The organism is Sulfitobacter sp. 1A15299 (assembly GCF_043556915.1).
Lineage (GTDB): Bacteria > Pseudomonadota > Alphaproteobacteria > Rhodobacterales > Rhodobacteraceae > Sulfitobacter.
In genome coordinates this window covers 338,139-450,464 of sequence record NZ_JBIFFJ010000002.1, presented here as the reverse complement: position 1 = coordinate 450,464, position 112,326 = coordinate 338,139, and the positions used below count along the sequence as shown (strand labels likewise).

Below are 112,326 nucleotides of genomic sequence, written 5' to 3'. Positions count from 1 at the left end.
TGTCGCGCTGTCCTTTCTGTGCTGCTGGCTCATCTCACCCTCCCGGGCCTTTGCGGTTGCGACGATGCTGAAGGCTGATTGTGGCATCAATGTGTAGCTTGGATGCCAAGACTGGGGTCTGATGCGATTAATTCAAGTTTATTCAGCTTGGCGGCTCGAAAATGCCGGTGCATAACTTTTCCATGAACAGCAAATCTGACCCGCGCCCCGTTGGGCCCCCTGTAGAGAATTGGTCCGAGCCGCCATGCCCGGCGGGTGACGTGCTCACCGGGCAACATGTGGTGCTGGAACCGCTTTCGGCCGAGGAACACGCGGCACTGCTTTACCCCGCCTATGTGGGGAAGGATCACGTTTGGGATTATCTGCCCTACGGGCCATTCTCTTCGGCGGCGCAGTACCACCGCTGGGTGCGCGACAATGCGGGAAAGGCCGATCCCTATTTCATGGCCGTAAAGGACCGCGCGCGGGATCAATGGCTCGGCGTGGCGAGTTTCCTGCGGATCAAGCCCGAGGCGGGCAGTATCGAAGTGGGTCATATCAACTTCAGCCCCGCGCTTCAGCGCACCCCGGCGGCGACCGAGGCGATCTTCCTGATGATGCAATGGGCCTTCGAGGCGGGCTATCGCAGGTTCGAGTGGAAGTGCGATGCGCTCAACCGTCCGTCGCGCCGCGCGGCGCAGCGTCTGGGCCTAAGTTATGAGGGCGTCTTTCGGCAGGCGACCATCGTTAAAGGGCGCAACCGCGACACGGCTTGGTTCGCCGCGATCGACGCGGAATGGCCCGCGCTGAAAGAGGCGTTCGAGGTTTGGCTTGCCCCCGGCAATTTCGACGGGCAGGGGCAGCAGAAAGAGCGGCTTGGCGATCTGACACGCCTTGTCCGGGTGGCCGGGGATCCGACGCTTTAACCGCGCAGGCTAGATTGCCAGCTTTTCGGCAAGGCGGTGCTGGATCATCCCGGTGATGGCCGCGGTCTCTGGCCCCGCGGGTTGGCCGAGGGCGCGTTTATGGGCCAAGGCGCGGGCGGCCTCTTCCAAACGCTGGTCATTGGCCGAACGGGCCACCCCGCACAGGAATTGCGCAACGTAATCCAGTGTCTGATTGTCGGGCGCGTCCCCCAGCACGTCGGCGATATGGGCGATGTCATCTTGGAAACCGATCCGGTCGGGGGTGACATCCTCATCCGGCAGGATGCGCGGCCCCCGGGGGCGGCGGTCGTCGGACAGCGCGGCGAGGATGGCTTGCTGAAAGGACGATAGCGAGGTGATCGGTTTGAGGAGGAACCCATCCACCCCCGCCGCGCGGGCGTCAGGCTCCATATGGCTGTCGCCCGAGATGGCGATGATCGCCTCGACCCGGGGTGTGCTTTGCATCAGCTCGGCAATCAGGTCCAACCCGCTGCCATCGGGCAGGCCAAGGTCGACCAGCGCCACGCTGGGGCGGTAGACCTGCAAATGCCGCCGGGCCGAGCGCAGGCAGTCCGCCCGTCTGATCCGCGCGCCCGAGCGCAGGCAGAGCAGGCGCATCGCCTCACAGGCGAAACGGCTGTCTTCCACCACCAAAACGGTGAGGCCCAGCAGAGGCCGCTCCGCCGTGGGGGTGAGGGTCGGTCTTTCAAAGGGGTCGGTATCATCCATCATTGCCTCCAACAACAACAACTGCTGCGCCATCGTTACGCCGCGTTGGCTAATGACGCGTTAACGTGACGCATTGTTGTTTACCGGGGTGGCGGGCATAAAGCTGGCAAATCACGAGGAGCATTCAGGATGATCGGACGTCTTAACCATGTGGCCATCGCGGTGCCGGATCTCGAAGCGGCGGCGGATCAGTATCGCCACGCGCTTGGCGCAAAGGTCGGTGCGCCGCAGGCCGAACCGGACCACGGGGTGACCGTGATCTTCATCGAACTGCCGAACACCAAGATCGAATTGCTGCACCCCTTGGGCGAAGACAGCCCGATCAACGGCTTTCTTGAAAAGAACCCGGCGGGTGGCATCCACCACATCTGCTATGAGGTTGAAGACATCCTCGCGGCGCGGGACCATCTGAAATCCACCGGCGCGCGTGTCTTGGGCTCGGGCGAGCCGAAGATCGGGGCGCATGGCAAGCCCGTGTTGTTCCTGCATCCCAAGGATTTCAACGGCGCGCTCGTCGAGCTTGAGGAGGTCTGATCATGGGGATCGTTTCGGGGCTCGTCCTCTTTGCCGTCATCTGGTCGATGACGTTCCTGATCGCCCTGCCGATCCGGGTGCAGACCCAAGGTGACGCGGGCGCGGTGGTACCGGGCACCCACGCGGGCGCGCCCGAGCAGCATCATCTGGGCCGCAAGGCGCTGTGGACCACATTGGTCGCCGCGATCATCTGGGCAATCTGCGCGACGATCATTCTGTCGGGCTGGATCAGCGTGGCGGATATCGAAGGCTGGCTGCATCCGAATGCGGCACCAACGCATGGTACAGGTGGGTAAAGGTCGCCGCGCCTAGGATCGGGATCAGCAGGTTCAGCAGCGGCACCGAAAGCGGCACCGCCATCAGCACTCCGGCCATCCAGATCGTGCCCGCATGGCGGCGACGCAGGCGCTTGGTCTCGTCCCGCCCGTGGCGGCGCAGCGCGGCGAGGGTGAAATACTCCCGCCCCAGCAAGAACCCGTTCAGCCCCCAGAAGATGAACAGCGCCGCCGGGGCGAAGAGCAGGTAGAGCACCAGCGCCAGCAGGTTCGCCCCCACCAGCACGCCCATGAAATTCACCGTGTCGCGGATGGCGTCGCCGATGCCGACTTGGTTCGCGGGGGGCAGATGGGGGTAGTGCACCTCCTCCACCGCATCGGCCACCTCATCGAGAAACATCGAGGTGATCGCCGAGGCCACGGGCACCATCAAAAAGACCGAGAGCACCATGAGCAGGATCAGTGCGCTCCAACTCAGCAGATCGTCGAGCCAATTGACCTCGCCCAGCACGGGCAGCGAAGCGTCTTCGGGGGTGACCCAATCCACCAGATAGGCAAAGCCCGCCGTGGCCGCGATCAGCAGCGCCAGCGACAGGCCGACGCCCAAGAGCACCACCTTGCGAAAGCGCGCATCGCCCAATTGGCCAACTGCGCGGGTGAATGACCTGAAGATCGCGTTTACAGCCATGTGGTGATCCCGTCGATGTCCGGGCGCGGACGCTCCGGCGGAGCGGCGGTTTCGGTGCCGATGTGAATGATGCCCGCGATGCGCTCATGTTGGGCGAGGGACAAGCCCTCTTCCATGAAGCCCCGGTCATGGGCGGGCCAACCACTCAGCCAATTGGCGCCCCAGCCTGCGGCGAGGGCGGCATTCAGAAGCGCAAGGCAAACCGCCCCGGCAGAATAGGTCTGTTCCAGCGGCGGAATTTTGGGAGAGGGCTTTTGCACCTCGATCACGGCCACGGCAAGGTTGCCCTGATCGAACTGGCCACGCCCTTTGGCGATGTCTTCGGCCCCAAGGCCAAGCGCCGCGCCGCGTGTCTCGACCACCTCGGCCAAACGCGCCATCGCAGCACGGTCGATGATCACGAAACGCCAGGGCTCCAACTTGCCATGATCCGGCGTGCGCGCGGCAGCGGTGAGAAGCGGGCGCAGGGCTTCGGCATCGGGCACCGGCAGGCCCAATGTCTTGGCCGGGCGCGAGCGGCGGTTTTGCAAAAAGGCGAGGGCGGAAGGGTCAGCTACGGGCATCGGGGTCTCTTACAGGTCCAGTTGCTGCGCCATATCGTCAATCGACTGGCGGAGGAAGGCATCAAAGGCGGGCGAGGGTTGGCGCGCATTGAGCGACCGCGCCATCGGGTCCGGCGCGTCAAGCGCGCTGCCGCTCAGCGCGGCGATGGTGGCATGGCCGCAGAAGGGGACATAGGCCTCGGAATAGCCGCCCTCATGGACCAGTACCAGCTTGCCATCGCAAAGCCGCTCGGCGGTGCTGCGGATGCGTTTGGTCATCTCGCCAAAGGTCTCTGCGGTGGCCTGCATCCGCGCCAGCGGGTCGATGATCGCCGCGTCATAGCCGCAGGCGACGATGATCATGTCGGGGGCGAAAGCCTCGATCGCCGGAATCACCACGCGGTCCATCGCGTGGAGGTAGGCGGTATGGCCCGCGCCTGCGTGCATCGGCAGGTTGATGTTATAGCCTTCGCCCGCCCCGCGTCCGCGATCCTTCAGGCCGCCGGTGTCGATGGGGTAATTCCCCTCTTGATGGAGCGAGATGGTCAGCACGTCATCGCGGTCATAATAGATCGCTTCGGTCCCATTGCCGTGGTGCACGTCCCAATCCAGCACGGCGACGCGCTTTGCCAGCCCCTTGGCCTGCGCGGCCTCGATGGCGATGGCGATATTGGCGAGAAGGCAAAAACCGTTGGGCAGATCCGGCAGGCAGTGATGCCCGGGCGGACGGCCGAGCGCATAGGCGTTCTGAAGCTCCCCCCGCGCCACGGCATCGACGGCGGCGATGGACAGCCCGGCAGAGAGCGCCGCCAGTTCATAGCCGCCGCGGGCGAAGGGCACCGCATGGCCCAGCTCCCCGCCCCCCGCATCCGAAAGGCGCTTGAAATCGTCAAGATAGGTTTCGGGATGCACCCGCGCCAGGGCCTCCCGGCTTGCCGGGGCGGCGCTGCGCGTGTCGAGTTCGGCGAAAAGCCCGGTCACCTCCATCAGGTTTTTCAACCGGCGTTTGGTCTCGGGGTTTTCCGGCAGACCCCCGGCGGCTAGGGGCTGCACCAGCCCGCCCACCGGCATGGTAAAGACGTAGTTGCCCCCTGCGTGCCAAAAGCAGCGTTCGTCCCAGAAAAAACCTGTGGTCATCTTGTGCTCCCCTTCATCCTTGCGGGGAAGGTGGCGCAGGGCGGCGGGATTGTCCATGGCGCGGGGGCTCACGCGGGCGGTGGCGCGTGAGGTGGGTGCGGGATTCGGTATTTGAGAAAGGATGAAGGGGGGAGGGGGCGCTTTGGGCGGAAAGCGGGGGGCTTGGGGCGGCCCTAGCGCCTTTGGGGGACGCTAGGGTTTCTGGTGGTTAGCCGACCATGCCGACGATCTCATAGGTGCGTTTGAGGATCGGGGCGGTGATCTCGCGCGCTTGTTCCGCGCCGCGGGCGAGGATGCGGTCGATCTCGGCCGGATCGGCCATCAGGCGCTGCATCTCGGCGGTGATCGGGCCCATTTTCGACACGGCCAGTTCGGCCAGCGCGGTTTTGAAGGTGCCGAATTGCTGGCCGCCGACCTCCGCCAGCACCTGATCGACGGATCGGTCGCTGAGGGCGGCGTAGATGTTCACGAGGTTGCGCGCCTCGGGGCGGTCCTTCAGCCCCTCGGCCTCGGACGGGAGGGCGTCGGGGTCGGTCTTGGCCTTGCGGAACTTCTTGGCGATCGTGTCGGCATCGTCGGTCAGGTTGATGCGGCTGGCGGGCGAAGGGTCGGACTTCGACATTTTCTTGGACCCGTCGCGCAGGGACATGACGCGGGTGGCCGCGCCTTCGATCACCGGTTCGGTGAGCGGGAAGAAGTCGACGCCGTAGTCGTGGTTGAACTTCGCGGCGATGTCGCGGGTCAGCTCAAGATGCTGTTTCTGGTCCTCGCCCACCGGCACATGGGTGGCGTGGTAGATCAGGATGTCGGCGGCCATCAGTGCCGGATAGGCGAAGAGGCCCAGCGAGGCGGCCTCGGCGTTTTTGCCGGCCTTGTCCTTCCACTGGGTCATGCGGCCCATCCAGCCCATGCGCGCGACGCAGTTGAAGACCCAGGCCAGTTGCGCGTGTTCGGGCACTTGGCTTTGGTTGATCAGGATGGATTTTTCGGGGTCGATGCCCGAGGCGATGAAACCGGCGCAGAGCTCGCGGGTGCTGCGCTTGAGGTCCGCCGGGTCTTGCCAGACCGTGATCGCGTGCAGGTCGACCATGCAATAGATCGATTGCACGCCCTTTTCCTGCGCATCGGCGAAGCGTTTCAGCGCGCCGAGGTAGTTGCCCAGATGCAGGTCGCCCGAGGGCTGAATGCCGGAAAACACGCGCGGGGTGAACTGGGTCTCGGACATCGGGAGGCACCTCTGGGCTGGAAAGTCTTGCGCGGCAGGCTTACTTCTGGCCGCGAACCCCGTCAAGGAGCGCCCATGCAAGACCCCGACCTCCAGCCCCCCGTGAACCCGCTGCCGCCCGCTGTTGTCATTCTGTTTCTGGCCATCGCCGGGGTCGAGGTGGTGCTCTCTCTGGCCGAGGCGGGGCTGGTGGGTGGCCCCGCGGCCGTAGGCTGGCGGCTGGCGCTGGTGCGCGACTTTGGCTTTTCGGGGCTGATCTTTGACGCGATGATCGGCGCAGGCCAGTACCCGATCGAACATATCTGGCGGGTGGTGACCTATCCGTTCATCCATCTGGGCTTTACCCATGCGATCTTTGCCGTGGTGCTGCTTTTGGCCTTGGGCAAGATGGTGGCCGAGGCGATGGGGCAGATGGCGTTTTTGGCGATCTTCGTGCTGTCGGGGATCGGCGGGGCGCTTGTCTATGGGGCGCTGTTAAACGATCCGGTCTGGCTCGCCGGGGCATATCCTAATGTTTACGGGTTGATCGGCGGCTATAGTTTCGTGATGTGGCGGCGGCTGCTGGGCTCGGGCGGGCCGCAGTATCAGGCCTTTACGCTGATCGCCCTGCTGATGGGGCTGCAGCTGTTCTGGGGGATCTTTTTCGAGACTGGCTTTCTTTGGGTGGCGGAACTGGCCGGGTTCATCTGTGGTTTCGGCCTGAGCTTTCTGGTCGCGCCCGGGGAATGGGCGCGACTGCGGGCGCGGTTGCAGCAGCGTTAACCGCGCCGCATGGCGGATTTGAACTCGGACAGCCGGAATGCGCCGATCAACTGGCCGACGCCGAAGTAGCTGACCGCAGCGATCGCAAGCAGCAGCACCAGCGCCAGCCCGCGCCACCACGGTAGGCCCAGCATCGGTTGCAGTGCCGCATTGCCGAGCCAGAGCGCGCCGCCCATGGCGGCAGAGGCGGTGAGGATGCGCCAGATGCGTTTGTGAAACCGCGCGTCGAACTTGACGGCGTCGCCAAAGCGCCGCGCCCCGATGGCGAGGCAAGCAAACATCGTCCAGCCTGCCAGCGTCGTGGCGACCGCCGGGGCGATCCAGCCGATGAAGGGCGCGAGACCCACAGCGAGGGCCGCGTTCACCACCATGGCGACAACGGCGAAGTGGAAGGGGCGGCGTGTGTCTTCGCGGGCGAAATAGACCGGTTGCAGGATCTTTTGCAGCACGAAGGAGGGCAGTCCGAGGCCGTAAACCATCACCGCGGTGGCAATCGCGGCGGTGTCATCGACGCCCGAGGCGCCGCGTTCGAACAGCACGGTGACCAGCGCGAAGGGGATCACGATCAGCGCGACCGACGAGGGGATCGTCAGGGCCAGCGAAATTTCGGCGGCGCGGCTCAGCGCGGTTTGGGCGCCTGCGTCGTCTCCGGCCCGCAGGCGGCGCGACAGGTCGGGAAGCAGCACGATGCCCACGGCGATGCCCACCACGCCCAAGGGAAGTTGATAGAGGCGGTCGGCGGCGAAGAGCCATGAGACGGCCTTGTCATATTGGCTGGCCACCAATTGCCCGACCACGAGGTTGATTTGCATCACGCCCGAGGCCAGCGCGGCGGGCAGGGCGATAACGATCATCGCGCGCATGTCGGGGGTCCAGCGCGGGCGGGAAGGGCGCAGCGGGAAACCCGCTTGGGCCGCGGCGCGCCATGTCAGCGCCAGCTGTGCCACACCGGCGACCGGGATCGACCAGATCAGCCAAAGCGCCACCTCACCCCCGGTGAGGGCAGCGAAGGTCATGGCTGCGATGACGAAGATGTTCAAAAGCACCGGTGCTGCGGCGGCCACGGCGAAGCGCCCGGTGGCGTTGAGGATGCCCGAAAACAGCGCCGAGAGCGACATGCAGAGGATATAGGGAAAGGCGATGCGGCCAAAGGCGACCGTCATGTCGAAGCGCGGGTCTCCGACGAAGCCTTCGGCGGTCAGCCAAACCAGACCGGGCATGAAGATCATGCCCAGAGCGGTCAGCGCCAGCACCACCAGCGACAAGCCGTTGAAGGCATCGCGGGCGAATGTCCCGGCGCCTTCCTCCCCCTCCAGCTTTTTGGCGAACATCGGCACGAAGGCCGCGTTGAACGCGCCCTCGGCAAAGAAGCGGCGGAACATATTGGGCAGGCGGAAGGCGGCGACGAAAGCGTCCATAACCGGTCCGGGGCCGATGAGCGACAACAGCAGCACTTCGCGCAGAAAGCCGAGCACGCGGCTCAGCAGGGTCCAGACCCCGACAGTGAAAAAGCCGGACATAAGACGGATAGGTTTCATCGCAGGAGCCTTAAATTGCGCTGCGGTGATCCCTAGCGCGGACGTTCATCCGGTGCAATCGCGGTGAGCCGGGGCAGATGCCCCAGCCACCCGTTGTGGCAAGGCGGCGCTCATCCGCCGGTGGGGTAGATGAACCCATTGATCGGATAGGTGCCGCCAAAGGCTCCGGGCTGGCTTTCCAAACGCACGGCGGACCAATCGTTGTCGTCGGAGACGTCGATCACCGCCATTTTCAGCGACACTTCGTTGCGCTTCCAATTGGCGTGATCCACCCGGATTTCGCGCGGAGAGACGATGTCGGAAACCACCGCGATATGGCCCATCGGCATGGAGCGGGTGGCGCTGAAGGCCATCACGGCACCGACGACGGGATCATCGCCGCGCGGATAAAGCCCCTTGGCCTTGCCCCACCATGTTTCTGCATTGCCGCGAATCTGGATGCCGCTGACATTGCGGGCGAAGGGCACGCACCAAACACGCTGGCCCTTGGCGCGCATGTCTTGGGCAGTTTGTACGGCCATGAAATGCCGCTGGGGATCGATGCCGCCGAAATCGTAGCTCTGCGGGATATCAGGCGCTTTGGCGCAGGCTGCCGTCAAAAGAAGTGTGGCGCAAAGAGCCATCAGGCCCCGGTTCGGCAGTGCTGCGCGTGTGACGCTCATATGTCCCTCATTCATGGAATCCCGCGCTTTTGCCGGGTTGAAAGGGATTTTCAGGATCCGAGGTCAAAAACAAAGCGCGAAAATAGCCGGTGGCGGTATTTCGCCGGTCGGGGCAAGCCGAAGGAACCCTAGCCTTCGGCCCGCTCCACCCCTGCGGCAATCGCTTCGCGCAGACGTTTTTCCAAGGTGCGCTGCTTGGCCTCGGTATAGTATTTCAGGCCAAACATATCTTTGACGTAGAAGGTGTCGACCACCTGTTCGCCATAGGTCGCGATCACTGCATTGGCGATATAGACGTTAGAGGCCGCCAAGGTGCGCGTCAGGTCATAGAGCAGGCCGGGCCGGTCGCGGGTGTCGACTTCGATGATCGTGTAGATTTCCGAGCCTTCGTTGTCGAAGGTGATATGCGTGGGCACCTTGAAAGCGCGTTCGCGTTTCTTGACCTTATCGCGGGATTTCAGCGCATCGCGGGCGACGATTTCACCGCGCAGGGTCTTGAGGATCATCTCGCGCAGCCGGGGCAGGCGGCTGGCCTCATAGGGGTGATCCTCGCTGTCCTGAATCCAGAAGGCATCGGTGACGAAACCGTCCTTCGTGGTATAGCTGCGCGCATCCACCACATTGGCGCCGACCAGCGCCAGCGCGCCGGCGAGCCGGGCAAAGATGCCGGGGTGATCGGCCATGACGAAACAGGCCCGTGTCGCGCCGCGGTCCTCATCGGGGTGCAGATCAATGCGGATATCGTCATTGCCGATGTCGCGCAGCAGTTCCGCAAAAGCGACATGGGCGGTGACGTGCAGACCCTGCCAATAGGGCGGATAGTGCCGGGCCGTCTCGCGCTGCAAATGTTTGCGCGGCCAATCGGAAAGCGCGGCGCGCAGGGCTTTCTTGGCCTCCGCGCCCCGGTTTTCGCGGTTGAGGTCTTCGAGCCCAGTATCCAACGCCCGCTCGGTCTGGCGATAGAGCGCGCGGATCAGCACCGCTTTCCAATTGTTCCACGTGTTCGGCCCGACACCGCGAATGTCACAGACCGTCAGCACGCAGAGCAGGTCGAGCCGTTTGACCGTCTGCACCGCCTTGGCAAAGTCGCGCACCGTGCGCGGATCGGCGATGTCGCGTTTCTGGGCCATGTCGGACATCAGCAGGTGATAGCGTACCAGCCATTCCACCGTGTCGACCTCATCGCGTTTCAGCCCCAACCGGGGGCCAATGCGCCGCGCCAGTTTCGCGCCGATGATGGAATGGTCCTCGGGCCGCCCCTTGCCGATGTCATGCAAGAGCAGCGCCACATAGAGCACCTTGCGGTTGACCCCCCGTTTCAGGATCGAGGAGGCAACGGGCAGTTCCTCTTCCAACTCGCCCTTCTCGATCCGGGCGAGGTTGGCGATACATTGGATCGTGTGCTCGTCAACCGTGTAGGAATGATACATGTTGAACTGCATCATCGCGACGATCGGCTCGAACTCGGGGATGAAAGCGCCTAAGACGCCCAATTCGTTCATCCGCCGCAGTGAACGTTCGGGATTGCCATGTTTCAGCAGCAGGTCGAGGAAGATGCGACGCGCCTCGGGCGTGCGGCGCATGTCGTCGTCGATCAGCGCGAGGTTGGCCTTGATCAGACGCATCGCATCGGGGTGGATCAACATCCCCGTGCGCAGGGCCTCTTCGAAGATGCGCAACAGGTTCAGCTTGTCTTGCAGAAACTCTGCGTCGTCCTTCACCGCGATGCGGTTGTGCACCACCTGAAACCCTTCGCGCATTTTCGGGCGGCGGCGGAAGATGCGTTCCAGCAGCGGTTCGGCCTTCATATGCGACGCTTCGAGCCCGCTGACGAAGATGCGCGTCAGATCCCCCACCGCCGTTGCGTGGCGGAAATAGGCCTGCATGAAGATCTCGACGCCCCGCCGGCCCCCGATGTCCTGATAGCCCATGGCTTGGGCGACCTGCACCTGCATGTCGAAGGTCAGCTGTTCGGTCGCGCGCCCGGCAATCAGGTGAAGATGCCCGCGCACGGCCCAGAGAAAGGCCTCGGCCTCGCGGAAAGTGTCGTATTCATCGGCGCGGAAGACGCCGAGATCGACCAGATCCGCGACCCGGTCCACGTCATGGATGAATTTGGCGATCCAAAACAGCGAATGCAGATCGCGCAGCCCGCCTTTGCCTTCTTTGACATTGGGCTCGACCATATAGCGCTCACCCTGTTTCAGGTGCCGGTTGTCGCGCTCTTCCAGTTTGGCTTCGATGAAATCCTTTCCCGCGCCTGAGAAAAGTTCGTTCTTGAGCCGTTCGGAAAGCTCTTCGGCAAGGGTCACATCGCCGTCGATGAAGCGGTTCTCCAGCAGGGCGGTCTGAATGGTGAAATCATCCGCACCCAGCCGCAGGCAATCCTCAATAGTGCGGGTGGCGTGGCCGACCTTTAGCTTCAGATCCCACAGGATGTAGAGCATCGATTCGATCACGCTCTCCGACCAGGCGGTGGCCTTGTAGGGGATGAGAAACAGCAGATCGACATCTGAAAAGGGCGCCATCTCTCCCCGGCCATAGCCGCCGACGCCAATCATGGCGAGCCGTTCGCCCTCGGTCGGGTTCGGGTTGGGGTGCAGCACCTGCGTGGCGATTTGCAAGACGCAGCGCAGCAGTTGGTCGGTAAGATAGGTGTAGGAAGAGGTCATCGCCCGCGCGTCGAAGGGCGATTCAGCAAAGCCTGCCGCGATAGCCTTGCGGCCCGCCTGCCGGGCGTCTTGGATCAGGGGGACAATCTCGGCCCTGAGGGCCGCGCCCTCCAACGTGCTGTCGCGCTGGGCAAGGGCCTGCCAGATGGCCGTGTCGTCAAAGATTTGCTCGGGCGGGCAAATCAGGCGCGGGTGTCGACGCGCGCCTGATGTCGTTGTCGGTTTCGCGAGGTCCAATTCAGAAACCAGCTCCGCCAAAGCCGCGGGGTGCCGGGTCGAGCACGACAACGCGGTTGTTGCGGATCGTGGCCACGGACAACGCGCGTTCGTTGGTGCCATCGCGGCGCAGGCGGAAGATGCCGCTGGCCCCTTGGAAACCCGCCCCTTGGGTCAGCGCGGCCCCGGACAGCGCGTTGGATTTGCCACCCTTCACCAAGGAGCCGATCGCCGCGATCCCGTCAAAGGCCAGCCCGGCCAGAGGGTGCGGATCACTCCCATAGGCCGCGGTGTAACGGTTGGCGAAGGCTCCGCTCGCCGCCGTGTCGGGCAGGGCGAACCAGCCGCCCTGAACCCCGGGCAGTTCCAGCGTTTGGGCGGGGATGTCCCACCGGGTCAGGCCGACATATTGCGTGGTGGCCGATTGAATGCCCGCCTCGGGCAGAAGCTGCGCGAAAAGCGGCAGGGCACTGGCCGAGGAGGTGGTGAGGAACAGCGCATTGGCGCCGCTGCCTTCGATGGTCGCCTTGACGCGCGGCACGGCGGCCACGACCGACTCTTGGCTCAGCGCGTAGTCGACGGTGCCCGCCAGTGTCGCGCCATTGGCGCTGATCGCTTGAACGATTGCGTCACGGCCCAGTTGTCCGGCAAGGTCCTGACTATGCAGTACCACCATTTTGTCCTTGCCGTTGCGCTTGGCAAAGCTCACCAACCGATTGGCGGTATTGGCAAAGGTCGGCCCAAGCACGAAGACATTGCCGCCCGCGATGGTCGGGTTGTTCGAGAAAGAGATCACGTTGACCCCGGAGGAGGCCACGGCCACCCCTGCGGCATTGGCCGCCTCGCCGTAAACCGGGCCGAGGATGATCTTGGCCCCTTCATTCACCGCCTGCGCGGCGACGGAAGCGGCTGTGCTGGCGTTGCCCGCAGTGCCATAAACGCGCAGGTCGATCTGAACGCCGTCCAGATCGCGCATCGCAAGGCGCGCGGCGTTTTCGAGGTTCTTGGCCAACAACTCATCACCGGCCGAGCCGCCCCGCGGGACCAAGAGCGCCACCGGAACGGGGGCGGCGGGATCGATGCGCGGGCCGCCGGAATTGGCGCCGCCGATGGCAACAGGCTGACAGGCCGCCAGCAGGACCGCGAAGAGCGGCAGTAAGAGCAGGTGCATCTTCTTGCGGATGGCGCGGAAACAGGCAATCATTTGTATTCACTCCCCGGTGGTGGCAAGACGACGGTGGTCGCCGGAACATGGCCGCGATCATAGTGACTGCGAAAGGCGGGTCCAGCGTTGAAATTCGACAAGACAGAGCTAGCCCCGGGACTTTATTTCGTGGGCGTCCCCATCGGCACCGCGCGCGATATCACGCTGCGCGCGCTCGACACGCTGGCCTCGGCGGATCTGCTGGCGGCAGAGGATACGCGCAGCCTGCGGCGGCTGATGGAGATTCACGGGGTGCCGCTCGATGGACGCAAGGTGTTGGCGCTGCACGATCACAGCGGCACATCGGTGCAAGAGCGGCTGATCGCGGCCATCCGCGAGGGCAAATCTGTCGCCTATGCGTCGGAGGCGGGCATGCCGCTGATCGCCGATCCGGGGTTTGAACTCAGCCGCGCCGCGGCCGAAGCGGGGGTGATGCAAACCTGCGCGCCGGGGCCATCGGCCGTGCTGACCGCGCTGGCCTTGGGCGCCCTGCCAACGGATGCATTTTTCTTTGCGGGCTTCCTGCCCAATAGCAAATCGGCCCGGATCGCAGCGCTGGAAAAGCTGCGCGACGTGCCGGGGACACTGGTGTTCTACGAATCGCCCAAACGGCTCGGCGCCATGCTGCGCGATGCGGCCACCGCACTGGGCGCGGGGCGCAAAGCGGCAATGTGCCGGGAATTGACCAAGAAATTCGAAGAAATTCAGCGCGATACCCTCGAAAACCTCGCCGAGCTTTATCAAGCGAAGGCGCCGAAAGGCGAGGTGGTCGTGCTGATTGATCGCAGCCGTTCAGACTTTGTTAATCACCTTGACCTAGAAACAGATTTGCAACGGGCGCTAACCGAAATGTCGATGCGTGACGCTGTCGATTTGGTGGCACAGGCCCATGGCCTGCCGCGGCGACAGGTGTATCAAGCGGCATTGGCGCTCGGCAAAGGGTAGAACAGGGATCGGAGCGATGAAAATGGCGCAGGGTGAGACAGGGATACGAACTGCGGCCAAACGTCAACGGGGGCGCATGGCCTATCATGCCGGGATCGCCGCCGAGAACCGGATCGCGCAGGACTATGAAAGGCGCGGTTTTGCCATCGCCCGCCGCCGTTGGCGGGGCCGCACTGGTGAAATTGATTTGATCCTGCGCAACGGGGCTGCCTTGATCTTTGTCGAGGTGAAGCAAAGCCGTAGTTTCGCACGGGCCGCCGAAAGCCTTTCTGCCCGACAGATGCAGCGCATCTACCGCTCCGCCGAGGAATTTCTTGCCGGCGAACCTGCAGGAAGTCTGACCGAGGTGCGCTTTGACGTGGCGCTTGTCGATGGGCAGGGGGCCACCGAAATCATCGAAAACGCCTTTGGCCACGGCTGACCCATTGCGCATAGGCCCCTGCTGCGCCATCTAAGAAGCGATCCCAAATGCCTGCACCGTCGGTCCGGGTCGGATCACGACAAAGGTAAGCAGCGGGGGACGCCGATGAAAATCGCCTTTCAAATGGACCCGATCGGGGACGTGAACATCAATGCCGACAGCAGCTTTCGGCTGGCCGAAGAGGCGCAGGCGCGGGGGCATGAGCTGTTCTTTTACACGCCCGATCATCTGGCGTATCAAGAGGGGCGGATCACCGCGCGGGGCTATGACTTTACCGTGCAGCGCCTGCAGGGCGATCACGCGCGGTTCGGAGAAGAGCGCGAGGTCGATTTGGCGGATTTCGACGTGGTCTGGCTGCGTCAGGATCCGCCTTTCGACATGCATTACATTACCTCGACCCATCTACTGGATCGGCTGAAAGAGACCACCTTGGTGGTCAACGATCCCTTTTGGGTCCGCAATTACCCCGAAAAGCTTCTGGTCCTCGATTTCCCCGATCTGACACCGCCCACCACGATTGCGCGCGACCTTTCGACCATCAAGGCCTTCAAGGCGAAGCATGGCGATGTGATCCTGAAACCGCTTTACGGCAATGGCGGTGCCGGTGTGTTCCGGCTGGACGCCAATGACCGCAACCTCACCTCGCTGCATGAACTCTTCACCGGCTTCTCGCGTGAGCCTCTGATCGTTCAGAAATTCCTGCCCGCGGTATCGAAGGGCGACAAGCGCGTCATCCTCGTGGATGGGGAGCCGGTGGGCGCGATCAACCGCGTTCCGGCGGAGGGCGAGACGCGGTCGAACATGCATGTCGGCGGGCGGCCTGAGAAGGTCGGGCTGACGGAGCGCGATCTGGAGATCTGCGCGGCCATCGGTCCATTGCTCAAGGAAAAGGGCCAAATCTTTGTCGGGATCGATGTGATCGGCGACTATCTGACCGAGATCAACGTGACCTCTCCCACCGGCATTCAAGAGTTGGAACGGTTCGATGGCGAAAATATTGCCGGAAAAATCTGGGAGGCGATCGAGGCCAAGCGCGGGTGAGCCTGCGCCAGCATCTTCTGAACCGTTACCTGCGTCTGACAGAGAAACCTTTGCTGGCGCATGGAAATCCGCAATTCCTGCGGGCCACGATGGAGATGCAGGCGCGGCTCTTTTTCAAAGGACCGCGCGCGGTGCATGCCGAATGGCGGGGGCTGCCGGGGGCGGAATCGGCGCTTTGGCTGACCCCGCCGCAGGCCTCTTCGGGGCGTGTGATCCTTTACGTCCATGGCGGCGGGTTCGTGTTTGGCAGTCCGGAGACGCACCAAGCGATGGTCGCGCGCCTATCCCTGCTGACCGGTGCGCGGGCGGTGCTGCCGCGCTATGCGCGGGTGCCAGAGGCGGCCTTTCCCAAACCTGCGCAAGATATCCGCGCGGCTTGGGATGCGCTTGGTCGGATGGGCATCGCGGCGGGGGACATCGTGATTGGTGGCGACAGCGCGGGCGGCGCGCTGGTTTTCGATCTTCTGGCGCAGCTCTGCCGCGAGGGGGCGGCGCTGCCTGCTGGCGCCTTTGGGCTGTCCCCCTTGTTGGACCTGACGTTTTCGGGCCCAAGTTTCACGCAGAATGCCAAACGCGACGTGTTGTTGCCCGCCGCCCGCGCTAGGGAAATGGCGCGGCTCTATCTTCGAGGGCAGGATGCGGAGAGCCCCCGAGCGAGTCCGATTCTCGCCAATTTCAAAGGCGCACCGCCCGTCTGGCTCACCGTAAGTGACAGCGAAATCCTGCGTGATGACAGCCGCCGCTTGGCGGCCCGCCTACGCGAAGCGGGCGTGTCGGCCAGTTTGCAGGAGGTCCATGATCTGCCGCATGTCTGGCCGCTGTTTCAGAACCACCTGCCCGAGGCGCGGCAGAGCCTTGCGGCCCTCGCCGATTGGATCAATGCCCTGCCGCCGGATCGGGCAGGCGAAAGCTGATCGCCTCGGCCATATGGGGGCGGCGGACCTCGGGTTCTCCTGCAAGATCGGCGATGGTGCGCGCGACACGCATGACCCGGTGATACCCGCGCGCCGACAGGGAAAACCGTTCCGCCGCGCGCAGAAGCAGCGCCCGTGCTTCGGCATCCGGGGTGACGACGGTTTCAAGTAGGTCGCCCGCCGCATCGGCATTGGCCGAAATCCCGTCATGCGGCGCGTAGCGCGTGGATTGAAGCGCCCGCGCGGCGGCGACCCTTGCCGCGACCTCGGCCGAGGGCTCGCCAGTAGCGGGCAGGTCAAGATCGCTGTAGCTCACGGGCGGCACGTCGACGCGCAGGTCGAACCGGTCCATCAAGGGGCCGGAGATGCGCCCGAGATAGTCTTCGCCGCAGGCCGGAACACGGGCGCAGGCGCGGGCCGGGTCGGGCAGGTAGCCGCATTTGCAGGGGTTTGCCGCCGCGACGAGCATGAAGCGGCAGGGGTATTTCACATGGGCATTGGCGCGCGCGATCATGACCTCGCCGGTCTCGATCGGTTGGCGCAGGGTTTCGAGGACGGTGCGGTTGAACTCGGGGAACTCATCCATGAACAGCACGCCGTTATGGGCGAGAGATGCCTCCCCCGGACGCGCCTGCCGACCGCCGCCGATGATCGCAGCCATTGAGGCCGTGTGATGCGGCTCGCGGAAAGGGCGGCTGCGGGAAATGCCGCCCTCATCCAGCAGCCCGGCAAGGGAGTGGATCATTGAGGTCTCAAGCGCTTCACCTGCCGTCAGCGGGGGAAGGATGCCGGGCAGCCGCGCGGCCAGCATGGATTTCCCCGACCCCGGCGTGCCGACCAGCATCAGGTGGTGCCGCCCGGCGGCGGCGATCTCCAACGCCCGTTTGGCGCGTTCCTGGCCCTTGACCTCGCGCAGGTCGCGGCCCGCCGACGCGAGGGGCACTTCGCCCGGCTCGGCAGGGGCGATCGGCACCTGCCCGGTGTAGTGGCGCACCACGTCGCCCAGATTGGCGGCGGCGATGACCTGTGTCTTGCCCACCCATGCGGCCTCCGCCCCCGACCCTGCGGGGCAAAGCAGGCTGCGGTCCTCGGCGGCGGCGGCCATGGCGGCGGGCAGGGCGCCGACCACGGGCATCAGCGTCCCGTCAAGCGAAAGCTCCCCCAAGGCCACCACATGCTGGGTGATGTCATCCGGCAGGATATCGAGGGCCGAGAGCAGCGCCAGCGCGATGGGCAGGTCGAAATGGCTGCCTTCCTTGGGCAGGTCGGCGGGGGAGAGATTGACAGTGATCCGTTTGGAGGGCAGCGCGATGGCCAAGGCGCTGAGCGCCGCGCGCACCCGATCGCGGGCTTCCGATACGGCCTTGTCCGCCAGTCCGACGATGGAAAAGCCCGGCAGCCCGGCGGTGACGGCGCATTGCACCTCGACGATGCGCGCCTCGACCCCTTGAAATGCGACCGTATAGGCCCGCGATACCATCACCCCTGCTCCGTCTTGCTATGGTTAATCGGTAGGCAAGACGGGTTTAGGAATGGTTAACGGCACTGTGGGGCAGGGCACTATGGGTCAGGGCACTGTGGGGTCAGGGGGTGTGGTTGATCCCTTCGACCCGCCATTGGCCGTTGGCGTGGGACAGATGCGTCACCGAGAGGTTGTCGATCTTATGGGCCATCGCCTCCAGCGCCCCGCCGCCTTGGGCCTGCTGCACCTGCGTGAGGATCACGCCGAAATGGGCCACGGCGATCACATGGGCAGTGGGGTGGGCGGCGTTGATCCGCGCCACCACCCGGTCGACGCGCGCCTTGGTCTGGTTCCAACTTTCGCCCTCGGGGGCCATGACATCGCCGGGGGTTTCCCAATAGGCGCGGCTGAGGTCTGGGTCGCGCGCGGCGACTTCCGAAAAATGCAGCCCGTCCCAAGCGCCGAAATGCAGCTCGCGCAGCCCAAGCTCGTGGGGTAGGCGGCGGCGCGAAGGCAGGGCCAGCGCATCCGCCGTATGCACGGCGCGGATCAGGTCCGAAGAGACCAACAGCGCCTCATCCGGCAGGTGCAGGTTCAACCGTGCCAGTCGGGGCGCATCGGAAAGATCCGCCGGGACATCGCGCCAGCCAACGAAGTTCTTCTCATGGGTCGGGCCGTGGCGCACCCAGTGCCAAGTGGTCACGGCATTTCCCCTTTCAGCAGTTGCGGCAGCCCGACGACGACCTGCACCACCGTCTCGGCCTCCGCGGCCAAGGCGATGTTGAGCCGCCCCTGCGCCTCGCGGAACTGGCGCGCCATGGCGTTGTCGGGCACGATCCCTTGGCCGACCTCGTTCGAGACCACGACCCAATGTGCCGCACAGCCCCGCAGAGCCTGCAATAGCTGCGCCTGCGCGGCTTCCAGATCGCTCCCCTCCATCAGGTGATTGCTGAGCCACATGGTCGCGCAGTCGATCAGCACGATTTCGCCGGCGGGCAGTTTCGCCAGCGGTTCGGTCAGATCGAGCGGAGATTCCACGGTGCGCCACCCCGCATCGCGCCTTGCTTGATGTTTGTTCACGCGTTCTTGAACTTCGTCATCCCAGATGCGCCCGGTGGCGAGGTAAGTCTTTGACATGCCGCTGGAATTCACGAGGGCCTCTGCCCATTCCGATTTGCCCGAGGCCGCCCCGCCTAGGGCAAAGGTAGTTCTAGGCAACATCTTCTCACCAAATATTTGAACCAAATGGCATGTCTCTGCGTATCTCCACCAACGGCCCATCACAAGGTGCGCCACGCATTTCTCAAGGGGGATACCAAATGTCATTGCAGACCGCTCGCGAATTTTCACTCACCCGCACCGCAATGAAGGCCGAATTGCTCGATGCCGAGACGGAGTTGGAGTTGGCCTATGCGTGGCGCGATCACCGCGACGAGGCTGCGCTGCACCGTCTGATCACCGCCTACATGCGTCTGGCGATCTCGATGGCCGGCAAGTTCAAGCGCTACGGCGCGCCGATGAACGATCTGATCCAAGAGGCCGGTCTCGGCCTGATGAAAGCCGCCGACAAATTCGACCCCGACCGCGGCGTGCGCTTCTCGACCTATGCGGTCTGGTGGATCAAGGCGAGCATTCAGGATCATGTGATGCGCAACTGGTCGATGGTGCGGACGGGGTCGACCTCCTCTCAGAAATCGCTGTTTTTCAACATGCGCCGCGTGCAAGCCCGTTTGGAGCGCGAGGCCACCGCTATGGGCGAGACGCTGGACAAGCACCAGCTGCGCCAGATGATTTCGACCGAGATCGGCGTGCCGCTGCATGATGTCGAGATGATGGAAGGCCGCCTGTCGGGGTCGGATTACTCGCTGAACGCCACCCAAAGCGCTGAGGATGAGGGCCGCGAGTGGATCGAAGCGCTGGCGGATGAAAGTACGCAGGCCGCCGAACGTGTCGAGGAAGCGCATGACACGGCACAGTTGCGCAACTGGTTGCTGACGGCGATGCAGGGCCTGTCTGAGCGCGAGCAATTCATCGTGCGCGAACGCAAACTGCGGGATCCGGCGCGTACCTTGGAAAGCCTTGGCGACGAGCTCAGCCTCAGCAAAGAGCGGGTGCGCCAGCTTGAGGCCGCGGCCTTTGGCAAGATGCGCAAATCGCTTGAGATGCAATCGCGTGAGGTCTTTGCCTTTCTGGCCTGACGCCGCATCGCGATGCCCGCCGGGGCTGGCAGATTGCGCCGCCCCGGATTAAGGTCTCCCCAACGCAAACGGGGGGTCTTTATGCTGTCGGGCAAACATATTCTGCTGATGATCGGCGGCGGCATTGCCGCCTATAAATCCCTCGATCTGATCCGGCGTCTGCGCGAGCGTGGGGCCAAGGTAACGCCGGTTCTGACCCGTGCGGGCGAAGAGTTCGTCACCCCGCTTTCCGTCTCGGCCCTGACCGGGGTGAAGGTCTTTCGCGAACTTTTCGACCTCGGAGATGAGGCCGAGATGGGACATATCCAGCTCAGCCGCGCGGCGGACCTATTGGTGGTCGCCCCCGCCACGGCAGACCTGATGGCCAAGATGGCGCAGGGGGCGGCGAATGATCTGGCGTCGACCTTGCTTTTGGCCACCGATACGCCGGTGCTGCTGGCGCCTGCGATGAACGTACGGATGTGGCAGCACCCCGCGACGCAGCGCAACATCGCCACCCTGCGCGGCGATGGCATCGCCATGGTCGGGCCGAATGACGGTGACATGGCCTGCGGCGAATACGGGCCGGGGCGGATGGCCGAACCGCTTGAGATTGTCGCGGCGATAGAGGCGCGGCTGGGGCAGGGGCCGCTGGCGGGCAAGCGGATCCTCGTCACCTCCGGCCCCACCCATGAGCCGATCGACCCGGTGCGCTATATCGCCAACCGCTCTTCCGGGGCGCAGGGCACAGCCATCGCGCGGGCGCTCACGGCTCTGGGCGCCGAAGTGGTCTTTGTCACCGGCCCGGCGGAGGTCGCCCCGCCCGAGGGCGTCGAAGTGGTGCCCGTGCAGACCGCGCAAGAGATGATGCAAGCGGTAGAGGCCGCATTGCCCGCCGATGCCGCCGTCTTTGCGGCCGCAGTGGCCGATTGGCATGTGCAGGGGGCAGGGGACCGTAAGCTGAAGAAATCCAAGGGTGGGCTGCCGAGCCTGTCTTTCGCAGAGAATCCCGACATTTTGAAAACCATCAGCCAGCGTGGTGAAGGCCGCCCGCCGCTCGTTGTGGGCTTCGCTGCCGAGACTGACGACGTGCTGGCCCATGCCAAGGCGAAACGCGCGCGCAAGGGCTGTGACTGGATCGTCGCCAATGACGTATCGCCTGCCACCGGCATCATGGGCGGGTGCGAAAATGCCGTGACGCTGATCACCGATGCCGGGGCCGAGGATTGGCCGCGCATGGGCAAGGATGCCGTGGCCGCCCGTCTGGCCGAACGTATCGCCGCAGCACTTGCCTGAGGGGGCGCAATGACCAAGATCAAACTCTGCTGGGCCGAGGGCGCGGACCGCAGCCTGCCGCTGCCCGCCTATGAAAGCGCCGGGGCGGCGGGGGCGGACCTGCGGGCCAATCTGCTCGGCGGCGCTGTTACACTGGCCCCCGGCGCGCGGGCGCTGATCTCCACCGGGTTGCAGATGGCGGTCCCGCAGGGGTTCGAGGTGCAGATCCGCCCCCGCTCGGGTCTGGCGCTGAAGCATGGAATCACCTTGATCAACAGCCCCGGCACCATCGACAGCGACTATCGCGGCGTTGTGGGGGTGATCATGGGCAATATGGGGGCGGAGGCTTTCACCGTCGAACATGGCATGCGCATCGCACAGATGGTCGTGGCCCCGGTGGTGCAGGCGGGCTTTGATCTGGTCGAATGCCTTGATGAGACCCCGCGCGGCGCGGGCGGGTTCGGCTCGACGGGGGCGCGTTGATGCTGGCTGTTTTGATTATCGCGGCGGCGCTTTGGTTCGGCGGCGGCCTTCTTGGGTTGCCGCGCGGGCTGCGCGCGGGGCTGATCGGGCTGATGTATCTGGCGCTGGTCGCGCTGCATCTGCTGTTTCCGGCCACCCATCCGTTGCGGCTCGCCACCGGCGGCAGCGCCGCGCCGTGGCTGCTCTTGGGCGGTTTTGTGGTGCTGGTGCTGCTCTACCGGCAGGGGCTGGCGACCCTGCGCGCGCGCGCCACGCCCGGCGCGCCGACTGAAGCCCCCGCTTCGGGCCGTTTTTCTGAAAGTGAGCTGAACCGCTATGCCCGGCACATCGTGCTGCGCGAGGTCGGCGGCGCTGGCCAGAAGGCGCTGAAGAACGGGAAGGTGCTGGTGATCGGCGCGGGCGGTCTCGGCGCGCCCGCGCTACAGTACCTCGCTGCGGCGGGGGTCGGCACCATTGGGGTGATCGACGATGACGCAGTCGAAAACGCCAATCTGCAACGGCAGGTGATCCACAAGGATGCTTCCATGGGCATGCCCAAGGTCTTCTCGGCCGAAGCCGAGATGCTGGCCCAGAACCCCCATATCACGGTCCGCCCCTACCACCGTCGTCTGACCGATGAGATCGCCGAAGACCTCGTGGCCGACTATGACCTCGTGCTTGACGGGACCGACAATTTCGACACCCGCTACCGCGTGAACGCGGCATGCGTCGCGACGGCCACGCCGCTCATCTCGGGGGCGCTCAGCCAATGGGAGGGGCAGCTCAGCGTCTTCGACCCCGCCCATGGCGCGCCCTGCTATCGCTGCATATTCCCCGAGGCACCGGCGGCGGGCCTCGCGCCCTCCTGCGCCGAGGCCGGGGTCATCGGCCCGCTGCCCGGCGTGATCGGCACGATGATGGCGCTGGAGGCGGTGAAGCTCATTACCGGCGCGGGCAGCGTGCTGCGCGGCGAGATGATGATCTACGACGGGCTTTACGGCGAGACCCGCAAGATCGGGCTGAAACGACGGCAGGGCTGCGAAACCTGCGGCGGGTGATTGCATGTCCCCTCGGCGCGCCCCATCTTGGGCGCAAAGGAGACCTGCATGACAAACCCGCTTCTGACCGAATGGGAAACCCCCTTCGGCATCGCCCCCTTTGACCGCATTTCCGACGATGATTTCGCCCCGGCACTGGAAGAGGCGCTCGCGGCCCACCGGGGCGAGATCGACGCCATTGCCGACAACCCCGAGGCCCCGAGCTTCGCCAATACCATTGAGGCGCTGGAAGCCTCCGGCGCGGCGCTCGACAAGGTGCTGAGCGTGTTCTTCACCGTCGCGGGCGCGGACAGCAACCCGGCGCGGGAGGCGTTGCAGCGCGACTTCTCGCCCAAGCTCGCCGCGCACCAGTCGGCGATCTCGGGCAACGAAGCGCTGTTTTCGCGCATCGCCGCCGTCTGGGAGGCGCGCGACACGCTCGAGTTGACCGAGGAACAGGCCCGCGTGCTGATGCTGACGCATCGTGGATTCGTCCGCTCCGGGGCCGCGCTGACCGGCGAGGCCGCCGAGCGCATGAAGGCGATCAAGGCGCGGCTGGCGGTTCTGGGCACGCAGTTCACCCAGAACCTGCTGGCCGACGAGCGCGCGTGGTTCATGGAACTTTCCGAAGACGACCTGACCGGCCTGCCGGATTTCGTCGTGGAATCTGCCCGCGCGGCGGGGGAGGAGAAGGGCGCCGACGGCCCGGTGATCACGCTCTCGCGCTCGCTCATCGTGCCCTTCCTGCAATTCTCCGACCGCCGCGACCTGCGCGAGAAGGCTTTCCGGGCGTGGGAAGCCCGCGGGGCCAACGGTGGCGAGACCGACAACCGAGAAATCGCGGCCGAGACGTTGGCCCTGCGCCAAGAGCGTGCCGAGCTTTTGGGCTACGACAACTTCGCCGCCTACAAGCTGGAAACCGAAATGGCCAAGACGCCCGCGGCGGTGCGCGATCTGCTGATGTCGGTGTGGAAGCCGGCCAAGGCGCAGGCCGATGCCGATGCCGAGGTGCTGACCGCGCTGATTCGCGAGGACGGCGTGAATGGGACGCTGGAGCCTTGGGACTGGCGCTACTACGCCGAGAAGCGGCGCGCCGCCGAGCATGACCTCGATGGGGCGGCGCTGAAGCCCTATTTCCAGCTCGACCGGATGATCGACGCGGCCTTCGACTGCGCCAACCGGTTGTTTGGGCTGGAGTTCGCGCCGCTCGACGTGCCACTCTACCATCCCGATTGCCGGGCGTGGGAAGTGACGCGGGGCGGCAAACACGTGGCGGTTTTCATTGGCGATTACTTCGCACGCGGCTCGAAACGTTCGGGCGCATGGTGCTCGGCAATGCGGAGCCAGGCGAAGTTCCCCCGTGCGCAGGCGCCCGTGGTGATCAACGTCTGCAACTTCGCCAAGGGCGACCCGGCGCTGCTGTCCTATGACGATGCGCGCACGCTGTTCCACGAGTTCGGCCATGCGCTGCACCAGATGCTCTCGGACGTGACCTATGAAAGCGTCAGCGGCACCTCGGTGGCGCGCGACTTCGTGGAATTGCCCAGCCAGCTTTTTGAGCACTGGCTGGACCAGCCAGAGGTGCTGCGGAAATTCGCGACCCATGCGCGGACGGGCGCGGCGATGCCGCGGGAGATGCTCGAGAAGGTGCTGGCCGCCGCGACCTTCGACATGGGCTTTCAGACGGTGGAATATATTGCCTCCGCCCTTGTCGATCTGGAGTTCCACGACGGCGAACCGCCCGTCGATCCGATGGCGAAACAGGCCGAGGTATTGGCGGAAATCAGCATGCCGCAGGCGATCCGCATGCGCCACGCCACGCCGCAGTTTGCCCATGTCTTCTCGGGCGACGGCTATTCCAGCGCCTATTACAGCTACATGTGGTCCGAGGTGATGGACGCCGACGCCTTTGCCGCCTTCGAGGAAGCCGGCGGCGCCTTTGACGCGGAGCGTGCCGAGGCGCTGGAGGAACATATCCTCTCGACCGGCGGCAGTCGTGATCCGGCGGAGCTTTACACCGCCTTCCGGGGCCGTCTGCCGGGGGTCGAGGCGCTGCTCAAGGGGCGCGGGCTGGCGGCGTAGGTCAGGGGCCGGGGGTCAATACCCCCGGTCGCGATCCACCAGATGCAGCAGAGGCTCACCGGCCTCGCTGCGGCGGATGTTCTCGGCGATGACTTCCGAGGCGGTGTCGTTGCGCGTGGCCGCCGCGATATGCGGGGTCACGGTCACCTTCGGATGCGCCCAATAGCGGTGATCCTCGGGCAGCGGCTCCACCCGGAAGACATCCAGCGTCGCATGGGCGATCTGCCCGCTGTCGAGCGCCGCCAGCAAGGCGTCGTCGTCAATCAGCGGCCCGCGACCGGGATTGATGATGAACGCGCCTTTGGGCATCTGCGCTAGCGTCTTTTCGTTCAGAACGTCTCGTGTGGCGGGCGTGTCGGGCATCAGAAGCACGGCGATTTCGGCGCGTGTCAGCGCCTCCGCAAGGCCGTCGTCGCCGTGCAGGCAGCGCACGCCTTCGATCCGCTTCGCGCTGCGCGACCAGCCGGTCACGTCAAAGCCCAGACCCACCAGCGCCTCGGCCACCGCTTGGCCGAGCGCCCCGATGCCCAGCACCGCGACACTGCGCTCGCGCGCCAGCGGCGGGGTGCGCGGCTCCCATTTGGCATCCGTGCGCAGGATATCGGTATCCATCCCCAGATGATGGCGCAGCACATGGCCCGTGCACCATTCGACCATGCCGTGAGTCAGGCCGAAGTCCACCATCCGCGCCAGCGGTATTTTCAAGGTCTCATTGCCGGTGATCGCCTCGACCCCGGCCCAGAGGTTCAGCACCGCCTTGGCGCGCGTGTAGGGGGTGAAGTCCTGCAACTCGCTGTTCGGGGCATAGACGATATAGTCGACCTCTTCGGGCGGCAGATCGGTGGCCAGCGTGAAATCCTGCCCCGGCAGGGTCTTGCGCAGCGCTGCGTTCAAAGGCTGTTCGTAGCCGTCCCAGCGTTCGGCTTTGGCGGCGAAGAGAATGTTGATCGTCATGAATTACCTCGGTCTATGAACATGCGCCGATTGCACCAAGCCGAAAGCCAGCAGCAGCACCAGCATGGCCGAGCCGCCATAGCTCACCATCGGCAGTGGCACGCCAACCACGGGGGCCAGCCCCATGACCATCGACATGTTAACGGCGAAAAAGAGAAAGAAGTTCAGCGCGATGCCAAGGGTTAGCAGGCTTGAAAACCGGTCCTTGTTCTTCACCGCCGAGGCCACGCAGAACAGGATGATCAGCGCGTAAAGCCCCAGAAGGGAGACGCCGCCGACGAAGCCGAACTCTTCGGCCAATGTGGTGAAGATGAAGTCGGTGTGTTTCTCGGGCAGGAAGTTCAGCCGCGATTGGGTGCCCTGCATATAGCCCCGGCCCGACCAGCCGCCCGAGCCGAGTGCGATCTTGGATTGGGTGATGTGATAGCCCGCGCCAAGCGGGTCTTGGCTGGGGTCGAGAAAGGTGTCGATGCGGCGGTATTGGTAGTCTTTCAGCAGTTGCCACGGTGTCCCGCGCGACTGAAAAACGGCGGTGATCAGCCCGATGGCGGCGGTGATGACGGCGGCGAAATAGGCCCAATGCACGCCTGCGAGGAACATCAGCCCGCCCCCGGCGGTCAGCAACAGGATCGAGGTGCCAAGGTCGGGCTGTTTCAGCACCAGTGCGGTGGGGATCACGATGATCAGAATGGGCAGCAGCACCCAAAAGGGGCGCGAGACCTTCTTGACCGGCAGCCAGTCGTAATAGGCCGCCAGAAACAGGACCAGCGTGATCTTCATCAGTTCCGACGGTTGCAGCCGCATGAAGCCGATGTCGATCCAACGCTGCGCGCCCATGCCGACAGAGCCGAAGAGTTCGACCGCGACCAGCAGCACCAAGGTCGCCCCATAGGCCACACCCGACAGGTTGCGCCAAAGCCAGATCGGCACCATCGCCACGGTGAACATAATCGCCATGCCCATGGCGAAACGTTTCATCTGCGGTTCGGCCCAGGGCGAGAATGACCCGCCCGCGACCGAATAGAGCATCAGAAAGCCGACGCCCGCGACACTGGTCAGCAGGATCGCCAGCGGCCAGTTCATAAAGAGGATTTTGCGCAGCCCCGTGGGGACGGATTTGACCGTATGCTCAAGATAGCTCATGCCTGATCCTCCCCCTCCAGCTTGGCGGTCGTCTCGGGCGTGGTGTTGCGCAGTTCCTCTTGCTGGGTGGCGATGCGGCCCCGGTCGGACTTGGGGTAGGCTTCGAGCGGCGGCTCGCCGCCCGCCATGGCCTGCAACATCACGTCGCGCGCAATCGGGGCTGCGGCGGTCGAGCCGCCGCCGCCGTGTTCCACCAGCACGCAGGCTGCGTATTTCGGTTTGTCATAGGGCGCAAAGCAGACAAAAAGCGCGTGGTCGCGCCGCTCCCACGGGAGGTCGGCGTTGCTGGTCACACCGCGCGCGCGTTCGGCGGCGGTGATGTTGCGCACCTGACTGGTGCCGGTCTTGCCCGCCATGCGCATCGTGTCGTCGATGATGCGGCTGCGGTAGCCGGTGCCGCGGCGATCGTTCACCACATCGTACATCGCCTTGCGCAATTGGCGCAGGTTGTTTTCGTTCAGCCCCATCGGCTCGCCCGCGCCGCTGGGTTGCTCCACCCCGTCAATGGATTTGATCAACCGCGGCGTCACCGCGCGGCCCGTGGCGATCCGCGCGCTCATCACCGCCAATTGCAGCGGGGAGGAGAGGGTGAAACCCTGCCCGATAGAGGCGTTGACCGTGTCGCCCACGACCCAATCCTCACCCCGGGCCGAGCGTTTCCACTGTTTCGTGGGCGCAAGCCCGCCCGCGACCGAGGACAGCGCCAAGTCATGTTTGATCCCAAGGCCAAAGCGGTTCGCCATGGCGGTGATTTTCTCAATCCCGACCTTCACCGCCAGATCGTAGTAATAGACATCGCAGGACTGCTTGAGCGAATGTTGCAGATCGACCCAACCGTGGCCCGCGCGTTTCCAACAGTGGAACCGCCGCCCCGCGACTTCCAGATGGCCGGGGCAATAGACCGTCTCATCGGGGGTGACGATGCCCTCTTCGATGGCGGCGAGCGCCACGATCATCTTGAAAGTCGAGCCGGGCGGGTAGGTGCCCTGCACGGGTTTGTTCACCAGCGGGCGGTATTTCGAGTTCAGCAACGGGTTGTAATCCGCCGAGGAAATGCCGCCGATAAATAGGTTCGGGTCGTAGCTGGGGGAGGAGGCGAGGGCGGCCAGATCGCCATTCTCGCAGTCGATGATGACCACGGCGGCGCTTTCCTCGCCCAGACGGGCCTGCACATAGCGTTGCAGATTGGCGTCCACGGTCAGTTGCAGATCGGCCCCGGCTTGCCCCTCGCGCCGCTCCAACTCGCGCATCACGCGGCCCGTGGCGTTGACCTCCACATGTTTGGTGCCCGCCGCGCCGCGCAGCAGGTTCTCGGCCCGGGCCTCGACGTTGATCTTGCCGATCTGAAAGCGCGGGATGCGCAGCACCTGATCGGGGTTCTCCAGCGCGTCGAGGTCGGCTTGGCTCACCCGGCCCACGCGGCCCACCACATGGGCGAAATCCGCGCCGCGCGGGTAAACGCGGGTCAGGCCCACTTCGGGCGTGACGCCGGGCAGGGCGGGGGCGTTGACGCTGACCTTGCTCACGACTTCCCAACTGACGTCATCGACGATGGTGACGGGCAGGAAGGGGGCAGAGCGCGACATCTCGGTCATGGCGCGTTCGCGGGTCTCCTCGTCGATCTCGATGACTTGGGCGAGCCGCTCCATCACCGCTTCCACGTCGCCCGCATCTTCGCGGACCATGACGATCCGGTAGGAGGGCACATTGTCAGCAAGCTGCACGCCGTTGCGGTCGAAAATCTCACCCCGGGCGGGGGGGATCAGGCGGATGTTGATGCGGTTCTCTTCGGCCAGCAGGCGGAATTGGTCGGCCTGATCGACCTGTAGATAGCGCATGCGCGCGGCCAGCCCGCCCATGAACAGCAGCTGAGCCCCGCCCAAAAGGGCGGCGCGGCGCGTCAGGCGCGTGTGGGTCGCATCATTGTCGGCGCGGCTCCGTCTCATCTCATCGCTCCCCGATCACACCCGTTTGCCAAGCGCATCCAGATCGCCCGGCGCGGTCTTGCGCACGCCCATGATACCATGGGTCACCGCTACGATCAGCGGATAAGCAAGGGTCGTCAGTGCCAATTCCGTGAGGTTCAGCGTCAGCGAAGGCGTCGGCACCAGCGCAAGGCTGAGCAAAATACGGTTGGCAAAGATCACCATGGTCAGGATTACTGCCACGGTCAGCCATTCAGCGGCAAAGCTCGCATCCCGCAGGTGCCGCCCCCGCGATTTGAGGTTCTCGACCCCGATCAGGGCCAGCACCGCCCAAAGTCCGGGCGGGCGTTGCAGCAACAGGTCCGCCAGCAGAAAGACCAGCGCCAGAAAAAGCGAAGGCACGTATTCAGGCCGTCGGAGCCCCCAGGCACAGGCAAAGCCCAGCAGCAGGTCCGGCCCGGCCCAAGCCCGCGGGGTCGTCTCAAGCGGGAGGAGGTGGAAGAACAGGATCACCAGTGTCAGCGCGACAAAGCTCAGGCGCATGACCCAAAGGCGGCTGCGCGACAGATCGGTCATGGCTGCACCCCGACCGGCGCTGCCGGATCGGCCAAGGGGCCGTCAGAGGTGATGACATGGGCGGTATCCGGCACGGTTTCATTGCCGTGATGGCGCAACACGCGCAGGAACTCCAACCGCTCGTAATCCGCCGCCAGCCGCACGCGCAGCCGCCCGCCCGGATCGGCGGCCACCTGACCGATCAGGATGCCCGCCGGGAACACGCCGCCATCGCCCGAGCTGATCACCCGGTCGCCGGGGCGGACCAACTCACGGTTCTCGATAAAATCCAAAGGCGGCGCGGCGCTGTTGTCGCCCGCGACGATGGCGCGTTGGCCCGAGGGCTGGATCGTCGCCGGAATGCGGCTGGAAGCATCTGTCAGCAGGATCACCCGCGCGGTGTTCTTGCCCACCCCCGCGATGCGCCCGACAAGGCCGATACCGTCCATCGTGGCCCAGCCCTCGACCAGCCCGTCGCGCGCGCCGACGTTCAGAAGCACCGACTGGCGGTAGGGCGAGCCGCTGTCGGCCAGCACCGTGCCGGTGATGAAGGTCAGCCGCGGGTCGAGCCGCACGTTGTTGAGGTCCAGCAGCCGGGCGTTCTCTTGCTCAAGCTGAAGCGCCGCCTCTTTCCACGCCTGCATCTGCCGCAGTTCCGAGCGCAGCTCGCGGTTCTGTTCGCTCAGGCGCTGGTAGCTTTGGAAGTCGCGCAGCAGGTTGATGGTGCCGGTGACCGGGGCCATGGCCCAGTCGAGGTTGGGCACGAAACGGTCGGTCACCTGCGCGCGAAACCGCTCGACCCGCGGGCTGTCGATACGCCAAAGCAAGAAGATGCCGGTCAATGCCAGCACCAGCACAGCCAGCAGCAGCCGCCGCAGCGGGCCGGTGAAATCGCTGGAACTAGAACGGTCCTTGGCCATCTGTGCCGAAACTCCCACCCGGTCAGGCGGGGCGGTGTCGCCGCATGCCGGGTCTGGCTAACTTGCCAGTGTTAACTGTCGTAGTCGATCGCGTGGCGCAGCTGCTTCTCGTATTCCAGCGCCTTGCCGGTGCCGAGGGCCACGCAGTTGAGCGGCTCGTCCGCGACCGAGATCGCAAGCCCCGTCTGTTCGCGCAGCGCCAGATCGAGATCACCCAGAAGCGCACCGCCGCCCGTGAGCATCACGCCGCGGTCAACGATGTCGGCGGCAAGGTCGGGCGGCGTGGTCTCCAGCGCGGTCATCACCGCTTCGCAGATCTGCTGCACCGGTTCGGCCAGCGCCTCGGCGATCTGGGCCTGCGTGACTTCGATCTCTTTCGGCACACCGTTCAACAGGTCGCGGCCCCGGATCTGCATCGAAGTGCCGCGCCCGTCGTCAGGCATCCGCGCCGTGCCGATGGAGGTCTTGACCCGTTCGGCCGTCGTCTCCCCGATCAACAAGTTCTGCTGGCGGCGCAGGTAGCTGATGATGCCCTCATCCATCCGGTCACCGCCGACGCGGACCGAGCGGGCATAGACGATGTCGCCCAGCGAGAGCACCGCGACTTCGGTGGTGCCGCCGCCGATGTCGACGACCATGTTGCCTGTGGGGTCGGTGATCGGCATGCCCGCGCCGATGGCGGCGGCGATCGGCTCGGCGATCAGGCCCGCGCGGCGCGCGCCTGCCGACAACACCGACTGGCGGATCGCGCGTTTTTCCACCGGGGTCGCGCCATGGGGGACGCAGACGATGATCTTGGGCTTCGAGAAGGTCGAGCGTTTGTGCACCTTGCGGATGAAGTGTTTGATCATCTCCTCGGCGGTGTCGAAATCCGCGATGACACCTTCGCGCATCGGGCGGATCGCCTCGATGCTGCCCGGGGTGCGGCCCAGCATGAGCTTGGCGTCTTCACCCACGGCGAGCACTTTCTTGACGCCGTCCTTGACGTGATAGGCCACAACCGAAGGTTCGCTCAGCACGATGCCCTTGCCCTTGACGTAAACCAGCGTGTTCGCGGTGCCGAGGTCGATCGCCATATCAGAGGAGAACAGGCCGCGGAATTGATCGAGGATGGACATAACAGTAGCGGAGCCTTGCAACAATTCGGACAGGCCCGCTTGCATGGGTCCACGCGCGGGCTATTGGCTCTTATAGGGCGCACGGGGTCAGGGTGAAAGGGGCAAGACCGCAAAGGTGGCGCGATATTGCCGCCGCGCTATCATAGAGCGGTATATTTAGGGCGCAGCACAGGCGGAGGTCGGCGATACCATGCAGAAAATACAGACACTTGGAGTGCATCACATCACCCTCACCGGGGCGGACCGGCAAAGCTCTATCGACTTCTGGGAGGGGGTGTTGGGGATGCCTTTCATCTTTGACCAGCCCAATCTGGATGACCCGGACGAGGGGCATTTGTATTTCGATCCCGGCGACGGGCGGCTGATCACGATCTTTACGAATGAGAACCGCAAGCGGGTGCACAACCGCACGCCGATGGACCCGGGCTGCGTGCATCATCTGGCCTTCGAGGTCGACCGCGCGATGTTCGATCAGGTGCCCGCGCGGTTGGAGGCCCGGGGCATCGGGCATTCCGGCGTGAAGGACCGGGGGTTCATGCATTCGATCTACTTCAAGGATCCGCTGGGGCTGTTGATCGAACTGGCCTGCTACACTTTCATCCCGCCGCGCGGGTCGAGCCATGCCGAGGTGATGCTGGAGGCGCATAAGCTGCGGGTTGCGGCGGGGGATGATCATATCCAGCGGCAGCATCTCGCGGATGCGGTGGTGATGATTGTCGAGCGGGGGCAGGCATCGCTAAGTGCGGATCGCGGGGCGAAGAACCCGTATTGATGGGGTAGTGGGCATCCCCAGCCCGGAATCAAGCCGCAGGCGCCGGGCATCGCCTGCCCGCCCGGACGGGGAGGCGATTTAGTGAGGCTGGGTATGCCACTTTGAGGGTGCGCCATGGCAGATCAATAAAGTGGTATGAACTAAGGTTTGGTTCGCCACCCCGCGGGCAGACGATGCCCTACTACCATACTGTATACGTAAAAAAGGCGGGGTTTCCCCCGCCCTATAGCTCAGCTCACATCTTTATAGTTAATCTCGCGCTTGTCCGTGCCGCCCTTCTCGCGCCGCACCAGCAGGCGGTTGAGCGCGTGGATATAGGCCCGGACGCTCGCCACCACGGTATCGGTATCCGCCGACTGGCCGGTCACGATGCGGCCCTCTTCCTCCATCCGCACGGAAACCGTCGCCTGCGCGTCGGTGCCCTCGGTCACCGCATGCACCTGATAAAGCTGCAACCGCGCGGAATGTGGCACCAGCGCCTTGATGCAGTTGAACGCCGCATCGACGGGGCCGTCGCCGGTCTGGTTGGTGGTCTGCTCCGCGCCGTCGATCTCAAGCACCATATCGGCGGTCTGTGGGCCATCGGTGCCGCAAACGACCTTGAGCGATTTCAGGCGGATACGGTCTTCCTCGGGGTCCGTCGCGGTGCGCATCAGCGCAATGAGGTCATCCTCATAGATTTCCTTTTTGCGGTCGGCCAATTCCTTGAACCGCACGAAAACATCCTTAAGCTGGTTGTCGCCCAGTTCAAACCCGAGGTCTTCGAGCTTGGAGCGCAGCGCAGCGCGGCCCGAGTGCTTGCCCATGACGATATTGGTCTCGGTGAGGCCCACGTCCTCGGGGCGCATGATCTCGAAGGTCTCGGCGTTCTTCAGCATACCGTCTTGGTGGATGCCGCTCTCATGGGCAAAGGCGTTCTTGCCGACGATGGCCTTGTTGAACTGCACAGCAAAGCCCGAGACGGCGGCGACTCGGCGCGAGATGTTCATGATCTTGCGGCTGTCGATGCGGGTCTCGTATGGCATGATGTCGTTGCGCACCTTGAGCGCCATGACGACCTCTTCCAGCGCGGTATTGCCCGCGCGTTCGCCAAGGCCGTTGATGGTGCATTCGATTTGCCGCGCCCCGGCCTCCACGGCGGCGAGGGAGTTGGCCGTCGCCATGCCGAGGTCGTTGTGACAATGGGTGGCAAAGACGATTTCATCCGCGCCGGGCACGTTTTCCAGAAGCTTCGCGATCAGGTCGGCGCTTTCGCGCGGGGCGGTGTAGCCCACGGTGTCGGGGATGTTGATCGTCGTGGCACCCGCCTTGATAGCGATCTCCACCACCCGGTAGAGGTAGTCGAGCTCGGTCCGCGTGGCGTCCATCGGGGACCATTGCACGTTGTCGCAGAGGTTGCGGGCGTGGCTCACCGTCTCATGGATGCGGTCGGCCATTTCATCTTTGGTGAGGTTCGGGATGGCGCGGTGCAGCGGCGAGGTGCCGATGAAAGTGTGAATGCGCGGCTGGGCTGCGTGTTTCACCGCCTCCCAACAACGGTCGATATCACCCAGTTGCGCCCGGGCAAGGCCGCAGATCACGGCGTTCTGGCTCTGCCGCGCGATCTCGGAAACCGCTTTGAAGTCGCCTTCTGAGGCGATCGGGAAACCGGCCTCGATGATGTCGACGCCCATCTCGTCCAGAAGCTGCGCGATCTCCAGCTTCTCGGCATGGGTCATCGTCGCCCCGGGGGATTGTTCGCCATCCCGCAAGGTGGTGTCAAAAATCAGCACACGGTCCTGTTTCGTCATATCTGTCATCCTGGGTTCTTTCTTTGCTGGTATCCTTGGCGCGCGACACATCCCTCTGAGCGGGCGCGCCGAAGGGCACGCTCAGAGGCGGATTAGGTGCAGCAAGTTGGCGCGCAGCAGGCCCGCGCAGTTGCGCGGCAGGGTCGGGATATGGACGGCCTGTGTCATGGCAGTAGTTATACGCCCGTCTTTTCAAATGAAAAGGGGGTGTTGCGGCTTTTGTTTGCCCCTGCGTCAGCGCCGCCTATCTGCCTATAAGCAAGGGAGATCAGGATGCAGCGACAAGCGATACCATGGGCGGCGGCGTGAGCGCGCGGGTGCTGGTGATCGGGGCCAGTGGCGGGATCGGCGCGGCGCTGAGCGAGGCGCTGCGCGCGCGCGGCGATGAGGTTACGGCGCTCTCTCGCGCCAGCGATGGGCTGGACCTGACCGAGGAGGCATCTGTCAATGCGGCGCTGGAGGGGCTGAGCGGGCCTTTCGACGCGGTGATCGTCGCTACCGGCGCGTTGGAGATCGACGGGGCCACGCCGGAAAAGTCGCTGCGCGCCATCACGCAAAAGGCAATGCTGGATCAATTCGCGCTCAACGCCGTCGGCCCGGCGCTGATCCTGCGACACGCGGGGCGGCTCTTGCCGCGCGACAGGCGGGCGGTTTTCGCCGTGCTCTCGGCGCGGGTCGGCTCCATCGGGGACAACCGTCTGGGCGGTTGGATCAGCTACCGCAGCGCCAAGGCGGCGGTGAACCAGATCGTGCATACCGCCGCGATCGAGCTGACCCGCTCTCATCCGCAAAGCATCTGCGTGGCGCTACACCCAGGCACGGTAAAGACGCCCTTTACCGAGAAATACCTTGGCCGCCATCCGGCTGTTCCGGCTCCCGAAGCGGCGGGCAATCTACTGCAGGTGATCGACGGGCTGACCCCGGACGATAGCGGCGGGTTCTTTGATTGGGCCGGAAAGGCGGTGCCGTGGTGAGCCGTCTAGTGCTGGTTCTGGGCGATCAACTCTCGCTGAACCTGCCGTCCCTGCGCGCAGCCGACAAGGCGCGCGATGTGGTGGTCATGGCCGAAGTCGCGCAGGAGGCGGAATATGTCCGCCACCATCCTAAGAAAATTGCACTGGTCTTTGCCGCGATGCGCAAGTTCGCCCGTGCGTTGGAGAAAGACGGCTGGACGCTGCGCTACACCCCCTTGGACGATCCCGAGAATGCGGGTTCGATCGTCGGCGAATTGCTCCGCCGGGCCGAGGAGACGGGCGCGGGCGAGGTGATCGTGACTGAGCCCGGGGAGTGGCGTCTGATCAACAAGCTAACCCACGCGCCGATCCCCACCCGGCTTTTGCCGGACGACCGTTTCATCGCCAGCCGCAAACGGTTTGAGGATTGGGCCGAGGGGCGCAAGGCGCTCAGGATGGAATACTTCTATCGCGAGATGCGCCGCGAGACGGGGTTGCTGATGGAGGGCGACGACCCCGCAGGCGGCAAGTGGAATTTCGACCACGACAACCGCAAACCTCCGAAGGAGGGGCTTGATATCCCCGACCCGCTGACCTTCGCTCCGGATGCCGAGGTGGAGGCGGTGCTGGAACTGGTGGCGGCGCGCTATGGCGATAACTTCGGCGATCTGCACCCCTTTGACTTTGCCACGACGCGCGCGGAAGCCTTGCAGGTGCTGGGGCATTTCATCGCCCACGCCCTGCCGCGTTTTGGCGACTATCAGGACGCGATGCTGGAAGGGCAGCCCTATCTCTTTCACGCGCTGATCTCGCCCTATCTGAACCTCGGACTGCTGGACCCCATGGAGGTCTGCCGCGCCGCCGAGGAAGCGTGGCAGGCAGGAGACGTGCCGATCAACGCCGCCGAAGGGTTCATCCGCCAGATCCTCGGTTGGCGCGAATATGTGCGCGGCATCTATTTCCTCGAAGGGCCGGATTATGTGGCGCGCAATGTGCTGCGCCATGATCGGGACTTGCCCGCCTTCTACTGGGGGGCCGCGACGCAAATGAATTGCTTGCGGCAGGCCGTGGGGCAGACCCAGAAACACGCCTATGCCCACCATATCCAACGGCTGATGGTGACGGGCAATTTCGCCCTGCTGGCGGGGGTCGACCCGCATCAGGTGCATGAGTGGTATCTAGAGGTCTATGCGGACGCCTATGAATGGGTCGAAGCGCCCAACACGGTGGGCATGAGCCAATTCGCCGATGGCGGGGTGATCGCCTCGAAACCCTATGTGTCGTCCGGGGCCTATATCAATCGCATGTCGGATTACTGCAAAGGGTGCAGCTACAGCGTCAGCACCAAGGCGGGGCCGAAGGCTTGCCCGTTCAACCTGCTCTACTGGCATTTCCTTGACCGCCATCGCGAACGGTTTCAGGGCAATATGCGGATGAAGAATATCTATGCCACCTGGGACCGTATGGATGCCGACCGGCGTGAGGCGGTTCTGCGCGATGCGGATAGATGGTTGCAACGGTTGGACGCGGGCGAGACGGTTTAGGCGCGACCTGCCGTGGGCGCGGGCCGCGGCGGGTGGATATCTTGGCTGTCCTGTGGCGCTTCGGCGCGGTCGAACATGCCATAGTCGCGGATCACATGGGCAATGCGCAGGTGGTAGTCGGTAAATATCCCCTCGCGCCCTGCGGCCTGCGCGCCGCGATGGGCGGTCAGCTTGCGCCAGTTTTGCACCGCCTCTTCGTCGCGGAAGAAGGATAGCGAAAGCAGTTTCTCGGGGTTGGTCAGGCTTTGGAACCGTTCGACAGAGATAAAACCGTCCACCTCTTCCAACAGCGGCCGCATCTTGGCTGCGATATCGAGGTACTCCGCGCGGCGGTCTGGGTCGGGGAAGACTTCGAAAATGACGGCGATCATGCTGGCTCCCTGCGCTTTCTGCCCCATGCTAGCCCCAATCTTCGGGCAAAGAAAAGGCCCGGAGATCACGCTCCGAGCCTTCTTTAGCTAACCCTGTGATGGCTTAGCGCACGACGTCGACGATCAGGTTGGTCTCGTTATCGACGATCACGGTCGCGCCGTTGATGTTCACATAGCGGTATGTGGATTCCGGCACCTCATAGGTTGTTACCGATGTGGGGATGCCCGCGCCGACCACGACTTCACCGTCGAGGTACACGGTTTCGACCGGGTTCTCGCGGACGTAGGTGATGGTGGATTCTTCGGGTTCAGCGGCGGCGGAGCCAGCGGCGCCACCGGCAATGCCACCCGCGATAATGCCACCGATCGGGCCACCCACGGCATAGGCCGTCAGCGCACCGATCGTCGCGCCAGCAGCAGCGCCTGCGGTCTCATTCTCGGCGGTGCCTTCGGGGTCTTCATAGGTCACGGTGCCCACTTCAACGGTCGCGGGGCGCGTGGTCAGGGCCACAGCCTGCTCTTCGACTTCAACGGCGAGGTAATCGGAATAGGACCAACCTGTCGCGTCGCCAAAGGAGACTTGGCACCAGGATTGGCCGTCAAGGCAGCCTTCCACCTTGGCGGCTTCGCCTCCGGGGATGACGCCGACGATGTCATACTGAGGGCCGGGGCCCGAACGGATGTTGAGATCGGTTGCCGCATAGGCTTCGGCCGATTGTGCATAGACGGGTGCAGCGGCACCCAGAGCGATGGCGGATACCATTCCAAGTTTGACAATATTCATCTCTTACCCTTTCTGTTCGGCGGGGAGTGCCCTGCGGGATGTCCGGCGCCGTTGTTGGTCGTGTTCGGTCAACAATGGGAAAGAGGGTTCGTTCCACGCTATTCGCGGAGTGCTGAGCCGTTGCGCCCTTTTGCTGCATATTTGAGCGGCAAACTGCCCGGAATCGGCGGAATGATGCCTGCCTCCACGGCTTCGCAGTTTGTTGGAAACCCAAGCATTGGGCGCGACGTTATGGGCTGTCGCCGCATCATGTGGCACGTGTGGAGGAAATGCGTGGGCCCGGGGTGGAGCGGCTGTTTCGTGAGCGGCTGCGGAGGCGTTCTGCGACACTTCGGGCGGTCTGCCGGTCCAGCCCCGCCGCGGCGCAGTCCTCCGCGCTGCCCTGCGCGTTCTGCAAAATGTGCAGGATATCATCCAACTGCCGATCCTCTGCGGATGGTTCGGAGAGGTGCAGCACCGTGTTCGCCGGGCCGAGCATCCACGAACGGTGGGTCTTGTTGCGCCACTGGCAAAGCGCATGCACTTCCGTTTGATACAGGTCTTTGATCGGGTTGAAATCGCCGGATATGGCCCCTTGTCCCATCACGGCGGCGGATTTGCTCTGCGGCGAAAGCAATATTTCCCCGGCGTCATCGGCCAGCGCACGCAGGATCAGGCCGCGCAGGGGCAGGGCGAGGGTGTCGGCGCCGCCCTTCGCGCCCAGCTCTGCCAGGGTTTCGTGCAGCGTGGCATGTAGATCACCCTCCGTAGGAACCGCGATCTGACGGACATTCTCGGCCCCCAAAGCATCCCGCGCAATCGCCGCCGCGAGCGCGGTATCGTTCCCCTCGGCCTGTTCCACCACCACCTTCGAGGCGCCGGTTTCGGCAGCATAGTCCCGCAGCCCCACGACCAAGGCGCGGTAGTCCCGTTCCAGCGCCTCCGGCTGCGGCGCGAAGGCGCTTTCCACGATCCGCCAGCCCTCCGGTCCGCGCGCCAGATCGACATGGGCAAGCGCCGTGTCGAAGGCGGGCATCTGCAATGCCAGCTTGCCGCCGGGGTTCAGCGCGAATGTGGCCCCGTCAAAGACCGTCTCACCCGCGCCGCCAGTCCTATTGAGGTGGATCACCGGCAGTTCCGTCTCGATCACCCGCGCGACCATGTGGTTGAGGCGCCGCTCCATCGCGCCGCGTAGATGGGGCGTGGCATTGGGGATCAGCAGCAGTTCGGCCCCCGTCTCGGCCTGGGTTTCGGCCACGTCGCCCGTCTCACCATCCGCGCCGATGGGAGAGCCGATGCGCAGCCCCGCCACCGCATAGGGGCCGCTGATCGGCGCGGGATCGAACAGACCGCGCGGGCGGGGCGCGTGTTGCAGCACCCTTTGGGCAATCTTTCCGCCTTGCAGGATGAGGTAAGCGTTGTGGAGCTTGCCCGCTGCGACCCAAGGTGCGCCCAGAGCCAATACGGGGCCATCGGCGCAATGCGCGGCCAGTGCTTCAAGCTGCGCCAAGACATCGCGCTGATAGGCAGGGTTCTGGGACAGTTCTTCTGCGTCATGCCCGGCCAGGAAACATTCGGGCAGGGCGACCATCTGCGCGCCTGCGTCGCGTCCGGCCTGCCAGGCGTCGCGGGCCAATGCCGCGTTCCCGGGCAGATCACCGGCGGTCGGGTTCAACTGCCCGAGGGTGAGGCGGAAACGGTCTGACATGGCGCGGCTCCGTGTTGGCAGGCGTCAGGTGGATCTAGCAGATCGGGCGGGGGGCGAAACCCCTGCGCGCAGGCACGGCTGCGCGGGATCCGCCCAAACCGGCGCGCCCGTCTTGCAAACACGTTGCCTCTGCCCGCCATCACCCGTAACCTCGGGCCAAATGCCACTTAACGAGATCGGGAATTTCCGCCCATGTTGCACCGCAGCCTGCCCCTCTGTCTGATCGCCCTTCTGGCCACGCCGCTTGCGGCGCAGGACGGGCAGGTGCTGACCAAGGAATATGACGACGGCGGCATCTATGAGGGCACCTTTCAAGGCGGTCTCCAGCATGGCACCGGCACCTATAAGCTGCCCAATGGCTATGAATACTCCGGCGAATGGGTCGAGGGGGAGATCAAGGGCGAAGGCGTCGCGCGTTTCCCCAACGGATCGGTCTATGAGGGTAATTTCGCCAAGGGCAAGCCCGACGGGCTGGGCAAGATCACCTTTGCCGATGGCGGCACCTATGAAGGCGAATGGGAAGCGGGCGCGATCATGGGGCAGGGCGTGGCGATCTACGCCAATGGCGTGCGCTATGAGGGCGAGTTTCGCAACGCCAAGCACCACGGCAAGGGCGTGATGCAAAGCCCCGGTGGCTATGAATACAAAGGCGATTGGGTCGATGGCGTCAAACAGGGCGTTGGCACGATCACCTACCCCGATGGCGCGGTCTATGAAGGCGCGATCGAAGCCGGCAAACGCAGCGGCGAAGGCACGCTGACCATGCCCGACGGGCTGGTCTATGTCGGCAAGTGGAAAGACGGCCAGATCGACGGCTCCGGCACGTTGACGCAGCCCAACGGCGATGTCTACGAAGGCACGCTGGTCGCGGGCCGCCGCGAGGGCAAGGGCAAGGTCACCTATGAAAACGGTGACACCTATGAGGGCGATTTCAAGGACGACCGCCGCGACGGGCAGGGCACCTTCACCGGCACCGATGGCTATGTCTACACCGGCTCTTGGGTGGCCGGGCAGATCGAAGGCGAGGGGCAGGTGACCTATCCCGACGGGTCGGTCTATGTCGGCACCTTCCGCAATGATCTTGCCGATGGCACGGGCAAGATCACCTATCCCGATGGCTCCACCTATGAGGGCGAATGGGTCGCCGGGGTGATCGAGGGCGAGGGCATCGCCACCTATACCAATGGCGTGGTCTATGAAGGCGAATTCAAGGATGCCCGCAATCATGGCCAGGGCGTGATGACCTATGCCGATGGCTACCGCTATGAGGGCGGCTGGCAGGATGGTCAGCGGCATGGGCAGGGCAAGGCGACCTATCCCGATGGCACCGTTTATGAGGGGGCCTTCAGGAACGGCCAGCGCCACGGTCAGGGCAAGATCACCATGGCCAGCGGTTTCGTCTATGAGGGCGCGTGGACCGAGGGCGAGATCGAAGGTCAGGGTGTTGCGACCTATGCCAATGGCGATGTCTATGAGGGCACGTTCAAAGCGGGCAAGCGGCAGGGCAGCGGCACCATGCGCTATGCCAGCGGCGAGGAAGCCTCGGGCGAATGGGAGAATGGCGCGCTGAGCGATGAGAGCGCCGGGGCCGAAACCTCGGAGGCGGCGGATGCGGCTTCGGAAGAGGCTGACGGTGAGGACGCGGCCACCGAAACACCCGCGCCCGAAGACAGCACCGACGCGGATACCTCTGAGGTTGTGCCCGCCCCGACTGGCACCGCAGCAGACGGGGGCTGACCCCCGCCTTTGCTGGACAACGCCCGCGCCCTGTGGCAAGCCCGCGCGCAACAGGAGTACGCCAGATGTCCAACCCCACAGTCACCCGTTTCGCCCCGTCCCCCACTGGCTATATCCACGTGGGCAACCTGCGCACCGCGCTGATGAACTACCTCATCGCGCGCAAGGCGGGCGGCACTTTCATCCTGCGCATCGACGACACCGATCCCGAGCGCAGCAAGGAAGAATATGTCGACGGCATCAAGCAAGACCTCGAATGGCTGGGTCTTGAGTGGGACCGGGTCGAGCGTCAGTCCGAGCGGCTGGACCGCTACCACGCCGCCGCCGATGATCTGCGCGCCAAGGGCCGTTTCTACGAGGCTTTCGAGACGCCGACAGAGCTGGACCTCAAACGCAAGAAACAGCTCAACATGGGCAAGCCACCGGTCTATGACCGCGCCGCGCTGAACCTGTCGGACGATGAGAAGGCGGCCCTGCGCGCCGAACGTGGCGACGGGGTCTGGCGGTTCAAGCTCGATCACGAGCGCATCGAATGGGACGATGGTATCCTTGGCGATATTTCCATCGACGCGGCCTCGGTCAGTGATCCGGTGCTCATCCGCGGCGACGGGCAGATCCTTTATACATTGGCAAGCGTCGTCGACGACACCGAGATGGGTGTGACCCATGTGGTGCGCGGCTCGGACCATGTGACCAACACCGCCACGCAAATCCAGATCATGCAGGCGCTTGGCAATGCAGCGGTGCCCTCCTTCGCGCATCACTCGCTGCTGACCGGCCCGCAGGGCGAGGCGCTGAGCAAGCGTTTGGGCACATTGGCGCTGCGCGACCTGCGCGAGCAGGGCGTCCAGCCCTTCGCGCTGTTGAGCCTGATGGCGCGGCTCGGCTCTTCCGATCCGGTGGAACTGCGCACGGAGATGGCCGCGTTGATCGACGGCTTCGACATCAACCGCTTCGGCTCGGCCCCGACGAAATTCGACGTGGCTGATCTCTTCCCGCTGACGGGGCGCTACTTGCAGCAATTGCCGCTGGAGGCCGTGAAAGACGACATCACGGCGCTTGGCGTGCCGGAAGACAAGGCGGCGCAGTTCTGGGCCGTGACCCGCGAAAATATCTCGACCTTGAAGGATCTTGGCCCCTGGTGGGCCATGTTCCGCGACGGGGCGGAGCCGGTGATCGCCGAGGAAGACCGCGAATTCGTGGCGCAGGCCATGTTGCTGCTGCCCGATATGCCTTTCGATGAGACCACTTGGTCCAGCTGGACCGCAGCGGTCAAGGAAGCCACGGGCCGCAAGGGGCGCGGGCTGTTTCGGCCTTTGCGTCTGGCGCTGACGGGGCAGGAACATGGGCCGGAGATGGCGCAGGTGATGCCGCTGTTGCAGGTGGTGAAGGCGCGCGGCTGATTGGCGGGCTTGGGGGCTTGCGGCAGCCTCCCGGGGGCGCTGCCCCCGGACCCCCGAGGGTATTTGAGAAAGGATGAAGGAAGTTTGGGGGGCGTGTTTTCGCCCCTTAGAAGTTCCTTGCGGCGAAGGTTGTTTCGGCGCGTTCTTTGATCTGCACAGACAGGCGATCCATGTGGTGGTCGACCACGGCGGTTTCCGCCTTCGTCAGCGTTTGGTGGCGCGGGTAGAGCGGGGCTGCGCGGTCGTTGAGGATGGGCGTGTTCCAGCCGTCGGTCGTGTCGAAAAAGCGCGCCGCGCCCTCGGTGCCGAATTCGCGCAGGAAGCCTTGGACCACCACGTCGAGATAGCTGAGCAGGATAACGTGATCGCCGTGGTTCACCGCGATGTCGGCGGGGATCGCGTAATGGGCGATGTCGGGGGCGGGGGTCAGGTCATGCACCACCGCGCCGCCTGAGGCGTGGCGTTCGTAGCTGTATTCGCGTTTGTCCAGCGCGGCCCAATCCGCGCCCGGGACGGCGGCGATCAGCCCGTCGATCCGGGTCTCGGGATGCTGCACCACGGAAAGGTAGACGATATCGCGCCCCTCGGTACGGACCCATTGGCGGCGCCATCCGTCGAGCTGCGCCGGGCGGGCGTCGGGGTAGCTATGGGTGTTGCGGTTCACAAGGCTGCCGTAGCCAAAGAAATAGGGGGTCATGAGGGGTGCTTTCCATCTGTCGTGTTGCCGGTAAGAAAACATGTGTCGCATCCGCTCACAACCATGCTTGACGCAGAGGTATGCCCCAGCATACGAAAGGCCCAATCGTCACGGGAGAATCGGTTAACGCCGATGCCGAAGGAGCAACCGCCCCGGAAACTCTCAGGCCCCAGGACCGTGATGTGACCAAGACTCTGGAGAGAGGCGCGGATGCGCACGCCGAAGGGATAACGATCTCAGGCGGAAGGACAGAGGGGGCATCATGTGCTGCAGCAGCGGCGCTAAGGTGCCGGCATGGTCAAAAGGTCATCCGGAAGCGACAGGAAAGGCGAACCGGATGAGCGATCTCAAGCAGACGGCATTGCATGATTTGCATGTGGAACTGGGGGCCAAGATGGTGCCCTTCGCGGGCTATTCCATGCCCGTGCAATACCCTCTTGGCGTGATGAAGGAGCATCTGCACACCCGCGCCGCCGCCGGGTTGTTCGATGTGGGCCACATGGGGCAGGTTGTCGTCCGGGCGAGATCGGGCAGCTATGAGGATGCGGCTCTGGCGATGGAGCGGCTCGTGCCGGTCGATGTGCTGGGCCTTGGTGAGATGCGCCAGCGCTATGCCATGTTCACCGATCCCAATGGCGGTATTCTGGATGACCTGATGCTGGCCAATCTGGGCGATCATCTGTTTGTCGTGGTGAATGCCGGGTGCAAGGATGATGATATTGCCCTGATGCGGGAGGCCCTGTCGGACGTTTGCGAAATCGAGGTGCTGGACGACCGCGCCCTGCTGGCCTTGCAGGGGCCGCAGGCCGAGGCGGCGCTGGCGCGGTTGCAGCCTTCGGTGGCGGATACGAAATTCATGGATGTGGCGCGGGACGTGGACCTTGACGGGATCACCGTCACCCTGTCGCGCTCGGGCTACACCGGGGAGGATGGCTACGAGATTTCCGTCGCCAATGGTGATGCGGTGGCTCTGGTGCAGAAGCTTTTGGCGATGGAGGAGGTCGAACCGATCGGCCTTGGCGCGCGCGACAGCCTGCGGCTGGAAGGCGGGCTTTGCCTTTATGGCCACGACATCGACACCACCACCACGCCGGTCGAGGCGGCGCTGAACTGGGCGATCCAGAAGGTGCGGCGCGAAGATGGCGCCCGCGCGGGCGGCTTCCCGGGCGCGGGGGTGATCTTGCAACAGCTGGCCGACGGCGCGCCGCGCAAGCGCGTGGGGCTGCTGCCCGAGGGCCGTGCGCCGATGCGCGAGGGTGTGGCGATCTTCGACGCCGCCGAGGGCGGCAACGAGATTGGCCGCGTGACCTCCGGCGGCTTTGGCCCCACGGTTGGCGGCCCGGTTGCCATGGGCTATGTCAGCGCCGAGCATGCGAAGGTCGACACCGCGCTTTGGGGCGAGGTGCGCGGCAAGCGCCTGCCACTGACCGTCACGAAAATGCCGTTCGTCGCGGCGAACTTCAAACGCTGAATCTACACAGGGAACTCTATTATGAAATTTACCGAAGAGCATGAATGGCTGCGCGTCGAGGGTGACGAAGTGGTCGTAGGCATCACCAACCATGCCGCCGAGCAGCTGGGCGATGTCGTATTCGTGGAACTGCCCGAGGAAGGCACCACCGTCAGCAAGGACGACGAGGTCGTGGTGATCGAATCCGTCAAGGCGGCGTCGGATATCCTTGCGCCCATCGACGGTGAGATCACGGAAGTGAACTCTGCGCTGACCGACAACCCCAGTATGGTCAACGACGACCCGCAGGGCGAGGCATGGTTCTTCAAGATGAAGGTCTCCGACGCCAGCCAGATGGACGACTTCATGGACGAAGCCGCCTATCAGAAATTCATCGGGTAAGCGCGCCGGGGCGCCGATCTGCCCCGAGACTGAGCCAGAGCGTCGCCCCGCGCGGGCGGCGCATCACATCAAGGGGGCGCGCCGCTGCCGCGCCGTGACGAGGAATCCGACATGAGCTTCAAGCCCACCGACTATCTGCCCTATGATTTCGCCAACCGGCGCCACATCGGCCCGTCGCCCTCCGAGATGTCGCAGATGCTCGACACCGTGGGCGCCGAAAGCCTCGATGCGCTGATCGACGACACGCTGCCCAAGGCGATCCGCGCCAAAGAGCCGCTCGATTTCGGCAAGGCGATGAGCGAGCGCGAGGTGCTCGAGCACATGCGCCGCGTCGCGGGCAAGAACAAGGTGCTCACCAGCCTGATCGGGCAGGGCTATCACGGCACCGTCACGCCGCCGGCGATCCAGCGCAACATCCTCGAGAACCCGGCGTGGTACACCGCCTATACCCCCTACCAGCCCGAGATTTCGCAGGGCCGGCTGGAGGCGCTGTTGAACTTCCAGACCATGGTGAGCGACCTCACCGGGTTGGAGATCGCCAACGCCTCGCTGCTCGACGAGGCCACGGCCTGCGCCGAGGCGATGACCATGGCGTTGCGCAGCGCGAAATCCAAGGCCAAGGGCTTCTTCATCGACGCCAACTGCCACCCGCAGAACATTGCCGTGATGAAGACCCGCGCCGAGCCTCTGGGCATCGAGGTCATCGTTGGCGAGCCCGAGGAGATGGAAGCCGAGAAGATCTTTGGCGCGATCTTCCAGTATCCCGGCACCTACGGCCACGTGCGCGATTTCACCGATCACATGGCGGCCCTGCACGCAGCCAAGGCCGTCGGCATCGTTACCGCCGACCCGCTGTCGCTGACCCTGCTGAAAGAACCGGGCGCCATGGGCGCGGACATCGCCGTCGGCAGCACCCAGCGGTTCGGCGTGCCCGAGGGCTATGGCGGCCCGCATGCCGCCTACATGGCCTGCAAGGACTCCATGAAGCGTTCCATGCCCGGCCGCATCGTGGGTGTCTCCATCGACGCCCATGGCAACCGCGCCTACCGCCTGTCGCTGCAGACCCGCGAGCAGCATATCCGGCGTGAGAAGGCCACGTCGAACGTCTGCACCGCGCAGGCGCTGCTGGCCGTCATGGCCTCGATGTATGCCGTGTTCCACGGGCCGGAAGGGCTCAAGGCCATCGCGCAGCGCATCCACCGCAAGACCGTGCGTCTGGCCAAGGGGCTGGAGGCCGCGGGCTTCGAGGTGCAGCCCGACGCTTATTTCGACACGATCACCGTCGAGGTCGGCCCGTTGCAGGCCGCTGTGATGAAATCCGCCGTGGACGAGGGCATCAACCTGCGCCGCGTCGGCACCACCAAGGTCGGCATCACGCTGGACGAACGCACCCGCCCCGACACGATCGAGGCGGTCTGGCGCGCCTTCGGCATCCGTCAGGCGGATGACGATTTCACGCCCGAATACCGCCTGCCCGAGGGGCTGGTGCGCACCAGCGATTACCTCACGCACCCGATTTTCCACATGAACCGAGCCGAGACTGAGATGATGCGCTACATGCGCCGTCTTGCGGACCGCGACCTTGCGCTCGACCGGGCGATGATCCCCTTAGGCTCCTGCACCATGAAGCTGAACTCCGCGGCCGAGATGATGCCGGTGACATGGCGCGAGTTCTCGCTGATCCACCCCTTCGTGCCCGCCGATCAGGCGCTTGGTTATCAGGAGATGATCGACGATCTGTCGGAGAAGCTGTGCGAGATCACCGGCTATGACGCGATCTCCATGCAGCCGAACTCGGGCGCGCAGGGGGAATATGCGGGCCTGCTAACCATCGCCGCCTACCACCGTTCGAAGGGTGAGGGGCACCGGAACATCTGCCTCATTCCGATGAGCGCCCATGGCACCAACCCGGCCTCGGCCCAGATGGTCGGCTGGAAAGTCGTGGTGATCAAGACAGCCTCCAACGGCGACATCGACCTCGACGATTTCCGCGCCAAGGCCGAGCAGCACAGCGAGAACCTCGCCGGTTGCATGATTACCTATCCCTCGACCCACGGCGTGTTCGAAGAAACCGTGCACGAGGTCACCAAGATCACCCATGACCATGGCGGGCAGGTCTATATCGACGGGGCCAACATGAACGCCATGGTGGGGCTCTCGCGCCCCGGCGATCTGGGCGGCGACGTGAGCCACCTGAACCTGCACAAGACCTTCTGCATCCCGCATGGCGGCGGCGGCCCCGGCATGGGCCCGATCGGCGTGAAATCGCACCTGATCCCGCATCTGCCGGGCCATCCGAACGAGGAAGGCGCTGCCGTCTCCGCGGCACCCTACGGCTCCCCCTCGTTGCTGCCGATCTCATGGTCCTACTGCCTGATGATGGGCGGCGAGGGTCTGACGCAGGCGACCCGTGCCGCGATCCTCAATGCCAACTACATCGCCAAGCGGCTCGAAGGCGCCTACGACGTGCTCTACAAGGGCCCGTCGGGTCGGGTGGCGCATGAATGCATCATCGACGTGCGCCCCTATGAGGAAACGGCGGGGATCACTAATGAGGATGTCGCCAAACGTCTGGTCGATTGCGGCTTCCACGCGCCGACCATGTCCTGGCCGGTGGCGGGCACGCTGATGGTGGAGCCAACCGAGTCTGAGACCAAGGCCGAATTGGACCGTTTCTGCGACGCCATGCTGGCGATCCGCGAAGAGATCCGCGAGATCGAAGAAGGCCGCATGGACCGCGCAAACAACCCGCTCAAGAACGCGCCGCACACGGTGGAGGATCTGGTGGTGGAATGGGGCGACCGGCCCTACAGCCGCGAGCAGGGCTGCTTCCCCCCGGGCGCCTTCCGGGTCGACAAATATTGGCCGCCGGTCAACCGCGTCGACAATGTGCACGGCGACCGCAACCTGATCTGCACCTGCCCCCCGCTGGAGGATTACGCCGAAGCGGCGGAGTAAGGCGAAAGTTTCAGAAAGGCCGAGGGCGCGGGATCACTCCTGCGCCCTTAGCATATCTGCGGGACGTGCGTTCAGCGCCTTCAGCGCAAAGCCCAGACCCGCTAGCACCGTGGCCAAGACGCCGCCCGCGATGATCATCAGCGCGTTGGGCCAGACCACGGCGAAATCGGTCTCCATGACGAAATGGCTCACGGCCCAGCCGCCGGTGATCCCCGCCAGCAGCGCCACCGCCCCGGCAAAGAGGCCGAGCAGCGCGGCGCGCAGCACAAAGCTGGTGGCGATGGCGCGGCGCGAGGCGCCCATGGTTTTCAGCAGCGCCGCCTCATAGCTGCGCGCCCCGGTACCTGCGGCGGCGGCCCCGATCAGCACCATGAACCCCGTCGCCAGCGTGGCCAAGGCGCCAAAGGAAATGGCAGAGGCGAGCCCAGCCAGCACCGCCGCGACCCGGTCGATCGCATCGCGCACGCGGATGGCGGTGATATTGGGGTATTCGCTGGCCAGATCGCGCAGAATGGCCGCTTCGGCCTCGGGTTCGGCATAGACGGTCGAGATGAAACTATGCGGCGCGCCGGCAAGGGCGGCGGGGTTCATCGTCAGCACAAAGCCGATCCCGGCGGTCGAGAAATCGACCTCGCGGAAGCTGGTGATCGTGCCGGTGATGTCGCGGCCAAGGATGTTGACGCTGAGCGTATCGCCCAGTTCCAGCCCGATTTCCTCGGCCTCTTCGGCGGCAAAGCTGATCTGCGGATCGCCGCTGTAATCCTGCGCCCACCACTCCCCCGCCGTGATCCGCGTGTCTTCGCCGGGCAGGGCCGCATAGGTCACCCCCCGGTCGCCGCGCACGACCCAGTGATCGCCCGCGACCTCACGCGCGGGGCGTCCGTTGATCTGGGTGATCACACCGCGCAGCATCGGTGCGCTTTCGATACGCGACACGGCCGGATCGCCCTCAAGCCGCGCGGTATAGCCGGGCATCTGGTCTTTCTGGATATCGACGAAAAAGTAGGAGGGCGCCACCTCAGGCAGGTTGCCCGAGATCGCCCGGCGCAGGTTGCCGTCGATCTGGCCCACGGCGGCCAGCACCGACAGGCCGAGGCCAAGCGCCAACACCACCGCCGTCGCCCCTTCGCCGGGGCCGCCGATGGCCGCCAGCGCCCACCGCAGGCGCGGATGCCCCCGCGCCCGGCGGGCCGCAGCACGGGCCAGCAGACGTAAGAGCGCCGCGGCGCACGCCAGCACGGCGAGCGTCGCGGCCAGCCCACCCAGCGTCCAGAGCGTGAGCGCCCAGGACCCGTTGAACCAGCCCGCCAGCGCCAACAGGGCGGCCAGCAGTAGCGCCATCGCCATGAGGTAGGGCGCGGCGGGCCAAGGCGATTGCCGTTGCCAATCGTCGCGAAACAGCGTCGCGGCGCGCACATCTGCGCTGCGGGCGAGCGGCCAGAGGGTGAAAAGGGCGGCGGTCAGTAGCCCGTAGAGCGCAGCCTCGATCAGCGGGGCGGGGTAGAGGGTGAAACGCGCGGGCAGGGGCAGGCTGGCCTCGATCAGCGGCGCGAGCAGCAAGGGCAGCCCCGCCCCGATCAGCAGGCCAAGGGTGACCCCGACCATGGCCAGGATGCCGACTTGGATGAAATAGGTCTGAAAGATCGTGGCGCGGGACGCGCCCATGGCGCGGAAGGTGGCGATGACGGCGGTCTTGCGTTGCAGATAGGCCCGCACCGCTGCCGCCACGCCGACCCCGCCGACGGCAAGACCCGAGAGCCCGACAAGCACCAGAAAGGCGCTCAGCCGTTCGACGAAACGCGCCACGCCCGGCGCGCCGTTGCGCGCATCGGTCCAGCGCATTCCGGCATCGGCAAAACGCGCCTTGGCCTCGGCTTCGAGCGGGGCGAGGGCGGTGCCTTGGGGCAATTCGAGACGGTATTTGCTGTTGAAAAGCGTGCCGGGGGCAAGCAGGCCGGCGCCTTCGAGTGCCGCGCGTTTCACCAGCGTGCGGGGCCCAAGGGAAAAGCCGCTGGCGGCGGAATCCGGTTCGCGTGTGATCAGCGCGGTCAGGATGAATTCGGCCTCGCCAAGCGCGAAAGTGTCCCCGGGGGAGAGGGCCAGCCGATCCGCCAGCGCCCGCTCCATCACCGCGCCGGGCAGCGTGGTGGCGGAGGGCGAAAGGGCATCTTCCAACGGCAGGGCGGGGTCCAAGACCATCTCGCCGATCAGCGGGTAGAGGTCATCGACCGCCTTTACCTGCGTGAGCGCGCGTTCCGAGGTCTCGCCCCCGCCGGTGACGGCCATAGAGCGGAACTCGACAATCTCGGAGACGCGCGTGGCGCGTTCGGCCATCCAGTCGCGCTCTTCGGGGGTGGCGAAACGATAGGTGAAGTCAAGCTCGGCATCGCCGCCGAGAAGGGCCGCGCCCTCGGCTTCCAACCCGGCTTCGATCGCCGCGCGGACGGTCCCGACAGCGGCCAGTGCGGCCACGCCGAGCGCGAGACAGGCCAACAGCAGGCGAAAGCCGCGCAACCCGCCGCGCATTTCCCGGCGGGCGAAACGGGCGGCAAGGCGCAGGCTCATGCGAGACGCCCGTCGCGAAGTTCCACTACCCGGTCGCAGCGCTGCGCCAGATCATCGGCATGGGTAACCAGCACCAGCGTCGCGCCATGGCGGTCGCGCAGTTCAAACAGCAGGTCCATGATCGCGGCCCCGTTGCGGCTGTCGAGGCTGCCGGTGGGCTCATCCGCCAAAAGGATCGCGGGCCGCGGGGCGGCGGCGCGCGCGAGTGCCACGCGCTGTTGCTCGCCCCCCGACATCTGCGCGGGATATTGGTTGATCCGGTGGCCCAGTCCCACGGCCTCAAGCTCGGCCCGGGCGCGGTCAAAGGCGTCATCGGCGCCGGAAAGCTCCAGCGGGGTGGCGACATTCTCAAGCGCGGTCATGGTGGGGATGAGGTGGAAAGACTGAAAGACGATCCCCATGCGCCCTTGCCGGAACCGGGCCAACCCGTCCTCGTGCAGCGCGCTCAGGTCGTGGCCGAGGGCGGTGACCTTGCCGCCGGTGGCGCGCTCCAGCCCGCCCATGACCATCAGAAGCGAGGATTTGCCCGACCCGGAAGCGCCGGTCAGCGCGATGCTCTTCCCTTGCTGGACCTGCAACGAAATGCCGCGCAGAATATCGACGGGGCCGGCATTGCCCTTGAGGCTCAGCGTGACATCTTGAAGGTCATAGACAGGGTCGCTCATCGGGTCGCCTTTGGCTTGGGGTACGTGATGGATATGGAGGTCCGCGAAGGATGCGCAAGGTATTGATCTGTTTTGCCTTTATTTTAGGCAGCGCGGCGCAGGCCGAGGAGGTGGTGATCGCAGCCCTCGGCGACAGCCTGACCCAAGGCTACGGGCTGCCCGCCGAGGAGGGGTTCGTGCCGCAATTGCAAGACTGGCTGGATGCCGAGGGGGTCGAGGCCAAGATCCTCAACGCGGGCGTGTCGGGCGACACCACCGCTGGCGGGCTGGCGCGGGTCGACTGGACCCTGACGCCTGAGGTGGACGCGATGATCGTGACGCTGGGGGGCAACGACATGCTGCGCGGGCTGGACCCGGCGCAGGCGCGCGGCAACATCGACGGCATCCTTGCCGCTGCGAAAAAGGCGGATGTGGAGGTGCTTCTGGTCGGCATGAGCGCGCCGGCTAACTACGGGGCGGGCTATAAGGCGGAGTTCGAAGGGCTCTACCCCGATCTGGCCGAGGCCTACGGGGCACTGTTCTACCCGGACTTCTTTACCGGCCTGCTGGCCGAGGAAAAGAATGCCGCCAGCGCGCGGAGCGAGACGGTGCAGCGCTATTTCCAAGGCGACGGCATCCACCCTAATGCCGAAGGCGTGGCGCTGATCGTGGAAGACATTGGCCCTGTGGTGGCGGAGCTTGCCGCCCGCGCCGCCGCGCACCGCTAACAAAAACGGACGCCGCAGCGTCCGTTTCGATCATCATGATGTGGCCCGTTCAGGCCAGCGCGATGTTGCTCGCGCTTTCGCGGCCATCGCGGCCGGCTTCGACGTCAAAGCTGACCTTTTGGTTGTCCGCCAGCCCGGTCAGCCCTGCGCGCTCTACTGCGGAAATATGGACAAAGATGTCTTTGCCGCCCGCATCCGGTGCGATGAAGCCGTAGCCTTTTGTCGTGTTGAACCATTTTACGGTGCCAGTAGCCATGCCCCGTGTCTCCCTCTCTCTGATCTGCCCGCAACATGCGGCAGCGCGGCTCGGTCGAATTCGTGATCGCTGGAGCCTTAGGGCAGCCGGGTCGAAAAGTCTTCGCGTCGCAGTTGTGATATTGGAATCTCTATTTTTAAAATCAAGGATTTTTACGGGGCGAGGGGGCGCAAGCAAGGAAGCGCCCATGAAATATAACCTGCCTGTTACAAAACTGGCAGGCATCTCGGGAACTTGCAGAAGGCGCGTTTTTCAAAAATTTACCAGTTGATAAAAAAATGATTCCGTGAGAGCGTTTTCAAAACACCAAGAAAACGACAGGGATTTTGATATGGCACGAGATGTGTTTGAGCCGGGGATCGTTCCGGGGCGGTTAGAACCGCAGAGCTATGCCGAGGGGTTTTCGGATCTTCATCCGCCCTTGGACGAACATGAGGCGCTGGTCGCGGCGGACCGCTGTTACTTTTGCCACGACGCGCCCTGCATAACGGCCTGCCCGACCGACATCGACATTCCGCTGTTCATCCGGCAGATCGCCACCGGCACGCCCGATGCGGCGGCCAAGACGATCCTGAGCCAGAACATCCTCGGCGGCATGTGCGCCCGGGTCTGCCCGACAGAGACGCTCTGCGAAGAGGTCTGCGTGCGCGAAGTGGCTGAGGGCAAGCCGGTGTTAATCGGCCAGTTGCAGCGCTATGCGACGGATCATCTGATGGCGCAGGGCGTGCATCCGTTCAAGCGCGCGGCGGCCACGGGCAAGCGCATCGCGGTGGTGGGCGCGGGACCGGCGGGTTTGTCCTGCGCGCACCGTCTGGCGATGCTGGGCCATGAGGTCGAGATCATCGACGCGCGGCCCAAGCCCGGCGGGCTGAACGAATATGGCATCGCGGCCTATAAGACCCCGAACGGCTTCGCGCAGGCCGAGGTGGATTGGCTGATGCAGATCGGCGGGATCACCTTCCGCCATGAGGTTGCCGTGGGGCGTGATGTCACTCTCGAAGAACTGAAGGCCGATTACGATGCGGTTTTCCTTGGCATGGGGTTGGTCGGCGTCAATGCCCTCGGGGCCGAGGGGGAGGATAAGGCCGGGGTTGCCAATGCGGTCGATTTCATCGCCGAACTGCGGCAGGCCAGTGATATCTCCGGCGTGCCGATTGGCCGCGACGTGGTGGTGATCGGCGGCGGGATGACGGCGGTGGACGCGGCGGTGCAGGCCAAACTGCTGGGCGCGCTCAATGTGACGCTGGTCTATCGCCGCGGGCGCGACCGGATGAATGCAAGCGTGTTCGAGCAAGACCTCGCCGCCTCCAAAGGGGTGCGGATCGTGACCCATGCGGTGCCGATTGCCGTGCATGGCAACGGGTCGGTGCGCGAGATCGAGTTTGAATATGTCGATGAGGCGATGAAGGGCACCGGCCAGACTCTGCGCCTGCAAGCGGATCAGGTGTTCAAGGCCATCGGTCAGACGCTGTTGGGCGAGGGGCTGCCCGAACTCGACGGGCGCAAGATCAAGGTCGATGGCACCGGGCGCACCAGCCTCGCCGGGGTCTGGGCCGGGGGCGATTGCGCCAGCGGCGGCGATGACCTGACGGTGACCGCCGTGGCCGAGGGCCGCGACGCGGCGATGGACATTCACACCACATTGATGGGGGCGGCGGGCTGAGGCCGCGCCGAGAGGGAGACATAACATGGCTGATCTGAGAAGCGATTTCATCGGGATCAAATCCCCCAACCCGTTCTGGCTGGCCTCCGCGCCGCCGACGGACAAGGAATACAACGTGCGCCGCGCCTATGAGGCGGGCTGGGGCGGGGTGGTCTGGAAGACCCTCGGCTCCGAAGGGCCGCCGGTGGTCAATGTCAACGGCCCGCGCTACGGCGCGATCTGGGGCGCGGACCGGCGGCTTCTGGGGCTCAACAACATCGAGTTGATCACAGACCGCCCGCTTGAGGTGAACCTGCGCGAGATGAAGGCGGTCAAACGCGACTACCCCGACCGCGCGCTCATCGCCTCGATCATGGTGCCTTGCGAGGAGGAGGCCTGGAAAGCCATCCTGCCGCATGTGGAGGAGACTGGCGCCGATGGGATCGAACTGAACTTCGGCTGCCCGCATGGCATGGCCGAGCGTGGCATGGGCTCTGCCGTGGGGCAGGTGCCGGAATATATCGAAATGGTCACCCGCTGGTGCAAGATGTACACCCGCATGCCGGTGATCGTGAAGCTGACGCCGAACATCACCAATGTGATCTACCCCGCCGAGGCCGCCAAGCGCGGTGGCGCGGATGCGGTGAGCCTGATCAACACGATCAACTCCATCACCTCGGTCGATCTGGACCTTTTCGCACCCGAGCCCACGATCGACGGCAAGGGCACCCACGGCGGCTATTGCGGCCCGGCGGTCAAACCCATCGCGCTCAACATGGTGGCCGAGATTGCCCGCAACCCCGAGACCCACGGTCTGCCGATCAGCGGCATCGGCGGCGTCACCACATGGCGCGACGCGGCAGAGTTCCTCGCCCTTGGCGCGGGCAATGTGCAGGTCTGCACGGCGGCCATGACCTATGGCTTCAAGGTGGTGCAAGAGATGATCTCGGGCCTGTCGGAATATATGGACGAGAAGGGGCTGACCTCGGTCGACCAACTGGTGGGCCGCGCGGTGCCGAATGTCACCGACTGGAACCAGTTGAACCTGAACTACGTCGCCAAGGCGAAGATCGACCAAGACCTATGCATCTCCTGCGGTCGTTGCTTTGCCGCTTGCGAGGACACCAGCCACCAGGCCATCGCCATGTCCGACGACCGCACTTTCACCGTGATCGAAGAGGAATGCGTCGCCTGCAATCTCTGCGTCAATGTCTGCCCGGTCGAAGACTGCATCTCGATGGAGGAACTGGCGGCGGGGACCACCGACCTGCGCACCGGCAAGACGGTGACGCCGGACTATGCCAATTGGACCACGCATCCCAACAACCCCTCCGTTCACGCGGTCGAACCGGCAGAGTAAGGCAAGACCCGCCGGCGCCCCGCGTTCAGGGCTTTCTGCGCGACGGGGCGGCGGTATCGGCCGCGGGGGGCGGTATCTCTGCCACCTCCCGCCGTGCCGCGATCAGTGCCATGGCCGCATCCCGAGCCATCTCTTCGCGGGTGACGGGCGGCGCGCCTGCCGGTTCATCGGACGCTGCCGGATCTGCCCCCTCCGCATCCCGCGCAGCGCCTGCGCCGTTCAAATTGCCTACATTCATCACTGCCCCTTTTTCCTTGGAAGGAGCCCACACCCGCCGTCAGACTGGGGGGCATGTGTTAACGGGGACTTAAACGCAGGGTGGCGCTGGCCGTTAGGGTTAATCGTTTGGCGCTGGCGCGGGCTGATCCAATAGCGCGCCGAACATCGCCTGAAGATGGGCCTGCGCGCGGGGGCGGGGATCGGTCTCGGGGCCGAGCAGGATTTGCGCCTGCGCCTCGAAATCCGCGTAATGCTGGGTCGTTGCCCAGATGGAAAAAATCAGATGTTGCGGGTCCAGCGCGGGCAGTTTGCCCGCCGCTACCCAGCCCGCGATCACGGCGCATTTCTCGTCGAACAGGGGTTTGAGATGGCTGTGCAACTCGGGCTCGATCCGGGGCGCGCCTTGCAGGATTTCATTGGCGAAAAGGCGGCTTTCGCGTGGGAGTTCGCGCGACATGGTCAGCTTGCGTTCGACATAGTCCAAAATCTCGCGCCGGGGGTCGCCTTCGGGGTCCAGTTCCACCAACGGGTCGAGCCATGTTTCCATCAGCTGCGACAGCAAAGTGACGTGAATGTCTTCTTTGCCATTGAAGTAATAGAGAATATTCGGTTTGCTCAGCCCAGCCTCGGCGGCGATTTGGTCCAGCGTGGCACCCCGGTAGCCGTGTTTGGAAAAGACTTCGAGCGCGGCATCCAGAATCACCCGGCGGTTGCGTCGTTGGATGCGGCTGGGTTTCTTGGCGGAGCTTTCGGGCAAGGCAATGATCCTTGGTGCTGCTAAAAAAGGCGTTTGCCGGATCGGCGGCGGGTTGTTTCAAACCAGTTCTTGACAGAGCCTAACCTAATCGCAATCGTGGATTTACCAAATGGTAAAAAAACAACACGGCCCCAGCCGATGACAGAGGAGTGACCTATGCCCGCGCCCGGAGAGAACCTCAAGATTGATCCCGACCGTCTTTGGGATTCCTTGATGGAAATGGCCAAGATCGGCCCCGGCGTGGCGGGGGGCAACAACCGCCAGACGCTGACGGATGAAGACGCCGAAGGCCGCGCCCTGTTCCAAAAGTGGTGCAAAGAGGCGGGCTGTACCATGGGGCTTGATCAGATGGGCAATATGTTCGCCCAGCGGGAGGGCGCCGACCCCGATGCGCTGCCGGTCTATGTGGGCAGCCACCTCGACACCCAGCCGACGGGCGGGAAATACGATGGCATCCTTGGCGTGCTTGGCGGGTTGGAGATCATCCGCACGATGAACGATCTGGGGATCAAGACCAAACACCCGATCGTCGTGACCAACTTCACCAACGAAGAAGGCACCCGTTACGCCCCCGCGATGCTGTCGTCGGGGGTTTTTGCTGGCATCCACACGCAAGACTGGGCCTACGCGCGCACCGATGCCGAAGGCAAGAGCTTTGGCGACGAGTTGCAGCGCATCGGCTGGCGCGGCGAGGAGGAAGTGGGCAAGCGCAAGATGCATGCCTTCTTCGAGCTGCACATCGAACAGGGCCCGATCCTCGAAGCCGAGGGCAAGGATATCGGCGTCGTCACCCACGGGCAGGGCTTGAGTTGGACCCAGGTAACGATCACCGGCAAGGACAGCCACACCGGCTCTACCCCGATGCCGATGCGCCGGGATGCCGGTCTCGGGATGGCGCGGGTGTTGGAGAAGGTGAATGAGATCGCGCTCAGCCACGCGCCCCATGCGGTTGGCGCGGCGGGCCATATCGAGGTCTATCCCAATTCGCGCAACGTGATCCCCGGCAAGACGGTCTTTACCGTCGATTTCCGGTCGCCCGAACTGTCGGTCATTGAGGATATGGAGGCCCGTTTGCGCGAAGAGGGTCAAAAGATCGCCGACGATATGGATGTGCAGATCGAATTCGAAAAGGTCGGCGGCTTTGATCCCGTGGCCTTCGACGCGGGCTGCGTGACGGCTGTGCGCAACGCTGCCCAACGGCTGGGCTACAGCCATATGAACCTGATCTCGGGCGCGGGTCACGATGCCTGCTGGATCAACCGCGTGGCGCCTACGGCGATGGTGATGTGCCCCTGTGTTGATGGTCTGAGCCACAACGAGGCCGAGGAGATTACCAAGGATTGGGCCAAGGCGGGGGCGGATGTGCTGCTCCATGCGGTGCTGGAGACGGCGGAAATAGAGGGCTGAACACGCGGGCGGAGGTCGGGGGTGCTGCCCCGGCCCCCGATGTGAACAGCCAGAAAGATGGGGAGAGAAAGATGAGCAAGGTAATCAAGGGTGGCATGGTCTGCACGGCGGATCGAACGTGGAAAGCCGATGTGCTGATCGAGGGAGAGAAGATCAAGCGCATCGGCGAAGACCTTACGGGGGACGAATACATCGACGCCGAAGGCGCCTATGTGATCCCCGGTGGGATCGACCCCCATACGCATTTGGAGATGCCCTTCATGGGCACCACGGCGGCTGAGACCTTTGAGTCCGGCACATGGGCCGCGGCGGTGGGCGGCACCACGATGGTGGTCGACTTCTGCCTGCCGGGCGCCGATGGCAGCATCAAGAACGCGATCAACGAATGGCATCGCAAGTCGGCGCCGCAGATTTGTTCGGACATCGGCTATCACATGGCCGTTACCGGCTGGGACGAGACCGTCTTCAACGAGATGAAGGACGCGGTCGACATGGGGGTGAACAGCTTCAAGCATTTCATGGCCTACAAGGGCGCCTTGATGATCGAGGACGACGAGATGTTCGCCTCCTTCAAGCGCTGCGCCGAATTGGGCGCGCTGCCGATGGTCCATGCCGAGAATGGCGATCTGGTGGCCGAGTTGCAGCAGAAGTATTTCGATCAGGGCATCACCGGACCGGAGGGCCATGCCTATTCCCGCCCGCCCGAGCTTGAGGGCGAGGCCGCGAACCGCGCCATCACCATCGCCGATACGGCGGGCGTGCCGCTTTATATCGTGCATGTCTCTTGCGAACAGACCCATGAGGCAATCCGGCGTGCGCGGCAGAAGGGGATGCGGGTTTATGGCGAGCCGCTGATCCAGTTCCTGACGCTGGACGAGTCGGAATATTTCAACACCGATTGGGACCATGCCGCGCGCCGCGTCATGTCGCCGCCCTTCCGCTCGAAGGATCATCAGGACAGTCTTTGGGCCGGGTTGCAATCGGGCAGCTTGCAGGTGGTCGCCACGGACCATGCCGCTTTCAGCACTGAGCAGAAACGCGCGGGCCGCGATGATTTCCGCATCATCCCCAACGGCTCGAACGGGCTGGAGGAGCGTCTGGCCGTGCTCTGGACCGAAGGGGTGGAGACGGGCCGGCTGACGCCGAACGAGTTCGTCGCCACGACCTCGACCAATATTGCCAAGATCCTGAATATCTATCCGCAGAAGGGTGCCATCGTCGAAGGCGCGGATGCCGATATCGTGGTTTGGGATCCGAAGATCACCAAGACGATCAGCCCCGCGAACCATCATTCGGTGCTGGATTACAACGTCTTCGAAGGCTTCGAGGTCAAGGCGCAGAGCCGCTTTACCCTAAGCCGTGGCGAGGTGATCTGGGCCTGGGGGCAGAACAGCCAGCCGCAGCCCGGTCGTGGCCGTTTCGTACCGCGCCCGGCCTTCCCGAGCGCCAATGTCGCGCTCAGTAAGTGGAAGGAACTCAACAGCCCCAAGATGATCAAGCGTGATCCGCTGAACATCCCGGCGGGGATCTGAGCCATGTAGAACCGCCACGATAACCGGGTAAAGTGCCGCGCCAAAAGCGGCCGACCAACAGGGAAGTAAAATACGTGAATGACAGCCAGAGCGTGATCAGCGCCAGCAATCTTGACCTGACCTTTCAAACCAATGACGGGCCGGTCCACGCGTTGAAAGACGTGAACCTCGAGATCCACAAGGGGGATTTCGTCAGCTTCATCGGCCCATCGGGCTGTGGCAAGACGACCTTCCTGCGGGTCATGGCCGATCTAGAGCAGCCCACGGGCGGCACCGTGACCATCAACGGCGTCTCGCCCGAGGAAGCGCGTAAATCACGGGCCTATGGCTACGTCTTTCAGGCGGCGGGTCTTTACCCGTGGCGCACCATCGGCGGCAACATTCGCCTGCCGCTTGAGATCATGGGCGTGCCCCGGGCCGAGCAGGACCAGCGGGTGAAACGGGTGCTCGACCTGGTGGAGCTTTCGGGCTTCGAGAAGAAGTTTCCTTGGCAGCTCTCGGGCGGGATGCAGCAGCGCGCCTCGATCGCGCGGGCGCTGTCCTTCGACGCCGACATCCTGCTGATGGACGAGCCTTTCGGCGCGCTGGACGAGATCGTGCGCGACCACCTCAACGAGCAGCTTTTGAAGCTCTGGGCGCGGACCGAAAAGACCATCGCCTTCGTCACCCATTCGATCCCCGAGGCGGTGTATCTCAGCACCAAGATCGTGGTGATGAGCCCGCGGCCGGGCAGGATCGCTGACGTGATCGAAAGCCCGCTGCCGCGCGAACGGCCCTTGGAGATTCGCGAAAGCCCGGAATTCCTCGAGATCGCGCACCGCGTGCGCGAGGGGCTGCGCGCCGGGCATGGGGACGATTGATGCGGAATATTATCCCCATTCTCACGGTCGTGGGTCTGTTGATCGTCATCTGGTATGGCGCGGCTGTCGCGCTCAACGCGCAATGGGCGCGGGATGTGGCGGCACGGGGCGACAAGACGCTGACATTCTCGGAACTGGTGGCCGACACATGGTCGCAGGAGAAACCGAAACTTCCCGCGCCGCATCAGGTCGGCGCGGAACTGTGGAAGACCACGGTAGAGAAGAAGGTCACCTCGAAACGCTCGCTGATCTACCACACATGGGTCACCTTCAGCGCGACCTTTCTGGGCTTCGTCATGGGCACCGCGCTCGGCACGCTTTTGGCGGTGGGGATCGTCTTCAACCGGACCATGGACATGAGCGTGATGCCCTGGGTGATCGCCAGTCAGACCATTCCGATCCTCGCCATCGCGCCGATGATCATCGTGGTCTTGAATGCCGTGGGCCTGTCGGGCCTGCTGCCGAAGGCGATCATCAGCATGTATCTGTCGTTCTTCCCGGTGGTCGTGGGCATGGTGAAGGGGCTGCGCAGCCCCGATCAGATGCAGCTTGACCAGATGCGGACATGGAACGCGAGCGGCTGGCAGACCTTCTGGAAACTGCGGCTGCCGTCGTCGATGCCCTATTTCTTCACCTCATTGAAGGTCGGCGTTGCGGCCTCGCTGGTCGGGGCCATCGTGGGTGAGATGCCGACCGGGGCGGTTGCGGGACTCGGTGCGCGGCTCTTGGCCGGTAGCTACTACGGCCAGACCGTGCAGATCTGGAGCGCGCTTCTGATGGCGGCTGCGCTTGCGGCGGCGATGGTGGGGCTCATCGGGCTGGTGCAGCGGCTGACACTCAAGCGGATGGGGATGGCATGATGGGCTGGGTTCTTTTCGCCATTTTCGCATGGATCGCGGGCCTGTCGCTCAATGTCTGGCTGGCCCGGCAGCGGCCCTCGCGGGGGGCGTCGCTGGCGGCGCCGCTGGTCTTTGGCATTACGCTCATTGCCGTCTGGGAAGGCGTGGTGCGCGGTTTCGAGATCAATCAAGTGCTGCTGCCCGCGCCCTCGGTCATCGCGGCGCGCATGGCCACGTCGCTCGACATCCTGTGGATCGACTTCGTGCAGACCGTCATCAAGGGGGCGCTGAGCGGCTACATCATCGGCTGCGGCGCGGCCTTCCTGACGGCGCTGGCGATCGACCGCTTCCCCTTCCTGCAACGCGGCCTTTTGCCGGTGGGCAATTTCGTGGCCGCGCTGCCGATCATCGGCATGGCGCCGATCATGGTGATGTGGTTCGGCTTTGGCTGGCAGTCCAAGGCGGCGATCGTCGTGGTCATGGTCTTCTTCCCGATGCTGGTGAACACCGTGCAGGGGCTTCAGGCCAGCGATGCCATGCAGCGCGACCTGATGCGCACCTACGCGGCGGGCTATTGGCGCACGCTTGTGAAGCTGCGGCTGCCGGCGGCGATGCCTTTCGTCTTCAATGGGCTCAAGATCGGCACCACTCTTGCCCTCATTGGCGCCATCGTTGCCGAATTCTTCGGCTCTCCGGTGCTGGGGATGGGCTTTCGCATCTCTACCTCGGTGGGCCAGCTTGCGCTTGATCTGGTCTGGGCCGAGATTGTTGTCGCGGCGATAGCCGGATCGGCGTTCTATGGTATCATGGCCCTTATCGAAGGACGGGTGACCTTTTGGCACCCCAGCCAAAGGAACTAGAGACGACCAACCAACAGGGAGATAAAAATGAAAACCATCACGAAGATCGCTGCCGGGGCGGCCTTGGGCCTCTGGGGGGGCGTGGCGCAGGCCGCCGACAACCTGACGCTACAGCTTAAATGGGTCACGCAGGCCCAGTTCGCGGGCTACTACGTGGCCAAAGACAAAGGGTTCTATGAGGAAGAAGGGCTCGATGTCACCATCAAGCCCGGCGGGCCGGACATTGCGCCGGTGCAGGTGCTCTTGGGCGGCGGGGCCGATGTGATGGTGGACTGGCTGCCCTCGGCGCTGGCCGCGCGCGACAAGGGCGCGCCGATCGTCAACATCGCGCAGCCCTTCGCCAAATCCGGCCTGATGCTGACCTGCCTCAAGGAACATGGCATCGAAAGCCCCGAGGACTTCCCCGGCAATACGCTTGGGACATGGTTCTTCGGCAATGAGATTCCGCTGATGAGCTGGATGGGCAAGCTGGGCTATCCCACCGATGGCTCCGAAGGCGGCGTGACGATCCAGAAGATTAACTTCAACGTCGATCCGCTGCTGCAAAAGCAGGTCGAATGCGCCACCACCATGACCTACAACGAATATTGGCAGGTGATCGACGCCGGTCTGACGCCCGAGGATCTGGTAGTCTTCAAATATGAGGACGAGGGCATCTCGACGCTGGAAGACGGTCTTTATACCACCGAGGAGAACCTCGAAGACCCCGAGATGGTCGACAAGCTGGCGCGTTTCGTCCGGGCCTCCATGAAAGGCTGGAAATACGCCGAGGAGAATGTCGAGGAAGCCGCCGAGATCGTGCTGGAAAACGACCAGACCGGCGCCCAGACCGAGAAGCACCAGACCCGCATGATGGGCGAGATCGCCAAGCTGACCGAGGGCAGCGACGGGCGGTTGGACGAGGCGGCCTTTGATCGCAGTGCGGCGATCACTATGGAAGGCGGAATGATCACCAAGGCGCCTGAGGGCGCTTGGACCCATGACATCACGGACAAGGCGCTTCAGTAAGCTTTGGCGTCTATGATGAAGGGAGGGGCTGGCGCGCTGCGCTGGCCCTTTTTCGTTTGTGCGACGTTCCCAAGCGGCCTCACGGCCCGGAATCAAGCCGCAGGCGCCGGGCCATCGCCTGCCCGTCCCGGCGGGTAGGCGATTTGGCGAGAATTGCTCTGCGCTTTCTCCCGCACATCAAATCTGCGCCATAAAGTGGCATTGTCTGATGTTGTGATCGCCTCCCCACGGGCAGACGATGGCCCTTTGAGCCGGAGCCGATGTAAGCGGTAAAGGCCAGCGCAAAGCTCGGCCCTTATTCTCCTCTAGGGGGCCTTAAAGCACCGTGACCTTCGTCCCGATCGGCACCCGCTGATACAGGTCGATCACATGCGCGTTCAGCATCCGAATGCAGCCGTTCGACACGGACCGCCCGATGGAGTTCGGCTGCGTGGTGCCATGGATGCGGAAGAAGGTGTCCCGCCCGTTCTGGAACAGATAGAGCGCCCGCGCGCCCAAGGGGTTGCCGGGGCCGCCGGGCTGGGCGTCGGTGTTGCCGATGAAACGCTTGTAGGTCTGCGGCTCGCGTTCGATCATCTCATTGGTTGGCCGCCATGTGGGCCACTCCTTTTTGACGTCGATGGTCGCGGTGCCGGTGAATTCCAGCCCCGCTTTGCCGACGCCTACGCCATAGCGCATCGCTTGGCCCGGCGACGTGACGAAATAGAGGTAATGGCTGCGCGGCAGGATCAGCAATTGCCCGGGCGCATATTGTGCCTTGACCGGGACCATCTGCGGGGCGGGGTCATAGGCGGCGGTGCGGGCCTGCGCCATCAGGGGTAGGGCGGCTGCGGCCACGGTGCTGGTCAAAAAGGTACGGCGGCGCATGGCAGGCTCCATCAAAATATTGCGGTTTCCCCGCATTTTGCCATGGGAGGCCATTTTAGCAAGGCTCGACACAAAAAAACCGACCTGCCGGTATCGGCAGGTCGGTTCGAATTCTTACATCAGGGCCGAAGCCCCCGGGCCTTAGGCCAGCGCGAGGTTGGTCGCGGATTCACGGCCGTCGCGGCCAGCTTCGATGTCGAAGGTCACTTTCTGGTTGTCGGCCAGGCCGGTCAGGCCAGCGCGCTCAACAGCGGAAATGTGCACGAAAACGTCTTTGCTGCCGCCGTCGGGTGCGATGAAGCCGAAGCCTTTAGTTGTGTTGAACCATTTTACGGTGCCAGTGGCCATATCCGTAGTCTCCATATTGATGCCATCCGCGTTGGTGCGATGGCCCGGCGTGGTTGGTCTGGATCGATAGACTGAGCGCCGTATGAGGGAGACAGTGGTCGAAAAAGATAACGTCTGCACTGTCTATATTGCACTCGGGGGGGATTCGTTCAAGGGGCATCGCATTTTGGCGGGTTTCGGCGGGACCGGGAACACGGTTTTCGGCAAATTCCCGCCACGAAGTTTCGCGATCCCCATATTTTGCGGGGAACGCGCCAAATTGCACCGTCCCGAGTTTGCCGCAAACCGGTCTCATTGCTGCCCGGCGCAGGTGGTTTTTTGCCAGAAAGCCCCAAGTGCGCCTGCCAGCGCCCCCCATGTGGAGTAACGAGACATGATGCGTATCCTTGCCGTAGACGATGACCCGGTCATCCTTGATCTGCTCACAGGTTGCCTGACCGAGAATGACAATTACGAGCTGACCTGCTGCGAAAGCTCGGAAGAGGCGCTGGAGATCATGCAGGAGTCGAACCGGCCCTTCGACTCATTCCTGCTCGATATCATGATGCCGGGCATCAACGGGATCAGCCTGTGCGAGATGATCCGCGATGTGCCATTCTACCGCGCCGTGCCGATCATCATGATCACGGCGAGCAAAGAGCCTGCGATGATGCAACGGGCCTTCGACGCGGGTGCCACGGATTTTCTTTGCAAGCCATTGGACGGTGTCGAACTCAGTGCGCGGATCAATTCTGCCAGCATGCTGAACGCATCCCTGCTGCGCGAACGCGAGGCGCAGCATACGCTGGCCGAGTTGACGCAGATGATGCAGATCCGCTTTGACGAGGATTTCGACCTCGATGTCTCGGCCTGTAGCAATGTTTCCGCGCTTGAGAATTACCTGCTGCGCCTGCCAAGCGGCTGTTTCTCGATGAGCCTGTTTTCGATCTCGGTCGAGGGGGCGCGCGGCATCTATCGCGCGGTCAAGGCTCCGGCCTTCCGCCGCCAGATGGAGCAGGTGGCCCGCGCCTCCGTGCATTCGCTGGAGGGCATGCGTTTTCATCTGGCCTATGCGGGCAGCGGGCGTTTCATCGGCGTGGTGATGAGCCGCGCACGGTTGAACACGGCCTCGATGGCCGAGCGGATGCGCGAGCATCTGGAGAAGAACTGGGACGGCAAGGGCATGAACGGCGGACTGGCCCCGTCCTTGCAGCTGCATTCGGTGACCGAGCAGCGCCTCTGGTCGGGTCTGTCGGCCAGCAACAAGCTGCGCGAATATCTCCAAAGCTGGGATCCGCTGCACGGCTTGGTGCGGCATGATGAGGATAACCTCTTTGCCCAGTTGGAAACGGCGATCGACGACGAACGCTGAGGGCAGGAGCCTTTGAAGGGATAGACCCGTCCGCATTGCGGGCGGGTTTTTGCGTTCATGTGCAGAGGGCGTCGCCCTCCCTGGGGGGCGATCTTAACGGTTTGGGTTTGCGAGGGGTGAGTAGGGCGCGCTGACGTTTTTGCATGTCGGTACGTTGCAAAATCGCCCTCCGGGGGGAGGGAGGGCGATGCCCGGCGTGCCGCCGGGCGGGCTTCTAGCAAAGGAGCGCACGAAAAAGGGCGCCGGAAATTCGACGCCCTCCAAATTGCTAAGTCGCAATCCTTACCGCGCGAACTTCTTGTGTTTCAGGCGCTTCGGCTCCAGCGCATCAGCACCCAGACGGCGCTTCTTGTCTTCTTCGTAGTCTTCGAAGTTGCCCTCGAACCATTCCACATGCGCCTCGCCCTCAAAGGCCAGAATATGCGTACAAATCCGGTCGAGGAAGAAACGGTCGTGCGAGATCACCACGGCGCAGCCCGCGAAATCCACCAGCGCGTCTTCGAGCACCCGCAGGGTCTCCACGTCGAGGTCGTTGGTCGGTTCGTCCAAGAGCAGGACGTTGCCGCCCTCTTTCAGCAGCCGCGCCATATGCACGCGGTTGCGCTCACCGCCCGACAGGAGGCCGACTTTCTTCTGCTGGTCGCCGCCCTTGAAGTTGAAGGACGAGCAATAGGCGCGGCTGTTCACCTCGGCATCACCGAGCTTGATCAGCTCCGCCCCACCCGAGATCGCCTGCCAGACGGTGTCGTCGGGGTTCAGATCGTCGCGGCTCTGATCGACGTAGGAGAGTTCAACGGTGTCACCGTACTCGATGCTGCCCTCGTCGGGTTGCTCGTGGCCGGTCAGCATCTTGAAGAGCGTCGATTTACCCGCGCCGTTGGGGCCGATCACGCCGACGATGCCACCGGGCGGCAGCGAGAAGTCGAGCCCGTCGATCAACTGCTTGTCGCCCATGTGCTTCTTCAGGCCCTCGACCTCGATCACCTTGTTGCCGAGGCGCGGGCCGTTGGGGATGACGATCTGGGCGCGGGAAAGCTTTTCGCGTTCGGATTGTTCGGCCATCTCGTTATAGGCCGCGATACGGGCCTTGGATTTTGCCTGACGGGCCTTGGCGCCTTGGCGCATCCATTCGAGTTCGCGCTCCAGCGTCTTTTGCTTGGACTTGTCCTCGCGGGCTTCCTGCGCCAGCCGCTTGGCCTTCTGCTCCAGCCAGTCGGAGTAGTTGCCCTCGTAAGGAATGCCCCGGCCACGGTCCAGTTCAAGAATCCAGCCGGTGATGTCGTCGAGGAAGTAGCGGTCGTGGGTGACGCAGAGGATGGTGCCTTTGTAGTCGATCAGGTGCTGCTGCAACCAAGCGACGGTCTCGGCGTCGAGGTGGTTGGTCGGCTCGTCGAGCAGCAGCATGTCGGGCGCTTCCAAGAGCAGCTTGCAGAGCGCCACGCGACGCGCCTCACCGCCCGAGAGGTTTTCCGGCATCGCGTCGTCCGGCGGGCAGCGCAGCGCTTCCATCGAGACATCGATCTGGCTGTCGAGATCCCACAGGTTCTGCGCGTCGATGTCGTCTTGCAGCTTGGCCATCTCCTCGGCGGTCTCATCCGAGTAGTTCATCGCCAGTTCGTTGTAACGGTCGAGGATGGCCTTCTTCTCGGCCACGCCCTCCATCACGTTCTCGCGCACGGTCTTTTCGGGGTCGAGTTTCGGCTCCTGCGGCAGGTAGCCGACCTTGGCACCCTCGGCGGCCCATGCCTCGCCCGAGAAATCCTTGTCGAGCCCGGCCATGATCTTGAGCAGCGTGGACTTACCCGCGCCGTTGACGCCGACGACACCGATCTTCACGCCGGGGAGGAAGTTCAGGTGAATGTTTTCGAATGTCTTCTTGCCCCCGGGATAGGTCTTGGAGACGCCGGACATGTGATAGACGTATTGATAGGCGGCCATTGGAGAATCCTTGCAACGCGTTTTGGGGTTTGCAGTGCAATATCCCCCGGGCGGGGCAATATCAAACACTCTGTATCGCGTAGGCACCCCGCCCGGCGAAGCTTTGCAAGGCGGGCAAGCCGCCTGCGCAAGAAGAAGGCAGGGCGGGCTATTTAATGGTTTTGCAAGGGTTTGGCAGGCGATCCGCCCAGTCGATCGGTGAAATTCGGTCGACTTTTCTGCCGTTTTCGCGCTAGACTCTATTCAATCTGCGGTTAGGTGACGAAGTTCACCAACTTCAGAGTAGGGAGGTTGAAGGCGGTTTTCGCCCGTCATGGGGGCTGCCTTTAGCGCAACAACAGGGAAATACTCATGACTAAATCCACCATCGTTGTGGGTCTGGACGGGTCGGAGGCCGGTGCGCGTGCCTTGGCGTTTGCTCAGTCACAGGCCAAACAGATCGGGGATTGTTCGATCACCGTTTGCTTTGTGATCGAATGGTCGCCTTTCACCTTTCAGACCAAGGAAGAGAACGAGCAGCGCCACAAGCGGCGCGAGCAGGAGTTGCAGCGCGCCCATGATGTGGTGCTCGATCCTGCTGTGGCCGAGGCCAAGGCCGCCGGTGTCGAGGTCGAGGGTATCGTGCGGCATGGCGACGTGGCCGATATCCTCGAAGCGGTGGCCAAGAAGCGTGGCGCGATTCAGATCGTCGTCGGGCGGGTTGGTGAGCGGGGCCTCAAGCGGCTCTTCGGTGGGGTGACGGGCCGGTTGGTCGCAGGCTCCAGCGTGCCGGTCACGATCATTCCCTGAAAGGAAACGCCATGAACAAGTTACTGACCTTTGCGATGGCGGCCTTTGCGTCATTGCTGCCGGGCCTTGCCGCCGCGCAAGAGACTATCGGCATCGACCAACGTATCAACCAGATTTTTGCCGATTATACCGGCTGGTACGTATCTTTCATCTTTGCCCCGCTACCGGGCACGAATTTTTCTTGGATCGCGCTTTGGCTGGTCGTGGGGGCCGTGGTCTTCACCGTCTATTTCGGGGCCATCCAGATTAAAGGGTTCTGGCATTCGATCCAGCTTGTGAGAGGGGATTACTCCGATCCCGACGACGCGGGCGAGGTGAGCCACTTCCAAGCGCTGGCGACGGCGCTGTCGGGCACCGTGGGTCTGGGCAATATCGCGGGCGTCGCGGTGGCGGTCAGCATCGGCGGGCCGGGGGCGACCTTTTGGATGGTGATCGCGGGCCTGTTCGGCATGGCCACGAAGTTCACCGAATGTACGCTCGGTGTGAAATACCGCAATGAATTCCCCGACGGCCATGTCTCGGGCGGGCCGATGTATTACATCGTCAAAGGCTTTTCCGAGCGTGGCTTACCGCTGGGGGGCTTCATGGCGGTGCTCTTTTCGATCTTCACCATCCTCGGCGCGCTTGGCGGGGGCAATATGTTCCAAGCCAATCAAGCCCATGCCCAGCTTGCGGGTGTCTTGGGGGACTATCCGGGCTGGATCACCGGGGTCGTCCTTGCCGGCGTGACCTTTGCGGTGATCGCGGGCGGTCTGAAATCCATCGCGCGGGTGACTGAAAAGATCGTGCCTTTCATGGGTATCTTCTATGTGTTGGTCTCGATCCTGATCCTGATCATCAATTGGGATATGATCGGCTGGGCCTTCGGGCAGATCTTCATGGGCGCCTTTACCGGCCTCGGCGTGGTCGGCGGCTTTACCGGCGCGCTGATCCAGGGCTTCCGCCGCGCGGCCTTCTCCAACGAGGCGGGCATCGGCTCGGCCGCCATCGCCCACTCGGCGGTGCGCACCAAGGAGCCGGTGACCGAGGGCTACGTCGCCCTGCTGGAGCCCTTCATCGACACGGTGGTGATCTGCACCATGACCGCGCTGGTCATCGTGATCAGCGGCGTGCTCAACCAAGACCCCGAGACCGGTCTCTATATCTGGAACGCCGAAGCTGGCCGGATCGCGACCGAGGGCGAAGTCAGCGGCGTGGCCCTGACCTCGGCGGCCTATGCGCGGGCCTTCTCCTGGTTCCCGGTGCTGCTGATGGTGGCGGTGGTGCTCTTTGCCTTTTCGACCATGATCAGCTGGTCCTACTACGGGCTCAAGGCGTGGACCTATCTCTTTGGCGAGGGGGCGGCGAAGGAGTTGACCTTCAAGGTGATCTTCTGCCTCTTCATCGTGATCGGCGCGGCGGCGAGCCTTGGGCCGGTGATCGACTTCAGCGATGCGATGCTCTTCTCAATGGCGATCGTGAACATCATCGCGCTCTATTTCCTGATGCCGATCGTGAAGCGTGAGTTGAACAGCTATGTCGCGCGGCTGCGCTCGGGCGAGATCGTGAAGCACAAGTAAGGGCTTCGCATTGACAAAGGGCTGCAATGCCCCTCCTTTGGCCCCTGATTTCGGATCGGGGGCCATTTTCTTGCGCAATACCATGCCATTCGCCACCAAAGGGCAGGTTGTGGGCCTGTTGGGCGGGTCGTTTGACCCGGCGCATGAGGGCCATGCGCATATCACCCGCGAGGCCTTGAAACGCTTTGGGCTGGATCGGGTCTGGTGGCTGCTGAGCCCCGGCAACCCGTTGAAAGAGCATGGCCCGGCGCCCATGGCGCAGCGCATGGCGCGGGCGCGGGTGGTGATGGATCATCCCAAGGTCGAGATCACGGATATCGAGGCGCAGCTTGGCACGCGCTACACCGCTCAGACGCTGGCGGCGCTGCGGCAGCACTATCCCGGCGTGCGGTTCATCTGGCTGATGGGGGCCGATAACCTTGCGCAGTTCCACCTCTGGCAAGACTGGCGGCAGATCATGGAGACGGTGCCGGTGGGCGTGTTGGCAAGGCCCGGCCAGCGCATCTCGGCCCGGATGAGCCGGGCAGCGACGCTTTATGCGCCCTACCGGATTGCGGGGCGGAACAGCCAATTGCTGGGCCGCGCCACGGCGCCTGCGTGGTGTTTCGTCAATGTGCCGATGGTCGATGTCTCTTCCACCGCATTGCGCGCGGCGGGGGGCTGGCGCTCAGCGTAGCCGGGCCGAAGTGATGCCCGCAGTGATGATCACCGCAAGCCCTGCCCAAGTCAGCGCATCGGGCAGGGTGCTGAACAGGAACAGCCCCAGCAGCACCGCCGCGATCAGTTGGAAATAGACCAGCGGCGCCAGCCGCGTGGCGGGCGCCCGGCGGTAGGCATAGAGCAGCAGCAGATTGCCCAGCATGGAAAACAGCGCGCTCGCGGTGGCCAGCCCCGCGACGGGCAGGGTCGCCGCGGGCAGGTTCATCAGCCCCAAGGGCAGCAGCATCACCGCGCTCATCGCCAGTTGGGTAAAGGTCAGCGCGAGGGGTGGGGCGAGGTCAGACAGCCAGCGCGACATGGTGAGAAAGACGCCGTAGAACAGCCCCGCCGCCACGGCAAAGAGCAGCCCCGGCCCGCCTGTGCCGCCGCCCAGCCCCGGACGCACCACCAGCAGCACGCCGCAAAAACCCATCAGGATCAACGCGCTGCGCAGCAGGCTGATGCGCTCGCGCAGAAACATCGCGGCCAGCAGATAGCTGATCATCGGCCCGATAAAGAAGGCGGCAAAGACATTGGCAATCGCCTCGGTTCTGAGCGCGGTTTGAATGCAGGTGATCCCCAAGGCCAAGGTGCCCGCCCGCAGCCAGAGCCGCCAATCGCGCATCAGCCCCCATGTGCCACGGGGCAGGAACGGCAGCACCATCAGCGCCCCAATGGCAAAGCGCGACCATGCCACGAAGACCGGTGCCACCCCCATGCCAGAGGTCAGGATTTTCCCCGCGCTGTCCCCTGCGGGGATCAGCGACATGGCGATAAACATGATCGGGATAGCGCGTTGCATGACGTTGGGGTAGCAGGTCGGCGGTTTTGTGCAACTGCGAAAGTTCCACCATTGTCAGAGCGGTTGTGGCCGAACGCCGCTTGGGGTTTATATCAAGCCCATGAGCCAGAATTTTTCACGACGTTTCACACGCCGCATTTTCCTTGGGACGGCTGCCGCTGCACTGGCGGCGGCCTCTGCCTGGGCCGAGCCGCCGACCACTTCATTGCGCCCCGTGGGGCGCGATGCCGACCTGTATAAACAGGCCATTCCGAATGTGTCCGAGATCATCGCCGACAGCGGCATCACCGGCACGGTGGCCTTTGCCGTGGTCGATGTCGACACTGGCATCTGGCTGGAGGCGTCCAACGCCACCGATGGCATCCCGCCCGCCAGCAGCATCAAGGCGATCACCGCGCTTTATGCGCTGGATGAACTGGGGCCGGATCATGTGTTCGAGACGCGCCTTTTGGCGACCGGCGGTGTTGTGGGTGGCGAGGTGCAGGGCGATCTGATCCTCGTTGGCGGAGGGGATCCGACCCTCGACAGTGACAATCTGGGGCAGATGGCCGAGGAGTTGAAAGAGGCGGGCATCATCGGCGTGAAGGGGGCTTTCAAGGTCTATGAAGGCGCGCTGCCTGCGACCTTTGCGATTGATCCCGAACAGCCCGACCATGTGGGCTACAACCCCGGCGTCTCAGGCATCGCGCTGAACTACAACCGGGTGCATTTCGAGTGGAAGCGCAGCGGTGACGGCTATGACGTAACGATGGAGGGCCGCGCGGCGCGCTATGCCCCCGCCGTGCGCACCGCCACGATGGAGGTCGTGGACCGCAGCGGGCCGGTCTATACCTATGAAAACCGGCCCGAACGCGATGTCTGGACAGTTGCAAAGGGGGCTTTGGGCTCGGGCGGGGCGCGTTGGCTGCCGATCCGACGGCCCGGTGTCTATGCGGGCGACATCTTTGCCACCATCGCGCGGAGCCATGGCATCAAACTGGGCGATGCGGAACTGGTCGAGACGCTGCCAGAGGGCGAGACCCTCGTCACCCACCGCAGCGCCGAGTTGCGGTCCATCCTCAAGGACATGTTGGAGTATTCCACCAATCTGACCGCCGAGATGGTCGGCATGGCCGCCAGCGCCAAACGGTTGGGCACGGTGCCGAGCCTGCGCGCCTCTGCCGCCGAAATGAACAAATGGGCGATTGAGGAACTGGGCATGGAAAACCCGGCGATGATCGACCATTCGGGTCTTGGCGACGACAGCAAGATGACCGTGCATGACATGGCCGGAGGGCTGGCGCGCATTCATGGCACGGGGCTGCGGCCGATCCTGAAACCGGTCTATCTGCGCGATGATCGGGGCCGGCCTGAGCGCGACAATCCGATTGAGATCGACGCGAAGACCGGCACGCTGAACTTCGTCTCGGCGCTGGCCGGCTTCCTGACCACGCCCGAGGACCGGGTGCTGGCCTTTGCGATCCTGACCGCGAATATCGAGGAGCGGGCCAAGATCAGCCGGGCCGAGCGAGAGCGCCCGCCGGGGGCGCGGGCTTGGAACGCGCGGGCCAAACGTGTGCAACGCGGGCTGCTGGAGCGGTGGGGGCTTTTGTACAACGTGGCTGTGAAGCCCGAGCCGGAGAGCGACGCCGCGCCAGAGGCTCAAACCGCGCCCGACTCTGATGCCGAAGATATCGGGGCCGAGCCGGAAGTCGCTTTGGAAGAGTCCTAACCCGCGCTTAGGTCAGGTGCCGCGCCCGCGCGCCGCGTTCGATCGCGGCGGCGTGGAGCCTGTCGATGTTAAGCTCATAGCGGATTTCTTCGAGCAGGCGCAGTTCGGCCTCGTCTAGCGTGCCATCGGCGGCGGCCACGTCGCAGGCCAGCGCATAGGCCGTTTCATGCAAACGCTCCGGCAGGGCCTCGCGGATCAGGCCAAAGAGGGCATCCAATCCGTCCTCCTGTTCGAACAGGTCAAAGACCGTTTTGCCAATCGTCGAGACGCGGTCATTGTCATAGCCCGAGAAGACCGGCAGCAAGTTCAGCGCGGATTCGATTTTGACCAGTTCGGCGGTGCGGATGTCCTCATCCGAGGCCGAGACCGCGATCATCAGCGCGACAAGGCTGTCTTGGGCGCTGAGCGAGAGGGAAGATGTGTCGGGCATCGCGGTATCCTTTGCACAGGTATGTTGCGGTGCAGAATATTGACCCTCAGGGAGTGAAGCAATAGGAACGGGCGACCCCGTGCGCATTGGGCGCAGGGACGCCAAGAGATGGATGATCTGACATGTCCGAGACCCGAGACGCGGCACTCAGCAGCAAAGCATGGCCCTTTGAAGAAGCCCGCCGGGTGCTCAAACGCTATGCCAAGAAGCCGCCAGAGAAGGGTTATGTGCTGTTCGAGACCGGCTATGGCCCCTCGGGCCTGCCGCATATCGGCACCTTCGGCGAGGTGCTGCGCACCACGATGATCAAGCGCGCCTTTGAAGAGATCAGCGACATTCCGACCAAGCTGGTCTGTTTCTCGGATGACCTCGATGGCATGCGCAAGGTGCCGGGCAACGTGCCGCAGCGCGAGATGCTCGAAGAGCATATGCACAAGCCGTTGACCTCCGTGCCCGACCCCTTCGGCACGCATGAAAGCTTTGGCCATCACAACAACGCGATGCTGCGCCGCTTCCTCGACACCTTCGGCTTCGAGTATGAGTTCTATTCGGCGCGCGAGTTCTACCGCTCGGGCCAGTTCGACGAGGTGCTGCTGCGCGCCTGCGAGAAATACGACGAGATCATGGAAGTGATGCTGAAGTCGCTGCGCGAGGAGCGTCGCCAAACCTATTCGATCTTTCTGCCGATCCACCCCGAGACGGGGCGCGTCATGTATGTGCCGATGAAGGAGGTCAACGCCAAGGACGGCACGATCACCTTCGACGACGAGGACGGCAACGAGATGACCCTGCCGGTCACGGGGGGCAACGTGAAGCTGCAGTGGAAGCCCGACTTCGGCGCCCGCTGGGCCGCGCTCGACGTCGACTTCGAGATGTACGGCAAGGAGCACGCCACCAACACCGCGATCTACGACCGCATCTGCGAGATCTTGGGCGGCAAGAAGCCCGAGCATTTCAGCTATGAGCTGTTCCTCGATGAGAACGGGCAGAAGATCTCCAAGTCCTCGGGCAACGGCATCTCGATCGACGAGTGGCTGACCTATGCCAGCACCGAGAGCCTGTCGTATTTCATGTTCCTCAAGCCGAAGACGGCCAAGCGCATGTATTTCGACGTGATCCCCAAGGCGGTCGACGAATACCACCAGCAGCTGCGCGCCTATGAGACGCAGGACGTGAAGGCACGGCTTAACAACCCCGTCTGGCACATCCACGGCGGTGATGTCCCGAAGTCAGACATGGTGGTGCCCTTCTCGATGCTCTTGAACCTCGCCTCGGTGTCGAGCGCCGAGGACAAGTCGCAGCTTTGGGGCTTCATCCAGCGCTATGCGCCCGAGGCAACGCCCGAGGCCAATCCCGGCATGGATGCGGCGGCAGGTCACGCGGTGCGCTATTTCAACGACTTCGTAAAACCGACGAAGGTGTTCCGCGCGCCCACCGAGTTGGAACGCGAGGCGCTGGAAGACCTGCGCGAGCGGCTGAAGGTCTGGGACAGCGGCCTTGATGCCGAGGCGCTGCAGAGCATGGTTTTCGCCGTCGGCAAGGAGCGTTTCGATCCGCTGCGCGACTGGTTCAAGGCGCTGTACCAGGTGCTTCTGGGGGCCGATCAAGGGCCGCGGTTCGGCGGGTTCATCGCGCTGTATGGTGTGGACGAGACCGTGGCGCTGATCGACGACGCGCTTGCGGGCAAGCTGACCGGCGCGTGAAACTTTTGCCTCTGCCCTTGCGTGACTTAGATCATTCAGCAAGGGCAAGGGGGAAAGGCAATGCGCAAAGGGATGTTCACGTTTTTCGGAGGGCTGGTGCTATCGGCCCTCCTGAGCTTTGGCGCGATGGCGCAGCAGGCCGAGATCGAAGAGACGATCAACCGCCAGTTCGACGCCTTTCGCGCGAATGATTTCGCCACCGCATTAGAATTCGCCACGCCGAATTTGCAGCGCTATTTCCAAACCCCTGAGAACTTTCGCAGCATGGTAAGCAATGGCTACCCCATGGTGCAGAACCCGGCGGAGGTGCGGTTCCTCGACCGGCGCGCGGATGGGGCGCGTTTCTATCAGGTGGTGCAGGTGGTCGATCCTCAAGGGTTCACGCATCTGCTGGGCTATTTGATGGAAAAGACGGAGGCGGGCTGGCGCATTGGCGCGGTGCAAATCCTCGACGCGCCGGGGGCCAATGTCTGACCCTTGTTGCGCGGCTCCCGCACGGCGGGGCAAATGCGGGTTAATACATCGTTGATACTTCCCTGACCTCGCGGTTCGGCCCTCGCCGAGCCTGAGCAGTTGAGCGGCGCGCCCCGGTGGGAGGTGCGGACCGGGGAAAGGAAATGCGATGAACAAGGCGATTACCGATGGCGTGGTGTTGATGCCCACCCCCTTTGCGGCGGGGCTGGATGTCTGGTCAAGCGGCGACGGCACGCCGGGGTCGGACACCTATGAGAACGCGGCCAATGCCGCCTTTGTCCCCGCAGATCAGGATTTCGGTGGGGCGCTGGAACTGCTGAAAACGCAGGCCACGCAGCGGCTGCGCTACATGGGGCAGACCCCGCTGCTGCCGGGCTGCTATCTGCGGGTGACAGCGCGGGTGAAGGCGGTCAGTGGTAACCTGCCGACGGTGCGGATCGCGGGCTATCCGGCGCAGGCGGGTGGGGGCCGGGTGAGCGGTGTGACGGAGACCGGGCCGGCGGTTGCGCTGACGGCCTATGGCGAGGTGGTCGAGGTCAGCGCGATCATCGGCAGCGGCGACCGTGGCGGGGTCGATATGGTCTGGGGCACCGGGGCCGTCTACGGGCATTTCGGGCTGGACCTGACCGGGCCCACGGGCGGTGTGGTCCGGATCGACGATATCGTGATCGAGGATGTCACCTCGGTCTTTCTGCGGGACATGCTGGCGCAGGTCGATGTGCGCGACTTTGGTGCGGTCGGCAATGGGGTGAGCGACGACACCGTCGCCTTCGAGGCCGCAAATGCCGCCGCGGCGGGGCGCACGGTACTGGTGCCTGCGGGGAACTACCTGTTGAACGGGGATGTGACCTTTGACACGCAGGTCAAATTCGAGGGTCATGTGACCATGCCGGTGGGGGCGGTGCTGCTGCTGCGCCGCAATTTCGATCTGCCCAGCTATATCGAAGCCTTCGAAAATGAAGAGACCGCTTTTCTGAAAGCATTTCAGGCGCTTTTGAACAATGCGGATCACGATTCGCTCGATATGGGGGGGCGCAAGGTGAATGTGACCGGGCCGCTCGACATGCAGGCGGCGGTGCCGGACAAGACCAGCTATGCCACCCGCCGGGTGATCCGCAACGGCCAGCTTGAGGCCGCGTCGAGCAGCGCTTGGGATACGGTGGTGGTGACCTCGCAGGGGCGCTACGCGGCTTCGGACGCGCGCAAGCTGACTAATGTCACCAATATCGCCAATGTGCCGGTGGGCGCGCTCGTTGAAGGGACAGGGGTGGGGCGCGAGATCTATGTGCGGTCCAAGAATGTCGCCACGCAGGAGATCACGCTCAACGCGCCGCTTTACGATGCGGAAGGAACGCAGAATTTCACCTTCCGCAAGTTCCAATACATGGTGGATTTCAGCGGCTTCGCCTCGCTGTCGAAATTCGTGCTCGATGATATCGAGTTCCAGTGCAACAACCGCTGCAGCGCGATCAACCTTGCGCCTTCGGGGCTGATCTTTCACCTGCGCGACTGTTTCGTCAGCCGCCCGAAAGACCGCGGCGTCACCTCGATCGGCGGGGGCTGTCAGGGCATGTTGATCGACCGCTGCCAGTTTCTGTCGGCGGAGGATGCGCTGACCGTGCCGAACCGGTCCTCCATCGCGCTTAACACCAACGCCAACGACGTGAAGCTGCGCGATTGCCGTGCGACCAAGTTCCGCCACTTCGCGCTGCTTGCGGGGGGCAACAGCATCGTGACGGGCAATCATTTCTTTCAGGGCGATGAGGTCGACAACGGTGTTCGCTCGGCGGGGTTGATCCTTGCTTCGGCCCATACCAGCGCGGTGGTGACGGGGAACTACGTCGACAATTGCTTTATCGAATGGACGAATGAGCAAGACCCGACCCCGGCCTTCACCACGGGCTACTCATTCAGTGCGCTCAGCATCAGCGACAATATCTTTTTGTCTGGGGAAGTCGCCCCGTGGTTTAGCTATATCGTAGTAAAACCGCATGGTGCGGGGCATTTCCTGAGCGGGGTGAGCATCACCGGCAACCGTTTCCGCAGTCTCAACGGCAGCATCGACCGGGCCGAGCGGGTGGATACGACCTTTGCCGATCTTGATCTGTCGCGTTGCAAGAACGTGGTAATGAAGGGCAATTCCTTCCATGCGGTGACCACGCAGGTTGAGAATATGGCCGAGATCGAGTTCACCCAATCGACCCCGTCAGAGACGTGGGTGATTGATACCGCCGGGCATCTGCCGTTCGAGGGGCAAGCGCTCAACAGTGATGCGGTGGTGGCCCATGGGGCGATCCGCAACGGCAACAACGTGGCGCAATTCGACATGCCTTATGTGAAACACGCCGAGGGGCCGGACCGGGATCAGTTGCATGTGGTTTGGCCAACGCCGGTGAAGGGCAAGGTCTCTGTCATGGTGCGGATGGACAACCGCTAACCGAGGCGCGGCCCTGAGGTGTGAAGCGGCCCTGCCGGAGATCGGCGGGGCCATTTGCTTTAGAATTCCCGCCAGAGGCTAAGAGTGAGGGCGGAATTTTCTGGCGCGTCGAAGGGGATTTCGCTGCCCAATTGCAGGCGGTATTTGGTGAAGCTGGGCGACAGGACGATGGAAGGGGCGAATTTGGCATAGGTCTCACCCCCGGTGTAGGTGAGAAAGACCTGTGCCATTCCGGTGGTCACGGGGGTGAAGTCGAGCCCGGCGGTGCTGTCGATCTTGATGACCTCTTGGGAAAAGCCAAACTCCCATCTTGCGGAGGCATCGACGGTAAGCCAGCCATTCCGTTCGCCCAAGGTGAAGCCGCGGCCCCAAGACAGCCCGGCCCTGAGGTGGGGCGAGATGAACTCCCCCGACCAGCTTGCCCCGGCACCGATGTCATAGGCCCAGCGGCCTGTCTCGCTCGGCTCTCCCAAGGGGAAACGCAGGAAGACGGTGGCATGGCCGCTTTGCAGGCCAAAACGGCTTTGTGCGGTGTTGAGGTCGAAGCCGAAGGTGAGAGATTCGCGCAGCCCGTATTCGATATAGGTGCTTTGGGAGAGGTCGTAGAAGTAGGTTGCCGAGAAAGAACTTGAGATGAAGGTCGTGCCTTCCTCGCGCAGCCATGGCCCAGCATCGGCGGCGGCGGGGCTGAACTGGCAGGCCAGTAGGGTGAGGCAAAGGGCAGATCGCATGGCAGGCTCCTGCTGCGATCTTGGTTAATAGCGCTTAACAAATCGTTGCTTGCGGGGGAAGAACGTGAAAACCCGGCGCCGAGGGCACCGGGTTTCGCAGTTGCTATGTCAGGGGCGTCAGACGTGAGCCCCGTCAGACGTGAGCCCCGTCAGACGTGAGCCTTGTCGCCTCGGGGGCCTGCAATGAGCCAGGCGATAAAGCCCAGCACCGGCAGGATGATGATGCCCAAGATCCAAGCGATCTTGGCCGCGCCCGAGGCGTTTGAGGTAGCGACCTGATAGATGGCGTAGATGTCGGCGATGAGGACGATGAGCCCTAAAAGTCCATATTCCATTGTTTGATCCCTCTCGAATGCGTGCGTTTCTATTGTTGGACAACCCGAGTGTTGGACAACCCGAGGGCGGGCTTATTGGTTCCCGCAGCGCGCCGCGACGGGGCTGAGCCAATCCTCGCCAGTCTGCCCGTATTGCGGGAACCGGCACCGCCGATCTCGGGTTTTGCCGGTACAGCAATCATGAGAGGAACAAGCCATGACTGACACGACAGCACCCGCATCGCTGGTTTCTTCGGACAACGTGAACGGCACCGCCGTTTTCAGCGCGGATGGGACCGAAATCGGCCATATCGATCACCTGATGATCGACAAGAAATCCGGCAAGGTCGCCTATGCCGTGATGGGCTTCGGCGGTTTTCTGGGCCTCGGGGAAGAGCATTACCCGGTGCCGTGGACTGCGTTGAACTATGACCCGTCGCGCGATGGTTTCATGACGAACATCGACGAGGCAACGGTTAAAGGCGCGCCGGAACGGACCGAGCGGTGGCACAGCGACCGCGCGTGGCAAGAGCGGACGTTCGATCACTACGGCGTGCCATATTACTGGATTTGAACAGCTCACCAAGCAGTTAGGGGAGGCGGTGACGCCTCCCTTTCGCTGTGGCGATCCTCTGCGTTCGCCATTGTTTTTGTGCGGCGGATCGGGTCTGATGAGCGTGCGGCTGGTTTGGCCGTGATTGGAAAGGAACCCCGATGCGCCGATTGTTTGCCCTTGGCTTGTTGTTGACCCTCGCGGGATGCGGCGTGCCTTTCGTACCCTTCATTTGATTTAGGAGTTCCCTTCGATGGAAGCCTTTCTTGATACACTTGGCGCCGTGGCGCTGATCGCACTCGTGGTGGTCGGGCTTGCCGCCGGGGCCATTGCCGGCGCCGTGGCGGGCCGGAACCGTCTTCTTTACCTTGTTCTGGGTGTCGTCGGCGCCGTGGCGCTGCCTTTCATCCTTGCCGCGCTGGGCGTGACGGTGGTGGCTGCGGGGGGCTTGCTTTTGCTGCTGGTGGTCGCGGCAATCGGTGCGGCGCTGGTGCTGGCCTTGGTGGCGGCGCTGCGACGGTAGCTGCGGCGTTTAGTGTCGGATCGTGCAAGGGCCACCCCGCGGGGGCGGCCCTTTTTCTTTAGCGTTTGCGGCGTTTCACATTGCCGCCGCGCATGCCGCCCCGTCCCGAGGTGCTGCGGCCCGAGGCTTGCTGCGCGGCATCGACGGCGCGGTCGACCGCCTGTTGACGCGCCATCGGGTCGTCGGCGACGGCAAGGTCCACGGCCTCCAGCCGTTTGACCTCATCGCGCAGCCGCGCGGCTTCCTCGAACTCGAGGTTCTCGGCCGCCTTGCGCATATCGGCGCGCAGCCCGTCGAGCACGGCTTGCAGGTTCCCGCCCGCCATCGGCTTGTCGACCTTGGCGGTGACGCGGTTCATGTCCACATCGCCTTTGTAAAGTCCGGCGAGGATGTCTTCGACGTTCTTCTTCACGGTGGCCGGGGTGATGCCATGTTCCTCGTTATAGGCGATCTGCTTGGCGCGGCGGCGCTCGGTCTCGCCCATGGCGCGCTCCATCGAGCCGGTGATGCGGTCGGCATACATGATGACGCGGCCTTCCGCGTTGCGCGCGGCGCGGCCGATGGTCTGGATCAGCGAGGTTTCCGAGCGCAGGAAACCCTCCTTGTCGCCGTCGAGAATGGCCACCAACCCACATTCGGGAATGTCGAGCCCCTCGCGCAGCAGGTTGATCCCGATCAGCACATCAAAAGCCCCGAGGCGCAGGTCGCGCAGGATTTCGATCCGCTCGATCGTGTCGATGTCGGAGTGCATGTAGCGCACGCGGATGCCCTGCTCGTGCATGTATTCCGTAAGGTCTTCGGCCATGCGCTTGGTCAGCACGGTGCAAAGCGTGCGGTAGCCATCGGCGGCCACCTTGCGGACCTCGTCCAAGAGATCGTCGACCTGCATCTCCACGGGACGGATCTCAACCTTGGGGTCCAAAAGGCCGGTGGGGCGAATGACCTGTTCGGTGAAGACGCCGCCCGATTGCTCGATCTCCCATGCCGCGGGCGTGGCGGAGACGAAGACCGATTGCGGGCGCATGGCGTCCCACTCCTCGAATTTCAGGGGTCGGTTGTCCATGCAGGAGGGCAGGCGGAAGCCGTGTTCGGCCAGCGTGAACTTGCGCCGGTAGTCGCCCTTGTACATGCCACCGATCTGCGGGACGGAGACGTGGCTTTCATCGGCGAAGACGATGGCGTTGTCGGGGATGAACTCGAAGAGGGTGGGGGGCGGCTCGCCCGGGGCGCGGCCCGTCAGATAGCGCGAATAGTTTTCGATCCCGTTGCAGACGCCGGTGGCCTCCAGCATCTCGATGTCGAAATTGGTGCGCTGCTCAAGCCGCTGGGCCTCCAGCAGTTTGCCGTCGGCCACCAGTTGGTCAAGCCGGGTGCGCAGCTCTTTCTTGATGCCTTGGATGGCCTGCTGCATCGTCGGCTTTGGCGTCACGTAGTGGCTGTTGGCGTAGACGCGGATCTGGTCGAAGGTGTCGGTCTTCTCACCGGTCAGCGGGTCGAACTCGGTGATGCTTTCCAATTCCTCGCCAAAGAATGACAGCCGCCAGGCGCGGTCATCAAGGTGCGCGGGGAAGATTTCCAGACTGTCGCCGCGCACCCTAAAGGAGCCGCGCTGAAAGGCCGCATCGTTGCGCTTGTACTGCTGGGCGACCAGATCGGCGATGACCTTGCGCTGGTCGTACATGCTGCCCGCTTTCAGGTCTTGGGTCATCGCGCCATAGGTCTCGACGCTACCGATGCCGTAGATGCAGGACACCGAGGCCACGATGATCACATCGTCACGCTCCAAAAGCGCGCGGGTGGCGGAGTGGCGCATCCGGTCAATCTGTTCGTTGATCTGGCTCTCTTTCTCGATGAAAGTGTCGGAGCGCGCGACATAGGCCTCGGGCTGGTAATAGTCGTAATAGGAGACGAAGTATTCCACCGCGTTGTCGGGGAAGAAGCCCTTGAACTCGCCGTAAAGCTGCGCCGCCAGCGTCTTGTTGGGGGCAAGGATGATGGCGGGGCGCTGCGTCTCTTCGATCACCTTTGCCATGGTGAAGGTCTTGCCCGTGCCGGTGGCGCCCAGAAGCACCTGATCGCGCTCGCCCGCGTTCACCCCTTCGGTCAATTCCTTGATCGCGGTGGGCTGGTCGCCCGCCGGAGCGAACTCGGTCACCAGCTTGAACTTATGGCCGCCCTCCAACTTTGGGCGGTTGCGCACGTCTGGCGCGGGGTTTGCCAGCATTGGCATCCCCTCGGTCTTGTCGGAATGGGCATAGGGCATCGCGGGTATCCTTCGTCAAGCTTCCCATAGGTGCCCTCTTTCACGCGGGGTTCAAGGGGCAGGGGGGCGCGAAGGGCGCTTTTGCCGCTACTTCATCAGCCGTTTGCGATTCTGTCGCACCTTGCGGGCAAGCGGGGCGAGAGAGGCATCCATGATCTGATCGGGGCGCTTGCCCAGCATCATGGCCTGCGTCCCGGCGGCGAAGGCTTTGACCATGGCCGGGCCTTTCTCGGCCACCATGCGGTTGTTCTCACCGGGGCGGGCGGGCAGCGCGCCTGCCATGCCCAAGAGGCGCAGCGACATCACGATCTGGGTTTCCACCGCGAGGGCGGCGATCTGGCTTTGTAGGGCGAAGAGGGCGAAGGGGGTCATATGGAACACTCCAATGGGGTGATCTTGATGTAGTCTCTGCACCGCAGCATGGTAGGGTTTATCTGCGCGGGCCTGCATTCCCTTGCCCCTCGGCACGGAATATTAGATAAAGCCCGAGGTTATTGAAGCGAGAGTCCCGAAATGCGCGCACGTATCTATCAACCCGCCCGTACAGCGATGTCTTCCGGCACGGCCAAGACCCGTGTTTGGCTGCTTGAGTTTTCGCCCGCGGAAGCGCGCAGGGTCGATCCGCTGATGGGCTGGACGTCTTCCGATGATACGCAAAGCCAAGTGCGCTTGCAGTTCGACACCCGCGAAGCCGCCGAAGAATACGCCCGCGATCACGGCATCGACGCACAGGTGCAACTGCCCAACAAGCGTAAGCCCAACGTCCGCCCCGGCGGCTATGGCGAGAATTTCGCGACCGGTCGCCGCGGGGCGTGGACGCACTGAGGGTGTGAAGGCAGTCGCAGTCTCGCGCGGGCCATGCGCGGCCTGCGGCCTACGTCATTCTTCATCTGATCGCGTATCAGGTTAATACCATACATTCGCTCGGCGGTGCGCATATTATGCGAAGCCCATGACTGGCCCCCGCCGGGCATTTTCATTTCGGTTCAACGCTTTCCCTTGTCTGTCGACGGGTTAGTTGTTGAACATGTAAACGAGGGGCACAATTATGACCGCAATCGTCGATTTCCTGAACACCGTCTTGTGGGGCTACGTCCTCGTCTATGGCCTGCTGGCTGTCGGGCTTTATTTCACCTGGCGCACTGGTTTCCTGCAATTCCGGCATTTCGCCGAATTCTTTCGCGTGGTCCGATCCTCGCGTGACACTTCCGCCGCGGGCATTTCGCCATTTCAGGCGCTGACGATCTCTCTCGCCAGCCGGGTCGGTACGGGCAACCTCGCCGGGGTGGCTGTGGCGATCTATCTCGGCGGACCGGGGGCTGTGTTCTGGATGTGGGTTGTGGCGCTTGTCGGCATGGCCACGGCCTATGCGGAGTCTACCTTGGCGCAGCTTTACAAGGTTCGGAACGCGGACGGGCAATACCGGGGCGGACCGGCCTTCTACATGTCCCGGGGCATCGGGTCGAACGCCATGGGCTATGTCTTTTCGGTCTGCCTTATCGTCAGCTTCGGTCTGATCTTCTCGGCGGTGCAGGCAAACTCGATCTCGGTCGCGATGGAGGAAGCCTTTGCCATCCCCAAGCTCGTCACCGGCCTTGTCGTCGGCGGTATCGCGGGCATCGTCATCTTTGGCGGAATCAAATCCATCGCGCGGGTGGCGGAAAAGATCGTTCCTGCCATGGCCGGTCTCTATATCGTCGTGGCGCTGCTAATCGTGGTTTTGAACATCGCCGATGTGCCCGCCATGCTGGCCCTGATCGTCAAATCTGCCTTCGGTTTCGAGGCGGCGGCGGGGGGCTTTACCGGTGGTTTCATGGTGGCCCTGCTCAACGGGGTGAAGCGCGGTCTGTTCTCGAACGAGGCGGGCATGGGCTCGGCCCCGAACATCGCCGCCGTCGCGGTGCCCGATCCGCACCATCCATCCAGTCAGGGGCTGGTGCAGGGGCTTGGCGTCTTTATCGATACGCTGGTGATCTGCACGGCGACGGCGCTGATGATCCTGCTGTCGGGCGCGGTCGACTATTCCGAAGGTGCGGCGACCGGCATGGCGCTGACGCAGATCGCTTTGGAACAGCATATTGGCGCATTCGGTCCGATCTTCATCGGGATCGCCATCCTGTTCTTCGCCTTTACCTCGATCATCGGGAATTATTCCTATGCCGAGAATGCGATGGAGTTCCTTGGGATGGGCAAGCGTATTCCGCTTCTCGTGCTGAAGGCGCTTGTTGTCGCGATGGTGGTCTGGGGCTCGTTGCAGGCGGTCACGACCGTGTTCAACTTCGCCGATGCCTCCATGGCGCTGATGGCGACGGTCAACCTGATCGCCATTCTGATCCTGTCCAAGACCGTCGCCAAACTCACGCGGGACTATTTCGCGCAGCGCAAGGCCGGGAAAGAGCCGATGTTCAGGATCGCCGAATATGCCGAGCTTGGCGACGGCGTCGACCATACGATCTGGAACAGCAATGTTGCCCGTGAAACGCAGGGCGCCAAGGCTGACTGAACACGAGGGAAGGCGAGGGGGTGGCCCCTCGCCTTTGCCGTCTCGTGAACTCTCAAGCGGATTTCGCCGCCGCAAGAAGCCGGGAGGCGTTTGGGCTGGCCCTAGAAAATGGCCCGCCTCACAGTAGATGCGGGCCATCGGCGTCACGCTTTGAGGCTACTTCACGCCCCCCCCACAACCGCATGCAAACCGGGGTAATCTCATCTTCGATCGCGGCCATCGCGTCGACGATCAGGTCCTCGCGCCAGCGGCGGCCAGCGATTTGCACGCCGATGGGCTGCGGGCCTTGGGGCAGTTCCGCGATATGCGTGGGGATGTTGCCCGCAGGCAGGCCGGTGAAGTTCATGACGAAAGACCAAAGCCCCTTGCCCAAGACGTCGCGCACGCCTTCGCGGCCTTCGGTGTCGCGCCCGGCGGTGAAGAAGGGGGCGAACATGAAGGGGGTCAGCACGAGGGGGTAGTCCTCTAGAAACAGCGACCATTCGCGCGCGTAATGGGTGCGTTTGGCCAGCATGGCGAGCTGTTCGGTGCCTTTGAAAGGCGGGTATTCGGCGTAGTAATCCTCAAAGATCGCCTTTAGATCGTCGGAACCATGGGCTCGGATGTCCTCGCCCATCAGCGCTTCGACTTCGCCCATCAGGGCGCGATAGCCGTTTTTGCCGGCTTCATAGGCGAGGGGCGGTTCCACCTCTTCGACGGCGTAGCCTGCGTTGGACAGGGCAGAGGCGGCTTTGTCGAGCGCGGTGGCCACATCCGGATGCAGGCCAAAGCCGAAGTCATCGCGGGTGAAGGCCACGCGGATCGGGCCTTCGATCGCTTCGCCACGCCAGGGCAGCGGCACATGGAAGGGGTCACGCGCGTCTGCGGCGATCAGGCTGGGCATCGACAGATGCAGGTCCGCCGCTTTGCGCACGATTAACCCCTGCACCGACATGGATTGCGCCAAAAGTCCGCGCTCGGCCTTTTGGCTGGGGTTGTAGGCGGGCACCCGGCCCAGACCCGGCTTTACCGTCACCGCGCCATTGGCCGAGGCGGGGAAACGCAGGGAGCCGCCGATGTCGTTGCCATGGGCCAGCGCGCCGATCCCGGCCATGACAGCCGCCCCCGCCCCACCCGAGGAGCCGCCCGCCGAAAGGTGCTGCCCCCAGGGGTTGTGGGTGCGCCCGTAGAGCGGGTTGTCGGTATCGGCGCGAAAGGAAAACTCCGGCGTGTTGGTGCGCCCGATCACGATGGCGCCCGCCCGTTTGAGGTTGCGCACCACCGGCGCATCCTCGGGCGCGATGATGTCTTTGAAGGCGGGCACGCCGTTGCTGGTGGCATGGCCCTTTTGGTCGACGTTGATCTTGATCGTGACCGGAACACCATGCAACGGCCCCTTGGGTGCGTCGCTTTTGTCGAGGGCGGCAGCCTCGGCCCGGGCCTCATCGGCGAGTGTCTCGACCACCGCGTTCAAAGCCGGATTGACCTCTTCCATGCGGGCAATCGCCGCCTCGGTCGCTTCAACCGCCGAGAGTTTTCCTGCGCGGGTCGCGCGTGCGATTTCCTGCGCGTCCCATTGCCAAAGCGGTTTACTGTCGGTCATTCCGGTTCCTTTCGTTCGTGGTTTTCAAAGCCGCATCCGCGCCCTGATGTCGCGAACTTCGGAGAAAGAATTTAGCAACGCAAGTAAATTCGCGGCGAAACCCTTTGCCGAAGGCGGGGGTGACTATATTCGAGGCTTTGGGCCATCACCCGGCCATGATGGCACTGGCGGCCTCTATGGCGAGGGGGGCGGCCTTGGCGACAAATTCCTCCGGCGTGTATTCCGAGAGGGAGCCTGCGAGATGTATCGCGCTTAAGGGCGCGCCGTTCCGGTCGGTGATGGCGACGCCTACCGCCACCTCGCCCAAAGCATATTCATCGCAGACCACGGCAAAGCGGTTTTCGCGGGCGGTGCCAAGCTCGGCCATGATCGCTTCGGGGTCGGTCTTGGTGCTGGCGGTGAAAGGGTGCAAAGGTGCGCGGGTGAGAATTTCGCGCGCCGCGTCATCGGGAAGCTGTGCCAGCGCGGCGCGGCCGCCCGCGGTGCAAAAGGTCGGCACGCTATGGCCCACGAGGGTGGCGAAAAAGGTCTCGCGTTTGCTTTGCATCCGCAGGGCATAGATCAGCCGTGTCTCGTCATAGAGGCTGAGATCGACCCGCTCGCGCAGGGATTTGCGCAGTTCCAGCAAGACGGGGGTGGCCTTCTGCACCACGGGGTCAAGCCGCAGCAGGTCAAGCGTGTGATCCAGCAGGCGAATGCCCGGCAGGTAGCCGCGGTCATCCCCGCTGCGCCGGATATAGCCGAGTTTGGTGAGCGTATGGACCAGCCGTTGCGCCGCGGATCGGTCGATGCTGGCACTCTTGGCGATGTCGGAAAGGGTCATTGGCCCGGTCGCGTTGTGAAAGGCCCCCAGCACCTGCATTGCGCGATCTGCCGCCCGGACGAACAAACGGTCGTCCTCTGCCTGATTCTGCGCCGCCTGCGAGGCGTCTTCACGGAAAAATCTACTCATAAATGGCCTGTAGTTGACGAATCGTTAAAGCGCCGCTTACGCTTGCTGTGCACTATAGCTGTATTGCAATGCGATACACAATGGGCGTGGCCTTGCCGATGAAGGGGCCGAGAAGGCGAAGGAGACAGGTTTGGAAAGTGGTTCTGGAATGCGCGTGGCTGTTGCGGGCTTTCTGCACGAGACGAACACATTCGCCCCCAACCCGGCGGATATGCAGGCTTTTCAACTGGGCGGCGGCTATGTCCCCATGGTGCGCGGCGCGGCGATGTTGCCCGCCTTCGAAGAGGTCAACCTTGGCATGGCGGGCGCGCTGCGGGTGGGCCAAGCGCAGGGTTGGGACATCGTTCCGATCCTCTGGGCGGGGGCGATCCCCTCGGCCCATGTCAGCCGCGACGCCTATGAGACGATTGCGGGCGAGATTATCGAAGGCATTCGGCAGGCCCGGCCGCTCGACGGGGTCTTTCTGGACCTGCACGGGGCTATGGTGGCGGAGCATCTCGACGACGGGGAAGGAGAGCTTGTCCGCCGTCTGCGTGCGGTCGTGGGGCCGGAGGTGCCGATCGCTACGGCGCTCGATCTGCACGGCAATATCTCTGAAGATTTCGTTGCGAATGTCGATGTGCTTGTCGGTTTTCGCACCTATCCGCATGTGGATATGGCCGATACCGGCGCCGCCGCGGCCCGCCAGCTCGACCGGATCATGACGACCGGCCAGCGTCCAGCCAAAGCCTTTCGCCAGATGTCGTATTTGGTGCCGATCCCGTTTCAATCGATCGAAATGTCGCCGGGGCGTGAACTCTATGAAGGGGTCGCCGCCTGCGAAGCTGCGGAGGCGCTTACGGCCAGCCTGTTCATGGGTTTCCCGGCGGCGGATATTCCCGATTGCGGCCCCGTTGCTGTCGCCTATGGCGAGACGCAGACCGCAGCAGATGCCGCCGCCGACAGGCTTGCCGCAGCCTATGAGGCGGCAGCGCCTGCCTTTTTGGAAAATGACGCCTATGACCCCGACAGGGCAGTGGCCGAGGCGCTGTCGCGTGCCGCCGGGCCGGGGCGGGGGCCTGTGGTCATCGCCGACACTCAAGACAACCCCGGCGCGGGCGGCGTCTCGGCCACCACGGGCATGTTGCGCGCCTTGGTGAAGGCAGAGGCGCAGAACGCGGCCATCGGGTTGATCGTCGACCCCGCCGCCGCCCAAGCGGCGCATCAGGCCGGGGTCGGTGCCGAGGTTAACCTGCGCCTTGGCGGCCATGCCGACATCGCGGATGACGCGCCATTTGAAACGACGGCGACGGTCCAGCATCTTTGCGACGGCACGCTGCGCGCGACCGGCCCCTATTACGGCGGCACGGCGCTGGACCTCGGCCCTTCGGCCTGCCTGCGCATCGGCGGGGTCCATGTCGTCGTGACCAGCCGCATCGCCCAAATGGCCGACCGCGAGATGTTCCGTTTTGTCGGTATCCAACCCGAAGAGATGGATCTTCTGGTGGTCAAAAGCTCCACCCATTTCCGCGCAGACTTTGCCCCCATCGCGCGCGACATTCTTGTCGCCTGCGCGCCGGGGCCGATGCCCCTCGATCCAGCCGATTTGCCCTTCACGCGCCTGCGTGCGGGGCTTCGGCTGTCCCCGAATGGCCCCCGTTTCGGGGCCGACGGTGCCCAAAGCGCACCACCTGACCATGGCGGCAAGACCGCCGTGGCCCAATAAAAACCAAAAGATCACTCAACAAGGGAAAACCACATGATACCTCTACGATCCGCACTGAAACAGTCGCGCGGACTTGCCGCCGCCTTTGCCGCGTCCACGGCGCTTTTGGCACCCGGCTCTCTGGCGGCGCAGGATGGCGAAACGACCATTACCGCGGTCATGCACTCGGGCCTGCGGGTTCTCGATCCGGTCATCACCACCGCACATATCACCCGCAACCACGGCTATATGGTCTATGACGTGCTGACCGCCGTGGACGAAAATTTCGAGCCGCAGCCCCAGATGGCCAGCTGGGAGGTCTCGGATGACGGGCTCGTCTATACTTTCACCCTGCGCGATGGGCTGATGTTCCATGACGGCGCGCCGGTGACTGGCGAGGATGTCGTGGCCTCGCTCAAACGCTGGGGCAAGCGCGACGGCGGCGGCCAGTTGATCTTTGACGTGACCGAAAGCCTTGAGGCCAGCGACGAGAAGACCGTCGTCTGGACCCTGACCGAGCCTTTCGGCCCGCTCTTGTCGGTGATCTCCAAACAATCCGCCGTGCCGCCCTTCATCATGCCCAAGCGCGTGGCCGAAACTTCGGCGGATGAGACGATCACGGAATATATCGGCTCCGGCCCCTTCGTCTTTAACCAAGATGAATACGAGCCCGGCGTGAACGTCACCTATGAGAAGTTCGACGACTACGTGCCGCGCGATGAGGAAGCCTCGTGGATGGCGGGTGGCAAGGTGGTCAATGTCGACCGTGTGGTCTGGACCACGATGCCCGACGCACTCACCGCGATTAACGCGCTCTCGGCCGGAGAGATCGACTATCTCGAACAGGTGCAGATCGACCTGCTGCCGATCCTCGACGCCAGCCCCGAGGTCACGGTCGAGACCCGCGATGACCTTGGCTATGTGACCATCGGCCGGCCCAACCACCTGCACCCGCCCTTTGACAACAAACTGGTCCGTCAAGCGGCGATGGCGGCGCTGGACCAAGAATCCATGCTGCAAACGATGCAGGGCGACCCGGCCTATTACAACGTCTGCGGCGCGATCTTTGGTTGTTCGACTCCTCTGGGCGACGAAGCGGATGCCGAGATCGTGACCGGCGGCGCGGACCCTGAAAAGGCCAAGGCATTGCTCGAAGAGGCGGGCTATGACGGCACGCCCATCGTGCTGATGGCGCCGACGGATGTGATCAGCCTGATCAACCAGCCGGTGGTGGCCGCCCAAGCCCTGCGCGAGGCGGGTTTCGAAGTCGACATGCAGTCGATGGACTGGCAATCGGTCGTGCAGCGCCGCGCCCAGCAAAGCCCGGTCTCTGAGGGTGGCTGGAACATGTTCTTCACCAACTGGATGGTGCCCGAGATTTCGGACCCGCTGACCAACGTGATGGTCAGTGGCCGTGGCGACGAGGCGTGGTTCGGCTGGCCCGATGACCCCGAGATCGAAGAACTGCGTGCGAAGTTCATGAAGGCCGAAGGGCCCGAGGCGCAAAAGGAAGTGGCGGTCGAGATCCAGAAACACGTCATGGATAACGTCAACTACATCATGATGGGGGAGTATCTGATCCCGCAGGCGCGTCGCAACACGATCCAGAACATGCTGCCATCGCCCGTGCCGGTGTTTTGGAACATGACCAAAGAGGCGGAGTAATCCAGCCTCCCGGAGAGCGCGGCCATCGCGCTCTCCACCGTCATCTCTGCCCGCAGGCAGTGCCCCCGCGTCCGGGCCTGCCTTCTTTCCGCCGAAAGGGACCTTCCGGAAAATGCTCGTCTATATCCTGAAGCGCGTCTTGGCCACGATCCCGGTCATGCTGATCGTCGCCATCTTCGTCTTCCTCCTGCTGCGTCTCACCCCCGGTGATCCGGCAGCCATTCTCGCCGGCGATGCCGCCACTCCCGCACAGCTTGAACGGATCCGTGACCGTCTGGGTCTGAACGATCCGCTGCTGACACAGTTCTTCACATGGATCGGGCAATTGCTGCGCGGCGATCTGGGCGTCTCGCTTTTGTCGAACACCTCCGTGGCGGGCATGTTGGGCGACCGGCTGGGGCCGACCATCAATATCGCGCTGATGACCATCACCATTTCCGTCCTGCTGGCGGTGCCGATGGGGGTGATCGCCGCTTGGCGTCACCGCACATGGGTCGACTTTCTGGTGATGTCCTTCTCGGTGCTGGGCTTTTCGGTACCGGTCTTCGTGATCGGCTATATCCTGATCCAAATCTTCGCGATCGAACTGCGTTGGGTGCCGGTGCAGGGCTACAAGGCGCCCTCGGAGGGCATCGGGCCGTTCTTCTCGCGCGCCATTCTGCCCTCGCTCACGCTGGCCACGATCTATGTGGCGCTTATCGCGCGGATGACGCGGGCCTCCATGCTTGAAGTGCTGGGCGAAGATTACATTCGCACCGCGCGGGCCAAGGGCGTGCGCGAGAATGTCGTGCTGTTCCGCCATGCGCTGCGCAATGCCGCCGTGCCGATCCTGACCATCATCGGCACCGGTTTCGCGCTGCTGATCTCGGGCGTGGTGGTGACGGAGAGCGTCTTCAACATTCCGGGCATCGGGCGGCTTACGGTCGATGCGATCCTTGCCCGCGACTACCCCGTCATTCAGGCGATGATCCTGCTGACGGCGGGCATCTACGTCTTCGTGAACCTCTTGGTTGACGTCTCCTATTCATTCTTCGACCCAAGGATCCGGTACTGACATGATCGAGCAACCCCAATCCCGTCACAGCGCCTTTCAGGTGCTGACCGGACTGCTTTCCCTGCCTGCGGGCGCAAGGGTCGGTATCGGCCCGCTGCTGGCGGCGCTTATCCTCCTGGCCATCGTGCTGGCGTCGATCTTGGCCCCGCTCTACGTGCCCTATGACCCGCTGGCGATGAACTCTGCCGCGCGGCTCAAGCCGCCTTCCGAAACCTACCTTCTGGGCACCGACCCCTATGGCCGCGACACGTTTTCGCGGGTGATGACCGGCGGGCGCGTGTCGCTCCTGATCGGGATCGGGGCGGCCTTGGTCAGCGTCGCCATCGGCTTGGCCATCGGCCTTGTGGCCGGTTTCTTTCGGGTGGCGGATGGCATCATCATGCGGATCATGGACAGCCTGATGGCGATCCCCGCGATCCTGCTGGCGATTGCGCTCGTGGCGCTGAACGGGCCATCGCTCGGCTCGGTCATCATCGCCATCACGGTGCCGGAGGTGCCCCGCGTGGTGCGGCTGGTGCGCTCGGTGGTGCTCTCGGCGCGCGAGGAGCCTTACGTCGAGGCCGCCATCGCGCTCGGCTCGTCGATGCCCAAGATTCTGATCCAGCACCTGATGCCCAACACCATGGCGCCGCTGATCGTCCAGGGCACCTATATCTGCGCCTCGGCGATCCTGATCGAGGCGATCCTGAGCTTTCTGGGCGCGGGCGTCAGCACCGAGATCCCCACGTGGGGCAACATCATGGCCGAGGGGCGGACCTACTTCCAGATCAAGCCGGGACTGATCTTTTGGCCGGGGCTGCTGCTGTCGCTTTGCATCCTGTCGATCAACCTGTTGGGCGACACCGCGCGCGATCTGCTCGACCCGCGCATGAAGAAACGGGAGGGCTGAGAGATGCAGTTCAAGACCAAAGACTTCTCCGCCGCGCGTGAGGTGCTCAAAGTGCGCGACCTGCGCATCGGGCTGGCCGGGCGGCCACAGGCGAAACCGGTGATCGACGGGATCGACCTTACCATCCGGGCGGGCGAGACGCATTGCCTGGTGGGGGAATCCGGCTCGGGCAAATCCGTGACCTCGCTGGCGGCCATGGGGCTTCTGCCAAAATCGGCGCTGGAGGTGCAAGGCGGCAGCATCACGCTGGATGATTTTGAGATCACCAGCGCGAGCCATGCGCAAATGCGCCAGCTGCGCGCGCGTCGGATTGCGATGATCTTCCAAGAGCCGATGACCGCGCTGAACCCGGTGCTGCGGGTGGGCGAGCAGATCATGGAAGTGCTCAACATGCACAGCGATCTGAGCCAATCGGAGGCCAAGAAACGCACGCTCGACATGATGGATCAGGTGCATCTGCCGGATGTGAACCGCATCTTCAGCGCCTTCCCGCATCAACTTTCCGGCGGGCAGCGCCAGCGCATCATGATCGCCATGGCGCTGATCCTCGACCCCGATCTGCTGATCGCGGATGAGCCGACGACGGCGCTTGACGTGACCACGCAGTTGCAGATCCTCAAGCTGATTGCCGAGATGCAGGAGCGCCACGGCACCGCCGTGCTCTTCATCACCCATGACATGGGCGTGGTGGCCGAAATCGCGGATACCGTGACGGTGATGCAGCAGGGCAAGATCGTCGAACGCGCGCCGATTGAAAAGCTGCTGACCAAGCCGGAGAAGGACTATACCCGCACCCTGCTGACCGCCGTGCCCAACCTCACCCCGCGTCCCGCAAGGGCGGCGGCTTCGCAAAGCGAAGTGGTGCGTGTGGCCGGGCTCGACATGACCTATGGCGGCGGCGGTTTCCTGCGCCGCAGCGAGGGCGTAAAGGCCGCGCAGGATGTCAGCTTTACCATCAAACCGGGGCGGACGCTGGGCATCGTGGGGGAGTCCGGTTCGGGCAAATCCACCGTGGCGCGGGCCATCATGCGGCTGATCGACCCGACATCGGGCAGTGTCAACGTGGCGGGGACCGAGATCGCGCAGCTTTCGCGTCGTCAACTGCGCGATCACCGTAAACATCTGCAAATCGTGTTCCAAGACCCCTACCGCTCGCTCAATCCGCGTTGGACCGTGGCGCGCAGCCTTTGCGAAGGGCCGATCAACTTCGGCACCCCGCGCGAGGAGGCGATGCGCCATGCCGCTGAACTGATGGAACTGGTGGACCTGCCGCGCGATGCGCTCGACCGCTATCCGCATCAGTTCTCGGGCGGGCAGCGCCAGCGTATCGCCATTGCGCGGGCGGTGGCGATGAAGCCCGACCTGCTGGTCGCGGATGAGGCCGTCTCGGCCCTTGATGTGAGCGTTCAGGCGCAGGTGCTCGACCTTTTGGATGACATTCAAGAGAAGTTCGGCGTGGCCATGCTTTTCATCACCCATGACCTGCGCGTTGCCGCGCAGATTTGTGACGAGGTCTTGGTCATGCAGCGCGGGCAGGTCGTTGAATATGGCCCCGCGGGCGATGTGCTGGCCAATCCGCATCACGATTACACACGCAACCTGATCGAAGCGGCGCCGGGCCGCCATTGGGATTTTGCCAACTACCGCGCGCTCGGCAGCCCCAGCATGACGACAGGAGCCACCGCATGACCGTCCTTCCCAAGATCGAAGCCTTCGCCGCCGATCTCACCGCCATCCGCCAAGACATCCACGCCCATCCCGAACTGGGGTTTGAAGAGGTCCGCACCGCGGGCATCGTGGCCGAAAAGCTCCGCGCCTATGGTGTGGATGAGGTGCACGAAGGGCTGGGCGGCACCGGGGTTGTGGGCATCATCAAAGGCGCCGGCGGCGGCAACCGCCGTGTCGGCCTGCGCGCGGATATGGACGCGCTGCCGATTGTCGAAGATTCCGGCGTGCCCTATGCCTCGACCAACCCCGGGCGGATGCATGCATGCGGCCATGACGGCCACACCACCATGCTCTTGGGGGCTGCGCGCTATCTGGCGGAAACGCGGGATTTCGACGGCACCGTGGTGCTGATCTTTCAACCCGCAGAAGAGGGGTTGGGCGGCGCGCGCCGGATGCTGGAGGAGGGGCTTTTCGAGAAATTCCCCTGCGACGAGATCTACGGAATGCACAATGATCCGAATTCAGAGCCGGGGGTGGTCAATGTCACCCCCGGTGCGGCCATGGCGGGGGCGGCCTTTTTTGACATCACCGTCAAAGGCACCGGCAGCCATGCCGCCATGCCCCATCAGTCGCGCGATCCCATCGTCATCGGCACGGCGCTGGTGCAGCAGTTGCAATCTGTGGTCAGCCGCAACACCCCGCCGACCAAACCGATCGTGCTCTCGGTGACGAAGTTCAACGCAGGCTCGGCCTATAACGTGGTGCCAGATACCGCCAGCATTGCGGGCACGATCCGTTATTTCCATGAGGATGTGATCGAGATGGCCGAGACACGGATGCGCGAACTCTGCGCAGGCTTGGCCACAGCCTATGGGATCGAGATCGAGGTCGACATCCGCAATGTCTTTGACGTGTTGATGAACGATCCCGAACTGACCAGCGCCTATGTCGAAGCCGCCGCCAGTGTGGTGGGCGGCGAGAACGCCCATGTCTCGACCGAACAGGCCAGCGGGTCGGAGGATTTCGCCGATATGCTGAAAGTCGTGCCGGGTGCCTATTGCCGGGTGGGCCATGCGGGCAGCGTGCCTTTGCACAACCCCGGCTTCGTGCTGGACGACGCCATCCTGCCTGTCGGTGCCTCGATCTATGCGCGGATTGTTGAGACGCGGCTGCCAAAGGTCGGCGGCTGAACCCCTGCGCCAATTTTTCAATTTAAGCCAACCGCCCGCTGTCGCGCGGCGGAGGAAAGGATTTTGAACATGACCAACCCGCTTGATCTGCCATTTGATACCGAAGAGATGCTCACCGGGCTGCGCCCTTGGATCGAAACCGAGAGCCCCACTTTCGACGGGGCGGCGGTGAACCGGATGATGGATGTGGTGCAGCATGATCTGGCGGTCTTGGGCGCGCGGACCGAGCGTATCCCAAGCCCGATGGGGTTGGGCGACAGCCTGCGCGCCGAGATGCCCCATCCCCGCGCGGGCGAGGGGGGCATCCTGCTTCTGGGCCATATGGACACGGTTCACCCCCTCGGCACCTTGGCGAGCCTGCCTTACAAACGCGAGGGCGAGATCTGCTACGGCCCCGGTTTGATGGATATGAAGGGCGGCAATTACGTCTACCTTGATGCGCTGCGCAAACTACAGGCCGCCGGGGTCGAAACGCCGCTGCCGGTGACGGTGCTCTTTACCCCAGATGAGGAAATCGGCACCCCCGCCACCCGCCGTCTGATCGAGGAAGAGGCCAAGCGCCACAAGTATATCCTCGTGCCGGAGCCTGCCCGCCCCGACGGCGGCGCGGTGATCGGGCGCTATGCCATCGCGCGGTTCAACCTCCAGACCCAGGGCCGCCCCAGCCACGCGGGCTGGGCGCTCTCCGAAGGCCGCTCGGCCATCGCGGAAATGGCAAAGGCCGTGGGCACGATCGAAGGCATGACCACTGAGGATTGCACCTTCTCGCTCGGGGTCTTTCACGCGGGCCAATGGGTCAATTGCGTCTCCTCGGTCTGCGATGCCGAGGTGCTGACCATGGCGAAAACGCAAGAGCAGCTCGACGCGGGCGTCGAAAAGATGATGGCGCTGAACTCGGACGCGGGCGACGTGATCATGGAAATCCGCCGCGGCGTCACCCGCCCGGTTTGGGAGCCCGACCAGCCCGGTACGATGGCGATGCTCAAGCTTGCCCAAGACATTGGCGGCGAACTGGGGATCGAGATCACCGGAAGCTCCGCCGGGGGCGGATCGGACGGCAATTTCACCGGCTTCCTCGGCCTGCCGACGCTGGATTCGATCGGCGTGCGCGGCAAGGGGCTGCATACCTTGCAGGAGCATATCTATGTCGACAGCCTCACCGAACGTGCGAAGCTGGCGGCGGGGCTGTTCTGTCGCTTGACGCCTTGAGGTATGTGGGGGGGGGGCAGAGGTTCTGCGCGACACTCCCCGCGTTGATGCGCTGATCTGCAATGCCGCCATCGCACAGGTGCCTCGGCCACCTCTTTGATCCGCACCAGCGGCGGGCCGATGACCCGGTTCACTTGGTGGCTGATGTCGAAATTGCCGATCGTTCAAACGGCGGAGCGCGGCGCCTATCCCGAGGTCATGTGCGCAACTGAGGACGGGCTAGAACAGCGCGCGCTTTATGGCCCCACAGGCCGGATGGAGATGGTCGGCCCGGTTGGGCGCGGCAGGTTGGAACCCTATGCCTATGACAAAGAGACGATGGTCAGGCTCTGGGCGCGGTCCGAGGTTGAAACCGGCTTTCACCGGGCTGTTTGAGGGCGGGCGGAGCCTGTCGCCGCCCCGCTCAGAACGCAGCCAGTCAGCCCCGCAGTAGGGTGTCTATTTTCGCGGCGTTTGCATAATAAAGTTGCACTCGGCGAGTCCCTTGCGGACAATTCTTGCCAAATGAGATCATTTGGTTAGTCTCTGATCTCGGGTCGCCCGACCAATAGCGTATTTCAAGTAAGCAAAGGGGCGGCCACTCTGGGAGGAGGAAACATGACTGAGACTAAAAAGTTCAACCGACGTTCGTTCCTGACGAAGTCCGCACTTGCTGGGGGGGCGGCGACCGGGAGCATGCTGGCCGCACCGGCGGTGCTGGCACAAGCGCCGATCGTCATCAAGATGCAGACGTCGTGGAACGACGCGAACATCTGGCAAGACTTTGCCCGCGATTATGCGACGCGGGTCGAGGAAATGTCGGGCGGGCGTCTGAAGGTCGACGTGCTGCCCGCGGGCGCGGTCGTCGCGGCGTTTCAGGTGCTCGATGCGGTGAACGACGGTTTGATCGACGCGGCGCATTCGGTGCCCGTCTATTGGTACGGCAAGAACAAGGCCGCATCGCTCTTTGGCACCGGCCCGGTCTTCGGCGGTTCTGCCACCACCATGCTGTCATGGTTCTACCAAGGCGGCGGTCAGGAGCTTTATAACGAGCTGACGCAGGATATCATGGGCCTCGACGTTGTCGGCTACATGGGCTTCCCGATGTTCGCCCAGCCCTTTGGTTGGTTCAAGAATGAGGTCAATACCGTCGACGACCTGCAGGGCTTCAAATACCGCACCGTGGGTCTGGCGGCCGATCTGATGGCGAAGTTGGGCATGTCGGTGGCGCAATTGCCGGGCGGGGAGATCGTGCCCGCGATGGAGCGCGGCGTGATCGACGCCTTCGAGTTCAACAACCCCTCGTCGGACAAGGACTTCGGCGCGCAGGACGTGGCCAAGAACTACTACCTGTCGTCCTATCACCAAGCCTCCGAGAGCTTTGAATTCCTGTTCTCCAAGATGTTCCTCGAAGACCTCGACCCCGACCTTCAGGCGATCTTGAAATACGCGGTCGAGGCGGCCTCGACCGCGAACACGGCCAAGGCGATGGACCGCTATTCGGCGGACCTTCAGTTCCTGCAAAACGAGGCTGGCGTGACCGTGCGGCGCACCTCCAAGGAAATCTTGGATGCGCAGCTGAAAGCATGGGATGAGCTGATCCCCGAGTTGGAATCCGATCCCTTCATGAAAAAGACCCTCGACAGCCAGCGCGAATGGGTCGACCGCGTGGCCTATTACGAGTTGATGAACTCGCCGGATTACGGGCTTGCTTATGAGCATTACTTCCCCGGCAAGATCAAACTCTGATCCCGCAAACCCATAACATCACCGCGAACTCCGGCGCATGGCGCGCCGGGGTTCGTGCGAGATACCGAGGGCATCATGATATCTTTCATTCGGTTCGCCGATAACCTTTCCGCATGGTTCGGCAAGGCTTTTGCGTGGCTCATTTTGCTGATGTCCATCGGCACGGGCTACGAAGTTTTTGTGCGCTATGTGCTGAACAGTCCCACGGCTTGGGCGCTGGACGTGTCCTTCATCATGTATGGCACGCTCTTTATGATGGGCGGGGCCTATACGCTGTCGCGGGGCGGCCATGTGCGGGGGGATTTCCTCTATCGGCTCTTCCAGCCGCGCACCCAAGGCATGATCGACCTCGTGCTCTATATCATCTTCTTTTTCCCCGGCGTCACCGCGCTGATCCTCGCAGGTTGGAAATATGCCGCCCGTTCGTGGCAATACGGCGAGGTGTCGGTCAACAGCCCGGCGGGGGTTCCGATCTATCAATTCAAGGCAATCATCGTGGCGGCAGGCATCCTGCTGTTCATCCAAGGCATCGCGCAGGTCTGCCGCTGTCTTATTGCCATACGTTCCAACTACTGGCTCGAAGCCGAGGAAGACGTCTTTGAGACCGAAGACCTCATGATGCGCGAAGCCAACAAGGCCGAAAAGGGCCATCTCACATGACCGATCCGCAAATCGCCCTGATGATGCTTGGGCTGTTCATCGTCTTTGTTTTCCTGGGCTTTCCGATTGCTTTCACGCTGATGGCGATGGGCATCGGCTTTGGCTACTACGCCTATTTCGACGCGCGCCGCATGTGGCGCAGTTTCGACCGGCTGGACGAGGGGGCCGGCCAATGGGAGCAATGGTCGACCTGGTTTGAAGGGTTATTCAACAACCGAATATTCGACCTCTTCGTGAACCAGACCTTCACGGTGATGTCGAACGAAGTGCTGACGGCCGTGCCGCTGTTCCTTTTCATGGGCTATATCGTGGAGCGGTCGAATATCGTCGACCGGCTGTTCACCACGCTCAACATCGCGTCCAAGAACATTCCCGGCTCCATGGGTGTGGCGGCGCTGATCACCTGCGCGCTTTTCGCCACCGCCACCGGCATCGTCGGCGCCGTGGTCACGCTGATGGGGCTGCTGGCGCTGCCCGCGATGCTCAAGGCGCGCTACAACCCGTCCTTCGCGGCGGGCATCATCTGCGCGGGCGGCACCTTGGGCATCCTGATCCCGCCCTCGATCATGCTGATCGTCTATGCGGCGGCGACGAATGTCTCCATCGTGCGGCTTTACGCAGCCGCGCTGTTGCCGGGGCTGACGCTGGTGGGGCTTTACCTGATCTACATCGTCGGGCGGTCGCTGCTTCAGCCTTCATCGGCCCCGCGCCCCACGGCGGACGAGGTGCCGGACATGCCGATGGGCAAGCTGATGCTGATGATCGCCACCTCCTTCCTGCCGCTGGCCTTCCTCATTTTCGCGGTGCTGGGCTCGATCCTCTTCGGTCTCGCCACCCCGACGGAGGCGGCCTCGATCGGCGCGCTCGGCGGCATCTTCCTTGCCTTCATCTACCGCGCGATGACATGGCAGCGGATGCGCGAGAGCGTCTATCTCACGGTGCGCACCACGGCGATGGTCTGCTGGCTCTTTGTCGGCTCCTACACTTTCTCGGCGGTGTTCTCCTACCTCGGTGGGGAGCATGTGATCTCGGAGTTCGTGCAATCGCTGAACCTGTCTCCGATCATGTTCCTAATCCTCGCGCAGCTCATCATCTTCCTGCTGGGCTGGCCGCTGGAATGGTCCGAGATCATCATCATCTTCGTGCCGATCTTCCTGCCCCTTCTGGCGGTTTTCGAGATCGACCCGCTGTTCTTCGGCATCCTCGTGGCGCTGAACCTGCAGACCAGTTTCCTCACGCCACCGATGGCGATGTCGGCCTATTACCTCAAGGGGATCGCCCCGCCCGAGTTGCGGCTGACGCAGATCTTCGCAGGCGTCATGCCCTTCCTGTTCTGCGTGATCCTGTCGATGATCCTGATGTATGTCTTCCCGCAGATCGTCTTCTACCTGCCGGAGGTGTTCTATGGGCGCTGAGCCAAGGATGACCGCCGCAGCAGCGCTTGGCGTGGTTGAACTGCGGGACCGTTTGGCGAGCGGCGCGTTGGACGCGCTGGCGCTGGTGGAAAGCTACATCGCGCGGATCGAAGCGCGCGAGGAGGTGGTGGGCGCTTGGGCGTGGTTCGACCCCGAGTTTGCCCGCGCGCAGGCCCGAACGCTCGACAATCATCGCCGGGCGGGCCGGCCGCTTGGGCGGTTGCACGGGCTGCCGGTGGGGCTGAAAGACGTGATCGACACGCGCAGCATCCCCACCGAAAACGGCGCGGCGCAGGACAAGGGGCGCGTGCCGCTGCGCGATGCTTTCATCGTCGAGCGGCTGCGGGCCGAGGGCGCGATCATCATGGGCAAGACTGTCACGACCGAACTGGCCTTCATGCATCCGAACAAGACCACCAATCCGCATAATCCGGGGCATAGCCCCGGCGGTTCGTCCCAAGGGTCGGCGGCGGCGGTGGCCGATGGGATGGTGCCCTTGGCCATCGGCACGCAGACCGGCGGGTCGGTGATCCGGCCTGCGTCCTATTGCGGGGTCACCGGGTTCAAACCAACCTTCGGCGCGATCCCGCGCCGGGGGGTGCTGACGCAATCGCCCTCGCTCGACACCATCGGTGTCTTTGCCAGCGATCCCGCCGGGGCCGCGTTGTTGGCCGAGGTGCTGTTCGGCCATGACCCCGAGGACAGTGCGACCGAACTCGCCCCGACCCCCGCGCTTTTGGCCGAGGCGCGCAGGGCGCCGCCGATTCCGCCGGTTTTCGGCTTTGTCCGCCCGCCGGGGTGGGAGGATGCCGATCCGCAACTTCATGCCGCTTTCGAGGAACTGGTCGCAGCCCTTGGCGATCAGGCTTTCGAAATGCCCCTGCCGCCGGTCTTCAACGAAGCCGCCGAGGCGCGCAAACGCATCAATCTTGCCGAGATAGCCTATCATTTCTACCCCTATCTGCGCGACGGGGCCGAGCTGCTCTCACCCGTGGCGCGGGAGGCGATGGAGGCGGGCAACAAGGTGTTGGCCCGCGACTACCAATCGGCCCGCGACCTGCCCAAGGTGCTGACCGCCGCGCTGGAAGAGTTGCTGACCCGTTGCGACGTGCTGCTCTGCCCTGCGGCCACCGGCCCCGCACCGCGCGGCTTGGAGACCACCGGTGACCCGATTTTCAACGGTCTTTGGACGCTCTGCGGCAGCCCCTGTGTGACCCTGCCGTTGATGACCTCGGAAGAGGGGCTGCCAATGGGGGTGCAACTGGTCGGCGGTCACGGCCAGGACGGGCGTCTGATGCGCAGCGCCCAGTGGCTTTTCGACTGGGCCGATGGTGCAACTGAATGAGGATGAGACCATGAACCGCCTACTTGCCCTGCTCGCCTTTGCCGCGATTTCGGTGTTTTTGCTGATCCTCGCCGTAGAGGTGCCCAGCATCGACCTGATCATCATCGTCGCGGTGACCTTGGCCTTTGTGGCCTATGACTTTTTCACCTCCAGCCGGAAAGATCGGGACTGAGCCATGAGCAAACCCGTCATCTGGATCACGCGGCAGCTCTCCGAAGCCACGCTCGACCGCGCCCGGCGGGATTACGAGGTGATCTGGGATCCTGCCGACAATCCCGGCAGCGCCGAGGAGATCATCGCGATGAGCGCGCGGGTCGATGGGATGATCCCCTGTCATTCCGAGCATTTCAGCGCCGATGTGGTGGCCCGGCTCGACCCGCGGCTCAAGATCATCGCGAACCATTCCGTCGGGGTGGATCACTGCGATCTGCCCAGCCTCAAGGCGCGGGGGATCGTGGTGACGAACACGCCGGGCGTTCTGTCGGATGCCACGGCGGAACTGGCGCTGATGTTGATGCTGGGCGCGGCCCGTCACGCGGTTGCCGGGGACCGGCTGGTGCGCAGCGGTCAGTGGCAGTCGTGGTCGCCTGCGATGCTGGTGGGCAAACAGCTTTCCGGCGCGCGGCTTGGCATCATCGGGATGGGCGGGGTGGGCCGGGCCTTTGCCCGCAAGGCGCGCGGGTTGGATATGGAGGTGCATTACCACAACCGCCGCCGTCTGGACCCCGAAGCAGAGGCAGGCGCGACATATCACGCCGCGTTGGACGACCTGCTGGCGGTCTCGGACTTCCTCTCGCTGCACTGCCCCGCCACGCCTGAGACGGTGGGCCTTATGAACGCCGCGCGCTTGGCGCGGTTGCCAAAGGGCTGCGTCATCGTGAACACCGCGCGGGGCAATCTGGTGGATGAGGCGGCGCTGCTCGACGCGCTCACCTCGGGCCATGTCGGCGCGGCGGGGTTGGATTGCTTTGTGACCGAGCCGGGCGGCAACCCTGCCTTTGCGGCCCACGATAACGTCATGATGATGCCCCATGTCGGCAGCGCCACCGTGGCCACGCGGGATGCGATGGGCTTTAAGGCGCTGGACAATCTCGACCATTTTTTCCGGGGCGAGACGCCGCCGGATCAGCTTTAGCGGCAGCGGCTCTTTTAAGTGGCGCGTGAGGGCGGGGCGGGGGTGTTCCGCCGCTGCCGTCGCGGGGCGGGTAGGGTGATGATGGCCAAGCAGCCGATCACCAGCGCCACGCCGACCCAGCCCAGCGGGGGCAGGCGTTCGCCCACGATGACCACGGCCAGCACCGCCGCGACGACCGGCTCGAACAGGGTGATCACGGTCGCCGTGCTCGCCTCCACCCGGGCAAGGCCGTAGCCAAAGGCGATATAGCCCAGAAACATCGGCACAGCGGCCATGTAGAGCCCCACCGCGGCGTTGGTCCAAGAGGCCAGAAACGCCCCGCCCGAGACCGCCAGCACCGGCATCAGCAAGAGCCCGCCCAGCCCAAAGGTCGCCCCCATGGCCACGGCAGAGCGGGTGCCTTGCAGCATCATCCGGCGCGCGCTCCATGAATAAAGCGCGTAGGTGAAGCCGCCGATCAGGCCCAGCAAAACGCCCAGAGGGACGGAAGGCGCGCTTGCCGCGCCGCCGTGCGCCTCGCCCTCGGCCAAGCAGATCAGCCCCATGCCGATCAGGCCCACCGCCGCGCCGAAGGACCAGCGCAGGGTCAGGCGGCGGCCATCCAGCAGGTATTCGATCAGCGCCGAAAGCAGCGGGGCAGAGCCGATGGTGATGACCGTGCCCACCGTCACCCCCGCCAGCCGCATCGCGCCGTAAAAGGCCAGCGGATAGACCGCCACCGCCAGCGCGCCGATGACCAGCAGTCGGCGCTGTTGCCAGAGCCGACTGCGTTGGTGCAGGATGCCCCGCCTAGCCCAGAGGGCCTGCGCGATCCCGCCCAGCCCCATGGCAGCGGCACCAATGGCGGCGGCGCTGACCTCGGGGGCGAAGGTGGCAGCGGTGCCGGTCGTGCCCCAGACCACGGCGGCGAAGAGGATGGCGATCACGCCCCAGCGGTGGCTTTGCATCATGAAAACGTCCCTAGCATGTCATTGGTGCGGGCGCGCATCGCGCAGCAGCGTTTTGGCCAAATGCTGCGCGGCAGTCACGGCCTGCGCCCCGCGCAGCGGCCAAGTCTGAGTGAGCCCTTCGAGGATCAACAGCAACTCGGTTTCCGCAGCCGGCAGATCGGCGGCTGCGGCGGCCTTGACCGCGACCTCGGCCTTATGGCGCGAGAGCAGGGCGTGCAGTTGCTCGCTGCCGGGGTCGGCGGCGACGGCGGCGTGGAACAGGCAGCCGTGAGAGGTTTCCGTCTCCATCCACTGTCCGACGCGGGCCAAAATCGTCTCCAGCGCCTCGGCTGGGGGCTCGGGCAGATCGCCGAAGACCAGCGCCAGATAGCGTTGCTGCCGGTTCTCCAGCGCGGCCAGCACCATTTCGGCGCGGGAGGGGGTGTATTTGTAGAGCGTGCGCAGGCTCACCCCGGCCGCATCGCGCAGGTCTTCGACGCTGGGCTCGGCAAAGCCGCGCGTGGCAAAGGCACGTTCCAGCCCGGCGGCGATCTTGCTTTTGGTCTCTGTCATGCTTGACCATGTAGAGGGATCGCTCTACCTACGCAAGTAGAGCAATCATTCTACCGCGACCATCTACCCCTGAAGGAGCCCGTGCGATGACCCTACCCAAGACCATGAAAGCCATGCTGCTGACCGGCCATGGCGGCTTGGACAAGCTGGAATGGCGCGAGGATGTCGCGCTGCCAACGCCCGCCCCGGGGGAGGTGCTGGTCCGCGTCGGCGCGGCGGCGGTGAACAACACGGATGTGAACACGCGCACGGGCTGGTACTCCAAAGCTGTGCGCGGCGACACCGGCTCGGCGGCGGGTGAGGGCTACGGCGGCGCGGCGGACGCCGATGGCGGCTGGTCCGGCGCTTTGAGCTTTCCGCGCATTCAAGGGGCCGATTGCTGCGGAGAGGTGGTGGCCGTGGGCGCGGGTGTCGATCAGCACCGCATCGGCGAGCGGGTTTTGATCCGGCCCATGTACAGCCCGGCGGGCGCGGGGCCGGACGATCTGGTCACCTTCGGATCGGAGCGGGACGGCGGTTTCGCGGAATATGCCACCGCCGAGGCCGGCAATGCCCTGCGGGTCGACAGCCCCCTCACGGACGTTGAGCTTGCGTCCTTTCCCTGCGCCTTTTCGACCGCCGAGGGAATGATCCAGCGTGCCGCTTTGGGGGCCGAGCGCGTGTTGATCACCGGCGCCTCGGGCGGGGTCGGCTCGGCGGCAGTGCAACTGGCGAAACGGCGCGGCGCCCATGTGACGGCGGTGACCAGCCCCGGCAAAATGGAGGCGCTGAAGGCGCTTGGCGCGGATGAGACGCGCGACCGGGATGCGACCCTGCCCGACGACAGCTATGACGTGGTGCTCGACCTCGTGGGCGGGGCGGGGTGGCCCAAATTGCTCGACGCGCTGGTAACGCGCGGGCGCTACGTGACCTCGGGCGCGATTGCCGGGCCGATCGTGGAGTTGGATCTGCGTACGCTCTACCTCAAGGATCTGACTTTGATGGGCAGCACGCGGCAAGAGCCGAGTATTTTTGCAAACCTTGTGGGCTATATCGAACGCGGAGAAATCCGGCCTGTCGTCGCGGAAAGCTATGCGCTGCGCGATCTGAAACAGGCGCAGGAAGCCTTTCTTAAGAAGTCCCACATGGGAAAGATCGGCATCACGGTGGCCGGTTGAACACAAAGGCGGGCCGTTTGCCCAAAGGCAAGCGGCACTTTCCTGTCGGTAAGTAAATTAGATTGATTTAGTCGTTGACTCACCCCCTCCCATTTGGGATTTGTCCCTTGAGACGCCGCATGAACCGGAGGGGAGGCCAGTTTGCAGCTACAACAGACAGTCGTCGACCGCGCCGCGCGCGGGTCGAACCAAAGCGGGATGCGGGCCTATAACGAACGGCTGGTCCTGTCGCTCATCCGGCGCAGCGGGCCGACCTCCAAGGCCGAGGTTGCCCGGCTCACCGGCCTCTCGGCGCAGACCGTATCCGTCATCATGCGTGCCCTCGAAGCGGAGGGTCTGCTGAAGAAAGGCGCGCGGGTGCGGGGGAGGGTCGGGCAGCCATCGGTGCCGATCAGCCTGAACGCCGAGGGCGCGTTTTTTCTGGGGCTGAAGGTCGGGCGGCGCAGTGTCGAATTGATCCTGATCGATTTCGAAGGGCAGGTGATCCGCCACAGCAGCGAGACCTACGCCCATCCCACGCCCGATGCGGTCATGTCCTTTGCCGCGCGCGCTTTGCAGGAGGCGCTCGCTTCTCTCTCCCCGGACCAGCAGGCGCGGGTGGCCGGACTGGGCGTCGCCTTGCCGTTTGGTATCTGGGAATGGGACGTCGCGGGCGGCGATCTGAGCGCGTGGCAGACCTTTGATATCGAAGCGGCTTTGGCGGAACTGGTCGATCTGCCGATCTATATCTGCAATGACACCTCTGCTGCCTGCGGGGCGGAATTGGTCTTTGGCGCGCAGGACAAACCGCGCGATTTCCTCTATTTCTACATCGGCTATTTCGTTGGCGGCGGGTTGGTGCTGGACCGCAAGCTCTACACCGGCAAAAGCGGCAATGCCGGGGCGCTCGGCTCCATGCCATTGGCCGGGGATCCGGCGCGGCAATTGGTTGATGTGGCTTCCCTAGCGACTTTGGAGGCTGCCTTGCACAAGGCCGGAGAGACCCGCCGCGCCCCGTGGAGCGATCCGGCGGCTTGGGGCTTTTCCGATGACATTTTGCACCCATGGCTCGACAGCACGGTTGAGGCCTTGGCGCAGGCGATCCGGGCCGCGACATGTTTGATTGATTTCGACACGGTGATGATCGACGGGTCGGTGCCCGCAGAGGTTCGCGCCGCATTGGTCGCCCGCACCCGCCGCCACCTCGCCGCCCAGCCCCTGCCGGGCGTCACCCTTCCCGAATTGCGCGAAGGCACAGTCGGCAGCGACGCCCGTGCGCTCGGTGCGGCGAGCCTGCCGCTCTCGGACCGTTTCCTCGTCGACCGCGACGCATTTTTGAAAGGCTGACAGATGATCCTTTGCTGCGGAGAGGCCCTGATCGACATGATCCCCACGCCGACCAAGGCTGGCCCGGATGGCTTTGTGCCCCATGCGGGCGGGGCGGTGTTCAACACGGCCATCGGCTTGGGCCGGCTCGGGGCGCAGGTGGGGATGCTCTCGGGCCTGTCGTCGGACATGTTCGGGCGGCTGTTGGTCGATGGGTTGAAGGCAAGCCATGTGGATGTGTCCCATGTCGTTCTGTCCGACCGGCCGACGGCGCTGGCCTTCGTGCGGTTGGTGGGCGGCCATGCGACCTATGATTTCTATGACGAAAACTCCGCCGGGCGGATGATCACGCCCGAGGATATGCCCGCCTTGTCGAGCGCGGTTTCGGCGCTTTATTTCGGCGGGATCAGTCTGGCCTGCGAGCCGGGGGCGGATGCCTATGCCGCGCTGTTGGCGCGCAACGCCGAGGGCCGCGCGGTGATGATCGACCCCAACATCCGCCCCGGTTTCATCAAGGATATCGAACGCTATCGCCAAAGGCTCGACCGGATGCTGGCGCTGTCGGATATCGTGAAAGTGTCGGATGAGGATCTGAACTGGATCAACCCCGCCCCGCTGTCGCTGCGCGACAAGGTGGCCGAGTTGCTAAAGAAGGGCCCGTCGGTTGTCATCCTGACCCGCGGGGGCGAGGGGGCGACGGGCTATCTGGCGAATGGCGAAGAGGTGCAGGTGCCCGCCGTGAAGGCCGAGATCGTCGATACGGTCGGCGCGGGAGACACGTTCAACGCAGGCGTTCTGGCCAAGATGTCCGAGCTGGGGCAGCTGCATAAATCGGCGCTCGCCACCCTTCCGCCAGAGGTTTTGTCCGAAGCGCTGGCCTATGGCGCGCGGGTTGCCGCCGTGACCGTTTCGCGGGCCGGGGCGAACCCCCCTTGGGTAGAGGAAATATGAAATGTTGAAGAACCGCCTATCTTTTTCGCTCAAATATGTTAGCGCTACCAGTGGCCGTCCTGAGGGGCGCGCGAAGGGGGTAGCGATGGCGTTGAACAGTCGAAAACAGGGTGCCGTAGCGCGCCCACGCAGGTAGAAGGGCTGACCCCATGGTATCGCGCGTCATCCCCGTTGATCCTTTCGACCTCGTCATTTTCGGCGCGACCGGCGATCTTGCCCGGCGCAAGATTCTGCCCGGACTGTTCCACCGTTTCACCGTCGGCCAGATGCCTGAGGCTGCGCGGATCGTCGGCGCGGCCCGTTCCGAGCTTGACGCCGAGGCCTTCCGCAAGATGATCCGCGACAGCCTGTTGGAGTTCGCCCCCAAGCTCGCGCAAGAGCGCGCCGCCTTGGAGCGGTTCCTTGGCATGGTGCAATACGTGCGCGTGGATGCCTCGGGCGATGCGGGCTGGGCAGACCTCAAAGACCTGATGCGCGATGATGTGGTGCGGGCCTTCTACCTCTCGGTTTCGCCTTCGCTCTTCGGCACGATTGGTGGCAAGCTGCATGGCCACGGCATCGCCACATCCGACAGCCGCATCGTCGTCGAAAAGCCCTTTGGCCATGATTTGGAAACCGCGCGGGCCCTGAACGCCGATCTGCGGGCCAATTTCGACGAAAGCCAGATTTACCGGATCGACCATTACCTTGGCAAAGAGACGGTGCAGAACCTCATGGCGCTGCGTTTTGCCAATGCGCTGTGGGAGCCGCTGTGGAATTCCACCCATATCGACCATGTGCAGATCACCGTGTCCGAAAGCCTCGGTGTCGAAGGGCGGGGCGAATACTACGATAAATCGGGCGCCATGCGCGACATGGTGCAGAACCACCTGATGCAGCTTTTGTGTCTGACGGCGATGGAGCCGCCCTCGCGGTTTGACCCTAACGCCGTGCGCGACGAGAAGGTGAAGGTGATCGAGGCGCTGGAGCCGGTGGCGCAGAAGGATATCGCCCGCGGCCAGTACCGCGCCGCCAATGGCGCGGGCAGCTACCGCGATCATGCGGGCGACCCCGACAGCCGCACCGAAAGCTTTGTCGCGATGAAGGTGAAGATCGCCAATTGGCGGTGGGCGGGCACGCCGTTCTACCTGCGCACGGGCAAGAAACTGCGCGGGCGCAGTTCCGAGATCGTGGTGATCTTCCGCGACCCGCCGCATATGATCTTCCCCGCGACGGAAGGCCACAAGGGCAACGCCCTGATCATCCGGTTGCAACCGGACGAGGGCATCACCCTGCGCAACACCATCAAAGACCCCGGCCCCGGCGGCATGCGTCTGGCCGAAGTGGCGCTGGATATGACCTTTGCCGATGCCTTGGGCGAGCAGGGCACCCCGCAAGACGCCTATGAACGGTTGATCATGGATGTGATCCGCGGCGATCAGACGCTTTTCATGCGCGGGGACGAGGTCGAAGCCGCTTGGGCTTGGGCCGATCCGATCATTCATGGCTGGGAAGAGACCCGGCAACCCCCGTACCCCTATGACCCCGGCAGCTCCGGCCCCGAAGAGGCGCTGATGCTGATGCACCGCGACGGTCGCCGCTGGCGCGAGATCACACGAAAGGACGAGACATGACCCTGCATTCCACGATTGAGCGCGTCACCGACCGTATCATCGCCCGCAGCGAGGCGACCCGGCGTCCCTACCTCGACCGGATGGAATCCGCCCGCGCCAAGGGTCCGGCCCGCGCGCATCTGTCCTGTAGCGGGCAGGCCCATGCCTATGCCGCCTCTGGCGCGGATAAGGACCGGCTGGCAACCACCAGCGCAGGCAACCTTGGGATCGTGACGACCTACAACGACATGCTCTCGGCGCATCAGCCGTTTGAGCGCTACCCCGATCTGATCCGCGACGCCGTGCGGGCGGCGGGCGGCACCGCGCAAGTGGCGGGCGGTGTCCCCGCCATGTGCGACGGGGTGACCCAAGGCGAAGCGGGGATGGAACTGTCGCTTTTCTCGCGTGATGTGATCGCCTTGGCGGCCTCCGTGGCGCTCAGCCACAACACCTTTGACGCGGCGGTCTTTCTTGGGGTCTGTGACAAGATCGTGCCCGGGCTGGTGATCGCGGCGCAGGCTTTCGGCCATCTGCCCGCCGTCTTCCTGCCTGCCGGGCCGATGGAAAGCGGGCTGTCGAATGACGAGAAAGCCAAGGTGCGTCAGCAGTTCGCCGCGGGCAAAGTTGGGCGCGACGCCCTGATGGCCGCCGAGATGGCCGCCTATCACGGGCCGGGCACCTGCACTTTCTACGGCACCGCCAACACCAACCAGATGTTGATGGAGTTCATGGGGCTGCACCTGCCGGGGGCGAGCTTTGTGCCGCCAAACGGGTTGCTGCGCGATGCGCTGACCCAAGAAGGCGCGAAACGCGCGCTGGCGCTGAGCGCTTTGGGCAATGATTACACGCCCGTCGCCTCGGTTCTGGATGAAAAGGCTTTTGTGAACGGGATCGTCGGCCTCAACGCCACGGGCGGATCGACCAACCTGCTGATCCACCTCATCGCCATGGCACGGGCCGGGGGGATCATACTGGATTGGGAGGATTTCTCAGACATCTCCGATGTCACGCCGCTGCTGGCGCGGGTCTATCCCAACGGTCTGGCGGATGTGAACCATTTTCACGCCGCCGGGGGGTTGGGCTATATGATTGGCGAATTGCTCAACTCCGGCCATCTGCATCCCGATACCCAGACCGTCGCCGGACAGGGGTTGGAGCATTACACCGCCGAGCCGAAGCTGAAGGCCGAAGGGCTGATCTGGGAGAAGGGCGCGGGCGAGAGCCTGAACGAGAAAATCCTCCGCCCTGCCAACGATCCTTTCCAGCTCACGGGCGGGCTGCGCCGAATGGCGGGGTCGCTCGGGACCGCCTGTATGAAGGTCTCTGCCGTGGCGCCCGAACATCACGTTATCGAAGCCCCGGCGCGGGTTTTCGCGGATCAAAACGAGGTGAAGGCAGCGTTTAAAGCGGGCGAGTTGACTGGCGATCTGGTCGTCGTCGTCCGCTTCCAAGGGCCCAAGGCCAACGGCATGCCCGAGTTGCACAGCCTGACGCCGCTTCTGTCGATCCTTCAGGGGCGCGGGCAAAAGGTGGCGCTGGTCACCGATGGGCGCATGTCGGGGGCTTCGGGCAAGGTGCCTGCGGCGATCCACGTCAGCCCCGAGGCGGTCGATGGTGGCCCCATCGCGCGGGTGCAGGATGGCGATCTGCTGCGCGTCGATGCGGTGGCGGGCAGGCTGGATGTTCTGGCCGAGGGTTTTGAGGACCGCCCCACCGCCACCGCGGATCTGTCGGCCTATCACGCTGGCACGGGGCGCGAGCTTTTCGCCATGTTTCGCAATACCGTCGGGGCCGCCACCAGCGGCGCGACCATTTTTGGAGGTTGATCCATGACATTGAACGCAAAAGACGCCAGCCGTCGCACCCGCGACATCTGCGCCCTGGCCCCGATCGTGCCGGTTCTGGTGGTCGAAGACGCCGCAACGGCGCGCCCCTTGGCCGAGGCACTGGTCGCGGGCGGGCTGCCCGCTTTGGAGGTGACCCTGCGCACCCCTGCCGCTCTCGACGCGATCGCCGCCATGGCCGAGGTCGCGGGCGGCCATGTGGGGGCGGGCACGCTCATCACCCCCGATGACGTGCGCGCGGCGAAACGGGCGGGGGCGACCTTTGGCGTCTCGCCCGGTGCTACCGATGCGTTGCTCGCGGCCTGCGAGGAGGAAGAGTTGCCCTTGCTGCCCGGCGCCGCCACGGCAAGCGAGGCGATGCAGTTGCTCGCGCGCGGCTATGACATGTTGAAGTTCTTCCCCGCCGAAGCCTCGGGCGGGGCGTCCGCGCTCAAGGCCATCGGCGCGCCCCTGCCGCAGATCACCTTCTGCCCGACGGGCGGTGTCAGCCCCGATAATGCGGAAAGCTACCTGAGCCTGCCCAATGTGCTTTGCGCGGGCGGTAGTTGGGTCGTCCCGAAGAAGCTGATCGATGCCGGGGACTGGGCCGGGATCGAAGCGCTGGCCCGCACCGCGGCGCAATTGGGCAGGGCCGGTTAACCCCGAAAGAAGGCCTGACTCCCCCCCCCCCCCGACCCTTGCTGGCTGGAGGAACTTATCTCTATATTGGCTTTGGTTTACGCGCGCTGCGTTTCGTCAAGGGAGGGTTAAGATGGGCCAGCAGAAGATTCGCAATATGGAGGAGTTTGCCGCCGTGAGCGGCATTTCGCGGCCCACCCTGTCGAAATACTTTAACGATGCCGACAGCGTGCGGCGCTCGACCCGGGAGCGGATCGAAGCGGCGTTGAGCCAGTATGACTATCGCCCGAACGTCTATGCGGTGAACCAAAACCGCCGCAAAACCCGTAACATCGGCGTGGTCGTGCCCAACCTCGCCGACCCGTTCTTTTCCGAGATTGGCCGCGAGGTGGAACTGGCCTGTCTGGCCGAGGGCTATAGCCCGATCCTGCTCAGCTCGCA

At 63.9% G+C, this 112,326-nt stretch carries 105 protein-coding genes and 1 riboswitch (2 of these 106 running past the window's edge); of the genes, 63 read left to right on the top strand and 42 right to left on the bottom strand.

The window, feature by feature from the left end; genetic code table 11:
* Positions 1–33 carry the beginning of a hypothetical protein gene (locus tag ACGYK7_RS05350; protein WP_394399722.1) on the bottom strand. It extends 141 nt beyond the left edge of the window, so the window shows 33 of its 174 coding nt (coding positions 1–33); the start codon lies at positions 31–33; its stop codon lies beyond the left edge, outside the window.
* A 149-nt stretch (positions 34–182) separates the two neighbouring features.
* Between ACGYK7_RS05350 and ACGYK7_RS05345 the strand changes: the two genes are divergently transcribed.
* Positions 183–905, top strand: coding sequence for a GNAT family N-acetyltransferase (locus ACGYK7_RS05345; RefSeq protein WP_394399720.1), 723 nt, complete (start codon positions 183–185; stop codon positions 903–905).
* A gap of 9 nt (positions 906–914) precedes the next feature.
* Here the strand turns inward: ACGYK7_RS05345 and ACGYK7_RS05340 are convergent, their stop codons facing one another.
* A complete protein-coding gene (locus tag ACGYK7_RS05340) occupies positions 915–1,634 on the bottom strand; it encodes a response regulator (RefSeq protein WP_394399718.1) in 720 nt (239 codons plus the stop codon).
* A 129-nt stretch (positions 1,635–1,763) separates the two neighbouring features.
* Here ACGYK7_RS05340 and mce point away from each other — a divergent pair, with 129 nt between their 5' ends.
* Both mce and ACGYK7_RS05330 read left to right on the top strand, forming a co-directional pair.
* Positions 1,764–2,168, top strand: a complete 405-nt coding sequence (gene mce, locus ACGYK7_RS05335; protein ID WP_067261515.1) for a methylmalonyl-CoA epimerase — start codon at positions 1,764–1,766, stop codon at positions 2,166–2,168.
* 2 nt (positions 2,169–2,170) lie between these two features.
* On the top strand, positions 2,171–2,464 hold the full coding sequence (locus tag ACGYK7_RS05330) for a DUF1467 family protein (protein WP_394399716.1): 294 nt from the start codon (positions 2,171–2,173) through the stop codon (positions 2,462–2,464).
* On the opposite strand, the gene ACGYK7_RS05325 is transcribed toward ACGYK7_RS05330, so the two are convergent.
* From ACGYK7_RS05325 to trpS, 4 genes are all read right to left on the bottom strand, one after another.
* Positions 2,397–3,131 carry an EI24 domain-containing protein gene (locus tag ACGYK7_RS05325; RefSeq protein WP_394399714.1) on the bottom strand — a complete coding sequence of 245 codons (735 nt, stop codon included), beginning with the start codon at positions 3,129–3,131 and terminating at the stop codon, positions 2,397–2,399. The two genes, ACGYK7_RS05330 and ACGYK7_RS05325, sit on opposite strands and share 68 nt — an antisense overlap.
* Positions 3,122–3,694, bottom strand: coding sequence for a nitroreductase family protein (locus tag ACGYK7_RS05320; RefSeq protein WP_394399712.1), 573 nt, complete (start codon positions 3,692–3,694; stop codon positions 3,122–3,124). Before ACGYK7_RS05320 ends, ACGYK7_RS05325 begins: the two co-directional genes overlap by 10 nt.
* Before the next feature lie 9 nt (positions 3,695–3,703).
* Positions 3,704–4,810, bottom strand: coding sequence for a class II histone deacetylase (locus ACGYK7_RS05315; RefSeq protein WP_394399710.1), 1,107 nt, complete (start codon positions 4,808–4,810; stop codon positions 3,704–3,706).
* Between the two features lie 208 nt (positions 4,811–5,018).
* Positions 5,019–6,035: a tryptophan--tRNA ligase gene (gene trpS / locus ACGYK7_RS05310; RefSeq protein ID WP_394399707.1), complete on the bottom strand. Its 1,017-nt coding sequence runs from the start codon at positions 6,033–6,035 to the stop codon at positions 5,019–5,021.
* Between the two features lie 75 nt (positions 6,036–6,110).
* Here trpS and ACGYK7_RS05305 point away from each other — a divergent pair, with 75 nt between their 5' ends.
* Complete coding sequence (locus ACGYK7_RS05305) at positions 6,111–6,797, top strand: rhomboid family intramembrane serine protease (RefSeq protein ID WP_322328941.1); 687 nt, start codon at positions 6,111–6,113, stop codon at positions 6,795–6,797.
* Here the strand turns inward: ACGYK7_RS05305 and murJ are convergent.
* The 4 genes from murJ to ACGYK7_RS05285 all read right to left on the bottom strand — a co-directional run bounded on the left by murJ (position 6,794) and on the right by ACGYK7_RS05285 (position 13,089).
* Positions 6,794–8,335: a murein biosynthesis integral membrane protein MurJ gene (murJ, locus tag ACGYK7_RS05300; protein WP_394399705.1), complete on the bottom strand. Its 1,542-nt coding sequence runs from the start codon at positions 8,333–8,335 to the stop codon at positions 6,794–6,796. The two genes, ACGYK7_RS05305 and murJ, sit on opposite strands and share 4 nt — an antisense overlap.
* A 110-nt stretch (positions 8,336–8,445) precedes the next feature.
* The gene (locus ACGYK7_RS05295; protein WP_394399703.1) at positions 8,446–8,997 is read right to left on the bottom strand and encodes a CHAP domain-containing protein; all 552 of its coding nucleotides are present in this window, start codon (positions 8,995–8,997) and stop codon (positions 8,446–8,448) included.
* A gap of 128 nt (positions 8,998–9,125) precedes the next feature.
* Positions 9,126–11,918, bottom strand: coding sequence for a [protein-PII] uridylyltransferase (locus ACGYK7_RS05290; protein ID WP_394399755.1), 2,793 nt, complete (start codon positions 11,916–11,918; stop codon positions 9,126–9,128).
* The gene (locus ACGYK7_RS05285) at positions 11,908–13,089 is read right to left on the bottom strand and encodes a penicillin-binding protein activator (RefSeq protein WP_394399701.1); all 1,182 of its coding nucleotides are present in this window, start codon (positions 13,087–13,089) and stop codon (positions 11,908–11,910) included. The genes ACGYK7_RS05290 and ACGYK7_RS05285 overlap by 11 nt, the downstream gene beginning before the upstream one ends.
* An 87-nt stretch (positions 13,090–13,176) precedes the next feature.
* On the opposite strand from ACGYK7_RS05285, the gene rsmI reads away from it, so the two are divergent.
* From rsmI to ACGYK7_RS05265, 4 genes are all read left to right on the top strand, one after another.
* The gene (rsmI, locus tag ACGYK7_RS05280; RefSeq protein ID WP_394399699.1) at positions 13,177–14,034 is read left to right on the top strand and encodes a 16S rRNA (cytidine(1402)-2'-O)-methyltransferase; all 858 of its coding nucleotides are present in this window, start codon (positions 13,177–13,179) and stop codon (positions 14,032–14,034) included.
* Between the two features lie 76 nt (positions 14,035–14,110).
* Complete coding sequence (locus ACGYK7_RS05275; protein WP_394399697.1) at positions 14,111–14,455, top strand: YraN family protein; 345 nt, start codon at positions 14,111–14,113, stop codon at positions 14,453–14,455.
* Positions 14,456–14,560: 105 nt separating this feature from the next.
* Positions 14,561–15,496, top strand: a complete 936-nt coding sequence (gshB, locus tag ACGYK7_RS05270; RefSeq protein WP_394399695.1) for a glutathione synthase — start codon at positions 14,561–14,563, stop codon at positions 15,494–15,496.
* Positions 15,493–16,410, top strand: a complete 918-nt coding sequence (locus ACGYK7_RS05265; protein ID WP_394399693.1) for an alpha/beta hydrolase — start codon at positions 15,493–15,495, stop codon at positions 16,408–16,410. The genes gshB and ACGYK7_RS05265 overlap by 4 nt, the downstream gene beginning before the upstream one ends.
* On the opposite strand, the gene ACGYK7_RS05260 is transcribed toward ACGYK7_RS05265, so the two are convergent.
* The 3 genes from ACGYK7_RS05260 to cobU all read right to left on the bottom strand — a co-directional run bounded on the left by ACGYK7_RS05260 (position 16,373) and on the right by cobU (position 19,093).
* Positions 16,373–17,890, bottom strand: coding sequence for a YifB family Mg chelatase-like AAA ATPase (locus ACGYK7_RS05260; RefSeq protein ID WP_394399691.1), 1,518 nt, complete (start codon positions 17,888–17,890; stop codon positions 16,373–16,375). The genes ACGYK7_RS05265 and ACGYK7_RS05260 overlap by 38 nt on opposite strands.
* A gap of 103 nt (positions 17,891–17,993) precedes the next feature.
* A complete protein-coding gene (locus tag ACGYK7_RS05255) occupies positions 17,994–18,575 on the bottom strand; it encodes a histidine phosphatase family protein (protein ID WP_394399689.1) in 582 nt (193 codons plus the stop codon).
* Positions 18,572–19,093, bottom strand: a complete 522-nt coding sequence (gene cobU, locus ACGYK7_RS05250) for a bifunctional adenosylcobinamide kinase/adenosylcobinamide-phosphate guanylyltransferase (RefSeq protein ID WP_394399687.1) — start codon at positions 19,091–19,093, stop codon at positions 18,572–18,574. Before cobU ends, ACGYK7_RS05255 begins: the two co-directional genes overlap by 4 nt.
* Positions 19,094–19,191: 98 nt before the next feature.
* Between cobU and ACGYK7_RS05245 the strand changes: the two genes are divergently transcribed.
* The 5 genes from ACGYK7_RS05245 (at position 19,192) to ACGYK7_RS05225 (ending at position 24,905) form a co-directional block, all read left to right on the top strand.
* Complete coding sequence (locus ACGYK7_RS05245) at positions 19,192–20,070, top strand: RNA polymerase factor sigma-32 (protein WP_394399685.1); 879 nt, start codon at positions 19,192–19,194, stop codon at positions 20,068–20,070.
* A gap of 81 nt (positions 20,071–20,151) precedes the next feature.
* Positions 20,152–21,345, top strand: a complete 1,194-nt coding sequence (coaBC, locus tag ACGYK7_RS05240; protein WP_394399683.1) for a bifunctional phosphopantothenoylcysteine decarboxylase/phosphopantothenate--cysteine ligase CoaBC — start codon at positions 20,152–20,154, stop codon at positions 21,343–21,345.
* 9 nt (positions 21,346–21,354) lie between these two features.
* Positions 21,355–21,807: a dUTP diphosphatase gene (gene dut / locus ACGYK7_RS05235; protein WP_394399681.1), complete on the top strand. Its 453-nt coding sequence runs from the start codon at positions 21,355–21,357 to the stop codon at positions 21,805–21,807.
* Positions 21,807–22,844, top strand: coding sequence for a HesA/MoeB/ThiF family protein (locus ACGYK7_RS05230; protein ID WP_394399679.1), 1,038 nt, complete (start codon positions 21,807–21,809; stop codon positions 22,842–22,844). Before dut ends, ACGYK7_RS05230 begins: the two co-directional genes overlap by 1 nt.
* Positions 22,845–22,892: 48 nt before the next feature.
* Positions 22,893–24,905, top strand: a complete 2,013-nt coding sequence (locus ACGYK7_RS05225) for a M3 family metallopeptidase (protein ID WP_394399677.1) — start codon at positions 22,893–22,895, stop codon at positions 24,903–24,905.
* A gap of 15 nt (positions 24,906–24,920) precedes the next feature.
* Here the strand turns inward: ACGYK7_RS05225 and ACGYK7_RS05220 are convergent, their stop codons facing one another.
* From ACGYK7_RS05220 to ACGYK7_RS05195, 6 genes are all read right to left on the bottom strand, one after another.
* A complete protein-coding gene (locus ACGYK7_RS05220) occupies positions 24,921–25,859 on the bottom strand; it encodes a 2-hydroxyacid dehydrogenase (protein ID WP_394399675.1) in 939 nt (312 codons plus the stop codon).
* A 3-nt stretch (positions 25,860–25,862) separates the two neighbouring features.
* Complete coding sequence (gene rodA, locus ACGYK7_RS05215; RefSeq protein WP_394399673.1) at positions 25,863–27,002, bottom strand: rod shape-determining protein RodA; 1,140 nt, start codon at positions 27,000–27,002, stop codon at positions 25,863–25,865.
* Entirely contained in the window at positions 26,999–28,948 is a 1,950-nt protein-coding gene (gene mrdA / locus ACGYK7_RS05210; RefSeq protein WP_394399671.1) for a penicillin-binding protein 2, read from the bottom strand. The genes rodA and mrdA overlap by 4 nt, the downstream gene beginning before the upstream one ends.
* 15 nt (positions 28,949–28,963) lie before the next feature.
* Complete coding sequence (locus ACGYK7_RS05205; RefSeq protein WP_394399668.1) at positions 28,964–29,503, bottom strand: rod shape-determining protein MreD; 540 nt, start codon at positions 29,501–29,503, stop codon at positions 28,964–28,966.
* Positions 29,500–30,402: a rod shape-determining protein MreC gene (gene mreC / locus ACGYK7_RS05200; protein WP_394399666.1), complete on the bottom strand. Its 903-nt coding sequence runs from the start codon at positions 30,400–30,402 to the stop codon at positions 29,500–29,502. Before mreC ends, ACGYK7_RS05205 begins: the two co-directional genes overlap by 4 nt.
* A 71-nt stretch (positions 30,403–30,473) precedes the next feature.
* Positions 30,474–31,520: a rod shape-determining protein gene (locus ACGYK7_RS05195; protein ID WP_040700660.1), complete on the bottom strand. Its 1,047-nt coding sequence runs from the start codon at positions 31,518–31,520 to the stop codon at positions 30,474–30,476.
* A 190-nt stretch (positions 31,521–31,710) separates the two neighbouring features.
* Between ACGYK7_RS05195 and ACGYK7_RS05190 the strand changes: the two genes are divergently transcribed.
* Complete coding sequence (locus tag ACGYK7_RS05190; RefSeq protein WP_394399664.1) at positions 31,711–32,292, top strand: VOC family protein; 582 nt, start codon at positions 31,711–31,713, stop codon at positions 32,290–32,292.
* 230 nt (positions 32,293–32,522) lie between these two features.
* Here ACGYK7_RS05190 and ACGYK7_RS05185 read toward each other — a convergent pair whose 3' ends face one another.
* A complete protein-coding gene (locus tag ACGYK7_RS05185; protein WP_394399662.1) occupies positions 32,523–34,091 on the bottom strand; it encodes a 2-isopropylmalate synthase in 1,569 nt (522 codons plus the stop codon).
* A 284-nt stretch (positions 34,092–34,375) separates the two neighbouring features.
* Here ACGYK7_RS05185 and ACGYK7_RS05180 point away from each other — a divergent pair, with 284 nt between their 5' ends.
* Both ACGYK7_RS05180 and ACGYK7_RS05175 read left to right on the top strand, forming a co-directional pair.
* On the top strand, positions 34,376–35,056 hold the full coding sequence (locus ACGYK7_RS05180) for an SDR family NAD(P)-dependent oxidoreductase (RefSeq protein WP_394399660.1): 681 nt from the start codon (positions 34,376–34,378) through the stop codon (positions 35,054–35,056).
* Positions 35,050–36,579: a cryptochrome/photolyase family protein gene (locus tag ACGYK7_RS05175; RefSeq protein WP_394399657.1), complete on the top strand. Its 1,530-nt coding sequence runs from the start codon at positions 35,050–35,052 to the stop codon at positions 36,577–36,579. The genes ACGYK7_RS05180 and ACGYK7_RS05175 overlap by 7 nt, the downstream gene beginning before the upstream one ends.
* On the opposite strand, the gene ACGYK7_RS05170 is transcribed toward ACGYK7_RS05175, so the two are convergent.
* From ACGYK7_RS05170 to ACGYK7_RS05160, 3 genes are all read right to left on the bottom strand, one after another.
* Entirely contained in the window at positions 36,576–36,950 is a 375-nt protein-coding gene (locus ACGYK7_RS05170; RefSeq protein WP_394399655.1) for an antibiotic biosynthesis monooxygenase family protein, read from the bottom strand. The genes ACGYK7_RS05175 and ACGYK7_RS05170 overlap by 4 nt on opposite strands.
* Positions 36,951–37,053: 103 nt before the next feature.
* Positions 37,054–37,734 carry a DUF1236 domain-containing protein gene (locus ACGYK7_RS05165; protein WP_394399653.1) on the bottom strand — a complete coding sequence of 227 codons (681 nt, stop codon included), beginning with the start codon at positions 37,732–37,734 and terminating at the stop codon, positions 37,054–37,056.
* Positions 37,735–37,981: 247 nt separating this feature from the next.
* Positions 37,982–39,421, bottom strand: coding sequence for a nitrilase-related carbon-nitrogen hydrolase (locus tag ACGYK7_RS05160; protein ID WP_394399650.1), 1,440 nt, complete (start codon positions 39,419–39,421; stop codon positions 37,982–37,984).
* Between the two features lie 192 nt (positions 39,422–39,613).
* On the opposite strand from ACGYK7_RS05160, the gene ACGYK7_RS05155 reads away from it, so the two are divergent.
* Together ACGYK7_RS05155 and gltX are read left to right on the top strand one after the other, a co-directional pair.
* Positions 39,614–41,158 (top strand): MORN repeat-containing protein, encoded by a 1,545-nt coding sequence (locus tag ACGYK7_RS05155; protein WP_394399647.1) that lies wholly within the window; start codon positions 39,614–39,616, stop codon positions 41,156–41,158.
* A 65-nt stretch (positions 41,159–41,223) separates the two neighbouring features.
* Positions 41,224–42,561, top strand: coding sequence for a glutamate--tRNA ligase (gene gltX / locus ACGYK7_RS05150; protein ID WP_394399645.1), 1,338 nt, complete (start codon positions 41,224–41,226; stop codon positions 42,559–42,561).
* A 106-nt stretch (positions 42,562–42,667) separates the two neighbouring features.
* Here the strand turns inward: gltX and ACGYK7_RS05145 are convergent, their stop codons facing one another.
* The gene (locus ACGYK7_RS05145; RefSeq protein ID WP_394399643.1) at positions 42,668–43,258 is read right to left on the bottom strand and encodes a gamma-glutamylcyclotransferase family protein; all 591 of its coding nucleotides are present in this window, start codon (positions 43,256–43,258) and stop codon (positions 42,668–42,670) included.
* A 101-nt stretch (positions 43,259–43,359) separates the two neighbouring features.
* Positions 43,360–43,446, top strand: a riboswitch (glycine riboswitch).
* Positions 43,447–43,595: 149 nt separating this feature from the next.
* Here ACGYK7_RS05145 and gcvT point away from each other — a divergent pair.
* The 3 genes from gcvT to gcvP all read left to right on the top strand — a co-directional run bounded on the left by gcvT (position 43,596) and on the right by gcvP (position 48,068).
* Entirely contained in the window at positions 43,596–44,729 is a 1,134-nt protein-coding gene (gcvT, locus tag ACGYK7_RS05140) for a glycine cleavage system aminomethyltransferase GcvT (protein WP_394399642.1), read from the top strand.
* 21 nt (positions 44,730–44,750) lie between these two features.
* Positions 44,751–45,110 carry a glycine cleavage system protein GcvH gene (gene gcvH / locus ACGYK7_RS05135; protein WP_394399640.1) on the top strand — a complete coding sequence of 120 codons (360 nt, stop codon included), beginning with the start codon at positions 44,751–44,753 and terminating at the stop codon, positions 45,108–45,110.
* Positions 45,111–45,221: 111 nt separating this feature from the next.
* Entirely contained in the window at positions 45,222–48,068 is a 2,847-nt protein-coding gene (gcvP, locus tag ACGYK7_RS05130) for an aminomethyl-transferring glycine dehydrogenase (RefSeq protein WP_394399638.1), read from the top strand.
* A gap of 33 nt (positions 48,069–48,101) precedes the next feature.
* Here the strand turns inward: gcvP and ACGYK7_RS05125 are convergent, their stop codons facing one another.
* Positions 48,102–50,633, bottom strand: coding sequence for an ABC transporter permease (locus ACGYK7_RS05125; protein ID WP_394399636.1), 2,532 nt, complete (start codon positions 50,631–50,633; stop codon positions 48,102–48,104).
* A complete protein-coding gene (locus ACGYK7_RS05120; RefSeq protein WP_394399634.1) occupies positions 50,630–51,298 on the bottom strand; it encodes an ABC transporter ATP-binding protein in 669 nt (222 codons plus the stop codon). Before ACGYK7_RS05120 ends, ACGYK7_RS05125 begins: the two co-directional genes overlap by 4 nt.
* Before the next feature lie 50 nt (positions 51,299–51,348).
* Between ACGYK7_RS05120 and ACGYK7_RS05115 the strand changes: the two genes are divergently transcribed.
* The gene (locus ACGYK7_RS05115; protein ID WP_394399632.1) at positions 51,349–52,005 is read left to right on the top strand and encodes an arylesterase; all 657 of its coding nucleotides are present in this window, start codon (positions 51,349–51,351) and stop codon (positions 52,003–52,005) included.
* Between the two features lie 49 nt (positions 52,006–52,054).
* Here ACGYK7_RS05115 and ACGYK7_RS05110 read toward each other — a convergent pair whose 3' ends face one another.
* Positions 52,055–52,261, bottom strand: coding sequence for a cold-shock protein (locus ACGYK7_RS05110; protein ID WP_067265254.1), 207 nt, complete (start codon positions 52,259–52,261; stop codon positions 52,055–52,057).
* A gap of 331 nt (positions 52,262–52,592) precedes the next feature.
* Between ACGYK7_RS05110 and ACGYK7_RS05105 the strand changes: the two genes are divergently transcribed.
* Both ACGYK7_RS05105 and preA read left to right on the top strand, forming a co-directional pair.
* The gene (locus ACGYK7_RS05105; RefSeq protein ID WP_394399629.1) at positions 52,593–53,924 is read left to right on the top strand and encodes an NAD(P)-dependent oxidoreductase; all 1,332 of its coding nucleotides are present in this window, start codon (positions 52,593–52,595) and stop codon (positions 53,922–53,924) included.
* A gap of 25 nt (positions 53,925–53,949) precedes the next feature.
* Positions 53,950–55,263, top strand: a complete 1,314-nt coding sequence (gene preA, locus ACGYK7_RS05100; RefSeq protein WP_394399627.1) for an NAD-dependent dihydropyrimidine dehydrogenase subunit PreA — start codon at positions 53,950–53,952, stop codon at positions 55,261–55,263.
* Between the two features lie 25 nt (positions 55,264–55,288).
* Here preA and ACGYK7_RS05095 read toward each other — a convergent pair whose 3' ends face one another.
* A complete protein-coding gene (locus ACGYK7_RS05095) occupies positions 55,289–55,501 on the bottom strand; it encodes a hypothetical protein (RefSeq protein ID WP_394399625.1) in 213 nt (70 codons plus the stop codon).
* A 99-nt stretch (positions 55,502–55,600) separates the two neighbouring features.
* Entirely contained in the window at positions 55,601–56,239 is a 639-nt protein-coding gene (locus ACGYK7_RS05090; protein WP_394399623.1) for a TetR family transcriptional regulator C-terminal domain-containing protein, read from the bottom strand.
* Positions 56,240–56,395: 156 nt separating this feature from the next.
* Here ACGYK7_RS05090 and ACGYK7_RS05085 point away from each other — a divergent pair, with 156 nt between their 5' ends.
* The 6 genes from ACGYK7_RS05085 (at position 56,396) to ACGYK7_RS05060 (ending at position 62,745) form a co-directional block, all read left to right on the top strand.
* Positions 56,396–57,646 carry a Zn-dependent hydrolase gene (locus ACGYK7_RS05085; RefSeq protein WP_394399621.1) on the top strand — a complete coding sequence of 417 codons (1,251 nt, stop codon included), beginning with the start codon at positions 56,396–56,398 and terminating at the stop codon, positions 57,644–57,646.
* Positions 57,647–57,717: 71 nt separating this feature from the next.
* Entirely contained in the window at positions 57,718–59,178 is a 1,461-nt protein-coding gene (gene hydA, locus ACGYK7_RS05080) for a dihydropyrimidinase (RefSeq protein ID WP_394399620.1), read from the top strand.
* A 74-nt stretch (positions 59,179–59,252) separates the two neighbouring features.
* Positions 59,253–60,038 (top strand): ABC transporter ATP-binding protein, encoded by a 786-nt coding sequence (locus ACGYK7_RS05075; RefSeq protein WP_394399618.1) that lies wholly within the window; start codon positions 59,253–59,255, stop codon positions 60,036–60,038.
* Positions 60,038–60,898 carry an ABC transporter permease gene (locus ACGYK7_RS05070; RefSeq protein ID WP_394399616.1) on the top strand — a complete coding sequence of 287 codons (861 nt, stop codon included), beginning with the start codon at positions 60,038–60,040 and terminating at the stop codon, positions 60,896–60,898. The genes ACGYK7_RS05075 and ACGYK7_RS05070 overlap by 1 nt, the downstream gene beginning before the upstream one ends.
* Positions 60,898–61,737 (top strand): ABC transporter permease, encoded by an 840-nt coding sequence (locus ACGYK7_RS05065; protein ID WP_394399614.1) that lies wholly within the window; start codon positions 60,898–60,900, stop codon positions 61,735–61,737. The genes ACGYK7_RS05070 and ACGYK7_RS05065 overlap by 1 nt, the downstream gene beginning before the upstream one ends.
* Before the next feature lie 27 nt (positions 61,738–61,764).
* Positions 61,765–62,745, top strand: a complete 981-nt coding sequence (locus ACGYK7_RS05060; RefSeq protein ID WP_394399611.1) for an ABC transporter substrate-binding protein — start codon at positions 61,765–61,767, stop codon at positions 62,743–62,745.
* 315 nt (positions 62,746–63,060) lie between these two features.
* Here the strand turns inward: ACGYK7_RS05060 and ACGYK7_RS05055 are convergent, their stop codons facing one another.
* Together ACGYK7_RS05055 and ACGYK7_RS05050 are read right to left on the bottom strand one after the other, a co-directional pair.
* Complete coding sequence (locus ACGYK7_RS05055) at positions 63,061–63,612, bottom strand: L,D-transpeptidase (RefSeq protein ID WP_394399609.1); 552 nt, start codon at positions 63,610–63,612, stop codon at positions 63,061–63,063.
* A 141-nt stretch (positions 63,613–63,753) separates the two neighbouring features.
* Positions 63,754–63,960 carry a cold-shock protein gene (locus tag ACGYK7_RS05050; RefSeq protein ID WP_067265226.1) on the bottom strand — a complete coding sequence of 69 codons (207 nt, stop codon included), beginning with the start codon at positions 63,958–63,960 and terminating at the stop codon, positions 63,754–63,756.
* 373 nt (positions 63,961–64,333) lie between these two features.
* On the opposite strand from ACGYK7_RS05050, the gene ACGYK7_RS05045 reads away from it, so the two are divergent.
* Positions 64,334–65,311, top strand: coding sequence for a PleD family two-component system response regulator (locus ACGYK7_RS05045; protein ID WP_394399607.1), 978 nt, complete (start codon positions 64,334–64,336; stop codon positions 65,309–65,311).
* A gap of 282 nt (positions 65,312–65,593) precedes the next feature.
* Here the strand turns inward: ACGYK7_RS05045 and ettA are convergent, their stop codons facing one another.
* Entirely contained in the window at positions 65,594–67,249 is a 1,656-nt protein-coding gene (gene ettA, locus ACGYK7_RS05040; RefSeq protein WP_394399605.1) for an energy-dependent translational throttle protein EttA, read from the bottom strand.
* A 351-nt stretch (positions 67,250–67,600) separates the two neighbouring features.
* Here ettA and ACGYK7_RS05035 point away from each other — a divergent pair, with 351 nt between their 5' ends.
* The 3 genes from ACGYK7_RS05035 to ACGYK7_RS05025 all read left to right on the top strand — a co-directional run bounded on the left by ACGYK7_RS05035 (position 67,601) and on the right by ACGYK7_RS05025 (position 70,273).
* A complete protein-coding gene (locus ACGYK7_RS05035) occupies positions 67,601–68,038 on the top strand; it encodes a universal stress protein (RefSeq protein ID WP_394399603.1) in 438 nt (145 codons plus the stop codon).
* Between the two features lie 11 nt (positions 68,039–68,049).
* Positions 68,050–69,597 carry an alanine/glycine:cation symporter family protein gene (locus tag ACGYK7_RS05030; protein WP_394399601.1) on the top strand — a complete coding sequence of 516 codons (1,548 nt, stop codon included), beginning with the start codon at positions 68,050–68,052 and terminating at the stop codon, positions 69,595–69,597.
* Positions 69,598–69,679: 82 nt separating this feature from the next.
* On the top strand, positions 69,680–70,273 hold the full coding sequence (locus ACGYK7_RS05025) for a nicotinate-nucleotide adenylyltransferase (protein WP_394399599.1): 594 nt from the start codon (positions 69,680–69,682) through the stop codon (positions 70,271–70,273).
* On the opposite strand, the gene ACGYK7_RS05020 is transcribed toward ACGYK7_RS05025, so the two are convergent.
* On the bottom strand, positions 70,265–71,098 hold the full coding sequence (locus ACGYK7_RS05020) for a DMT family transporter (protein ID WP_394399597.1): 834 nt from the start codon (positions 71,096–71,098) through the stop codon (positions 70,265–70,267). The genes ACGYK7_RS05025 and ACGYK7_RS05020 overlap by 9 nt on opposite strands.
* Before the next feature lie 100 nt (positions 71,099–71,198).
* Here ACGYK7_RS05020 and dacB point away from each other — a divergent pair, with 100 nt between their 5' ends.
* Positions 71,199–72,809, top strand: coding sequence for a D-alanyl-D-alanine carboxypeptidase/D-alanyl-D-alanine-endopeptidase (gene dacB, locus ACGYK7_RS05015; protein ID WP_394399595.1), 1,611 nt, complete (start codon positions 71,199–71,201; stop codon positions 72,807–72,809).
* Positions 72,810–72,816: 7 nt separating this feature from the next.
* Here the strand turns inward: dacB and ACGYK7_RS05010 are convergent, their stop codons facing one another.
* Positions 72,817–73,239, bottom strand: a complete 423-nt coding sequence (locus tag ACGYK7_RS05010) for a tellurite resistance TerB family protein (protein WP_067268129.1) — start codon at positions 73,237–73,239, stop codon at positions 72,817–72,819.
* A gap of 122 nt (positions 73,240–73,361) precedes the next feature.
* On the opposite strand from ACGYK7_RS05010, the gene ACGYK7_RS05005 reads away from it, so the two are divergent.
* From ACGYK7_RS05005 to ACGYK7_RS04995, 3 genes are all read left to right on the top strand, one after another.
* Positions 73,362–74,942, top strand: coding sequence for a lysine--tRNA ligase (locus ACGYK7_RS05005; protein WP_394399593.1), 1,581 nt, complete (start codon positions 73,362–73,364; stop codon positions 74,940–74,942).
* A gap of 72 nt (positions 74,943–75,014) precedes the next feature.
* A complete protein-coding gene (locus ACGYK7_RS05000) occupies positions 75,015–75,416 on the top strand; it encodes a DUF4864 domain-containing protein (protein ID WP_394399591.1) in 402 nt (133 codons plus the stop codon).
* A gap of 148 nt (positions 75,417–75,564) precedes the next feature.
* Positions 75,565–77,853: a glycosyl hydrolase family 28-related protein gene (locus tag ACGYK7_RS04995; RefSeq protein ID WP_394399589.1), complete on the top strand. Its 2,289-nt coding sequence runs from the start codon at positions 75,565–75,567 to the stop codon at positions 77,851–77,853.
* 59 nt (positions 77,854–77,912) lie between these two features.
* On the opposite strand, the gene ACGYK7_RS04990 is transcribed toward ACGYK7_RS04995, so the two are convergent.
* On the bottom strand, positions 77,913–78,584 hold the full coding sequence (locus tag ACGYK7_RS04990) for a hypothetical protein (RefSeq protein ID WP_394399587.1): 672 nt from the start codon (positions 78,582–78,584) through the stop codon (positions 77,913–77,915).
* Positions 78,585–78,733: 149 nt separating this feature from the next.
* On the bottom strand, positions 78,734–78,919 hold the full coding sequence (locus ACGYK7_RS04985) for a PLDc N-terminal domain-containing protein (protein WP_394399585.1): 186 nt from the start codon (positions 78,917–78,919) through the stop codon (positions 78,734–78,736).
* 196 nt (positions 78,920–79,115) lie between these two features.
* On the opposite strand from ACGYK7_RS04985, the gene ACGYK7_RS04980 reads away from it, so the two are divergent.
* Positions 79,116–79,472, top strand: a complete 357-nt coding sequence (locus tag ACGYK7_RS04980; RefSeq protein WP_394399583.1) for a PRC-barrel domain-containing protein — start codon at positions 79,116–79,118, stop codon at positions 79,470–79,472.
* A 232-nt stretch (positions 79,473–79,704) separates the two neighbouring features.
* Positions 79,705–79,974, top strand: coding sequence for a GlsB/YeaQ/YmgE family stress response membrane protein (locus ACGYK7_RS04975; RefSeq protein ID WP_394399581.1), 270 nt, complete (start codon positions 79,705–79,707; stop codon positions 79,972–79,974).
* 58 nt (positions 79,975–80,032) lie between these two features.
* Here ACGYK7_RS04975 and uvrB read toward each other — a convergent pair whose 3' ends face one another.
* Both uvrB and ACGYK7_RS04965 read right to left on the bottom strand, forming a co-directional pair.
* Entirely contained in the window at positions 80,033–82,237 is a 2,205-nt protein-coding gene (gene uvrB, locus ACGYK7_RS04970; RefSeq protein WP_394399579.1) for an excinuclease ABC subunit UvrB, read from the bottom strand.
* 87 nt (positions 82,238–82,324) lie between these two features.
* A complete protein-coding gene (locus ACGYK7_RS04965; RefSeq protein WP_394399577.1) occupies positions 82,325–82,609 on the bottom strand; it encodes an antifreeze protein in 285 nt (94 codons plus the stop codon).
* Positions 82,610–82,750: 141 nt separating this feature from the next.
* On the opposite strand from ACGYK7_RS04965, the gene ACGYK7_RS04960 reads away from it, so the two are divergent.
* Complete coding sequence (locus tag ACGYK7_RS04960) at positions 82,751–83,062, top strand: ETC complex I subunit (protein WP_067268114.1); 312 nt, start codon at positions 82,751–82,753, stop codon at positions 83,060–83,062.
* Between the two features lie 223 nt (positions 83,063–83,285).
* Positions 83,286–84,740, top strand: coding sequence for an alanine/glycine:cation symporter family protein (locus ACGYK7_RS04955; RefSeq protein ID WP_394399575.1), 1,455 nt, complete (start codon positions 83,286–83,288; stop codon positions 84,738–84,740).
* Positions 84,741–84,858: 118 nt separating this feature from the next.
* Here ACGYK7_RS04955 and ACGYK7_RS04950 read toward each other — a convergent pair whose 3' ends face one another.
* Both ACGYK7_RS04950 and ACGYK7_RS04945 read right to left on the bottom strand, forming a co-directional pair.
* Positions 84,859–86,322 carry an amidase gene (locus tag ACGYK7_RS04950; protein WP_394399573.1) on the bottom strand — a complete coding sequence of 488 codons (1,464 nt, stop codon included), beginning with the start codon at positions 86,320–86,322 and terminating at the stop codon, positions 84,859–84,861.
* A gap of 145 nt (positions 86,323–86,467) precedes the next feature.
* Positions 86,468–87,274 carry an IclR family transcriptional regulator gene (locus ACGYK7_RS04945; RefSeq protein ID WP_394399571.1) on the bottom strand — a complete coding sequence of 269 codons (807 nt, stop codon included), beginning with the start codon at positions 87,272–87,274 and terminating at the stop codon, positions 86,468–86,470.
* Between the two features lie 148 nt (positions 87,275–87,422).
* On the opposite strand from ACGYK7_RS04945, the gene ACGYK7_RS04940 reads away from it, so the two are divergent.
* The 14 genes from ACGYK7_RS04940 to ACGYK7_RS04875 all read left to right on the top strand — a co-directional run bounded on the left by ACGYK7_RS04940 (position 87,423) and on the right by ACGYK7_RS04875 (position 102,916).
* Positions 87,423–88,979, top strand: a complete 1,557-nt coding sequence (locus tag ACGYK7_RS04940) for a M81 family metallopeptidase (RefSeq protein ID WP_394399569.1) — start codon at positions 87,423–87,425, stop codon at positions 88,977–88,979.
* 33 nt (positions 88,980–89,012) lie between these two features.
* Positions 89,013–90,623 carry an ABC transporter substrate-binding protein gene (locus ACGYK7_RS04935; protein WP_394399567.1) on the top strand — a complete coding sequence of 537 codons (1,611 nt, stop codon included), beginning with the start codon at positions 89,013–89,015 and terminating at the stop codon, positions 90,621–90,623.
* Between the two features lie 112 nt (positions 90,624–90,735).
* On the top strand, positions 90,736–91,677 hold the full coding sequence (locus ACGYK7_RS04930) for an ABC transporter permease (protein ID WP_067266948.1): 942 nt from the start codon (positions 90,736–90,738) through the stop codon (positions 91,675–91,677).
* A 1-nt stretch (position 91,678) separates the two neighbouring features.
* Entirely contained in the window at positions 91,679–92,566 is an 888-nt protein-coding gene (locus ACGYK7_RS04925) for an ABC transporter permease (RefSeq protein WP_394399565.1), read from the top strand.
* Between the two features lie 3 nt (positions 92,567–92,569).
* Complete coding sequence (locus ACGYK7_RS04920; protein ID WP_394399563.1) at positions 92,570–94,255, top strand: ABC transporter ATP-binding protein; 1,686 nt, start codon at positions 92,570–92,572, stop codon at positions 94,253–94,255.
* The gene (locus ACGYK7_RS04915) at positions 94,252–95,424 is read left to right on the top strand and encodes a M20 aminoacylase family protein (RefSeq protein ID WP_394399561.1); all 1,173 of its coding nucleotides are present in this window, start codon (positions 94,252–94,254) and stop codon (positions 95,422–95,424) included. Before ACGYK7_RS04920 ends, ACGYK7_RS04915 begins: the two co-directional genes overlap by 4 nt.
* A gap of 69 nt (positions 95,425–95,493) precedes the next feature.
* Positions 95,494–96,633, top strand: coding sequence for a M20/M25/M40 family metallo-hydrolase (locus tag ACGYK7_RS04910; protein WP_394399559.1), 1,140 nt, complete (start codon positions 95,494–95,496; stop codon positions 96,631–96,633).
* Between the two features lie 120 nt (positions 96,634–96,753).
* The gene (locus ACGYK7_RS04905) at positions 96,754–97,008 is read left to right on the top strand and encodes a hypothetical protein (protein ID WP_394399557.1); all 255 of its coding nucleotides are present in this window, start codon (positions 96,754–96,756) and stop codon (positions 97,006–97,008) included.
* Between the two features lie 222 nt (positions 97,009–97,230).
* Entirely contained in the window at positions 97,231–98,361 is a 1,131-nt protein-coding gene (locus ACGYK7_RS04900; protein WP_067266961.1) for a TRAP transporter substrate-binding protein, read from the top strand.
* A gap of 75 nt (positions 98,362–98,436) precedes the next feature.
* Positions 98,437–99,021, top strand: a complete 585-nt coding sequence (locus tag ACGYK7_RS04895; protein ID WP_394399555.1) for a TRAP transporter small permease subunit — start codon at positions 98,437–98,439, stop codon at positions 99,019–99,021.
* Positions 99,018–100,436: a TRAP transporter large permease subunit gene (locus ACGYK7_RS04890; RefSeq protein ID WP_394399554.1), complete on the top strand. Its 1,419-nt coding sequence runs from the start codon at positions 99,018–99,020 to the stop codon at positions 100,434–100,436. The genes ACGYK7_RS04895 and ACGYK7_RS04890 overlap by 4 nt, the downstream gene beginning before the upstream one ends.
* Before the next feature lie 7 nt (positions 100,437–100,443).
* A complete protein-coding gene (locus ACGYK7_RS04885) occupies positions 100,444–101,781 on the top strand; it encodes an amidase (protein WP_394399553.1) in 1,338 nt (445 codons plus the stop codon).
* Between the two features lie 10 nt (positions 101,782–101,791).
* Positions 101,792–101,953: a hypothetical protein gene (locus tag ACGYK7_RS04880; protein WP_394399551.1), complete on the top strand. Its 162-nt coding sequence runs from the start codon at positions 101,792–101,794 to the stop codon at positions 101,951–101,953.
* A gap of 3 nt (positions 101,954–101,956) precedes the next feature.
* Entirely contained in the window at positions 101,957–102,916 is a 960-nt protein-coding gene (locus ACGYK7_RS04875) for a 2-hydroxyacid dehydrogenase (protein ID WP_394399549.1), read from the top strand.
* 14 nt (positions 102,917–102,930) lie between these two features.
* On the opposite strand, the gene ACGYK7_RS04870 is transcribed toward ACGYK7_RS04875, so the two are convergent.
* Both ACGYK7_RS04870 and ACGYK7_RS04865 read right to left on the bottom strand, forming a co-directional pair.
* Positions 102,931–103,866: a DMT family transporter gene (locus tag ACGYK7_RS04870; RefSeq protein ID WP_394399547.1), complete on the bottom strand. Its 936-nt coding sequence runs from the start codon at positions 103,864–103,866 to the stop codon at positions 102,931–102,933.
* 18 nt (positions 103,867–103,884) lie between these two features.
* Entirely contained in the window at positions 103,885–104,418 is a 534-nt protein-coding gene (locus ACGYK7_RS04865) for a TetR/AcrR family transcriptional regulator (RefSeq protein ID WP_394399545.1), read from the bottom strand.
* An 86-nt stretch (positions 104,419–104,504) separates the two neighbouring features.
* Here ACGYK7_RS04865 and ACGYK7_RS04860 point away from each other — a divergent pair, with 86 nt between their 5' ends.
* The 7 genes from ACGYK7_RS04860 to ACGYK7_RS04830 form a co-directional block, all read left to right on the top strand.
* Entirely contained in the window at positions 104,505–105,575 is a 1,071-nt protein-coding gene (locus ACGYK7_RS04860) for an alcohol dehydrogenase family protein (RefSeq protein ID WP_394399542.1), read from the top strand.
* A gap of 198 nt (positions 105,576–105,773) precedes the next feature.
* Positions 105,774–106,901 carry an ROK family protein gene (locus tag ACGYK7_RS04855; RefSeq protein ID WP_394399753.1) on the top strand — a complete coding sequence of 376 codons (1,128 nt, stop codon included), beginning with the start codon at positions 105,774–105,776 and terminating at the stop codon, positions 106,899–106,901.
* Between the two features lie 3 nt (positions 106,902–106,904).
* The gene (locus ACGYK7_RS04850) at positions 106,905–107,831 is read left to right on the top strand and encodes a carbohydrate kinase (RefSeq protein WP_394399540.1); all 927 of its coding nucleotides are present in this window, start codon (positions 106,905–106,907) and stop codon (positions 107,829–107,831) included.
* A 149-nt stretch (positions 107,832–107,980) separates the two neighbouring features.
* Complete coding sequence (zwf, locus tag ACGYK7_RS04845; RefSeq protein ID WP_394399538.1) at positions 107,981–109,444, top strand: glucose-6-phosphate dehydrogenase; 1,464 nt, start codon at positions 107,981–107,983, stop codon at positions 109,442–109,444.
* Positions 109,441–111,249, top strand: coding sequence for a phosphogluconate dehydratase (gene edd / locus ACGYK7_RS04840; RefSeq protein WP_394399536.1), 1,809 nt, complete (start codon positions 109,441–109,443; stop codon positions 111,247–111,249). Before zwf ends, edd begins: the two co-directional genes overlap by 4 nt.
* A gap of 3 nt (positions 111,250–111,252) precedes the next feature.
* Complete coding sequence (eda, locus tag ACGYK7_RS04835; protein WP_394399533.1) at positions 111,253–111,906, top strand: bifunctional 4-hydroxy-2-oxoglutarate aldolase/2-dehydro-3-deoxy-phosphogluconate aldolase; 654 nt, start codon at positions 111,253–111,255, stop codon at positions 111,904–111,906.
* Between the two features lie 112 nt (positions 111,907–112,018).
* Positions 112,019–112,326 carry the start of a LacI family DNA-binding transcriptional regulator gene (locus ACGYK7_RS04830; protein WP_394399531.1) on the top strand. The gene runs 724 nt beyond the window's last position, so only the first 308 of its 1,032 coding nucleotides appear in the window; its start codon is at positions 112,019–112,021; its stop codon lies beyond the right edge, outside the window.

Bases quoted from the DNA above. Each gene is read 5' to 3' on its own strand.
- ACGYK7_RS05345 (WP_394399720.1), top strand. From the start codon at position 183: ATGAACAGCAAATCTGACCCGCGCCCCGTTGGGCCCCCTGTAGAGAAT.
- ACGYK7_RS05340 (WP_394399718.1), bottom strand. From the start codon at position 1,634: ATGGATGATACCGACCCCTTTGAAAGACCGACCCTCACCCCCACGGCG.
- mce (WP_067261515.1), top strand. From the start codon at position 1,764: ATGATCGGACGTCTTAACCATGTGGCCATCGCGGTGCCGGATCTCGAA.
- ACGYK7_RS05330 (WP_394399716.1), top strand. From the start codon at position 2,171: ATGGGGATCGTTTCGGGGCTCGTCCTCTTTGCCGTCATCTGGTCGATG.
- ACGYK7_RS05325 (WP_394399714.1), bottom strand. From the start codon at position 3,131: ATGGCTGTAAACGCGATCTTCAGGTCATTCACCCGCGCAGTTGGCCAA.
- ACGYK7_RS05320 (WP_394399712.1), bottom strand. From the start codon at position 3,694: ATGCCCGTAGCTGACCCTTCCGCCCTCGCCTTTTTGCAAAACCGCCGC.
- ACGYK7_RS05315 (WP_394399710.1), bottom strand. From the start codon at position 4,810: ATGACCACAGGTTTTTTCTGGGACGAACGCTGCTTTTGGCACGCAGGG.
- trpS (WP_394399707.1), bottom strand. From the start codon at position 6,035: ATGTCCGAGACCCAGTTCACCCCGCGCGTGTTTTCCGGCATTCAGCCC.
- ACGYK7_RS05305 (WP_322328941.1), top strand. From the start codon at position 6,111: ATGCAAGACCCCGACCTCCAGCCCCCCGTGAACCCGCTGCCGCCCGCT.
- murJ (WP_394399705.1), bottom strand. From the start codon at position 8,335: ATGAAACCTATCCGTCTTATGTCCGGCTTTTTCACTGTCGGGGTCTGG.
- ACGYK7_RS05295 (WP_394399703.1), bottom strand. From the start codon at position 8,997: ATGAGCGTCACACGCGCAGCACTGCCGAACCGGGGCCTGATGGCTCTT.
- ACGYK7_RS05285 (WP_394399701.1), bottom strand. From the start codon at position 13,089: ATGATTGCCTGTTTCCGCGCCATCCGCAAGAAGATGCACCTGCTCTTA.
- ACGYK7_RS05275 (WP_394399697.1), top strand. From the start codon at position 14,111: ATGGCCTATCATGCCGGGATCGCCGCCGAGAACCGGATCGCGCAGGAC.
- gshB (WP_394399695.1), top strand. From the start codon at position 14,561: ATGAAAATCGCCTTTCAAATGGACCCGATCGGGGACGTGAACATCAAT.
- ACGYK7_RS05260 (WP_394399691.1), bottom strand. From the start codon at position 17,890: ATGGTATCGCGGGCCTATACGGTCGCATTTCAAGGGGTCGAGGCGCGC.
- cobU (WP_394399687.1), bottom strand. From the start codon at position 19,093: ATGTTGCCTAGAACTACCTTTGCCCTAGGCGGGGCGGCCTCGGGCAAA.
- ACGYK7_RS05245 (WP_394399685.1), top strand. From the start codon at position 19,192: ATGTCATTGCAGACCGCTCGCGAATTTTCACTCACCCGCACCGCAATG.
- coaBC (WP_394399683.1), top strand. From the start codon at position 20,152: ATGCTGTCGGGCAAACATATTCTGCTGATGATCGGCGGCGGCATTGCC.
- dut (WP_394399681.1), top strand. From the start codon at position 21,355: ATGACCAAGATCAAACTCTGCTGGGCCGAGGGCGCGGACCGCAGCCTG.
- ACGYK7_RS05230 (WP_394399679.1), top strand. From the start codon at position 21,807: ATGCTGGCTGTTTTGATTATCGCGGCGGCGCTTTGGTTCGGCGGCGGC.
- ACGYK7_RS05225 (WP_394399677.1), top strand. From the start codon at position 22,893: ATGACAAACCCGCTTCTGACCGAATGGGAAACCCCCTTCGGCATCGCC.
- ACGYK7_RS05220 (WP_394399675.1), bottom strand. From the start codon at position 25,859: ATGACGATCAACATTCTCTTCGCCGCCAAAGCCGAACGCTGGGACGGC.
- rodA (WP_394399673.1), bottom strand. From the start codon at position 27,002: ATGAGCTATCTTGAGCATACGGTCAAATCCGTCCCCACGGGGCTGCGC.
- mrdA (WP_394399671.1), bottom strand. From the start codon at position 28,948: ATGAGACGGAGCCGCGCCGACAATGATGCGACCCACACGCGCCTGACG.
- ACGYK7_RS05205 (WP_394399668.1), bottom strand. From the start codon at position 29,503: ATGACCGATCTGTCGCGCAGCCGCCTTTGGGTCATGCGCCTGAGCTTT.
- mreC (WP_394399666.1), bottom strand. From the start codon at position 30,402: ATGGCCAAGGACCGTTCTAGTTCCAGCGATTTCACCGGCCCGCTGCGG.
- ACGYK7_RS05195 (WP_040700660.1), bottom strand. From the start codon at position 31,520: ATGTCCATCCTCGATCAATTCCGCGGCCTGTTCTCCTCTGATATGGCG.
- ACGYK7_RS05190 (WP_394399664.1), top strand. From the start codon at position 31,711: ATGCAGAAAATACAGACACTTGGAGTGCATCACATCACCCTCACCGGG.
- ACGYK7_RS05185 (WP_394399662.1), bottom strand. From the start codon at position 34,091: ATGACAGATATGACGAAACAGGACCGTGTGCTGATTTTTGACACCACC.
- ACGYK7_RS05180 (WP_394399660.1), top strand. From the start codon at position 34,376: ATGGGCGGCGGCGTGAGCGCGCGGGTGCTGGTGATCGGGGCCAGTGGC.
- ACGYK7_RS05170 (WP_394399655.1), bottom strand. From the start codon at position 36,950: ATGATCGCCGTCATTTTCGAAGTCTTCCCCGACCCAGACCGCCGCGCG.
- ACGYK7_RS05165 (WP_394399653.1), bottom strand. From the start codon at position 37,734: ATGAATATTGTCAAACTTGGAATGGTATCCGCCATCGCTCTGGGTGCC.
- ACGYK7_RS05160 (WP_394399650.1), bottom strand. From the start codon at position 39,421: ATGTCAGACCGTTTCCGCCTCACCCTCGGGCAGTTGAACCCGACCGCC.
- ACGYK7_RS05155 (WP_394399647.1), top strand. From the start codon at position 39,614: ATGTTGCACCGCAGCCTGCCCCTCTGTCTGATCGCCCTTCTGGCCACG.
- gltX (WP_394399645.1), top strand. From the start codon at position 41,224: ATGTCCAACCCCACAGTCACCCGTTTCGCCCCGTCCCCCACTGGCTAT.
- ACGYK7_RS05145 (WP_394399643.1), bottom strand. From the start codon at position 43,258: ATGACCCCCTATTTCTTTGGCTACGGCAGCCTTGTGAACCGCAACACC.
- gcvT (WP_394399642.1), top strand. From the start codon at position 43,596: ATGAGCGATCTCAAGCAGACGGCATTGCATGATTTGCATGTGGAACTG.
- gcvH (WP_394399640.1), top strand. From the start codon at position 44,751: ATGAAATTTACCGAAGAGCATGAATGGCTGCGCGTCGAGGGTGACGAA.
- gcvP (WP_394399638.1), top strand. From the start codon at position 45,222: ATGAGCTTCAAGCCCACCGACTATCTGCCCTATGATTTCGCCAACCGG.
- ACGYK7_RS05125 (WP_394399636.1), bottom strand. From the start codon at position 50,633: ATGAGCCTGCGCCTTGCCGCCCGTTTCGCCCGCCGGGAAATGCGCGGC.
- ACGYK7_RS05120 (WP_394399634.1), bottom strand. From the start codon at position 51,298: ATGAGCGACCCTGTCTATGACCTTCAAGATGTCACGCTGAGCCTCAAG.
- ACGYK7_RS05115 (WP_394399632.1), top strand. From the start codon at position 51,349: ATGCGCAAGGTATTGATCTGTTTTGCCTTTATTTTAGGCAGCGCGGCG.
- ACGYK7_RS05110 (WP_067265254.1), bottom strand. From the start codon at position 52,261: ATGGCTACTGGCACCGTAAAATGGTTCAACACGACAAAAGGCTACGGC.
- ACGYK7_RS05105 (WP_394399629.1), top strand. From the start codon at position 52,593: ATGGCACGAGATGTGTTTGAGCCGGGGATCGTTCCGGGGCGGTTAGAA.
- preA (WP_394399627.1), top strand. From the start codon at position 53,950: ATGGCTGATCTGAGAAGCGATTTCATCGGGATCAAATCCCCCAACCCG.
- ACGYK7_RS05095 (WP_394399625.1), bottom strand. From the start codon at position 55,501: ATGAATGTAGGCAATTTGAACGGCGCAGGCGCTGCGCGGGATGCGGAG.
- ACGYK7_RS05085 (WP_394399621.1), top strand. From the start codon at position 56,396: ATGCCCGCGCCCGGAGAGAACCTCAAGATTGATCCCGACCGTCTTTGG.
- hydA (WP_394399620.1), top strand. From the start codon at position 57,718: ATGAGCAAGGTAATCAAGGGTGGCATGGTCTGCACGGCGGATCGAACG.
- ACGYK7_RS05070 (WP_394399616.1), top strand. From the start codon at position 60,038: ATGCGGAATATTATCCCCATTCTCACGGTCGTGGGTCTGTTGATCGTC.
- ACGYK7_RS05065 (WP_394399614.1), top strand. From the start codon at position 60,898: ATGGGCTGGGTTCTTTTCGCCATTTTCGCATGGATCGCGGGCCTGTCG.
- ACGYK7_RS05060 (WP_394399611.1), top strand. From the start codon at position 61,765: ATGAAAACCATCACGAAGATCGCTGCCGGGGCGGCCTTGGGCCTCTGG.
- ACGYK7_RS05055 (WP_394399609.1), bottom strand. From the start codon at position 63,612: ATGCGCCGCCGTACCTTTTTGACCAGCACCGTGGCCGCAGCCGCCCTA.
- ACGYK7_RS05050 (WP_067265226.1), bottom strand. From the start codon at position 63,960: ATGGCCACTGGCACCGTAAAATGGTTCAACACAACTAAAGGCTTCGGC.
- ACGYK7_RS05045 (WP_394399607.1), top strand. From the start codon at position 64,334: ATGATGCGTATCCTTGCCGTAGACGATGACCCGGTCATCCTTGATCTG.
- ettA (WP_394399605.1), bottom strand. From the start codon at position 67,249: ATGGCCGCCTATCAATACGTCTATCACATGTCCGGCGTCTCCAAGACC.
- ACGYK7_RS05035 (WP_394399603.1), top strand. From the start codon at position 67,601: ATGACTAAATCCACCATCGTTGTGGGTCTGGACGGGTCGGAGGCCGGT.
- ACGYK7_RS05030 (WP_394399601.1), top strand. From the start codon at position 68,050: ATGAACAAGTTACTGACCTTTGCGATGGCGGCCTTTGCGTCATTGCTG.
- ACGYK7_RS05025 (WP_394399599.1), top strand. From the start codon at position 69,680: ATGCCATTCGCCACCAAAGGGCAGGTTGTGGGCCTGTTGGGCGGGTCG.
- ACGYK7_RS05020 (WP_394399597.1), bottom strand. From the start codon at position 71,098: ATGCAACGCGCTATCCCGATCATGTTTATCGCCATGTCGCTGATCCCC.
- dacB (WP_394399595.1), top strand. From the start codon at position 71,199: ATGAGCCAGAATTTTTCACGACGTTTCACACGCCGCATTTTCCTTGGG.
- ACGYK7_RS05010 (WP_067268129.1), bottom strand. From the start codon at position 73,239: ATGCCCGACACATCTTCCCTCTCGCTCAGCGCCCAAGACAGCCTTGTC.
- ACGYK7_RS05005 (WP_394399593.1), top strand. From the start codon at position 73,362: ATGTCCGAGACCCGAGACGCGGCACTCAGCAGCAAAGCATGGCCCTTT.
- ACGYK7_RS05000 (WP_394399591.1), top strand. From the start codon at position 75,015: ATGTTCACGTTTTTCGGAGGGCTGGTGCTATCGGCCCTCCTGAGCTTT.
- ACGYK7_RS04995 (WP_394399589.1), top strand. From the start codon at position 75,565: ATGAACAAGGCGATTACCGATGGCGTGGTGTTGATGCCCACCCCCTTT.
- ACGYK7_RS04990 (WP_394399587.1), bottom strand. From the start codon at position 78,584: ATGCGATCTGCCCTTTGCCTCACCCTACTGGCCTGCCAGTTCAGCCCC.
- ACGYK7_RS04985 (WP_394399585.1), bottom strand. From the start codon at position 78,919: ATGGAATATGGACTTTTAGGGCTCATCGTCCTCATCGCCGACATCTAC.
- ACGYK7_RS04980 (WP_394399583.1), top strand. From the start codon at position 79,116: ATGACTGACACGACAGCACCCGCATCGCTGGTTTCTTCGGACAACGTG.
- ACGYK7_RS04975 (WP_394399581.1), top strand. From the start codon at position 79,705: ATGGAAGCCTTTCTTGATACACTTGGCGCCGTGGCGCTGATCGCACTC.
- uvrB (WP_394399579.1), bottom strand. From the start codon at position 82,237: ATGCCCTATGCCCATTCCGACAAGACCGAGGGGATGCCAATGCTGGCA.
- ACGYK7_RS04965 (WP_394399577.1), bottom strand. From the start codon at position 82,609: ATGACCCCCTTCGCCCTCTTCGCCCTACAAAGCCAGATCGCCGCCCTC.
- ACGYK7_RS04960 (WP_067268114.1), top strand. From the start codon at position 82,751: ATGCGCGCACGTATCTATCAACCCGCCCGTACAGCGATGTCTTCCGGC.
- ACGYK7_RS04955 (WP_394399575.1), top strand. From the start codon at position 83,286: ATGACCGCAATCGTCGATTTCCTGAACACCGTCTTGTGGGGCTACGTC.
- ACGYK7_RS04950 (WP_394399573.1), bottom strand. From the start codon at position 86,322: ATGACCGACAGTAAACCGCTTTGGCAATGGGACGCGCAGGAAATCGCA.
- ACGYK7_RS04945 (WP_394399571.1), bottom strand. From the start codon at position 87,274: ATGAGTAGATTTTTCCGTGAAGACGCCTCGCAGGCGGCGCAGAATCAG.
- ACGYK7_RS04940 (WP_394399569.1), top strand. From the start codon at position 87,423: ATGCGCGTGGCTGTTGCGGGCTTTCTGCACGAGACGAACACATTCGCC.
- ACGYK7_RS04935 (WP_394399567.1), top strand. From the start codon at position 89,013: ATGATACCTCTACGATCCGCACTGAAACAGTCGCGCGGACTTGCCGCC.
- ACGYK7_RS04930 (WP_067266948.1), top strand. From the start codon at position 90,736: ATGCTCGTCTATATCCTGAAGCGCGTCTTGGCCACGATCCCGGTCATG.
- ACGYK7_RS04925 (WP_394399565.1), top strand. From the start codon at position 91,679: ATGATCGAGCAACCCCAATCCCGTCACAGCGCCTTTCAGGTGCTGACC.
- ACGYK7_RS04920 (WP_394399563.1), top strand. From the start codon at position 92,570: ATGCAGTTCAAGACCAAAGACTTCTCCGCCGCGCGTGAGGTGCTCAAA.
- ACGYK7_RS04915 (WP_394399561.1), top strand. From the start codon at position 94,252: ATGACCGTCCTTCCCAAGATCGAAGCCTTCGCCGCCGATCTCACCGCC.
- ACGYK7_RS04910 (WP_394399559.1), top strand. From the start codon at position 95,494: ATGACCAACCCGCTTGATCTGCCATTTGATACCGAAGAGATGCTCACC.
- ACGYK7_RS04905 (WP_394399557.1), top strand. From the start codon at position 96,754: ATGACCCGGTTCACTTGGTGGCTGATGTCGAAATTGCCGATCGTTCAA.
- ACGYK7_RS04900 (WP_067266961.1), top strand. From the start codon at position 97,231: ATGACTGAGACTAAAAAGTTCAACCGACGTTCGTTCCTGACGAAGTCC.
- ACGYK7_RS04895 (WP_394399555.1), top strand. From the start codon at position 98,437: ATGATATCTTTCATTCGGTTCGCCGATAACCTTTCCGCATGGTTCGGC.
- ACGYK7_RS04890 (WP_394399554.1), top strand. From the start codon at position 99,018: ATGACCGATCCGCAAATCGCCCTGATGATGCTTGGGCTGTTCATCGTC.
- ACGYK7_RS04885 (WP_394399553.1), top strand. From the start codon at position 100,444: ATGACCGCCGCAGCAGCGCTTGGCGTGGTTGAACTGCGGGACCGTTTG.
- ACGYK7_RS04880 (WP_394399551.1), top strand. From the start codon at position 101,792: ATGAACCGCCTACTTGCCCTGCTCGCCTTTGCCGCGATTTCGGTGTTT.
- ACGYK7_RS04875 (WP_394399549.1), top strand. From the start codon at position 101,957: ATGAGCAAACCCGTCATCTGGATCACGCGGCAGCTCTCCGAAGCCACG.
- ACGYK7_RS04870 (WP_394399547.1), bottom strand. From the start codon at position 103,866: ATGATGCAAAGCCACCGCTGGGGCGTGATCGCCATCCTCTTCGCCGCC.
- ACGYK7_RS04865 (WP_394399545.1), bottom strand. From the start codon at position 104,418: ATGACAGAGACCAAAAGCAAGATCGCCGCCGGGCTGGAACGTGCCTTT.
- ACGYK7_RS04860 (WP_394399542.1), top strand. From the start codon at position 104,505: ATGACCCTACCCAAGACCATGAAAGCCATGCTGCTGACCGGCCATGGC.
- ACGYK7_RS04855 (WP_394399753.1), top strand. From the start codon at position 105,774: ATGCGGGCCTATAACGAACGGCTGGTCCTGTCGCTCATCCGGCGCAGC.
- ACGYK7_RS04850 (WP_394399540.1), top strand. From the start codon at position 106,905: ATGATCCTTTGCTGCGGAGAGGCCCTGATCGACATGATCCCCACGCCG.
- zwf (WP_394399538.1), top strand. From the start codon at position 107,981: ATGGTATCGCGCGTCATCCCCGTTGATCCTTTCGACCTCGTCATTTTC.
- edd (WP_394399536.1), top strand. From the start codon at position 109,441: ATGACCCTGCATTCCACGATTGAGCGCGTCACCGACCGTATCATCGCC.
- eda (WP_394399533.1), top strand. From the start codon at position 111,253: ATGACATTGAACGCAAAAGACGCCAGCCGTCGCACCCGCGACATCTGC.